This window comes from Pseudoalteromonas sp. 2CM39R, from assembly GCF_023161845.1.
In genome coordinates this window covers 173,015-288,357 of sequence record NZ_JALNTM010000007.1, presented here as the reverse complement: position 1 = coordinate 288,357, position 115,343 = coordinate 173,015, and the positions used below count along the sequence as shown (strand labels likewise).

104 protein-coding genes and 1 other annotated feature (3 of these 105 only partly in view) are annotated in these 115,343 nt (G+C 40.1%); of the genes, 47 read left to right on the top strand and 57 right to left on the bottom strand.

Features of this window, described 5'->3' with window-relative positions; all coding sequences use genetic code 11:
• The 6 genes in view from MTF66_RS17710 to MTF66_RS17685 are tightly spaced (at most 53 nt apart) and all read left to right on the top strand, a layout consistent with a single transcriptional unit that may run on beyond the window.
• Positions 1-230, top strand: the 3' portion of a protein-coding gene (locus MTF66_RS17710) for a DUF4381 domain-containing protein (protein WP_138621466.1). The gene continues 205 nt to the left of window position 1, outside the view; 230 of the gene's 435 nt are visible here — the last part of the coding sequence; its start codon lies off the left edge, out of view; the stop codon is at positions 228-230.
• Positions 223-1,206 carry a VWA domain-containing protein gene (locus MTF66_RS17705; protein WP_010391336.1) on the top strand — a complete coding sequence of 328 codons (984 nt, stop codon included), beginning with the start codon at positions 223-225 and terminating at the stop codon, positions 1,204-1,206. The genes MTF66_RS17710 and MTF66_RS17705 overlap by 8 nt, the downstream gene beginning before the upstream one ends.
• Positions 1,206-3,104 (top strand): VWA domain-containing protein, encoded by a 1,899-nt coding sequence (locus MTF66_RS17700; protein ID WP_248527718.1) that lies wholly within the window; start codon positions 1,206-1,208, stop codon positions 3,102-3,104. The genes MTF66_RS17705 and MTF66_RS17700 overlap by 1 nt, the downstream gene beginning before the upstream one ends.
• Positions 3,098-4,741, top strand: coding sequence for a BatD family protein (locus tag MTF66_RS17695; RefSeq protein WP_138621460.1), 1,644 nt, complete (start codon positions 3,098-3,100; stop codon positions 4,739-4,741). Before MTF66_RS17700 ends, MTF66_RS17695 begins: the two co-directional genes overlap by 7 nt.
• A gap of 53 nt (positions 4,742-4,794) precedes the next feature.
• Positions 4,795-5,352, top strand: coding sequence for a sigma-70 family RNA polymerase sigma factor (locus tag MTF66_RS17690; protein WP_010391329.1), 558 nt, complete (start codon positions 4,795-4,797; stop codon positions 5,350-5,352).
• A complete protein-coding gene (locus MTF66_RS17685) occupies positions 5,352-6,104 on the top strand; it encodes a DUF3379 family protein (protein ID WP_010391327.1) in 753 nt (250 codons plus the stop codon). Before MTF66_RS17690 ends, MTF66_RS17685 begins: the two co-directional genes overlap by 1 nt.
• 76 nt (positions 6,105-6,180) lie before the next feature.
• Here the strand turns inward: MTF66_RS17685 and MTF66_RS17680 are convergent, their stop codons facing one another.
• Both MTF66_RS17680 and MTF66_RS17675 read right to left on the bottom strand, forming a co-directional pair.
• A complete protein-coding gene (locus MTF66_RS17680; RefSeq protein WP_010391325.1) occupies positions 6,181-7,371 on the bottom strand; it encodes an amino acid aminotransferase in 1,191 nt (396 codons plus the stop codon).
• Positions 7,372-7,449: 78 nt separating this feature from the next.
• Positions 7,450-8,109 (bottom strand): GAF domain-containing protein, encoded by a 660-nt coding sequence (locus tag MTF66_RS17675; protein ID WP_010391323.1) that lies wholly within the window; start codon positions 8,107-8,109, stop codon positions 7,450-7,452.
• 248 nt (positions 8,110-8,357) lie between these two features.
• Here MTF66_RS17675 and MTF66_RS17670 point away from each other — a divergent pair, with 248 nt between their 5' ends.
• On the top strand, positions 8,358-8,687 hold the full coding sequence (locus tag MTF66_RS17670) for a translation initiation factor (RefSeq protein WP_008114484.1): 330 nt from the start codon (positions 8,358-8,360) through the stop codon (positions 8,685-8,687).
• Positions 8,688-8,701: 14 nt separating this feature from the next.
• Here the strand turns inward: MTF66_RS17670 and MTF66_RS17665 are convergent, their stop codons facing one another.
• The gene (locus MTF66_RS17665; protein ID WP_138621458.1) at positions 8,702-11,704 is read right to left on the bottom strand and encodes an EAL domain-containing protein; all 3,003 of its coding nucleotides are present in this window, start codon (positions 11,702-11,704) and stop codon (positions 8,702-8,704) included.
• A 195-nt stretch (positions 11,705-11,899) separates the two neighbouring features.
• Positions 11,900-12,015, top strand: a sequence feature (Phe leader region).
• Positions 12,016-12,058: 43 nt separating this feature from the next.
• On the opposite strand from MTF66_RS17665, the gene MTF66_RS17660 reads away from it, so the two are divergent.
• The gene (locus MTF66_RS17660; protein ID WP_076921530.1) at positions 12,059-13,216 is read left to right on the top strand and encodes a chorismate mutase; all 1,158 of its coding nucleotides are present in this window, start codon (positions 12,059-12,061) and stop codon (positions 13,214-13,216) included.
• Between the two features lie 54 nt (positions 13,217-13,270).
• Here the strand turns inward: MTF66_RS17660 and tyrA are convergent, their stop codons facing one another.
• From tyrA to ffh, 7 genes are all read right to left on the bottom strand, one after another.
• On the bottom strand, positions 13,271-14,404 hold the full coding sequence (gene tyrA, locus MTF66_RS17655) for a bifunctional chorismate mutase/prephenate dehydrogenase (protein WP_109875540.1): 1,134 nt from the start codon (positions 14,402-14,404) through the stop codon (positions 13,271-13,273).
• A 316-nt stretch (positions 14,405-14,720) separates the two neighbouring features.
• Positions 14,721-15,590, bottom strand: coding sequence for an MYG1 family protein (locus MTF66_RS17650; RefSeq protein ID WP_138621456.1), 870 nt, complete (start codon positions 15,588-15,590; stop codon positions 14,721-14,723).
• Between the two features lie 191 nt (positions 15,591-15,781).
• Entirely contained in the window at positions 15,782-16,141 is a 360-nt protein-coding gene (rplS, locus tag MTF66_RS17645; protein ID WP_008114473.1) for a 50S ribosomal protein L19, read from the bottom strand.
• Positions 16,142-16,174: 33 nt separating this feature from the next.
• The gene (gene trmD / locus MTF66_RS17640; RefSeq protein ID WP_075170595.1) at positions 16,175-16,942 is read right to left on the bottom strand and encodes a tRNA (guanosine(37)-N1)-methyltransferase TrmD; all 768 of its coding nucleotides are present in this window, start codon (positions 16,940-16,942) and stop codon (positions 16,175-16,177) included.
• Positions 16,942-17,478: a ribosome maturation factor RimM gene (rimM, locus tag MTF66_RS17635; RefSeq protein WP_008114470.1), complete on the bottom strand. Its 537-nt coding sequence runs from the start codon at positions 17,476-17,478 to the stop codon at positions 16,942-16,944. Before rimM ends, trmD begins: the two co-directional genes overlap by 1 nt.
• A 17-nt stretch (positions 17,479-17,495) precedes the next feature.
• Positions 17,496-17,744 (bottom strand): 30S ribosomal protein S16, encoded by a 249-nt coding sequence (rpsP, locus tag MTF66_RS17630; RefSeq protein ID WP_008114468.1) that lies wholly within the window; start codon positions 17,742-17,744, stop codon positions 17,496-17,498.
• Positions 17,745-18,005: 261 nt separating this feature from the next.
• Entirely contained in the window at positions 18,006-19,385 is a 1,380-nt protein-coding gene (gene ffh / locus MTF66_RS17625) for a signal recognition particle protein (RefSeq protein ID WP_010391303.1), read from the bottom strand.
• A gap of 223 nt (positions 19,386-19,608) precedes the next feature.
• Here ffh and MTF66_RS17620 point away from each other — a divergent pair, with 223 nt between their 5' ends.
• Together MTF66_RS17620 and MTF66_RS17615 are read left to right on the top strand one after the other, a co-directional pair.
• The gene (locus MTF66_RS17620; RefSeq protein WP_010391302.1) at positions 19,609-20,415 is read left to right on the top strand and encodes an inner membrane protein YpjD; all 807 of its coding nucleotides are present in this window, start codon (positions 19,609-19,611) and stop codon (positions 20,413-20,415) included.
• A 61-nt stretch (positions 20,416-20,476) separates the two neighbouring features.
• The gene (locus MTF66_RS17615; RefSeq protein WP_010391300.1) at positions 20,477-21,745 is read left to right on the top strand and encodes an HlyC/CorC family transporter; all 1,269 of its coding nucleotides are present in this window, start codon (positions 20,477-20,479) and stop codon (positions 21,743-21,745) included.
• A gap of 56 nt (positions 21,746-21,801) precedes the next feature.
• On the opposite strand, the gene MTF66_RS17610 is transcribed toward MTF66_RS17615, so the two are convergent.
• Positions 21,802-22,410, bottom strand: coding sequence for a hypothetical protein (locus MTF66_RS17610; RefSeq protein ID WP_138621454.1), 609 nt, complete (start codon positions 22,408-22,410; stop codon positions 21,802-21,804).
• A 437-nt stretch (positions 22,411-22,847) separates the two neighbouring features.
• On the bottom strand, positions 22,848-24,425 hold the full coding sequence (gene gshA, locus MTF66_RS17605; RefSeq protein ID WP_138621452.1) for a glutamate--cysteine ligase: 1,578 nt from the start codon (positions 24,423-24,425) through the stop codon (positions 22,848-22,850).
• A gap of 427 nt (positions 24,426-24,852) precedes the next feature.
• Between gshA and MTF66_RS17600 the strand changes: the two genes are divergently transcribed.
• Complete coding sequence (locus MTF66_RS17600; protein ID WP_248527716.1) at positions 24,853-26,400, top strand: PAS domain-containing methyl-accepting chemotaxis protein; 1,548 nt, start codon at positions 24,853-24,855, stop codon at positions 26,398-26,400.
• Between the two features lie 64 nt (positions 26,401-26,464).
• Here MTF66_RS17600 and clpB read toward each other — a convergent pair whose 3' ends face one another.
• The 3 genes from clpB to rluD all read right to left on the bottom strand — a co-directional run bounded on the left by clpB (position 26,465) and on the right by rluD (position 30,849).
• On the bottom strand, positions 26,465-29,041 hold the full coding sequence (clpB, locus tag MTF66_RS17595) for an ATP-dependent chaperone ClpB (protein WP_055011720.1): 2,577 nt from the start codon (positions 29,039-29,041) through the stop codon (positions 26,465-26,467).
• 96 nt (positions 29,042-29,137) lie between these two features.
• Positions 29,138-29,869 carry a peptidoglycan editing factor PgeF gene (gene pgeF / locus MTF66_RS17590; RefSeq protein ID WP_248527714.1) on the bottom strand — a complete coding sequence of 244 codons (732 nt, stop codon included), beginning with the start codon at positions 29,867-29,869 and terminating at the stop codon, positions 29,138-29,140.
• Positions 29,870-29,871: 2 nt separating this feature from the next.
• The gene (gene rluD / locus MTF66_RS17585; protein ID WP_010391291.1) at positions 29,872-30,849 is read right to left on the bottom strand and encodes a 23S rRNA pseudouridine(1911/1915/1917) synthase RluD; all 978 of its coding nucleotides are present in this window, start codon (positions 30,847-30,849) and stop codon (positions 29,872-29,874) included.
• A 141-nt stretch (positions 30,850-30,990) separates the two neighbouring features.
• Between rluD and MTF66_RS17580 the strand changes: the two genes are divergently transcribed.
• Entirely contained in the window at positions 30,991-31,755 is a 765-nt protein-coding gene (locus MTF66_RS17580; RefSeq protein WP_055011718.1) for an outer membrane protein assembly factor BamD, read from the top strand.
• Positions 31,756-31,814: 59 nt separating this feature from the next.
• On the opposite strand, the gene MTF66_RS17575 is transcribed toward MTF66_RS17580, so the two are convergent.
• A complete protein-coding gene (locus tag MTF66_RS17575; RefSeq protein WP_054202119.1) occupies positions 31,815-32,153 on the bottom strand; it encodes a P-II family nitrogen regulator in 339 nt (112 codons plus the stop codon).
• 174 nt (positions 32,154-32,327) lie between these two features.
• Between MTF66_RS17575 and MTF66_RS17570 the strand changes: the two genes are divergently transcribed.
• Together MTF66_RS17570 and MTF66_RS17565 are read left to right on the top strand one after the other, a co-directional pair.
• Complete coding sequence (locus MTF66_RS17570; RefSeq protein WP_138570447.1) at positions 32,328-32,879, top strand: GspH/FimT family protein; 552 nt, start codon at positions 32,328-32,330, stop codon at positions 32,877-32,879.
• Positions 32,880-32,956: 77 nt separating this feature from the next.
• On the top strand, positions 32,957-33,493 hold the full coding sequence (locus tag MTF66_RS17565; protein ID WP_010391288.1) for a GspH/FimT family pseudopilin: 537 nt from the start codon (positions 32,957-32,959) through the stop codon (positions 33,491-33,493).
• A gap of 198 nt (positions 33,494-33,691) precedes the next feature.
• Here the strand turns inward: MTF66_RS17565 and MTF66_RS17560 are convergent, their stop codons facing one another.
• The 13 genes from MTF66_RS17560 to murJ form a co-directional block, all read right to left on the bottom strand.
• Complete coding sequence (locus tag MTF66_RS17560; protein ID WP_248527712.1) at positions 33,692-34,111, bottom strand: type IV pilin protein; 420 nt, start codon at positions 34,109-34,111, stop codon at positions 33,692-33,694.
• A gap of 9 nt (positions 34,112-34,120) precedes the next feature.
• Entirely contained in the window at positions 34,121-37,294 is a 3,174-nt protein-coding gene (locus tag MTF66_RS17555) for a pilus assembly protein (protein ID WP_055011716.1), read from the bottom strand.
• A 1-nt stretch (position 37,295) separates the two neighbouring features.
• Positions 37,296-37,781 (bottom strand): hypothetical protein, encoded by a 486-nt coding sequence (locus MTF66_RS17550; RefSeq protein WP_055011715.1) that lies wholly within the window; start codon positions 37,779-37,781, stop codon positions 37,296-37,298.
• Positions 37,769-38,767, bottom strand: a complete 999-nt coding sequence (locus MTF66_RS17545) for a PilW family protein (protein ID WP_248527710.1) — start codon at positions 38,765-38,767, stop codon at positions 37,769-37,771. The genes MTF66_RS17550 and MTF66_RS17545 overlap by 13 nt, the downstream gene beginning before the upstream one ends.
• Position 38,768: 1 nt before the next feature.
• Positions 38,769-39,329 (bottom strand): type IV pilus modification protein PilV, encoded by a 561-nt coding sequence (gene pilV, locus MTF66_RS17540; protein ID WP_010391280.1) that lies wholly within the window; start codon positions 39,327-39,329, stop codon positions 38,769-38,771.
• Between the two features lie 114 nt (positions 39,330-39,443).
• On the bottom strand, positions 39,444-40,148 hold the full coding sequence (locus MTF66_RS17535) for a LytTR family DNA-binding domain-containing protein (RefSeq protein WP_010391279.1): 705 nt from the start codon (positions 40,146-40,148) through the stop codon (positions 39,444-39,446).
• Positions 40,145-41,179, bottom strand: coding sequence for a sensor histidine kinase (locus MTF66_RS17530; protein WP_075170605.1), 1,035 nt, complete (start codon positions 41,177-41,179; stop codon positions 40,145-40,147). The genes MTF66_RS17535 and MTF66_RS17530 overlap by 4 nt, the downstream gene beginning before the upstream one ends.
• A gap of 27 nt (positions 41,180-41,206) precedes the next feature.
• A complete protein-coding gene (ispH, locus tag MTF66_RS17525; RefSeq protein ID WP_054202112.1) occupies positions 41,207-42,136 on the bottom strand; it encodes a 4-hydroxy-3-methylbut-2-enyl diphosphate reductase in 930 nt (309 codons plus the stop codon).
• Positions 42,136-42,576, bottom strand: a complete 441-nt coding sequence (fkpB, locus tag MTF66_RS17520; protein WP_010391275.1) for an FKBP-type peptidyl-prolyl cis-trans isomerase — start codon at positions 42,574-42,576, stop codon at positions 42,136-42,138. Before fkpB ends, ispH begins: the two co-directional genes overlap by 1 nt.
• Positions 42,573-43,073 (bottom strand): signal peptidase II, encoded by a 501-nt coding sequence (gene lspA / locus MTF66_RS17515; RefSeq protein ID WP_010391273.1) that lies wholly within the window; start codon positions 43,071-43,073, stop codon positions 42,573-42,575. The genes fkpB and lspA overlap by 4 nt, the downstream gene beginning before the upstream one ends.
• Before the next feature lie 12 nt (positions 43,074-43,085).
• Positions 43,086-45,914: an isoleucine--tRNA ligase gene (gene ileS / locus MTF66_RS17510; protein ID WP_248527708.1), complete on the bottom strand. Its 2,829-nt coding sequence runs from the start codon at positions 45,912-45,914 to the stop codon at positions 43,086-43,088.
• A gap of 29 nt (positions 45,915-45,943) precedes the next feature.
• On the bottom strand, positions 45,944-46,870 hold the full coding sequence (gene ribF / locus MTF66_RS17505; RefSeq protein WP_055011710.1) for a bifunctional riboflavin kinase/FAD synthetase: 927 nt from the start codon (positions 46,868-46,870) through the stop codon (positions 45,944-45,946).
• Positions 46,871-46,944: 74 nt separating this feature from the next.
• Positions 46,945-48,483: a murein biosynthesis integral membrane protein MurJ gene (murJ, locus tag MTF66_RS17500; RefSeq protein WP_041709107.1), complete on the bottom strand. Its 1,539-nt coding sequence runs from the start codon at positions 48,481-48,483 to the stop codon at positions 46,945-46,947.
• A gap of 295 nt (positions 48,484-48,778) precedes the next feature.
• Between murJ and rpsT the strand changes: the two genes are divergently transcribed.
• On the top strand, positions 48,779-49,039 hold the full coding sequence (gene rpsT / locus MTF66_RS17495; protein WP_008114420.1) for a 30S ribosomal protein S20: 261 nt from the start codon (positions 48,779-48,781) through the stop codon (positions 49,037-49,039).
• 67 nt (positions 49,040-49,106) lie between these two features.
• On the opposite strand, the gene MTF66_RS17490 is transcribed toward rpsT, so the two are convergent.
• On the bottom strand, positions 49,107-49,490 hold the full coding sequence (locus MTF66_RS17490; RefSeq protein ID WP_008114419.1) for a response regulator: 384 nt from the start codon (positions 49,488-49,490) through the stop codon (positions 49,107-49,109).
• A 108-nt stretch (positions 49,491-49,598) separates the two neighbouring features.
• Here MTF66_RS17490 and MTF66_RS17485 point away from each other — a divergent pair, with 108 nt between their 5' ends.
• From MTF66_RS17485 to smrA, 3 genes are all read left to right on the top strand, one after another.
• Complete coding sequence (locus tag MTF66_RS17485; RefSeq protein ID WP_248527707.1) at positions 49,599-50,018, top strand: hypothetical protein; 420 nt, start codon at positions 49,599-49,601, stop codon at positions 50,016-50,018.
• 106 nt (positions 50,019-50,124) lie between these two features.
• Positions 50,125-50,370 carry a hypothetical protein gene (locus MTF66_RS17480; RefSeq protein WP_008114416.1) on the top strand — a complete coding sequence of 82 codons (246 nt, stop codon included), beginning with the start codon at positions 50,125-50,127 and terminating at the stop codon, positions 50,368-50,370.
• A 397-nt stretch (positions 50,371-50,767) separates the two neighbouring features.
• A complete protein-coding gene (smrA, locus tag MTF66_RS17475) occupies positions 50,768-51,349 on the top strand; it encodes a DNA endonuclease SmrA (RefSeq protein ID WP_109875552.1) in 582 nt (193 codons plus the stop codon).
• A gap of 257 nt (positions 51,350-51,606) precedes the next feature.
• On the opposite strand, the gene MTF66_RS17470 is transcribed toward smrA, so the two are convergent.
• Entirely contained in the window at positions 51,607-52,527 is a 921-nt protein-coding gene (locus MTF66_RS17470) for a glyoxylate/hydroxypyruvate reductase A (RefSeq protein WP_248527706.1), read from the bottom strand.
• A 159-nt stretch (positions 52,528-52,686) separates the two neighbouring features.
• Between MTF66_RS17470 and MTF66_RS17465 the strand changes: the two genes are divergently transcribed.
• The gene (locus MTF66_RS17465; RefSeq protein WP_075170611.1) at positions 52,687-54,417 is read left to right on the top strand and encodes a lysophospholipid acyltransferase family protein; all 1,731 of its coding nucleotides are present in this window, start codon (positions 52,687-52,689) and stop codon (positions 54,415-54,417) included.
• A gap of 67 nt (positions 54,418-54,484) precedes the next feature.
• On the opposite strand, the gene dapE is transcribed toward MTF66_RS17465, so the two are convergent.
• Positions 54,485-55,675 (bottom strand): succinyl-diaminopimelate desuccinylase, encoded by a 1,191-nt coding sequence (dapE, locus tag MTF66_RS17460; RefSeq protein ID WP_248527705.1) that lies wholly within the window; start codon positions 55,673-55,675, stop codon positions 54,485-54,487.
• Positions 55,676-55,746: 71 nt separating this feature from the next.
• Complete coding sequence (locus tag MTF66_RS17455; protein WP_054202105.1) at positions 55,747-57,165, bottom strand: MATE family efflux transporter; 1,419 nt, start codon at positions 57,163-57,165, stop codon at positions 55,747-55,749.
• Positions 57,166-57,438: 273 nt separating this feature from the next.
• On the opposite strand from MTF66_RS17455, the gene MTF66_RS17450 reads away from it, so the two are divergent.
• Positions 57,439-58,092: an OmpW family protein gene (locus MTF66_RS17450; protein ID WP_010391257.1), complete on the top strand. Its 654-nt coding sequence runs from the start codon at positions 57,439-57,441 to the stop codon at positions 58,090-58,092.
• Positions 58,093-58,145: 53 nt separating this feature from the next.
• Here the strand turns inward: MTF66_RS17450 and MTF66_RS17445 are convergent, their stop codons facing one another.
• The gene (locus MTF66_RS17445) at positions 58,146-58,682 is read right to left on the bottom strand and encodes a thioesterase family protein (RefSeq protein ID WP_008109547.1); all 537 of its coding nucleotides are present in this window, start codon (positions 58,680-58,682) and stop codon (positions 58,146-58,148) included.
• A gap of 112 nt (positions 58,683-58,794) precedes the next feature.
• Positions 58,795-60,351 (bottom strand): transcriptional regulator TyrR, encoded by a 1,557-nt coding sequence (gene tyrR, locus MTF66_RS17440; protein ID WP_008109548.1) that lies wholly within the window; start codon positions 60,349-60,351, stop codon positions 58,795-58,797.
• Positions 60,352-61,094: 743 nt separating this feature from the next.
• Between tyrR and MTF66_RS17435 the strand changes: the two genes are divergently transcribed.
• The 5 genes from MTF66_RS17435 (at position 61,095) to MTF66_RS17415 (ending at position 67,505) form a co-directional block, all read left to right on the top strand.
• Entirely contained in the window at positions 61,095-62,594 is a 1,500-nt protein-coding gene (locus MTF66_RS17435; RefSeq protein ID WP_008109550.1) for a peptide MFS transporter, read from the top strand.
• A gap of 560 nt (positions 62,595-63,154) precedes the next feature.
• Positions 63,155-64,201, top strand: a complete 1,047-nt coding sequence (gene hppD, locus MTF66_RS17430; protein ID WP_008109551.1) for a 4-hydroxyphenylpyruvate dioxygenase — start codon at positions 63,155-63,157, stop codon at positions 64,199-64,201.
• Between the two features lie 211 nt (positions 64,202-64,412).
• Positions 64,413-65,726, top strand: a complete 1,314-nt coding sequence (gene fahA / locus MTF66_RS17425; protein WP_010391256.1) for a fumarylacetoacetase — start codon at positions 64,413-64,415, stop codon at positions 65,724-65,726.
• Positions 65,727-65,869: 143 nt separating this feature from the next.
• On the top strand, positions 65,870-67,033 hold the full coding sequence (locus MTF66_RS17420) for a M23 family metallopeptidase (RefSeq protein ID WP_138620939.1): 1,164 nt from the start codon (positions 65,870-65,872) through the stop codon (positions 67,031-67,033).
• Entirely contained in the window at positions 67,023-67,505 is a 483-nt protein-coding gene (locus tag MTF66_RS17415; RefSeq protein ID WP_008109555.1) for a polymer-forming cytoskeletal protein, read from the top strand. Before MTF66_RS17420 ends, MTF66_RS17415 begins: the two co-directional genes overlap by 11 nt.
• Before the next feature lie 83 nt (positions 67,506-67,588).
• Here MTF66_RS17415 and MTF66_RS17410 read toward each other — a convergent pair whose 3' ends face one another.
• Positions 67,589-68,062, bottom strand: a complete 474-nt coding sequence (locus MTF66_RS17410; RefSeq protein WP_008109556.1) for a hotdog fold domain-containing protein — start codon at positions 68,060-68,062, stop codon at positions 67,589-67,591.
• A gap of 184 nt (positions 68,063-68,246) precedes the next feature.
• Between MTF66_RS17410 and MTF66_RS17405 the strand changes: the two genes are divergently transcribed.
• The 4 genes from MTF66_RS17405 (at position 68,247) to MTF66_RS17390 (ending at position 72,748) form a co-directional block, all read left to right on the top strand.
• A complete protein-coding gene (locus MTF66_RS17405) occupies positions 68,247-69,422 on the top strand; it encodes a multidrug effflux MFS transporter (RefSeq protein WP_010391252.1) in 1,176 nt (391 codons plus the stop codon).
• A gap of 226 nt (positions 69,423-69,648) precedes the next feature.
• Complete coding sequence (locus MTF66_RS17400) at positions 69,649-71,490, top strand: S8 family serine peptidase (RefSeq protein WP_138620937.1); 1,842 nt, start codon at positions 69,649-69,651, stop codon at positions 71,488-71,490.
• A 145-nt stretch (positions 71,491-71,635) separates the two neighbouring features.
• Complete coding sequence (locus MTF66_RS17395; protein WP_010391250.1) at positions 71,636-72,268, top strand: LysE family translocator; 633 nt, start codon at positions 71,636-71,638, stop codon at positions 72,266-72,268.
• A 15-nt stretch (positions 72,269-72,283) separates the two neighbouring features.
• Entirely contained in the window at positions 72,284-72,748 is a 465-nt protein-coding gene (locus MTF66_RS17390; protein WP_008464686.1) for a methylglyoxal synthase, read from the top strand.
• A 4-nt stretch (positions 72,749-72,752) separates the two neighbouring features.
• Here MTF66_RS17390 and yegD read toward each other — a convergent pair whose 3' ends face one another.
• The 6 genes from yegD to MTF66_RS17360 form a co-directional block, all read right to left on the bottom strand.
• Positions 72,753-74,117, bottom strand: a complete 1,365-nt coding sequence (gene yegD / locus MTF66_RS17385) for a molecular chaperone (protein WP_138620935.1) — start codon at positions 74,115-74,117, stop codon at positions 72,753-72,755.
• A 79-nt stretch (positions 74,118-74,196) separates the two neighbouring features.
• Positions 74,197-75,039 (bottom strand): DNA ligase, encoded by an 843-nt coding sequence (locus MTF66_RS17380; RefSeq protein ID WP_138620930.1) that lies wholly within the window; start codon positions 75,037-75,039, stop codon positions 74,197-74,199.
• A 34-nt stretch (positions 75,040-75,073) separates the two neighbouring features.
• Positions 75,074-75,730 carry an HAD family phosphatase gene (locus MTF66_RS17375; RefSeq protein WP_008464680.1) on the bottom strand — a complete coding sequence of 219 codons (657 nt, stop codon included), beginning with the start codon at positions 75,728-75,730 and terminating at the stop codon, positions 75,074-75,076.
• Positions 75,731-75,803: 73 nt separating this feature from the next.
• Complete coding sequence (locus MTF66_RS17370) at positions 75,804-76,103, bottom strand: hypothetical protein (RefSeq protein WP_008109576.1); 300 nt, start codon at positions 76,101-76,103, stop codon at positions 75,804-75,806.
• A gap of 115 nt (positions 76,104-76,218) precedes the next feature.
• Positions 76,219-78,507: a TonB-dependent receptor gene (locus MTF66_RS17365; protein ID WP_248527704.1), complete on the bottom strand. Its 2,289-nt coding sequence runs from the start codon at positions 78,505-78,507 to the stop codon at positions 76,219-76,221.
• A gap of 348 nt (positions 78,508-78,855) precedes the next feature.
• Positions 78,856-79,728, bottom strand: coding sequence for a mechanosensitive ion channel family protein (locus MTF66_RS17360; RefSeq protein ID WP_054202098.1), 873 nt, complete (start codon positions 79,726-79,728; stop codon positions 78,856-78,858).
• Between the two features lie 289 nt (positions 79,729-80,017).
• Here MTF66_RS17360 and MTF66_RS17355 point away from each other — a divergent pair, with 289 nt between their 5' ends.
• The 4 genes from MTF66_RS17355 to MTF66_RS17340 all read left to right on the top strand — a co-directional run bounded on the left by MTF66_RS17355 (position 80,018) and on the right by MTF66_RS17340 (position 85,314).
• Positions 80,018-82,153 (top strand): M3 family metallopeptidase, encoded by a 2,136-nt coding sequence (locus tag MTF66_RS17355; RefSeq protein WP_055011698.1) that lies wholly within the window; start codon positions 80,018-80,020, stop codon positions 82,151-82,153.
• Between the two features lie 109 nt (positions 82,154-82,262).
• The gene (locus MTF66_RS17350) at positions 82,263-83,108 is read left to right on the top strand and encodes a carboxylate/amino acid/amine transporter (protein WP_171043239.1); all 846 of its coding nucleotides are present in this window, start codon (positions 82,263-82,265) and stop codon (positions 83,106-83,108) included.
• A 69-nt stretch (positions 83,109-83,177) separates the two neighbouring features.
• On the top strand, positions 83,178-84,503 hold the full coding sequence (locus MTF66_RS17345; protein ID WP_138620924.1) for a glycerophosphodiester phosphodiesterase family protein: 1,326 nt from the start codon (positions 83,178-83,180) through the stop codon (positions 84,501-84,503).
• Positions 84,504-84,564: 61 nt separating this feature from the next.
• A complete protein-coding gene (locus MTF66_RS17340; protein WP_055011695.1) occupies positions 84,565-85,314 on the top strand; it encodes a dienelactone hydrolase family protein in 750 nt (249 codons plus the stop codon).
• Here the strand turns inward: MTF66_RS17340 and MTF66_RS17335 are convergent.
• On the bottom strand, positions 85,294-86,214 hold the full coding sequence (locus tag MTF66_RS17335) for a LysR family transcriptional regulator (protein ID WP_138620920.1): 921 nt from the start codon (positions 86,212-86,214) through the stop codon (positions 85,294-85,296). The genes MTF66_RS17340 and MTF66_RS17335 overlap by 21 nt on opposite strands.
• Before the next feature lie 154 nt (positions 86,215-86,368).
• Here MTF66_RS17335 and MTF66_RS17330 point away from each other — a divergent pair, with 154 nt between their 5' ends.
• From MTF66_RS17330 to MTF66_RS17305, 6 genes are all read left to right on the top strand, one after another.
• Positions 86,369-87,052, top strand: coding sequence for a type 1 glutamine amidotransferase domain-containing protein (locus tag MTF66_RS17330; protein ID WP_138620918.1), 684 nt, complete (start codon positions 86,369-86,371; stop codon positions 87,050-87,052).
• A gap of 113 nt (positions 87,053-87,165) precedes the next feature.
• Positions 87,166-87,771 carry a rhomboid family intramembrane serine protease gene (locus MTF66_RS17325; protein WP_054202093.1) on the top strand — a complete coding sequence of 202 codons (606 nt, stop codon included), beginning with the start codon at positions 87,166-87,168 and terminating at the stop codon, positions 87,769-87,771.
• A gap of 17 nt (positions 87,772-87,788) precedes the next feature.
• Positions 87,789-88,631: a glutathione-dependent disulfide-bond oxidoreductase gene (gene yghU, locus MTF66_RS17320; RefSeq protein ID WP_138620916.1), complete on the top strand. Its 843-nt coding sequence runs from the start codon at positions 87,789-87,791 to the stop codon at positions 88,629-88,631.
• A 181-nt stretch (positions 88,632-88,812) separates the two neighbouring features.
• Positions 88,813-90,051: an ABC transporter substrate-binding protein gene (locus MTF66_RS17315; protein ID WP_138620914.1), complete on the top strand. Its 1,239-nt coding sequence runs from the start codon at positions 88,813-88,815 to the stop codon at positions 90,049-90,051.
• An 83-nt stretch (positions 90,052-90,134) separates the two neighbouring features.
• Positions 90,135-93,356, top strand: a complete 3,222-nt coding sequence (locus MTF66_RS17310; RefSeq protein ID WP_248527703.1) for a response regulator — start codon at positions 90,135-90,137, stop codon at positions 93,354-93,356.
• Between the two features lie 67 nt (positions 93,357-93,423).
• A complete protein-coding gene (locus MTF66_RS17305; RefSeq protein ID WP_138570475.1) occupies positions 93,424-94,725 on the top strand; it encodes an MFS transporter in 1,302 nt (433 codons plus the stop codon).
• A gap of 41 nt (positions 94,726-94,766) precedes the next feature.
• Here MTF66_RS17305 and MTF66_RS17300 read toward each other — a convergent pair whose 3' ends face one another.
• On the bottom strand, positions 94,767-95,375 hold the full coding sequence (locus MTF66_RS17300; RefSeq protein ID WP_248527702.1) for a flavin reductase family protein: 609 nt from the start codon (positions 95,373-95,375) through the stop codon (positions 94,767-94,769).
• Positions 95,376-95,479: 104 nt separating this feature from the next.
• Between MTF66_RS17300 and MTF66_RS17295 the strand changes: the two genes are divergently transcribed.
• The 4 genes from MTF66_RS17295 (at position 95,480) to MTF66_RS17280 (ending at position 98,645) form a co-directional block, all read left to right on the top strand.
• Complete coding sequence (locus tag MTF66_RS17295) at positions 95,480-96,988, top strand: cryptochrome/deoxyribodipyrimidine photo-lyase family protein (RefSeq protein ID WP_248527701.1); 1,509 nt, start codon at positions 95,480-95,482, stop codon at positions 96,986-96,988.
• 2 nt (positions 96,989-96,990) lie between these two features.
• Positions 96,991-97,125 (top strand): DUF2256 domain-containing protein, encoded by a 135-nt coding sequence (locus MTF66_RS17290; RefSeq protein WP_076921450.1) that lies wholly within the window; start codon positions 96,991-96,993, stop codon positions 97,123-97,125.
• Between the two features lie 124 nt (positions 97,126-97,249).
• The gene (locus tag MTF66_RS17285; RefSeq protein WP_024601924.1) at positions 97,250-97,678 is read left to right on the top strand and encodes an OsmC family protein; all 429 of its coding nucleotides are present in this window, start codon (positions 97,250-97,252) and stop codon (positions 97,676-97,678) included.
• 205 nt (positions 97,679-97,883) lie between these two features.
• Positions 97,884-98,645, top strand: coding sequence for an EAL domain-containing protein (locus MTF66_RS17280; protein WP_024601923.1), 762 nt, complete (start codon positions 97,884-97,886; stop codon positions 98,643-98,645).
• A 61-nt stretch (positions 98,646-98,706) separates the two neighbouring features.
• Here the strand turns inward: MTF66_RS17280 and MTF66_RS17275 are convergent, their stop codons facing one another.
• On the bottom strand, positions 98,707-100,194 hold the full coding sequence (locus MTF66_RS17275) for a dipeptidase (RefSeq protein WP_248527700.1): 1,488 nt from the start codon (positions 100,192-100,194) through the stop codon (positions 98,707-98,709).
• A 161-nt stretch (positions 100,195-100,355) separates the two neighbouring features.
• On the opposite strand from MTF66_RS17275, the gene MTF66_RS17270 reads away from it, so the two are divergent.
• Complete coding sequence (locus MTF66_RS17270) at positions 100,356-100,538, top strand: DUF2986 domain-containing protein (protein WP_054202087.1); 183 nt, start codon at positions 100,356-100,358, stop codon at positions 100,536-100,538.
• 3 nt (positions 100,539-100,541) lie between these two features.
• Here the strand turns inward: MTF66_RS17270 and MTF66_RS17265 are convergent, their stop codons facing one another.
• Positions 100,542-101,522, bottom strand: coding sequence for a TDT family transporter (locus MTF66_RS17265; protein ID WP_193049126.1), 981 nt, complete (start codon positions 101,520-101,522; stop codon positions 100,542-100,544).
• 108 nt (positions 101,523-101,630) lie between these two features.
• Here MTF66_RS17265 and MTF66_RS17260 point away from each other — a divergent pair, with 108 nt between their 5' ends.
• The gene (locus tag MTF66_RS17260; protein ID WP_193049127.1) at positions 101,631-102,512 is read left to right on the top strand and encodes a LysR family transcriptional regulator; all 882 of its coding nucleotides are present in this window, start codon (positions 101,631-101,633) and stop codon (positions 102,510-102,512) included.
• A gap of 78 nt (positions 102,513-102,590) precedes the next feature.
• On the opposite strand, the gene MTF66_RS17255 is transcribed toward MTF66_RS17260, so the two are convergent.
• From MTF66_RS17255 to MTF66_RS17245, 3 genes are all read right to left on the bottom strand, one after another.
• Positions 102,591-104,717, bottom strand: a complete 2,127-nt coding sequence (locus MTF66_RS17255) for a TonB-dependent siderophore receptor (RefSeq protein WP_138620900.1) — start codon at positions 104,715-104,717, stop codon at positions 102,591-102,593.
• Between the two features lie 88 nt (positions 104,718-104,805).
• A complete protein-coding gene (locus tag MTF66_RS17250; protein WP_008108814.1) occupies positions 104,806-105,003 on the bottom strand; it encodes a helix-turn-helix transcriptional regulator in 198 nt (65 codons plus the stop codon).
• The gene (locus MTF66_RS17245; protein WP_010391213.1) at positions 105,000-105,422 is read right to left on the bottom strand and encodes a hypothetical protein; all 423 of its coding nucleotides are present in this window, start codon (positions 105,420-105,422) and stop codon (positions 105,000-105,002) included. Before MTF66_RS17245 ends, MTF66_RS17250 begins: the two co-directional genes overlap by 4 nt.
• Positions 105,423-105,763: 341 nt before the next feature.
• Between MTF66_RS17245 and MTF66_RS17240 the strand changes: the two genes are divergently transcribed.
• Positions 105,764-106,972 (top strand): MFS transporter, encoded by a 1,209-nt coding sequence (locus MTF66_RS17240; RefSeq protein WP_055011682.1) that lies wholly within the window; start codon positions 105,764-105,766, stop codon positions 106,970-106,972.
• Positions 106,973-107,025: 53 nt separating this feature from the next.
• Here the strand turns inward: MTF66_RS17240 and MTF66_RS17235 are convergent, their stop codons facing one another.
• Positions 107,026-108,072, bottom strand: a complete 1,047-nt coding sequence (locus MTF66_RS17235) for an NAD(P)-dependent alcohol dehydrogenase (RefSeq protein ID WP_138620898.1) — start codon at positions 108,070-108,072, stop codon at positions 107,026-107,028.
• A gap of 122 nt (positions 108,073-108,194) precedes the next feature.
• Complete coding sequence (locus tag MTF66_RS17230; protein WP_055011680.1) at positions 108,195-108,908, bottom strand: DUF1499 domain-containing protein; 714 nt, start codon at positions 108,906-108,908, stop codon at positions 108,195-108,197.
• A 191-nt stretch (positions 108,909-109,099) separates the two neighbouring features.
• Here MTF66_RS17230 and MTF66_RS17225 point away from each other — a divergent pair, with 191 nt between their 5' ends.
• Positions 109,100-109,321, top strand: a complete 222-nt coding sequence (locus MTF66_RS17225; protein WP_008108632.1) for a hypothetical protein — start codon at positions 109,100-109,102, stop codon at positions 109,319-109,321.
• 76 nt (positions 109,322-109,397) lie between these two features.
• Here the strand turns inward: MTF66_RS17225 and MTF66_RS17220 are convergent, their stop codons facing one another.
• Positions 109,398-110,348, bottom strand: a complete 951-nt coding sequence (locus MTF66_RS17220; protein WP_109875576.1) for a sensor histidine kinase — start codon at positions 110,346-110,348, stop codon at positions 109,398-109,400.
• Positions 110,341-110,892, bottom strand: coding sequence for a heme NO-binding domain-containing protein (locus MTF66_RS17215; RefSeq protein ID WP_138620894.1), 552 nt, complete (start codon positions 110,890-110,892; stop codon positions 110,341-110,343). The genes MTF66_RS17220 and MTF66_RS17215 overlap by 8 nt, the downstream gene beginning before the upstream one ends.
• A gap of 220 nt (positions 110,893-111,112) precedes the next feature.
• Entirely contained in the window at positions 111,113-113,539 is a 2,427-nt protein-coding gene (hrpB, locus tag MTF66_RS17210; protein WP_248527699.1) for an ATP-dependent helicase HrpB, read from the bottom strand.
• A 48-nt stretch (positions 113,540-113,587) separates the two neighbouring features.
• Complete coding sequence (locus MTF66_RS17205; RefSeq protein WP_036956812.1) at positions 113,588-114,004, bottom strand: hypothetical protein; 417 nt, start codon at positions 114,002-114,004, stop codon at positions 113,588-113,590.
• Positions 113,997-115,343: the 3' portion of a FliI/YscN family ATPase gene (locus MTF66_RS17200; protein ID WP_036956811.1), read on the bottom strand. It continues 3 nt past the right edge of the window; the window shows 1,347 of its 1,350 coding nt (coding positions 4-1,350); its start codon lies beyond the right edge, outside the window; its stop codon occupies positions 113,997-113,999. The genes MTF66_RS17205 and MTF66_RS17200 overlap by 8 nt, the downstream gene beginning before the upstream one ends.
• Positions 115,339-115,343 carry the 3' portion of a FliH/SctL family protein gene (locus MTF66_RS17195; protein WP_036956808.1) on the bottom strand. It continues 628 nt past the right edge of the window, so only the last 5 of its 633 coding nucleotides appear in the window; the start codon falls outside the window, past its right edge; its stop codon occupies positions 115,339-115,341. The genes MTF66_RS17200 and MTF66_RS17195 overlap by 8 nt, the downstream gene beginning before the upstream one ends.

Sequence of the window (115,343 nt, the reverse complement as noted above, 5' to 3'; positions counted from 1 at the left end):
AGCAATTGCATATTATTTTAAAGCGTTTAGTGATCACCTATTACGATCCACGCTTAGCAGCGCAATCCACAGCTAACTGGTGTAAAACCCTAAGTCAACTTGCTGCAATTCGTTTTAATGAAGATGAAATTTCAAGCCTATATAGCACAGCACAAACACCACCGGCACTCAGTGATAAGTTTCGCCAAGCTATTAAACAATTTAAGCTAAAGGAGCCACTGCATGTTTGAATTTAGCTGGCCATGGCTGTTTTTATTATTGCCGCTTCCTTTAACGTTACTGCTATTAAAACCCGCAGCAAGTAATGCAACGACACGTTTACGCATCCCTAGTTTTGCATCGCATAATTTAAATAATCAACATGTAGAGCCCAGTGCACGTAAGTTAAACACTCTTGAATGGTTGCTATGGGCATTATTAGTAACAGCATCGGCTAACCCTACTTGGTTAGATGAGCCTATATCGCTGCCTAATGAAGGTCGCGACATTATGCTCGCTGTGGATTTATCCGGCTCAATGACAGAACAAGACATGGCTTATAATGGCCAATATGTTGACCGTTTAACTATGGTTAAAGCAGTGCTTAGCGATTTTATAGAGCAGCGTCAAGGCGACAGACTTGGGCTAATATTGTTTGGTGATACAGCGTTTTTGCAAACACCTCTCACCCGTGATGTAAAAACCGTCAGCAAAATGCTTACTGAAGCACAAATTGGCCTAGTAGGACGTGCCACGGCTATTGGTGACGCTTTAGGTTTATCGGTTAAACGCTTTGCTAGTAAAAAAGAAAGTAATCGCATTGTAGTGTTACTAACAGATGGACAAAACACCGCAGGAAACCTTGACCCCGAAGATGCCCTATTACTAGCTCGTGAAGAAGGCATAAAAGTGTACACCATCGGAGTCGGCTCAGATAACCCTCGTGGCTTTAGTTTATTTAATATGAGCTCTGGGGGCAGCAATTTAGATGAGAGTTTACTGAAAAATATTGCCGAACAAACAGGGGGTCTGTACTTTAGAGCCAAAGATGTCGCTGGGTTGCAACAGATCTATGCAGAGCTTGATAAACTCGAGCCAATTAGTGCCGATGAGCAGACCTTTCGCCCGCAAACAGCCTTGTTTTATTATCCGTTATTACTGGCCATTCTATTAATAAGTGCAATGGCATTTTTAAAAACAGTACGTGCATTGAAGGAGCCAAGCTAATGGATTTTGAGTTTATTCGCCCCGCTATTTTATGGCTGCTACTCCCTGCGCTAGGGCTGTTTTTTATTGCCATGCTTAAAAAGAAAAAAGCCCAATCGGCGCCACTCATTGCGCCACATTTAGCACAATTTGTTATGAGTGAATCAAATAATCAGGCTCGTCAGCCGCTGTGGCTAGTTGCGTTATTTTGCAGTTTAGCCATTATATTTAGTGCAGGCCCAAGTTTTGAGGAAAAACAAGTCCCTGTATTTCAAAGCAAAAGTGCCCGCGTTATTGTAATGGATATGTCGTACTCTATGTATAGCACCGACATTGCTCCTAATCGATTAATGCAATCTCGCTTTAAAGCCCTCGATATGATTGAGTTATTTAAAGAAGGTGATACTGCATTAGTAGCCTACGCAGGCACTGCCTATACCATTTCTCCACTGACCAATGATGCAACCACCCTTGCTAATCTTATTCCTAGTTTGAGCCCTGAAATTATGCCTGATAAAGGCTCCAACGTGCTGGCAGGTTTAGACATGGCGCAAGAGCTGCTCACTCAAGCAGGCTACCTAGATGGTGATATTATTTTGATCACCGATGGTATTGAACAACAACAGCAAAGTGATATAAGTGGCTTTACTAACAGTAGCCAGTATCGACTTAATATTTACGGTATTGGCACTGAGCAAGGTGCACCAATAAAGTTACCTGAAGGCGGATTTTTAAAAGATAATTACGGCCAAATTGTAGTGCCTACACTCAATGGTTCTTTACTCAAAGGACTAGCAAAGAATAGTGGCGGCCAATACGCTAATTATCAGCCAAGTAATAGCGATATTGCCATTTTTTCACCGCAAGCAAACAGTGAAATACTAAAAAGTGAAAAACCAAATTTAGCCTTGTGGCGAATCGATGTTGGCATTTATGGCTTGCTTATTTTACTGCCCTTAGCTCTATACTTATTTAGGCGCTCTGCGTTTATTGGTGCGGTGCTATTGCTAAGCTTTATACCTCAGCAAAATGCCCATGCAGTAGAGTTACCAACGCTATTTAAAAATACCGATCAGCGTGCATTAGAAGCTTACAACAACCAAGAGTACCAACAAGCAGCGCAAGCGAAGTCCAACGCTCTCAAAGGCGCTGCACTTTATCAGCAGGGTCAGTTTGAAGGCGCTCTGAACGAATTTAGTCAAGATAAATCAGCTACTGGTTATTACAATTACGGTAATGCACTGGCTAAAGCCGGACAATTAGAGGCTGCTATAAACGCTTACAAACAAGCGCAATCACTGCAGTCTGATTTTACCCAAGCAGCCGATAACCAAGCGTTAGTTGAGCAGTTACTTAAGCAACAGCAAGACCAAGAAAACCAACAAGGTAATGATTCGCAAAATCAAGATGATCAAAGTCAAGATGATGCAGATAAATCAAAACAAGATCAGCAAAAAAATGGCGATAAAAATAACGCAGATAAAAGCGAAGATAACAGTCAAAACAGTGAAGAGCAGCAATCGGGTGAGCCCTCGGAGCAATCAAAAGATCAACAAAGCCAATCTGGTGAGCAGTCAGATGAACAAAATCAGCCTGACATGCAAGCTCAATCACAAAACCAACAAGACGAGAACAAAGACGACGATAGTAAGCCTCAGCAAGACGAGCAACAGAGTCAACCCAATCAAATGAATGAGCAACCGCCATCTGATGAGCAAAAGCAGCAAGCACAACAACAAGCTATGCAGGCACAGGCGGCTGAACTTACTAATGAAGAAAAAGAGAAAGCACAGCAACTAAATCAGTTACTAAGAAAAGTGCCCGACGATCCCGCTATTTTATTAAGAAACAAAATGCAATTAGAAGCCCAAAAAAGACAATATCAACGCCGTCCAACAGGAGTAGAAAAATCATGGTAATGCGATTATTTTGCTGTTTATTGCTATTAACTGCCATGCCATTAATGGCCGCCACTTCATTAGAGGCAAGCGTTGATAAAAACCCGGTACTGGCGGGTGAGTTTTTTATGCTCAATATTAGCATTGATGATTCAATCAAAGGGCAACAACCCGATACTTCAGCGCTGTTAAAAGATTTTGTCGTCGGTCCTATGAGTTTAAGTAGCCGCACCAACATTATTAACGGCAACATTAAAAAACAAACATCGTGGTCTGTTAAGTTAATGACTCGCAAAGCCGGCGAATACACAATTCCTTCTTTTAGTGTTGCAGGGCTCAGCTCTCAACCGATAAACTTGTCGGTTAAAGAGCGAAGCAGCGATGCGGGCAAAAATGATGATATATTTTTAAAAAGCTCGCTTACAAATAACAGCTTATTTGTGCAAGAGGCTGGCGTTTACACCATTAAACTTTACTTAGCTAAAGAGCTACTTGATGGCAGCTTAAGCACGCCAAGCATGGAAGATGCTCAACTCACCCAGCTAGGTAAGCAGAGTGAAGATTATGAACTGGTTAACGGTAAACGTTATTTAGTGATCACCCGTAATTATTTAATTCAGCCGCAAAAAAGTGGTGCATACACCATTGAAGCACCGGTTTTTCAAGGGCGTGTTCAACAAAACTATCGCCAACTAGAGGTGTCGGCACTTGGCGATGAACAACAGATTGAAATCAAACCCATCCCTGAGAATTATCAAGGTGATTGGTTACCCAGTGAATTAGTAAGTCTAACCGAGCAATGGCAACCAGACGATAATACCGTTGAAGCCGGCACGCCAATAACACGCACTATTATGCTTACCGCATTAGGGGTTACTAAGGAGCAACTACCCGAAATTGATATGCCTACTATAAATGGTATTCGCAGCTACCCGGATGAAAAAGAGACTAATAATGCAGTACGCGATGGTCGAGTGGTATCACAGCAAAGCGCCTCATTTGCGCTACTACCACAAACACCAGGCACTTATACATTGCCTGAAATTACCCTGCCTTGGTATAACACCAAAATGAACCGAATTAGTTATGCAACTTTACCAGAGCGCACAATTACGGTAACACCAAGTACCACAGCGCCAGCAAACTCACTAAATACACCCGTTGAAAGTACTTTAAACAACACGGATGCAGAGCCAACGCAGCAAGCGCTCAGCGTGCAACGCCACACTAGTACGCCTCTATGGCTTATTATTGTAGCCGTATTAGGTTACATATTATGGATTGTGACCCTGGTTCTTTACTTTATGAAACGCTCAGCTAAAGAAGTGCAACAAACGACGCAAGCAAATCACAGAGGCAATCAGCAAGCAGATTTAAAAACACTGCAAATACTTGCTAAAAGCCATGATAATAAAGCATTTTACGATGCACTTAATCTATACGCGCTAACTCGAACAGATAAAAAGGTAGGAGCTCTCACCCATTTATGCGCTATGATAAACAACTCGCAGTTCACTGCGCAGGTAAATAATTTACAAGCACAGTTGTACGGTAACCAATCGGCTAGCACTGATTTAGAAGCGATTGTTAGTTTATTAAAAAAACATCAATCGCACACAGCTAAGTCATCATCTGCGTTAAAAGAGCTATATTCTTAATAAGAATCTTAGTTACTTTTTTGGCCTATAATAATTTTAATTAAAAAGTGCTTATGTTTGGAAATAAAAAATCGAATGATCGGGTCTTAATTAATATGGCTGAAAAACAACAACGCTATGAAGCCTTGGTTCATGTTTATCATAAGGAACTCTATCGCTTTGCTTACTGGTTATGTAACGATCCGACTATTGCTGATGACTTAGTGCAAGAAACCTTTTTGCGTGCATGGCGCTCGCTTGATTCGTTACTCGACCAAAAAGCAGCTAAGCCATGGTTGCTGACCATTTTAAGGCGTGAGAATGCCAGACGCTTTGAGCGCAAGCAATTTGATTACAGTGATGTAGATAACGACACATTGGTGGATCAAACCAGCCATAGTTTAGATACAGCAATGGAACAAACCGTTATTCAGCGACAAATTTCTTTATTGGCTGATGACTACAAGGAGCCGCTGTTGCTACAGGTGGTAATGGGCTGCACCGGAGATGAAATTGCAGACATTCTTAACTTAAATAAAAATACTGTTATGACACGTTTATTCCGAGCAAAAAATCAACTTAAAGAGGCATTAAGCCGTGATGATGAACAACTTAAAGGAGCATCAAAATAATGGATGAACTTGAGTTTCGTCGCCGCACGATTGCGCAGCCAAATGAGCTGGACAAAGAGCTTCAGGAATTTGCAAACAGCAGTGCCGACAGACAACAATTTTTAAATGAAAGCAAAGCATTCGATAAACAACTCGACGACGCGCTTGATATTACTGTACCTGACAATCTTGCTGAACGAATTATTTTAAACACCTCGTTAAAAGAAAAAGCCAGAACAGATGAACTTGAGCAAAAGGATAACGTGGTTAGTGCACGCTCATGGTTTAAGTTCGACCGAATGCATTTGGCTTTGGCAGCTTCGTTTGTGATTGCAGTTAGTGCGTTTATGTTTAGCGAAGAACAAAGTATTAATCAAACGGCTGGTGAGCATGCACTAGCCCATGTTTACCATGAAATTTATGCGTTAAATAAAACTCAACAAATTAGCATCCAAACTGTCAATGAAAAGCTGGCTTTACTTGGCGGCCATATTAGTGATTTACCTGGCAAAGTGACTTATGTTAACTTTTGCGATTTTCAAGGTGAGAAAGGTATTCATTTAGTGTTTGAGTCTGACTTTGGGCCTATGACCGTGTTTATTGTGCCAAGCGATAATCAAATCTTTGAAATTGGCTCTGATGATTTTAATGACTCTCGCTATGCTGGCCATATAAATCGTGGCAAACAGGCCGATACCGTGCTAATTGCAAGCCTTGGCTCACCAGTTGATATGTATAATGAACGTATTTCAGGTGCTATTCGCTGGCTTTAAGCCATTATAGAAACAATAAAAAACCGCAACGAGTGTGCGGTTTTTTTATTATTTAAAAGCCAAAGCTGCTTACTGATTACTTACAAACATCAGCAACTGCGTTAGCAAAGTAGTTGATATTTGCTTGGCTAATACCTGCTACGTTAACACGGCTAGAACCGACAATGTAAATACCGTATTCTTTTTGCAAGCGCTCGATCTGCTCTTTATTAATACCTAAGAAAGAGAACATACCGTGTTGGCGGTCAATAAACGAGAAGTCTTGAGCAATGTCTTTCGCTGCCAGGCTGTCTTTAATTAAACTACGTAACCCATTAATACGGTTACGCATTTCATCAAGTTCACTGTGCCATAGCTGCGTTAACTCTGTGCTGCTTAAAATAGTGTTTACAATGTCTGCACCGTGCGCTGGCGGCATAGAATAAATGCTACGTACCACACTTAATAACACCGAGTTTGAAATATCAGCTGTTGCACTGTCTTTTGCAATGATTGAACAGGCACCAATACGCTCACGGTATAAGCCGAAGTTTTTAGAACATGATGAACAAATGATCAACTCTTCAACCGCATTGGCTAAAATACGTAAACCATTCGCATCTTCTTCTAAAGAAGAGCCAAAACCTTGATATGCAATATCAATTAATGGCGTAAAACCCACATCTTTTGCAAGTTCAGCAATAGTATTCCATTGTGTTTCGTTTAAATCCATACCACTTGGGTTGTGACAACATGCATGTAATAACACCACATCGCCCTTAGGCACCTGTGTTAGTGTTTCAACCATTTCATCAAACAATAAATCTTTGTTTTCGTAGTCGTAGTATGGGTATTCTTTTACCGTTAAGCCTGCAGCTTCAAATAAGCTAATGTGGTTAGCCCACGTTGGGTTAGTAACCCATACAGTAGCGCCTGGATTACAACGTACAATAAATTCTGCTGCAACACGAAGTGCGCCTGTACCACCAGGTGCTTGTGCTGTGCGTACGCGATTAGCTAATAATGCCGGGTGCTCACCAAGAAGAAGATTTTCCATTTGTTGACAGTAATCTAAGTTACCAGCAAGTCCAATGTAAGATTTGCTCATTTCATTTTCTAAACGAAACGCTTCTGCTTTTTTTACTGACTTTAATACCGGGGTATTCCCCTGCTCGTCTTTATATACACCAACCCCTAAGTCAATCTTATTTGGGTTAGTATCTTGCTTGTAGGCCGCCATAAGGCCAAGAATAGGGTCTGTTGGTAATGGTTTTAATACTGAGAACATTGGCTATCTCTTCGTTATTTAGGGGTTAGCTGTTGCGCTAAGCTTAACATAAAAACTCACTTGATTGACTAGTGTTATTTACACTAAAAAGTGAGGAATTTTAATACAGCACGCTATTAATAACGCGAGCGTCGCTTTATCAAAAAAATCAGTGTTAAAAGCTTCACCATCAACAATACCTATACATTGCTGTTGTGCATTAAATAGCGGTAAACAGGCTTCTGCTTTTACTTTCGGATCGCAGGTGTAATATTCACCGCCTGCTGCCAAATATTGCTCAACGTTATTGATAACGCGTCCTTTACCACTAAACGCTACCTGAACGTTATTGCTGGCAGTCGCAAATTCAGCAGTAAGCGGAAATAAAGGACGACTCGGCGCACCAAAATAAGCCAGCTTTAATAACTGCTCCCCTTCATTGGTGTGGGTATTCTGATAAATGCCGTACCAATCAAGCTTTGTGTTTTCAATGACGTAGTCAACAATCAATTGAAGTTGCGCTAATTTTTCAGTTGTTTGCGTACTTTGGCTGACATAATCGCTTAGTTTAAACGGCTCATCCTGTAGGTAACCAAATAAACTGCATGCCCCACCTTCACCTAGCTCAGGAATTTGGTATTCCCAACGCACGGCTGGTGCAGCATTTTTATTTAGGTATTGCTCAAGCTTTTCTAGCTCAGCGTGAATTAACTGTGGCTCAACATTAAGTTGAGCATACTCTAAGTAAGAATTAACCATTTGGACGTCCATACATCTATAATGCCGAAATAGTAGCATGGATGTTTTTATAGTGCTAGCCAATTTAAAGCGCTTTTTTAAAATCTTTAAACACTTTTATTCATAGATATAATTGCGGTATTTAAACTGGTTGCTTTATCTTTGGGGGCATTAAAAGGTGTTCAGCTTAGGTGCAAAAATTACGCCTTTGCTTCACAAATTTGTTATTATTTGCCGCATTATTATATTCAATCTTAAGTAGGTTAATTATGAGTGATAGTCACTTAGTGTATTCAACAGCAACAGGGCGAATTGATCAGCCAAAGCCAGAAAAAGAACTGGATGTAAAACTATTTAAAGACGGGTCAATTCGCATAGAACGTCAAACCAAAGGCCGAAAAGGTAAAGGTGTAATGCTGGTTGTTGGTCTTGATCCACAACAGCATGATTTGAAAAAGTTAGCAAAAACAATAAAAAGTAAGATGGGCCAAGGGGGCGCAGTAAAAGAAGGTGTTATTGAAGTACAAGGTGATGATCGCGACAAATTAAAAGCGATTTTAGAGGGATTAAAATTTAAAGTAAAAATTGCGGGTGGTTAACCCGCAATTCTTGCTTATTTAATAATTTTTAGCGCTGCTAATTGATCAAATAATGCGGGAATATCATCCTCAGCCACTGGCTTACTAAAATAATAGCCTTGAACAATAAAACAATTATTATTTTGTAAAAACTCAACTTGCTCGATTGTTTCGACCCCTTCGGCAACTACATCAAGCTTCAGCTTTTGTGCCATAGCAATAATGGCCGCAGTGATCTCCATGTCGTTATCATCCTCAGGTATATCTTTGACAAACGAGCGGTCAATTTTAAGAATATCGACAGGGAAACGCTTAAGGTAACTCAGTGAAGAATAACCCGTACCAAAGTCATCAATAGAAATTGAGATACCCAACTTTTTAAGTTGATGTAACTGATCAATAGCTGCTTCAACATTCCCCATCAGCATGCTTTCGGTTAATTCAAGATGCAGACTTTTAGCATTAATCTGCGTCTCTATAATTATTTTTTTCAGCATAGGCACTAAGCTTGCGTCTTTAAACTGTCTTGCTGACAGATTTATCGACATATTACTTGCTCTACCTTGTTGTTCTAGTCGCTTCGTAAACTCACACGCTTGTTGTAGCACCCATTTACCGAGCTCTACAATTAAACCCGTTGCCTCAGCTATCGGAATAAACTTAGTCGGAGGAATAAACCCTTGCGTAGGATGGAACCAACGAAGTAATGCTTCATATCCCACCACGCTATTATCGCGACAATCAACTTGTGGCTGGTAATGTAGCGTGAGTTGCTTTTCTTTAATCGCATGACGCAATTCATTTTCTAGGAATAATCGTTCATTAGCTGCCGCATTTAGATCTTGGCTATAAAAATGGAAAGTGTTACGCCCTTTGGCTTTGGCCTCATACATGGCTAAGTCGGCATGCTTTAGTAACTGATCTTCTTCTAGGCTATCAAATGGTGCTAAGGTGATCCCAATACTTGCACTGACAATTACTTCATTGCTGCCAAGTTTTATCGGCTGGTTTAAGGTTTTTTGTATGGTGTCAGCGACTTCAGATGCTTCTTTTTGATGTTCAATACCACTGAGTAAAACAGCAAATTCATCCCCACCTAAACGGGCTATGGTATCTTCTGCTCGTAAGCGCTGTTTTAAGCGTGTTGCCACTTCAACTAACAGCTGATCACCCGCATCATGACCTAAAGTATCGTTAATACGCTTAAATTCATCCAGATCAAAATAAAATAAAGCAAACGAGTAACGCCCTCTCTCAGCAAGCGCCATCGACTTCCTGAGCTGCATTCTAAAGAATGTACGGTTAGCAAGCCCGGTTAGTGTGTCAAAGTAAGCGAGCTGTTCCATTTTTCGTTGGCTTTCTTTCACAAACGAAATATCTTGCGCTGATGCCACGTAACTGGTTATTTTACCACCGTCTTCTCGAATAGGTGACACACTAAGCGATACCCATATTGGCGACTTGTTTTGCGCTTCAATAAGCGTATCTCCTCGCCAGTAATTACGATTACGCAAATCAATGTCAATATCCTCTACCAACATGGTCATTTCATTGGCAATAATTGTCAGTAATGGCTGACGCAAAAAATCATTTTCGACAAAATCAGTCATCTCTAACATTTTTGGATTAACGTATTCAATGACAAAATTTTCATCGGTGATCACCACCCCTGTACCAGAGAACGCAACCGCTTTAGACAAGCGATTTGCAGCTTTCTCTGCGATTTCTTTTTCTATTATGCGCTGGTTTAAGCCGTCAATGAGTTTGCGAATTTCAATGGTCATATCTTTGAATGAACCATTAAGCGTACCAATTTCATCTTTATTTTCTTTTGGAAACTCAATCTCTAACTGGCCTTTACCAAAGTTAGTAACTGCATAAACCAATGAATGTAAGCGTCTTAATACCAATTGGTAAAGTGCTTGGTGTAATAATAAAGCAACTAAAATGGCATACAGAATAAATAGGCCAAAAAACTTAAGCTTTAAGTCTTTCAATGCCGATAACGTTGAGGAGCGCTTTTTATATACACCCACATACCAGTTTACACCTTCAACTTTATGGATATTTATAATGTAGTCTTCATCATTTAATGAAAATGAATCGGCATATTCTGGTAATTGTATTTGCCCTGCGTTATCAATAACGCGCTTTAGTTCTGGAGAAATAAAGTCATCTGGTAATAGCTTTTTGCCTGCCTCTCCGTACTCTTTATAATTTTCAGAGGTTAAGTTTGGATGTGCTAATAGCTGTCCTTGTTTATCAAACACTACTAAGTGTTTTTCCTTTCCACCGACGGGTAATTGCGATATGAGTGAGTTTAGTGAAATATCGTTACCGGTAACCCCTAAAAACTCATCATCTTGATAAATGGGAACAATTAAACTGACTACCCATTTATTCCAAACTTCATCATAGTAAACTTTTGACCATTGAGGCTCTCGTTGTGGGTTAGTTAAAGACTTCGCATAATTGAAGCTATCACTTTGGTTGAATGTATAATTTCCAGGCACATTAAGCGCCCAGTTTGGCGGTGCGACACGAATAAAGTTATCTTCAGTTATAAGATAAAAATTATAAAAATCTTGAATTAACGTAGGAGAAATAACTTTCCAAAGGGATTCAGAATCAGCAATTAGCTGTTTATAAAAAGGAGAATATGCAGTTTGAGGGATAAACGCGGCTGATAGCCCATCCGATGATGCACTGCGCACTGAGCCATCATTGGTGAGCTGCATTGTAGGTGCAGTATTATTTTTAAATGACAGCTGTCCCTCAAATAACTGCTCGCTAACAACAATATTAGCTTGCTCTGCTATTTTAACTTTGGTCGCTATCAGGTTATTAAACTGGTTTATTAATAATTCATTTGATTGCTTTAATACCTCATGCTCTTCAAAAACAAGCTGTTTTTCTTCTGACTTGAGCATTAATGCAGCCGCACAAATGCCAGCCACTAAACAGATACCAGAGATCAACAATGATAACTTTACACTAAGTGAGTTTATGCCAAATCGAGATGGAGGGCGTCGATACACAAAAAGCCAACCTTATTTATAATTATTATTTTTTCAAGTAATAGAAATATACCAGAACTTAAATCAGAATTATAAATTATTTATAAACTTTTAAAAAACAACACCTTTTGTACACATATTAGGTAAAAAAGCCGCGTCAGGTAAGTGCTTGTTGACATTGGGAGTGACACTTCATACATTAAGGGTATGAATATAAATTACTCACACGCCTTTTTTTCTTTTTTTAGCTTCTTTATATAGAAGAGGCTTCCCTGTTTGTGAGATAAAATCAATCGAATAGTAAAGCCTCCCAACTGGGAGGCTTTTTTATTTTCACTGCAAAATCAGTGATATTTTTGGAATGAGGAAAACCAAATGAGCAACGATGTACTTGATACTCTCAGGCACGATATAAATGAAATCGACTCCGATTTACTTGTTTTACTAGCAAAGCGACGCCGCATTAGTCATGGCGTAGTTGAATATAAAATTGCAAATAATAAACCCATTCGTGATGAGGCCCGTGAACTGGCTTTGCTCGAAAAACTTATAGGCTATGGCAAATCGTTAGGGCTTGACGCTTACTACGTTAACAACGTGTTTCAAACGATATTAGAAGACTCAGTATTGCATCAACAAGCCATGCTTCAAAAGAATTTAAACCCCGATGCACTGAGCGAAACCCATCGCGTAACGTATTTAGGCGGTCAAGGCTCTTATAGTCAGCTTGCATGTCATAAATATTTTAGCCGTCGCCCGGGTAAATTAGTTGAAATTGGTTGTACCTCATTTGAAGAAATCACTGGTAAAGTAGAAAAAGGTCAAGCCGACTTTGGCTTACTGCCTATCGAAAACACTAGCTCAGGTAGTATTAATGAAGTATTTGATTTGCTGCAGCATGCACAAGTCTCTATTGTCGGTGAAGTTACTCATAGCGTTGAGCATTGCTTATTAGCAGCCCCAGGAACTGAGCTGAACCAATTAACTAAAGTCTTTGCACATCCGCAACCCTTTGCCCAGTGTAGCCGCTTTTTACAGGGCCTTGGCGAACTTCAGCATGAAACCTGCGATTCAACCTCAAGTGCATTAAAATCAGCTCTTGAAACACCGAACAGCGCAGCAATCGGCTCTGCGCAAGCAGGGAAAAATGTAGGCCTTGAAGTGATCAAGGCGAATCTTGCCAATCAAAAAGAAAATCACAGCCGCTTCATTGTGGTTGCCCGAAAACCACTGCAAGTATCAACTCAAATCCCTACTAAAACTAGCTTAATTATGTCAACCAAGCAGCAGGCCGGTTCGCTTGCCGATGCGTTAATGATTTTTAAACAGCATAATATTAATTTAGTGAAACTAGAATCTCGACCTACTCCTGGTAACCCATGGGAAGAAGTATTTTATGTGGACTTGGAGGCTAACTTAATCGATAACCAAGTGAAGCATGCATTGGAGGAGCTCAAACAGCACACTCAATATGTTCGTGTACTTGGTTGTTACCAAAGCGAGTCTTTACAAGCTGTGAGCGTAGAAAGCTAACAAAATATTAAAAAAGGGCCTAGCGGCCCTTTTCTTTTCATGGAGCTATTCTTTTTAATCAAGTACTTTCGCATCATTCGCTTTATTTAAAAGACTACGGCTTTGGGTTAAAAAGTGCGCCGTTGAATCTGAGAAATAAGACTTTGCATCAGCAAAAGCATCAATTAATGCGGACTTATCCCCTGCTTTTAGCTTTTCAAGCGTTTGCGAAAACAAAGACTGATACTGCGCCAATAAGCTTTCGACATTGTCAAACTGCGCTAACATAATATCGGTGTATAGCTCTGGCGATTGCGCAAATAAACGGCCAACCATCATTAGCTCTAATTGATAAATAGGTGATGAGCAACTTCTTAACTCGGCAAGTGTATGCCCCTGTTTTGCTAAAAACTGACCGTACACAAAGGTGGTTAAATGGCGCATAACCTGAATAATTTGCATTGCTTCGTCATGCTTTTTGGCCTCAAGTTCAACTAACTGACAACCCCATATTTGTAGCTGTTTTAATAACCCTTGTGCCACCTCATGACTACGCCCTTCACACACCACCACGGTTTGTTTCACCCAATGGGAAATATCAGGTCCAAACATTGGATGTAAACCAACAACTGGCCCACTATGTACTTTTTTAAGCACAGCTAATGGTGCTTGTTTAACTGATGTAATATCAACCAGCAAACAATCATCATCAAGCTTTGGAAGCGCGTTAACAACTGTTTCAAGAGCATTTATTGGTACACTGATCATCACCAGTTTTGCACCTTTTAGAATATCCGCTGCCTGTGATTGCTGCGCTTTATCTAAAATTTTGACTTCGTAACCCGAACGCTGAAATTGTTTTGCAAATAACTGACCCATTGCCCCTTCACCACCAACAATAACAATTGGCGATAATTGTGGGTCGGCACAGGCTAATTTGGCTTGTTGATTTTGATAAGCTTCACGCATCATGCGTCTGAGAATGTCTTCGACTAAATCAGGATTTACACCTTGATTAATAGCCTCTTGACGTCGTGCAGCTAATAAATCAGCTTCTCGATCGGGTGCATGTAATGGCGCGCCAGTTTGTTGTTTTATTGCGCCTATTTGTTGAGTAATACCATTGCGTTTTGCAAGTAAGGCAACCAGTTGCGCATCGCATTCATCTATACTTGTTCTTAGCTGCGCTAAATCACTTATCTCTGCCACGTTCTCATTCCATCCAAAAAAGCAAAATCGTAAATTAAAACTTACAAAAAAGTAAACTAATCAATACGATAAATACTAACAGGATACGTTAGGGGTTAAAAGGCAAATTATTGAAAAGATCACTATCAGTTGTTCAACTAAAACCAAGGTGGAAACGGTAGTAAGTAACCTAAACGCTAGATAATAAATCTATCTCAAGCAGCTATTTCAGCGCTAACTTCATTGAATTTACGTAGGTTCAGGTTAAGTAGAGGATCTTAAAAAAGTGGCAAAGGCCACTTTTATTAAGTAACCGGCGAGCGGTTAAGGAGAACTATTAGTATTCTAATGCCATAGCCGCAAGCGACATAACACTGTCGAATGATTCTGCGCCAGCGATAAATAAGCCATTGTGACAAAACATAGCATCATCGATACCGGTTACCGCTTGAAATTCATCATCTGATAATCCTGCCCATGTTGCAGGTAATGACTTTCTGTCTTCAAAAGAGCCTAATTCTGCAGGCACTGTTTGCACTATCCACTTGCCAGAATGAGATGGGTAAACGACAAATAATGCCTCATCAGATAAACTATGTACGGTTTTTTTCCACGGAGTATAGCGCTCTAATACGATTAATCGAGGATCATCAGCTTGTTTTATTGCTTGAGCAACAATCTTTTTAGCATTTAAACCACCTCGGGCAGAAGCTACAAAACGAATCAGTAAAGTGTGTGCAAATTCAACCGCTTGATCAAAAGCAGCATCAAAATCACTTTCCTCTTCCCATGTTGGGTTAAACATAGAAATTGTTTGGCTTAAGCTAATGCCTGTAGCAACCCCTTCAACATGACCACAATCAATGGCATCAATAGTTGATACAAGCCCTGCATCCACCGCATTCGCCACATCTTGGTTATCATCACATATTGCTAAGCCATATTTTTTCCACACCAAGCCAAATGACGAAAAAGGAATACCATTTTCACGAGCGCCAGCACCGCCACGCTGATGATGATCAAACCGGTTAGTTTCTGGGTCATATTGACCACCAACATCAATAACCACATCGGCGTCATTAATAATCGCATTATCGCGTGTGCGGATCAGGGTAAAAGAAGGGAAAATAATTTTAAGTGCAGCGATACTAAAAACATCATCTGCGTGAAAATTGCCGTTGTGTGTAACTATCGTTTTATCATTCATTTTTGTACATCATTTTTGCAAGAAGTGAGAAGATATTGTGATTTGAAGTGAACCACACTTTAACGCATGCAGGTTAAGGTGTGTATTGGTTTTTGAATGTAGCGATATAAAAACCGCAATAGCATTAAAACCAAAACGGGTTGCAACCCAAAGGTTGCAACCCGTTTTTTTGCGTTGATAAACAGCGCGTATTAGTTAAGTTTTTCTCTAATACGTGCAGATTTACCAGAACGCTCACGTAGATAGTAAAGCTTAGCACGACGAACCGCACCGCGACGCTTAACTGTTACGCTATCAATAAGAGGGCTGTGCGTTTGGAATACACGCTCAACACCTTCACCGTTCGAGATTTTACGAACTGTGAATGCTGAGTGAAGACCACGATTACGCTTAGCGATTACAACACCTTCAAAGGCCTGTAGACGCTCTTTAGCACCTTCTTTTACTTTTACCTGTACAACTACTGTATCACCAGCGCCGAATGCAGGTACGTCTGTTTTAAGCTGCTCTTCTTCAAGCGCTTTAATAATATTTTGGTTTACTTTTGCCATTATGTTTCTCACTTTCCTAGGTGTAACTGTCTTCTAGCCACAAGCTTTTTGGTACTCTTGCTGAAATTTCGCGAGTAATACCGCTTGCTCCTCAGTCAGAGCTAGGTTATGCAACAAGTCAGGACGGCGAAGCCAAGTTCTACCTAATGACTGCATAAGCCGCCATTTTGCTATCTCTTGGTGGTTTCCGCTGAGCAATACAGCAGGCACCTGTTTGTCGTCCAATGTTTCTGGCCGTGTATAGTGAGGACAATCTAGCAAGCCATCCGAAAATGAATCTTGCTCTGCTGACTGGTTGTGTCCTAAAACCCCTGGCACTAATCGCGCTACTGCGTCAATTAATGTCATGGCAGGTAGTTCACCCCCACTCAAAATAAAATCACCAATTGACCATTCTTCGTCAACGTACGATTCTATTATTCTCTCGTCTATACCTTCATAGCGACCGGCAATTAAAATCAGTTTTTCAGAGTTTGCGAGTTCGCTTGCCCCTTGCTGATCTAATTTGCGCCCTTGTGGCGACATATAAATTACTTTTGCACCATCACCTGCAGCCTGTTTGGCTTCAAGAATGGCTTGTTTAAGTGGTTCAACCATCATTAACATGCCTGGTCCGCCCCCGTAAGGACGATCATCTACGGTTCTATGCTTATCAGTTGCATAGTCTCGTGGATTCCAGCAGTTAAAGTCGATTAAACCCTTTTTAACAGCGCGACCGGTTACACCTTGCGTTGTAATTGCATCAAACATATCCGGGAAAAGGCTGATAACCCCTACCCACAACGAACTTGTTTGACTCATTAAAAGCTTGGATCCCAATCTACAGTAATTTCTTTCGCATCATATTTAACCTCTTGAATAACTGAATCAGTTAAAAAAGGAATTAAACGTTCTGCTTGGCCAAATGCATCTTTACTGTTTGCTTTCACAACCAGTACGTCATTTGAGCCTGTCTCCATAAGGTCATCAACAATGCCTAAGTTATAACCTTTATCAGTTACAACCGACATGCCAATGAGATCTCGCCAATAGAATTCACCTTGCGGTAATTCTGGTAGCTGCGCTGAATCCACAGAAATTTCAACATTGGTATAAGCCATTGCTTGGTCTCTGTCATTTACTTGCGCAAACTTAGCGATAAAGCCTTTGTTGTGGCGACGCCAGTCGACCACTTCTAAGGATTGCCATTTACCTTGCTGCCCTATCAACCACGGGCTGAAATCGAAGATCCCTTGGGGATCATCAGTAAATGAATGCACCTTAAGCCAGCCCTTTATACCATATGGGGCGCCGAGCTTTCCTACGACAATTATTGATGAGGTGTTCTCTTGACTCATGGTTACACTTACGCCTATTAAGCCGCTTTACGAGCGTCTTTAACTAATTTAGCTACACGATCTGAAAGACCTGCGCCTTGACCTAACCAGTGCTCAACACGTGGTAAATCTAAACGAAGTTTTTCTTCTTGACCTGAAGCGATTGGGTTAAAGAAACCTACTTTCTCGATGAAGCGACCGTCACGCGAGAAACGGCTATCCGCAACCACAATTTGATAGAAAGGGCGTTTTTTAGCGCCACCACGTTGCAAACGAATAGTTACCATACCGTCCTCTAAATAGATTGACTGTTTTCATTAATAAGATTTACTCCCCAGTATGGGGAGCCGGTGAATTGTACGAGTTTTTAGCAACAATGCAAGTAAGAAGTGATGCAAAAAGGCAGTTTAGTAGATTAAACCGTGATCCAAGAAGAAAAAGCATGTGAACAAGCTATTCTGTGCATAGTTTATTCAACAATAAAGAGGCAATTTGCCTCTTTATTGATTGCTTTTTATATCGTATCGGAGATATTAAAGGTTAAATTATTAAAATTTCGGGCCACCGCCGCCCATCATTCCCGGTGGTAACATCCCTTTCATGCCACGCATCATTTTTTGCATGCCACCTTTGCCTTTCATTTTTTTCATCATTTTTTGCATTTGGGTAAACTGCTTAAGCAGCTTATTGATTTCTTGTACTTGAGTACCCGACCCCGCTGCAATGCGTTTTTTACGCGAACCTTTAATGATCTCTGGGCGTGCACGTTCTTTTTTCGTCATAGAGCTAATAATTGCTTCCATTTGAATAAAGGTTTTATCGCCCATTTGGCCTTTTACTGCATCTGGGATGTTTTGCATACCTGGCAGTTTATCAAGCATTGACATCATGCCGCCCATATTTTTCATTTGCTTTAATTGATCAGCAAAATCATCCAGTGTAAAACCATCACCTTTAAATACTTTTTTCGCTACTTTTTCTGCCTGCTCTTTATCTACTTTCATCTCGACTTCTTCGATTAATGAAAGTACATCACCCATGCCTAAGATACGTGAGGCGATACGATCAGGGTGGAAAGGTTCAAGTGCGTCAGTACGCTCACCAACACCCATAAACTTAATAGGTTTCCCGGTAATATGACGAATAGATAACGCAGCACCACCACGGGCATCACCGTCTGTTTTAGTTAAAATCACACCGGTTAAAGGCAATGCTTCGTCAAACGCCTTCGCGGTGTTTGCAGCATCTTGACCTGTCATTGCATCAACAACGAATAAAGTCTCGATTGGATTAATTGCACCATGAAGCGCTTTGATTTCATCCATCATGTCATTATCAACATGCAAGCGACCTGCAGTATCAACTAATACCACATCAATAAATTTCTTTTTCGCGTGAGAAATAGCAGCTTGTGCTATATCAACTGGCTTTTGTGAAATGTCACTTGGGAAAAATTCTACATCTACTTCTGTCGCTAATGTTTCTAACTGCTTAATTGCCGCAGGACGGTAAACATCGGCACTCACTACCAGCACTGATTTTTTCTTGCGCTCTTTTAAAAACTTAGCCAGTTTACCCACACTGGTTGTTTTACCAGCACCTTGAAGGCCCGCCATCATCACAACAGCCGGAGGTTGCGCGTTAAGGCTTAGCTCTTCATTAGCTTCACCCATGGCCTTTTCAAGTTCTTCACGAACAATTTTTATAAATACTTGGCCAGGACTTAAGCTTTTAGTAACTTCAATACCAACTGCGCGTTCTTTAACTTGTTTTACAAACTCGCGAACAACAGGCAACGCCACATCGGCTTCTAAAAATGCCATTCGCACTTCACGAAGTGTATCTTTAATGTTGTCTTCAGTTAGGCGGCCACGGCCACTAATATTTTTTAGGGTTTTACCTAATCGTTCTTGGAGGTTCTCAAACATGTAACGGTTCCGAAAAGACGTTGAAATCAACTCTATTAATAAGGTCGATGTTATTAAAATTCAATTAGAAATAGTATACCGTAAATGGTGGCATACAATACAGTGCTGAAATGCTGCTTATTGAGTTTCTTTTTACAGGGTCTATGCATTTGCTTTGCTATAAAATACAATGGCCACATAACGAACACGAATTATTTGACTTCAATTAAGTGGCCAAAGCAAAATGCTGATTATTAGTTTAACTATTATTGCCAGTTTATTTTATGTGTTAGCAACGTCTCACGTGCTTTCGCGATTGTTTCACCGTCAGGGGCCGAGCCAAAAAGTTACTATTATACTCAGTACTGTCGCTATTTTGGCGCACATGCTGCTTTTAGTAAATTCGGTATTTAGGGCTGATGGGCAAGATTTAAGTATTGTTAATGTGGCATTACTGACATGCTGGATTATCGTGCTGTGTGTCACCACTGTTTCTTTGAAGTTTCCCGCAACCTTGTTACTACCTGTTGTTTATGGCTTTGCTGCGCTTTTAACCATTTCTAGCTTATTTATCCCTCATCACGTTTTATTACAAAGTATTAATGTAGAACTAGCACTAGTTGCGCATATATCACTGTCGTTATTGGCTTACTGTATTTTAATTATTGCGACTTTATATGGTGTGCAATTTTATTTTATTGATAAGCGCTTAAAGCGAAAAGACCTAGCAATAGTTCACAGTCACTTACCACCTCTGATGGTTGTAGAGCGTCAACTTTACCAGTTATTAAACTTAGGCACCGTATTATTAAGTGTGGCGCTGATCACTGGTTTTGTATTTCTCGATGGCATGTTTGCCAAAGAGTTTATTCACAAAACAATCTTATCCCTAGTTGCTTGGGCCATTTTTGCCACAATTGCAGTTGGCCATGTCAAACGTGGTTGGCGAGGAAAAGTTGTGGTAGTTAGTATAATGATTGCCGCTTTTACACTCACACTCGCTTATTTTGGTAGCCGTTTTATACAAGAAGTGGTCCTGAATAAGTTTTAACTTGACTCTGAAAGCTCACTCTAGCTTAATACGCATTGGTTTATAAAAAAAGGATCCATCGTTGGACGACATATCGACAAGTACCCTGTTTATCATATTAGGTTTATTGGTGCTTTTTTCTGCTTACTTCTCCGGGTCAGAAACCGGAATCATGTCAATCAACCGTATTCGTTTGCGACACCTCGCTAAAGAGAATCATCGTGCTGCGAAACGCGTTAGTAAATTACTGAGTCGACCAGATAGGTTGATAGGTCTGATCCTAATTGGTAATAACCTTGTTAATATTGCTGCAGCGCAGGTAGCCACCATTATTGGTATTCGCTTGTATGGCGATTTAGGTATTGCCATAGCGACAGGTGCATTAACACTTGTTGTACTAATTTTTGCTGAGGTAACGCCAAAAACACTGGCCGCCCTCTATCCTGAGCGAGTCGCTTTTCCCAGCTCTGTGATACTCAAAGGCTTGTTAAAAATACTCTTCCCGTTTGTGGTTGTTGTTAACTGGATGACCAACGGCATATTACGCTTATTTGGAATTAGTGCTGCACAAATAGATGAGCACAGCATGAGTAAAGAAGAATTAAAAACCGTGCTTAACGAATCTGGAGCGCTGATCCCCGCGCGCCACCAAAGTATGCTGACCTCAATTTTAGATTTAGAACAGGTTACCGTTGAAGATATTATGATACCCCGCAATGAAATTGTGGCGATTGATATCAACGATGACTGGAAAATAATTAGTAAGCAGCTTACTCATGCTCAACATACTCGCGTGCTTTTATACCGCGACAATATAGATGATGCAGTAGGCTTTATTCACTCTCGTGATGCATTACGTCTTCTTACTAAAGAGCAATTCGATAAACCTTCGCTACTACGCGCTGTACGTGAAATTTACTTTATTCCAGAGGGAACGTCGCTTAATACTCAACTACTGAAGTTTCAGTTATCAAAAGAACGAATTGGTATTGTTGTTGATGAATATGGCGATATCCAAGGCTTAGTTACCCTAGAAGATATTCTTGAAGAGGTTGTGGGCGATTTCACTACTACTCAAACCCGCACACCAAGTGAAGAAGTAACCACACAGAACGATGGCTCTTACATTGTTGATGGTGGTGCTAACGTTCGCGACTTAAATAAAGAGATGGGCTGGGAATTCCCATTAGATGGCCCTAAAACTTTAAGTGGCCTGATTGTTGAATATTTGGAAGATATTCCTGATGCTAACTTAAGTATTCGTATTGCGGGTTACCCAGTTGAAGTGCTTGAAATAAAAGAAAACATGATTAAACAAGTTAAAATTCAGCCCAATAAACGTAAAAAATAACCCAATAAAAAAGGAGCCAAATGGCTCCTTTTTTAATTAATCAGGGCTTAGATTAATTAAAAGAATAAACGCTCTAACCAACCTTTGTCTAAATCATCCTCACAGCGTCTTAGCTGCGCTCCATAACGGCTCGCACGGTGTTTTACTTTATTGGCAACGCTTATTAACCATTTTTTCTTACGATAAGTGCCTCGCTTATAACCGCCCCACCCTTCGTGATAATTTAAATACTGTGCGTAGGCATCCCATTTAGAAACACCATTAACTTTATGGGTTTTATAAACAAACCACGCCATAAAATCGATCGCATCTTCAAATTCATCTCTATCAGCACCACTATTACCTGTTTCACGAATATAATCAGACCAAGTTGGCGTTTTAGCTTGAGAATAACCATAAGCATCACTTGCGCGTCCAGTTGGTATTATCCATAAAAAGTATTCCATGGGCGGTGCAGCATCATGACGAAAAGAGCTTTCTTGATACATCATGCTCATTAATACGTGTTTGGGAGAGCCCCACTTGTCTTGCGCGTCTTTTGCATCAAAATACCAGTCAGACTTTTCTTCAAAGATTTTACAAATATCTTCTGGTTGCTTAGGTGGTGCAGTGGCACAACCAACTAAAGTAAGCACTAGAGATAAAGTAATAATATTTTTTTTCATTTTTTAAGATCTCACTGAACTTTTTAAAAAAGCGTGGGTCTGAATCTATGAATGCAGCAGTACAGCATTGTTTCATCCCTAAAGAATATTTACGCAGCTACTATGAGCTGCGTTTTTTTTTGCCTACGACTTACTTGGGTCTGTTGACCTTTCAAGGTTGAATTTGCAGCAGTCTGTTTGGTATTTAGGCAAGGCAGAGCCTATGTGGTGTGGTTATTCCCCATAAATAGGCGATAACGCAACATCAATGCCAAACAGGCGCTGCCCTTCGGGTTCTGCCTAGGAGCGATTTGCTCTTTGTTGCTCGGTTTTTACTTATTCTTACATGGATGTAAGCCAGTAGAATAACGCAGGAGCAGTTATCGAGCCCACTAGGTTACAAACCTCGCGCCGCGATTAAACCGCTCCTAGTTTGAACAAATTGTAATCCGCAAAGGTCAACTGACCCTGAAATATGTATCTAAAAATGCAGTAAATGATTGATTATCGGCTTGCTCAATTGCTTTTTGAGCTTGGTAAGACTCTGTCGCTTGTTGCTCTAACCACGACTTTGAGAATTCAGTATAACTGGCTATATCATGGCTTTGTTTATACTTTTGAGCAAGTGAGAGTGCATAATGACCATTATCTAGCCCTGATGCTTTTAATTGCTCAACATAACGCCCTGAATAGGTTAATGTAGGATTATGCACCCACGTTGCCATGCGCTTAATAGTGTTTGAGTAATAATCAACCCCGTACGCGCTATCCATCCACTTAGCAACATCAACGAGCTGATTAAATATTTCATCACCCCATGATTCAAGACTGCGCTGCTCATTATTAAAATTAAGCATTAGGCCTTTTTCTCGGCCTTGGTTTACTACTGTATCAAGATTTTCAGTGCTTCGCGCTTGCTCTTCCCAGTCCATAGGGGCTGAGTCTTTTAATAAGCAATAGGTTAAAAATACATCTAAAAAGTGTATTTGCTCTAAATCAATGCCAACTTCACTAAATGGGTTAACATCCAATGCACGAATTTCAATATATTCTATACCCGCTCTTAGTAATGCATCAGTGGGTGTTTCACCATTTTTAGCATTACGCTTAGGGCGAATTGGCGAGTAAAACTCATTCTCTATTTGTAGAATATTTTTATTTAATTGCTTTGGCTCTGCACTGGTATAGTCGTCAATACTGCCATAAATATCTGAAGGCGTATTTATGGCTTTTTTAAGCCCTGCTACATACTCATCTAATGAGTTATACATAACGCGTAATGATGACTGTGCACTGTTGGTATAACCTAAGTTACCTAATCGAAGCGCCGTGCCCACTTCTAAATATAAAGTACCTTTACCCAGCTTTTTAAACGGTAAATCGCTTTTACGCCCCTGCAAAAATGAACTACACAATGCCGGTGACGCACCAAACATATAGCTAATTAACCACAACTCGCGCTTAAAATTACGAATTAATGCTAAGTACCCATCTGATATAAAGTCTTCAAGCTTCGCGCTGCTTTGCCTTTGTGAATGTAGTGACTGCCATAACGTTTCTGGAAAAGAAATATTAAAGTGCACTCCAGCAATCGCTTGCATCATACTACCATAGCGGTTCTTTAAACCTTCGCGGTATAAGGTTTTCATTTTACCAACGTTAGAATCGCCAAATTGTGCTAATACAATATCGTCCTGATGATTTATAAAACACGGCATACTAATTGGCCACAGTAGTTCATCGTCCATATGTTCTAGGGTGAACTTTTGTAAATCTTTCAGCTGTTGTAACGTTTGCGTTGATGACTCGCTAACAGGCGTAATAAACTCAAGTAAAGACTCAGAAAAGTCAGTCGTGATATGTCCGTTGGTAAGCGCGCAGCCAACCCCTTTTGGGTGAGCTTGTTTAGAAATAGAACCATCGGGTTTAATTCTTAATGATTCTCTCTCAATACCGCGCATAATACCTTTAATAGCATGCTGATTATCTGCATTAGATAGCGCGTTGAGCGTGTTCTTTAAATTATAAGTTGCCAAAAAAAAGTTTCCTCGAGCCAAGTGGCTTAATCATAAGGTTATGGGGTCTAATTACCTTTACTCAAGATTAAATGAAGAAAAAACTATATGAATTTATTAGATATAGCTTTTAATGAATTTTAAACACGCTTTGTTTCACGCCATAAAAGATAATCTTGCCATTGCCACCAGCAATATACAATTTCTTTTGCATATTATTTGCCACAATACATCGCAACCTCAAGGCATTATTTCTCCCCGTACGAAAGGGTGAATCACTTGCTAAAAGTTTGGCATAACTAAAAAAATCAATTACTCTTAAAATTGATAAAGATCATAAAAACATTAAAAAAAATGCCTTACTACTGCTATTTAAAACTTATCACTAACGTACATTAGTTTTAGTAATTACAATAGACACCCCAATAAAGAATGATAAAGGATTACTATGCGTCGTAATCAAAGCTTAATAGATGAAGAGGTCACTTTTGAAGAACATCAAGAGTTAGTTTCAACGACCGATCTTCGAGGTGTTATTACCTATGCCAATCATGAATTTTGCAGTATTGCTGGCTATGAAATGGATGAACTCATTAATAAAAACCACAATATCGTTCGCCATCCTGATATGCCTAAAGCGGCATTTAAAGAGATGTGGGACACCTTAAAGCAAGGGCATTCTTGGCGTGGTGCTGTAAAAAACTTATGTAAAGATGGCCGTTACTATTGGGTTGATGCATTTGTAACACCTATTTTTGAACATGGCCAATTGATTGGTTATCAGTCTGTGCGTGTAAAACTCTCGCAACATGCAAAACGCAGAGCGCAGAAGCTGTATACCAAAATTAACGCTAATAAGTCACTATTTAGCTGGCGTGAGCACACCTCACTCAGACAGAGCTTGAGCATAGCCGGTGTTTTAATTTGGTTAGCTAGTGTCGCTATATGGGGATCAATTACGATTGCAGCGGTTAACTTGGTGGTGTGTATTATCATTTTAGCTTTAAATTATGATGAGCTAATAGCAACACCTGCAACTCTAAAGGAGCAAAAAAGCCAGGCAGATTCGGTGTCTCGTTATGTATTTAGTGGTTCACACCCTCACAGTATTAGTGATTACCGAGAGCAAATGCTTTGCGCCAAGTTAAAAACGGTACTCGGTCGTGTTAAAGACTCAACCTTGAGTTTTAATACCATTGCCCAAGGCTTAGATCAACAATCTACGCTGACCGAACAAGGAATTTCCTCTCAGGGAACTCAGCTTGAGCAAATAGCTACTGCAATGTCACAAATGAGCACCACCATTGGTGAAATTTCTAATAATACCAATAATACCGCAGATAAAGTGGGGATCACTTATCAAAGCTGCTCTGATATAAAAAGTCATATTGCCGATAACAGCAAAATGGTATCTGACTTAGCCATGCAAGTTGAGCAAGCGGCAACCACAGCCACAGGACTTGCCTCTGAGGCCGATAAAATTGGTCAGGTAATGAGTGAAATAGAAGGCATTGCAGAGCAAACAAATTTGTTAGCACTTAACGCTGCGATTGAAGCTGCCCGTGCTGGTGAGCATGGTCGAGGTTTTGCGGTGGTGGCTGATGAAGTACGCGCACTGTCTTCACGTACTCAAAACGCCACAGCTCAAATTCACAGCTCAATTAAAGAGATTCAAGATACTTTGTTTAGCTGGTCTAAAATCATGCAGAGCACAAAACAACAAGCCGATGACTGTGTTAACACCACAGGGCAAACACAACAAGAGCTAGATAGTATTTTCATTCAAATTAGTGAAATTTCACAACTTGCTACCGACATCTCAGCCGCCGCAGAGCAACAACAAGTGGTAAGTCGAGATATTGGCTGCAATGTTGAAAAAATTAAAGGCTTGGGGGATGACAATTTACAGCTTAGTTATAGCGTAGCACATGGCGCTGCTGAATTGGTCGAAGGGTCACGAAAAGTAAATGATTTACTGCTTACCTTTAAAGTTTAATCCACTCCTTTGAATCAAAAACAAAAAAGCCGCTATTTTCAGCGGCTTTTTGCTGTGCTTCAGATTATCGGCTAGTAAACTCTAAGCCCTCACCACTTGCATCAATAACAATGATGCAGCCTGGTTGAAAATCATTATTAAGCAGCTTTTGTGCTAACGGATTTTCAATGGTCTGTTGTATTGCACGCTTAAGTGGGCGAGCACCATAAACCGGATCAAAACCACTGGCAGCAATGCGCTCAAGCGCAGCATCCGTCAATTCAAGTAAATAGCCCATCTCAGTTAATCGTTCACGCAATTTACTTAACTGTATATCTGCGATTTCTTTAATATGACTATGTGCAAGTGAGTGGAACACTACTGTTTCATCAATACGGTTAATAAATTCAGGCCTGAACTCATTATGCAGTACACCCATTACCTTTGCTTTAAGCTCGTCATAGTCATTACTTCCCGATTGCTCTTGGATAATGTCTGAACCTAAGTTAGAGGTCATAATGATAACCGTATTTTTAAAATCAACCGTACGCCCTTGGCCATCCGTTAAACGCCCGTCATCAAGAACTTGTAATAAAATATTAAACACATCTGGATGCGCTTTTTCTATTTCATCAAGCAAAATAACCGAATAGGGTTTACGACGAACAGCTTCGGTTAAATAGCCACCTTCTTCGTAACCTACATAACCGGGAGGCGCACCGACTAAACGCGCAACTGAGTGTTTTTCCATAAACTCAGACATATCGATGCGTACCATGGCACTTTCAGTGTCAAACATATAGCCAGCCAACGCTTTTGTTAGCTCTGTTTTACCCACCCCTGTTGGCCCTAAGAATAGAAATGAGCCAATAGGACGATTCGGATCAGCAAGCCCTGCACGCGAACGACGGATGGCATTAGCCACAGCAACCACCGCTTCATCTTGCCCTATCACTTTATTGTGCAACTGCTCTTCCATTTGCAATAGTTTTTCACGCTCACCTTGAAGCATACGTGCCACCGGAATGCCGGTCCAACGTGATAAAATTTCGGCTATTTCGTCTTCGCCCACTTGGTTTTTAAGTAAGCTCATTTCTTGCATTTCGGCTTGCGATGCTAAATCAAGCTTACGCTCAAGCTCGGGTATACGGCCATATTGCAGCTCTGACATACGCTGTAAATCGCTTGCTCTGCGTGCCACTTCTAAATCAAGTCGTGCTTGTTCAAGTTCGGCTTTAATGACTTGCGTACCTTGCAAAGACGCTTTTTCGGCATTCCATACTTCATCGAGCTCACGGTATTGCACTTCAAGCTCAGTGATCAGCTCAACCATTTCTGCACGGCGCTTTTGACTCGCCTCGTCTTTTTCTTTAGCCAGGGCGTTATCTTCAATTTTTAATTGAATGATACGACGCTCTAACTTATCTAAGGCTTCAGGTTTTGAATCAATTTGCAGTCGAATAGAAGAGCCTGCTTCGTCAATTAAATCAATTGCTTTATCAGGTAATTGGCGATCACTAATATAGCGATGTGATAACTGCGCTGCAGCAACAATTGCCGGATCGGTGATTTCCACTGAGTGATGTAATTCGTAACGCTCTTTTAGACCACGTAATATAGCGATAGTATCTTCAACCGATGGCTCTTCAATTAATACTTTTTGGAAACGGCGCTCAAGTGCAGCATCTTTTTCAATGTATTTACGATATTCATCTAAGGTCGTTGCACCTACACAATGGAGTTCCCCACGTGCTAATGCAGGTTTTAACATGTTACCCGCATCCATAGCGCCATCACTTTTACCAGCGCCAACAATGGTATGAATTTCATCAATAAACAAAATCACTTGGCCTTCTTCTTTGGCCAATTCATTTAAAACTGATTTTAAACGCTCTTCAAATTCACCTCGGTATTTGGCCCCAGCAACCAACGCGCCTAAATCAAGCGAGAGTACGCGCTTATTTTTTAAGCCCTCTGGCACTTCCCCATTAATAATACGTTGCGCAAGCCCTTCGGCAATCGCGGTTTTACCCACCCCTGGCTCACCAATTAACACAGGATTGTTTTTGGTGCGGCGTTGTAATACTTGGATGGTGCGACGAATTTCATCATCACGGCCGATTACAGGGTCAAGCTTACCTTGCTCCGCCCGCTCAGTTAAATCAATAGTGTACTTTTCAAGTGCTTGACGAGTTTCTTCAGCATTAGGATCATCAACTTTTTGACCACCGCGAATTGCTTCTATGGCAGTTTCAACTTTGTTAGCAGTGATATTAAGTGCTTTAAATACACTGCCAAGCGGCCCTTTATCTTCACATGCAACTAAAACAAACAGTTCGCTTGAGATATATTTATCTTTGCGTTTTTGGGCATACTTGTCACACAGATTAATAAGTGAAACCATGTTGTTTGACAATTGCACATCGCCACCAACACCTTCCACTTTAAATAACTTTTCTATCTCTTGAGATAGTTTGGTATTGAGCTCGTCAATACTAATGCCCATTTGCGCAAACAAGGCACGCACACTTGAGCCACTTTGTTTTAACAAAGCGTACATTAGATGCACAGGTTCAATAAATTGATGATCGCGACCTAGCGCTAATGATTGCGCATCTGAAAGCGCAGACTGAAATTTACTTGTAAATCTATCTAAACGCATGGGGGTTTACCTATAAAAAAACGAATTACTTTATAAATGGGTATGTTAGCGGATTTGTTCAAGGTGTTGAGGGAAAAATAATCACTTAATAGTAATTTACTTGCGCCAGATCAAACTTGCCATACGACCGGTTTGGCCGTCACGTCGATAAGAAAAAAACTGATTTTTTTGAGAGAACGTGCAGTATTCACCACCACTAATATTCACAACACCCCGTTGGTTTAGCAAAATACGCGCAATGTGATAAATATCAGCTAAATATTTATCGTTATTTTGAGGTTTAAACGCATCATGCAAAGCTGGATTATTGGCTGTAAATGTTGCAACGACCTCTTGGCCGACTTCAAATTGGTCAGCCCCTATTGCAGGACCTAACCAAGCATGTAAGTTCGTTGGTGCATGCTTAAAATAGCTAACTGTATTATTAATGATTCCTTGCGCTAACCCTCGCCAACCGGCGTGAATTGCAGCCACTTCCTGACCATCGCTTGAGGTAAGTAAAATAGGTAAACAGTCAGCGGTCATTATAGCTAAAGGTTGATTATATAATTGCGTGTAAAGCGCATCCCCCGTCAGAGTTTGGTTAAAATCAAACCCTTCATCCACTCTAATTACATCAGCGCTATGAACCTGATTTAACCAAACAGCAGGATTAGGTATGTAACTATTTACATGCGCTCGATTGGTTAATACATCTTGGCTGTTATCACCTACATGCAATCCTAAATTCAAGCTATCAAATGGAGGCTTTGATACGCCTCCATCCCGTGTAGTACTCAATGTGCCTACACCCTGAATAGATTGCCATGTAGCTGATAAGCCAGACATAATTAACTAGCTATGTCTGGATTTGCTTTTGTATCTTCACGCAGTGCTTGAGTCATCTGAACCATATCATCAGGGATAGGTGCTTGCCAGGTCATCATTTCACCGGTAATTGGATGAGCAATGCTTAATTTAACAGCATGGAGCGCTTGACGCTTAAAGCTACGCAGTAACTCAAACAGCTCAGGCGTTGCTCCTTTTGGTGGACGAGGACGACCGCCATAAGATTGATCGCCAATTAATGGGTGGTTTAAGTACGCCATATGCACGCGAATTTGATGCGTACGTCCGGTTTCAAGGCGTAAACGCAAACGAGTATGAGCACGGAACTTTTCTGCCACACGGTAATGCGTAATCGCTGGTTTACCCATTTCATGAACTGCCATATGCGTACGCTGAGTTGGATGGCGGCCAATCGCTTTTTCAACCATACCACCGGCAGTCATAGTACCATTACATAACGCTTCATATTCACGTGTGAAATTTTCGCGCTTTTGTAAGGCTTTCACCAGGTGAGTTTGTGCCTGAATCGTTTTCGCGACAACCATTAAACCTGTGGTGTCTTTATCTAGACGATGCACTATACCCGCGCGTGGCACGTTGATAATGTCTGGAAAATGATGAAGTAACGCATTTAACACCGTACCGTCAGGATTGCCTGCGCCCGGATGAACCACTAATCCCATTGGTTTATTGATAACTAAAATATCATCGTCTTCATAAACGATGTTTAATTTGATATCTTGTGCTTCGTATTCACGAGGTGCTTCTATTGTTGTTTCAACAGCCACAACTTCACCACCGAGTAATTTTTCACGCGGTGTGTTGAAAATTTCGCCATCAACGGTGATTTTATCATCTAAAATCCACGTTTTTATCCGTGATCGTGAATAATCAGGGAACAATTGTGCTAATACTTGGTCTAGACGTTTACCACCTAAGTCTGTTGGGACCTCGGCTTGGAGAGATATTTGCTCTGACATTAGTAACTTTACCCAATTTACCAGTGCAAGCTTTGCTTGACTGGGTTAGAATCGCTTTTAATAAAAGCATAACATAATACGCATAGTTTACTCGGTTTTACCCACTTGGCCTAGCCGAAGACATCGAAGGTAACAAATAAAATGATAAATAAAATAGGGAAACGTGCATTCGCCATTGTTTTTTCAGTTTCAGTGCTTAGTTTAGGAGCTTGTTCGTCTGCGCCTGACCAAGAAGATATTCAACGAGTACCAAACAGATCAGCACAAGCACTATACGAAGATGCAAAACAAACGCTTGATTCTGGTTTATACGCACGTGCAATTGAACTGTTAGCGGCAATTGATTCTCGCTACCCGTTTGGCCCGTTTTCAAAGCAAGTACAAATGGATTTAGTGTATGCACATTACCAATCAGGTAATACAGAGCAAGCACTGGCGACAATTGACCGCTTCATTCGCTTAAACCCAAACCACAAAGATTTAGATTACATGTATTACATGCGTGGTTTGGTTAATATTAAAGCTGATAAAAATGCTTTCCAAGAATACTTTGGTGTAGATAGAGCCGACAGAGATGCTAAACGCACCCGTGTTGCTTATACCGACTTATCAACCTTAGTTAAACGTTTTCCAGAAAGTGATTATGCGCCGGAGGCAAAACGTCGTTTAGTTTGGTTATTAAACCGTATGGCTCGTTATGAGCTGAAGGTTGCGACTTACTATTATGAACGTGAAGCCTATTTAGCAGCTGCGAATCGCGGCAAGTATGTGGTAGAGCACTACTCACAAAGTAGCTACCTTGATGCAGCATTAGCCATGATGGAAAAAAGCTACGATAAGCTTGGGTTAACTGAATTAAGTGATAATGCAGCGCAAACACGCAAATTTAACAGTAGAAATAAATAACACAAAAAAGGCGCTACTTTTAAATTAAAGTAGCGCCTTTCTTATACTCAAAACAACGATTATATTGCGTCTTCATCTTCTTCTGCGGTACGAATACGAACAACACGCTCTACCTCAGTGACAAATATTTTACCATCACCAATTTTACCTGTTTGTGCGGTTTTAACAATCATATCAATAGCACGTTCTACATCTTCATCACCAAGCACAATGTCCAGCTTTACCTTAGGTAAAAAATCAACCATATACTCTGCACCACGGTATAGCTCAGTGTGGCCTTTTTGACGCCCAAACCCTTTTACTTCACTTACTGTCATACCCGTAATACCAACATCAGAAAGTGCTTCGCGTACATCATCGAGCTTAAACGGTTTAATGATTGCTTCTATTTTTTTCATATTAGTTACTTTTGAAAGCCTCAGTTGCCTCGATTTTAGACAATCATGAGGTTCATAGCAAACAAAGTGATTGAATAGCACAGGTGAAAAATAATCATGGTATGATTATTTTAATAAAAATAACTATACTAGGGTCTGTTGACCTTTCAACATCACCGAGTTAATGAGATTTATATGAAAACCAAGCATACAGGATTTACTCTATTAGAGTTAATGGTTACCGTTGCTATTGTTGCGATAATAGCGAGTATTGCAATATGGAATAGTAGCGATATGCTGGAAGAAAACCGAGGCGAAAACTTTTTATTGGAGCTAAAGCGTAATATTAGTTTTGCGCGATCACAAGCAGCTAGTACTGATGAAATCGTGGTTATTTGTGCAGCTCAGCATTCGGAGGTTAAAAATAATGATGATAGTATGCAATGCCGAGCAAGGTGGGATCGTAATAAAGTTATTATTACCTTTATTGATGCAGATAATGATGGTCAATATAATTCTTCATCTGACAGCTTAATTCGCGTTATGGAAAAAATTAACCTTAATGATAAGGTAACATTCACAGCTGGAGATAGACGAATACGGTTTAACACCAGCGGTCGTATCACCACTAAACCTGGAAATTTTATTTTTTGCCCTAATGGTACTAATGAAAATAATAAAGGGTTAACACTGTCTCAATCAGGGACTGCTTTTTATATAGGTGACACAACTCAAACCTGCAGCTAAAAGCCATTTCATACTTTGTCGTTTTTTGATTATTTACTAAACTAATATAATGGACTGTTCAATTTAAGGCTTCAGGGATGAAGTTAATTATAAGTGTTCACAAAAACGATGGCGTTACGCTAGTAGAATTACTAATAACCATTTCAGTTATAGCAATACTGAGCCAACTCTCTTTATGGTTTGTTCCTGATTTCTTGGCGCTCAATCGCGCTGATAATCAGGTGAATTTATTACACCGAAATATTAATTTAGCACGTCTTTATGCTATAGAGCATGGCAGCTACGTAACTCTTTGTGCTTTAAAAGATAAACAATGTTTAGATGGTGAGTGGCACACGGGTGTGTCACTATTTACTGATAATGACAAGTCAACATCTTTGGATAATGACGAACGTCTTATTAGTACCTTTGAACATACCCATCCCTCTGATAGCTTAGAGTACCCTCGCACTGCAATAACTTTTAGACCTGACGGCTCTTTAAATGGCTTTCAAAACGGTACTTTTATCTATTGCCCTAATAGCGAAAAAGCAAGCCTTGAGGGGCTTGCTCTTTCTATAAGTCAAACAGGTCGCATACGGATAAAGTCCACAAATAGATGCAAAAATAACTAACCTGAACTCTGGTTAAGAGATTTACTAATATATTGGATAATAGTGATAGCTAGGTTTATTTCCTCTAGCCAGAGACTCACAGTGAAAACAAGGTGGATTTTCGCGTCAATAGCTGGTATTGCAAGTAAATTCAACGCCATTAGCGCTAAAAGCAGCTACTTGAGATGGGTATATAATCCAGAGTAAGGTTTACCTGCATTATCTACCCCAACAATAATTTATATCTGATTTACCTTTGGTCCCTTTAGCCCCTTTTAAGCCTAAGTCATTAATAGACAGCTCAGTACAATCAGCATCCCCTTTCACCGCTCCAGCGATGGGTTTAGCTGTAATTGTAAATTCATTGCTATCAACCACATTAATTGCCAACTCAAAATGCCCGTTTTCAGTTTTACTTTGAATACCTAAGTCGCTAAACGAAGTCGAATAAACTCGGTTATCTACAAAGTATTGCTCTTGCTTGTTTGCCGCATCTAACAGCGCAGATGCTGCTTCTGCGCGTGATGCCCTTTTTACATACTCACTGTAATTCGGCAGTGCAATTGCGGCAATAATGCCAACAATCGCAACTGTGATCATTAACTCAATTAATGTGAATCCTTGTTGTGTCTTGTTCATATACAGCCCTTAATTGTTTATTTCGTCGTTTTCTTCACGCTTATAAATATATGTTTGCTGCGTTTTAAAGCCAAAACCAATGGGCTCTTTATCATTAACCAGCTTGATTGTACCGTCAACCACTTTTAAACCAGGTCCTGTAATTTCTACAGGTTTAAGAGGGTTTTCGGCTTGCTCACCTTTTATTCCAGGGCCAATTAGAAAAAACTGACTTTCTTCGATAACGTCTTCTTCTGGATTATCATCACACTTTCCATCACCGTTCGAATCGGTACAAGAGTTAGTTGCACCAAAATAAAGCTGTGGTGTATCGGGTACGTCATAACTGGTTGCAAATTTGAGCTGATCATACACTTTTGTACCATAATGCAAATGAAACGCATAAAGCGCACCACCGCCCCCACTTAAAGAACATTGATTCTCTACAACGGCATCAGATGCTGGCGTGAAAGAGGTAAAATAAGCAACCCCACCAACAACAGTAGCTGCAGCTAATGACTTTTCACCTTTGGCTAATTCATAGCGCCACCCTTTCTTTTTTGCCAACTCAGCTTCAACAAGATTAAAACCATCTATGTCATCTAGAGTATTACCAAACGGGTCATCGTTCATAATCATTAAGTCGGATGGTTTAATTGCAGCAGGCGCATTGATTTTAAATGAGCGTGTCAGCGTATTTTCATCACGGATCATAAACAATTGATCTTGCTCATTTGTATTCGTTGGTTTTGAACGATTACCACTGCCAATAACAACTGCATCATAAGGAGTATCTAAACGGGTAATAACTTTATCACCGTTGATGGTCGTCTCCGTTACTTTACTAAACAAGGTACGCGCAATCAAAGGTTTATAAAAGAAGCGTCTATCTTGGGTATTTTGATTGCTACCAAGCTCTGCAAGTTTGAAATGGCTGAACTCGCTGCTATCTTCTCCTGGCATATCAATGCGCCAAATATTACCACCGGTATCTGAAGCATAAATTCGGTCAATATAGCCGTCATAATCTGAATCAAGCGTAGTTAAATCAGCGGCAATGCTATGCTTACCTTTAAAACCATTGCTATCTGGGGTTAACGCCCAAACTAAACTGCCAGTTTTTGCTTCAACAATATAAATGCCCCGGCCGCTGGTGTCCTCAGACCTAATTGCGGCGTCTTTATTAATATCGTAACCAGCACCAAATATGAGTAAAGGTTTATTACCAAAAGCTTTAATATAAGCTATTTGCGGTTTTGACCATGTTTGTGCTAATTCCGTAAAGTCGCCTTTGCCGCCTTCAATTGGTTTGCTCCAAAGGCGCTTTGGCTGGTTCGGGTTTGTAATATCTAAGCCGTAATAATTCTTGCCACCACGACGCATACCAGCAAAAGCCCAAACAGCATCTCCTTTACTAGCATCTATAATACCGTCATTTAAACCTTCGCTATTTAAACTCTTATTACTAAAGTAAACACTGATAGGGCCGTCCATACCATATACTTTACTATCCGCTTGTTTATTTCTGAGTGGTTTAATAATGTCAAATAATGCTGAAGGTATAAACGCCCAGCTTTCACTTACAGTCTCACCGGCATCTTTAAACATATGTAAAAATCCAGCATTTGTTCCTATAAGAATTCGTATATCATCATTGCCATAGTCGATGGCAATAGGTTTTGAATGTAATGGGTCGCCAAAAATATCAGAGCGTTGATCTTGTGATGAACCATCTTTATCCTCATCATCAACGTCGACCCCTCTTGCCCAATTCACATCTTGACTAGATAGGGACAACGGGTTATTGGTAACCCCGCTAAGAATGTCACTAACAACCGAAGTATTAAAACTAACAACAGAGCCTTGATTCTCCGTAAATAAATTACGAGCAAGCGGATCTATCGTGCTTAAATAATGATTCACACCACCTTGTGCAACAGCATTACCGTCAGCGGGTTGGCCTGCAGGAAGCCAAAATGTTTTTGCATCTTTTGAAATTAAACCTTCGCTATTAAGAGCAGGCTTGTTAGTTGCGTCAACAATCTGACTACCTGAGACTTTTAACTTTTTGAGGTTGCCACGCCAGCGCGCACCTGTTTCTGGATAAAACATTGCAAAATAAATAGCATCACGGCTTCGAGTTTGATCTACGTTATTACTAGCCACTGATGGCGATGAAAAACTATCGTTTACTTCACGAATACGAGAAATCGTATTTTTGAGTGCGTCTGATAATTGTGCTGCAGTATTTGCATGTAAATACTGTCCACCGCCGTAGTTTGCTGTCTCAGTAAGTAGGTTCTTTCCTGAGTTGCTCATACCCGTACCAAAACCAATAGGAAATACACGTCCAATATCAAGCACATTATTGGTTTTGCTATACAAATCAACTTTTACATCATCTGTACCATGGATAATTTTCGCCAGTGCTGCTAAATAACTATTACTAACAGCAGGTGCATTTTCAGAAAAATAGTCATTATGGAGATTATATATATCATTATTTCTGTTAGAGTCGTTTGTAGGGTCACCGTCCGTCATTAAAATAATGTTGATACTATTATCACAACGTAATGGCTCACCCGCTACAGGGGCAAAGGGTGATTTATAAACTCCTGATGACTCTGCGGTAAAATCTCGATTATTAGTATTACCTCCATAGTAAACGTTTTGGCCTGTTATATATAAATACGCTTCCCACAATGTTTCAGTTAATGGGGTTGATCCGCTGGCAGGTAGCTCATCAACTTTATTTAGCAACGTTGATTTTGCAGCACCAACTCTGGCTAGTACATACCCACCATTACTACCATTAAAGCGCATTAAACCAAATTCGATATCATCATTATCGTTCACTAACTGTGTAATCGCATTTTGTGCAACTCTTAAACGACTATCACTACATGTGGCTTCATAATTGTAGTAACTAGTTCTTTTGTAACATTGCTCATTTCGTTTATAGCTATCTTTACTTTCAAAGCAATCAACCTCGTAATAACTATTACCGCTTCTTTTATAGCAGGCATTGCCATCGTTTACATCCCAGGCCATACTTCCCGAGGTATCAAAAATCATAATAACACGTGGCTTTTCATTAGTTTCCACATTGTGGTTAACATAGAGCTCTATGTCTTCACCATTCGCTGATAAACTAATTAATACACAAAATATAGAAATGAGTACTCTCTTTAACGTAAGTTTCATTTTAAATCCCCTTACTTATGCTAGCCATCTCTTGGGCTACGCCGGTCACAATTGTAAGCTGGTGCTTACTTTTAGAGCCATATTCTATGGTTGTTGAAACTTGTACCATGTTGCATGAGATACCAGCAGTAAAACTAAAACGACGAGGGCATTCTAAATCGAGTACACCATTGTTTAAATTAATCATATTGCTTTTCATATCATCACGTTCAGCCATAACAATACCCTTGTCTGAAACTTCTTCAGGGGTCAAAAAGAACTGATTGGCAGCTCCTTTACTGACTTCGTCAGCAATTATACGCTGCACTTCACCAATTAGTTGGTTTTCTGCAACCTCGCGCTCTTGGGCTGCGTTGGTAATTTTAATATCAATACTACTACTGCTCATTAAAGTAACCGCAATTCCTGTCACTGCTATGACCATAATAAGCGCTGTAATAAGTACAACGCCCTGTTGTTTATTTTTCATCTGCGTTAAATACGCCATAAATTTGCTCCCACGTTATTTAAACGAATAGTCGTCGTGAAAACAGTTCGTCTGAAATTATCTGAAAAAGTGAGAGTGCGACTATTAGCATCTTCCCCTAATACGTACGTTTGGTTCTTAATTTTAAGACCTGGATCAGGCTGCAATGCTCTGATCAATAAAAAAACTTGTACTGTTAAAATGCCTTTACGATTTTCCCAGTCACTGACATTCATATCATTGATGCTTTTGTATGTATCAACACGGCTGTCGCTGGTAGTATCTAGACCAAAAACAAAACGCATATTTTCCACGCCTTCCATTATGGTTTCAGTGTTTATAGACCCTCCCACCAAACGTTTTCGCATTAGTGCAGGTACAGTAAGGCTCTTATTATTTACCGTATAAGTTTGCTCTGAAATATAATAGCTGTGATGACTATACGGCCATACCGTCGCATTGATATTTACGCTAGTAGGGTCAACAATACCTCGCTCAAAGCGTGCATTTTCTTGCTCAGCAATAAAATAATTCTCATCGATTTGTGTTTCATTAACACCTGCGGCATCAACTTCTAGTTGATTACCTTGTAAAAACTTAACCTGTAAAATATCAGTCTCTTTAATTGGGTTTTTTACACAGTTGAGCTCATTCGAACTTGCCGCAGTTTTAGCGTATAAAGATCTAAAGTTACTACTACTTGTTAAATCAGGAAAGCTACCGTTATTGAGACCTTCAAAACAATCACCTGTAGGATTCGACAATGATGATGTGTTTATAACGGTGAAAGAATCATCATAAAATGTTCCCCAAAAACCAACCTGCTCAATATCACGTTGCATAATATTTATAGCTAAGCGACCTGATTCTTGTAACTCACCTATAGTCATTGTGTCTTTGGTGGTTACTTTCATACCGATATAAGTAAACATTACCCCACCCAAAATTAATCCCCCTATAAATAGAGATATCATCATTTCAATGAGTGTAAATCCTGTTTGCTTCATTTTAGCTCCTAACGTATACATAGCTATTAAGCACGACTAAGCGACGTTTTTTATCTGCAACACCACAGCTAATTTTACCTGTGGCCTCACTCGCTTTAAATTCTTGGCGACCCTGCCAAGAAACAATAACCTCTATGTTATATGCTTTCCCCCCAGACCCCCCTACAACTTCAGGGTTAATACACACAGTTGCCCCATCAAGTGATCCGGTATTCTCTCGGGCTCGGATAGCACGTTTCCATTGCTCGATATCTAAACTAGCTATTTGTGCGTTACTACAAGAGCTTGTAAAACATGTTTTAGACGGTTTCTTAGTGGTTTCACTGGTAAACTCTACATCATAATGGGTCGCGAGTTGCGAAGTATCGTTTGCTCGAATACGTTGAATAATATCATTACCAAGCGCAACAGCAGCAGCACGTTGCATTGAATCAAAACTTGCTTGCTTTGCTTTTGCTTGTAAAGCCACCGCACCGAGTAAGCCAAAGCTTAAAATAATGAAAGCAATCAGAACTTCGATGAGAGTAAAGCCCTTTTGAAACTTAAATACAGTCGAGAACATACTTAAACCAAATAATAATTATCTAACAATAAGTGTATGCAATTAAAAATTAGATTCAACTAGAACCATGACTAACGGTTAATTATGTTGATAAGCGGTTAATGGGTAGGTGTATTAAAGTTCGCTTTTTACGCTTTTGAGTGCTCGACGACTTACAGCTAAAAAAGCGCTACAGCCTTGTAGCTCAATAACATGTTGATGGTTTTTAAGCGTATGTAGGGCAATGATTTTGTTTTTATTCACCAAAGTATGTCGATGAATTCTTAATAAATGATGCGGGTATTGCATTTCAAGATGCTTTAAACTGTCCTCAATTAAAGCTTCCCCTTGATCAAACACAACCTTGGTATACTTTTCCTCTGCGTTAAAATAAAAAATACTCTCTATTTCAATACTTCTGATAGTGCCGGCCAGTTGATACGTTACTTTTTCTGTATGTTGCTGTTGCAGGTGTACTCTGTTTAAACGTCCTAGCTGTTGTAATGCATGTTGCAAACTTTTTACTGATATAGGTTTTACTAAATACCCAGCTGCATTTAGTTGCAGTGCATCAAGTGCATGCTCAGGGTGAGCGGTTATAAAAATAATCGCAGGGGGAACCGCCAAGCCATTGAGTTGATTAGCCACTTCGATGCCATTTAAGCCTGGCATGTCAACATCTAAAAACACTAAATCAGGCTGAAGCTCTTCTATTTTCATTAAAGCGTCATTGCCATTATCGGCCTCACCTTGCACATGAATGGATGTATGGCTTTGACCAAGTAAACGCTTTAAGCGTGCTCTTGCTAAGGGTTCATCATCTACAATCAGTACATTCATAACATGTTCTCTGTTTGTTTTGGGATAACCACTTTAACTCTAAATTTATTTTCTTTGTTGGTTATAGTCAATTGCGCCCGACCTTTATAATAAATACTTAAACGAGAACGGATATTATCAATTGCCATACCGTTATGTTCTCTAGTATTAGCCGCTTCAGTAGGCACAGGGTTAGTTACAATCAAGGTTAAATAATGTGTTGTAACATGCAGCTCAATACTAATGGTAGCACCACTTTGGCTGGGCTCTACACCATGACAGACTGCGTTCTCTACCAAAGGTTGTAATGTTAGATATGGAATATAGAGTGTAGGGAGATTTTCTGGTAATAACCACTCAACCTGTAAACGCTCTGCAAAACGCCATGATTCGAGAGCAATATATTGTTTAGTTAATATTATTTCATCACTGAGTAATACACTTTGCCCTGAACGCATTGCAGCTTGCGAAAGCGCTGCTAATGCCAAAATAGCATGCTCAGCAGCTTCAACGTCATGATGCGTTAATTCTGCTGCCGTATTCAAACTATTATATAAAAAGTGGGGTCTGATACGCGCTTGCAAGGCATCAAGCTCTGCTCGAGAGAGTGCTTTGGCTTGCTGTTCTTTTTCAAAATGAATAAGCAAAAATTGTACAAAAAGTAAGGTAAGCAAAAATACAATAATGCAATTACGTAACACAAAAAACGTAAGTTGTTTTTCGTTTTCTATATCAAAAGCAATATGAGAAAAAACCAGACTAAATAAAGCAGTACTCAAACTATATACAGCAATAAAAAAACTAAGCTGAATAAACTGAGGTTGTTTTGCAAGAAATCGCCGGCAAATGTATAAAAAAGAGGTACTGACCAATACAGTTACATGAAGAAATAAACTAATCCCCCCCAAGTCCAGCCATATATCACTGCCAGCGTTAGGAGCAAAAGCTAATATAATAGCCACAACTTGTGTTACTACGAGGGATGCAAGCACACCACGCTCGTTAAAAAGGGCTGAAAAAAGTAGTGCATCTGGTGTCAGTTGCTTACTCATTCGGCCCTCCTTTTATCTATTAATAGACTAACGCAGCTCTACTGGTACAGCAAAAACGATGTTTTCTTCTTCACCTGGGTTCTCGGTTACTTGCGTGCCACCAAGCTCTTTTAAGCGAGTAATGACTTGCTGAACTAATACCTCAGGAGCTGAAGCACCGGCAGTCACACCTACACTATTGATACCATCAAACCATGATGCTTCAACATTACTAGCATCATCAATTAAATAGGCTTGCGTCCCCATCTTATCTGCCAGCTCTCGTAAGCGATTAGAGTTGGAGCTATTTTTAGCACCCACAACTAATAACACATCTACTTTATCAGCTAAATCACGAACCGCATCTTGACGGTTTTGCGTTGCATAACAAATATCATCTTTACGTGGGCCATCGATTGCAGGAAATTTACTACGTAAAGCATCAATCACATCGGCAGTATCATCTACAGATAGAGTTGTTTGGCTGCAGTAAAAAAGATTATCCGCATTTTTTACATCAAGCTTTAATACATCATCAACCGTTTCAACAAGGTAAATTCCACCTTGCTCGTTATCGTATTGACCCATGGTACCCTCAACCTCAGGGTGTCCGTGGTGACCAATTAAGATGCATTCAATACCTTTTTTACTAGCACGCGTTACTTCCATATGCACCTTAGTCACTAACGGACAGGTTGCATCAAATACTTTTAACTCTCTGCGTTTAGCCTCTGAGCGAACAGCCTGAGATACACCATGAGCGCTAAAAATAACAATGCTGTCATCTGGAACCTGATCTAGTTCTTCGACAAACACGGCGCCGCGATTTTTTAAACCATCGACTACATAACGGTTATGCACCACTTCGTGTCTTACATAGATTGGTTTTTCAAAAATATCTAAAGCGCGCTCAACAATACTAATTGCGCGGTCAACACCGGCGCAAAAGCCTCGTGGATTAGCTAGTAATATTTCCATTAACCTTGTACCTCAATAATATCAACCTCAAACGTTAAACGTTGACCCGCTAAAGGGTGGTTAAAATCGATAGTGACAGACTCACCTTGCACTTCACGAACCAGGCCTGGAAGCTCAGTACCATCAGGTTGAGTAAAGGCAATAATCGCCCCTACTTTAGCCGGTGTTTCTGCACCAAACTTACTACGATCTACATAATAAATATTATCTGGATTAGGTTGACCAAAGGCATCTTCAGGCTCAAGTTCAAATGTTTTGCTTTCACCCGCAGTTAGGCCAAGCAAACATTTTTCAAAGTTAGCGGTTAAGCTGCCATCACCCATAGTGAGCTTAGCAGGTTTGTTATGTACTTTTGTTGAGTCAGCGGCAGAGCCATCTTCTAGTTTAATAGAAAAATGAAAAATAACGTCTGAGTTTTCACCAATTACAGCTTGGCTCATGCTTTATGCTCCTTTGGTTCTTCGCCTGTAAAGGCGTCAAATAGTAATAATGCAGCGCCTATACAAATAGCGCAGTCTGCAATATTAAATACGGGGAAATGTGAGTCTTCGTAAAACACATGTAAAAAGTCAATAACGTATCCATAAGCAACACGGTCGTATAAGTTGCCGATAGCACCCGCTAACACTAACGAATATGCACTGCACAATACTTTATTAGATGCAGGAAGGCGCTTTAACCACCATACCAACAAACAACTAATTGCGATTGCTATTACACTTAAAAACCAACGTTGCCAGCCACCCGCTTCGCTTAAAAAGCTGTAAGCTGCACCGTAATTATGTACATAAGTGATACTAAAAACAGGCAGTAGATTAATTGACTCACCATAGGCCATGGTGTTTACAACCAGTGTTTTACTGGCAAAGTCTATTACTAGTAGTAATAGACTCAACCAAAGCCACACTAAACCACTTTTTTGGGCTAGTTTGCTCACTAAAAACAACTCCTAAGCGAATTGACGCTTTTCACCTTCACCGTCAACGTTACTAACACAACGACCACAGATTTCAGGGTGCGCAGGTTCAATACCTACATCTTCACTATAATGCCAACAGCGCTCACACTTTTTAGCATCAGTTGCTGATACGCTAATGTATAAACCTTCAATTTCGGTTGCTTGTGAGTCTGCTGGCTGGCTATCAACCTCAGTAACATTTACAGCTGAAGTGAGTAACACAAAGCGCAGTTCATCGCCCAATGCCGCCAGCTTAGCTGCAAGTTCTTTGCTTGCAAACAAGTTAACCGTTGCTTGTAATGTAGCGCCAATCACTTCTTCTTTACGTGCAGCTTCTAGCAGACGGTTTACTTCGTCACGCACATTTAAAATAGCTTGCCAATCTTCATTACTAAACTTGGTCGTAGTTGGCGCTTGTAAGCCCTCATACCAAGTTGAAGTAAATACATAGTCACTGCGCTCGCCTGGAAGTGCTTCCCAAATTTCTTGTGCTGTAAAGCTCATGATTGGTGCCATCCAACGCGTCATTGCTTCAGCAATGTGGTACAGCGCGGTTTGACAAGAACGACGTGCATGACTGTCGCTTTTTGCCGTGTACTGACGATCTTTTATAACGTCTAAGTAGAACGAACCAAGCTCACCGGTACAGAAGTTCATTAGCTTTTGCGTTACTAATAGCATTTGGTAGCTATCGTACGCTGCTAAAATGTCATCTTGTAACTGTGCTGCGCGCCCTACAATCCACTTATCAAGCTCAACCATATCATCAACAGCAACTTGATCCGTTTTTGGATCAAAACCACTAAGGTTAGCAAGTAAGTAACGGCTGGTGTTACGAATACGACGGTAGCGATCTGCTGAACGTTTGAATATTTCATCTGATACCGTCATTTCTGCCGTGTAATCAGTTGATGCTACCCATAAGCGTAAAATATCAGCGCCTAGTTTATTCATCACATTTTGTGGTGAAATAACATTACCTAATGACTTAGACATTTTGCGGCCGTTTTCATCAACCGTAAAGCCATGCGTTAGCACTTGCTTGTAAGGTGCATGACCATTTATTGCCACTGAGGTCATCATTGATGACATAAACCAACCACGGTGTTGATCTGAACCCTCTAGGTATAAATCAGCAGGACCGGTTAAATCTTCACGCGCATCAACAACACAGGCATGAGTTACACCTGAATCAAACCACACATCGAGTGTGTCTTGCACTTTCATGTATTGTTGTGCGTCTTCTTCACCTAGTAAAGTAGCTGAGTCTAAGTCATACCATGCTTGAATGCCTGACTTTTCAACTAGCGCCGCGGCTTGTTCAATCAGCTCTTGAGTATTTGGGTGTAATGCACCCGTGTCTTTATCAACAAACAACGCAATAGGTACACCCCAGGTACGTTGACGTGAAATACACCAATCAGGGCGGCCTTCAACCATGTTGGCAATACGGCTTTCGCCCCATTCAGGTAACCACTGAGTATTTTTAATTTCAGCCAGTGAATCTTGGCGCAAGTTAGCCTGATCCATGCTAACAAACCATTGTGGTGTGGCACGGAAAATAATAGGTGTTTTATGGCGCCAGCAATGTGGGTAGCTGTGCGTTAATGCATGATGATGCATTAGGGCATTATTTTCTTTTAATACCTCAATTACACTCGCATTGGCTTTAAACACATGTTGACCGGCAAATAATTCAGTATCAGGTAAGTACACACCGTTTGCGCCAACAGGGTTAGCTACTTCAAGATTGTACTCAAGACCTGCCACGAAATCTTCTTGACCATGACCTGGTGCAGTATGCACGATACCCGTACCAGAATCTGTTGTTACGTGCTCAGCAACAATAACAGGAACATTAAAGTCATAAAAAGGATGTGCTACGGTTAAGTTTTCAAGTGCTGCGCCTTTAACATAGCCAAGGATATGGAAATGGTTAAAACCAAAACGATCCATCGCATCTTTAACCAGCTCAGAACCTATAATAAGACGTTGCTGAACGCCTTCATCTTCTACTTGTACTAGCGCGTATTCTAAATCAGCATGCACAGCTACCGCACGGTTTGCTGGCAAAGTCCATGGTGTCGTAGTCCAAATAACGGTTCCTACGCTACCTGTTCCTGTATGGCCAGCCGCTAAATCAAACGCATTAACCACCGCATCTTGATCTGTAAAAGTAAAACGTACATCAATAGCTGGAGATTGTTTATCTTGGTATTCAACTTCTGCCTCAGCTAATGCTGAACCACAATCTGTACACCAATGCACAGGCTTAGCACCTTTATGTAAGTGACCATTTTTTATAATGCGGCCTAGTACACGAATGGCATTAGCTTCAAAGTCAAAGTTCATGGTTAGGTAAGGTTTATCCCAATCACCAAAAACGCCTAAACGTTTAAAGTCTACTTTTTGGCCTTCCACTTGCTTTTTAGCATAGGCACGACATTTCTCACGAAACTCTGCCGCAGTTACCTTAACACCGGGTTTACCGACTTTTTTCTCAACCATTAACTCGATTGGTAAACCATGACAGTCCCAGCCTGGTACGTATGGCGCATCAAAGTCTGATAAAGTTTTAGACTTAACAATAATATCTTTTAATATTTTATTTACTGAGTGGCCTAAATGGATATCGCCGTTTGCATACGGAGGGCCGTCATGCAAAATGAAAGTTTTTTTACCTTTCTTCGCGCTGCGAATTTGACCGTATAGGTCGTCTTCATACCATGCTTTAAGCATTTTTGGTTCACGTTGTGCCAAATTGCCACGCATTGGAAACATTGTTTCCGGTAAATTCAAAGTATGTTTGTAGTCGCTCATTAATCCTACTTTCCGTTTCTATCGGCTACCTAATTTAAACCAAAACACTGCTTAGCGGCGGCAACATCGGTTGCTATTTGTGCCGTCAGTTGTGTTAATGTCTCGAATTTTTTCTCATTGCGGAGTTTTTCAATTAACTCCACATGCATAAATTGTCCATAAATATCTTGTGCAAAATCAAAAAGGTGAACTTCTAATAAGGCACGAGTTCCATTAAACGTGGGTTTGTTTCCAATGTTAGCCACCCCAAAAACTTGCTTTCCTGCGATCATCACTTGAACCGCAAATACACCATTGACCGGACAAACTTGACGTTTTAGTGCAATATTTGCCGTTCTAAAACCCAGTTCGCGGCCTTTTTTCCAGCCATGAATAACACGTCCAGATATTGCATAATTATGCCCAAGCATAACTTTTGCACTAACTAAGTCACCTTCAGCAAGCGCTTCTCGTATCAAGGTACTGCTTACTCTAGCATTTAATTGCCTAAAGCTGGCAGTGCTTTTAACACTCATTCCCACTTGGGTGCCCATAGTTGCCAATAGACTAAAGTTACCTTGGCGCTGTTTACCAAACCTAAAATCATCACCAACCGTTAATGCTTTAACGCCCAGCTTTTTAATTAAAATATCGCTAACAAACTGCTCAGCATGCATGTTTGCAAAAGCCTGATTAAAGCTAATACAAATAACGCGTTCAATTCCTAAGTTACTCAATAGGCGAAGTTTATCACGCAGTCGAGTCAGCCTAGCCGGAGCGTTACTCTTTGCAAAAAACTCCTGTGGCTGAGGCTCAAATAACATTACAGTGCTGGGTAAATTATTTTCTTTTGCATCAGCTAAAAGCCCTTTTAATACGGCAGCATGACCCAAATGAACACCATCAAAATTACCAATGGTCAGCACACAACCAAAGTGTTGTGGGCGTATATTGTGTATACCTCTAATTAACTCCATGCCACCTAATGCCTTTTTCAGCGAGCGATAAAATGCGACCTCGGGCCGCAGAGTGTCCGATTATAATCTTTTTTTTAATTTGATTCAGTAATTGCTACACTTTTTATCGTATTTAGTCTAACACCCATCAAAAACAACATAAAAAAGTAACTAACAATCGCAATAATTAATAACACAACCAATAACATAACTTGTTCGCTAAAGTGCCAACTAACCCAGTCATATTGCCTACTAGTAAACCAAACCAATGCGCCCATTGTTATACTTGCCAACAAACACTTCAAAGTGAAGTAGCCACTCATGCTGGAAAACTGATAAACATTCTCTTTTTTAAGCTGTCGATACAGTAAGTAGGCATTACAACTTGCCGACATTGAGGTTGCCAGTGCCAAACCTAAATAGCCAATAAATGGTGCCAGCATAATATTAAACACCATATTTAGTACCAAAGTAATAATACCAATGCGTACCGGTGTTTTAGTATCTTGGCGAGAATAAAACCCAGGCGCGAGGACTTTAATTAACATAAAACTGACTAATCCCACTGAGTAGGCAACCACCCCTAAGCTCACCGCCTTAACATGATCGATGCCCGCTTCTTTGAAAGCGCCATGATCAAACAGCACGGTAATAATAAGTGGGCTTATAATCATCAATCCTATCATTGCTGGAAGCCCTAAAAAAATCACAAACCTCACTCCCCAATCTAGGGTATGTTGAAAGTCGCTACTTTTTTTACTGCTGTGTAATTTTGACAGCGCAGGTAAAATAACCGTCGCAATACCAATGCCAAATAAACCAAGTGGGAATTCAATCAGTCTATCTGAGTAATACAGCCAAGCGATAGAGCCTGTCATCAATAATGAAGCTATTACCGTATCGAGTAATAAGTTAATTTGACTAATTGATACACCAAATAAGGCTGGGAGCATTAACTTGCGTACTTTTTTCACATTTTCATCTTGCCAACCCCAGCGCGGGCGCGCTAGCATTTTTGCTTTATACAAAAACGGCAGTTGAAATAATAGCTGTACCACGCCTCCTAAAAACACGCCAACAGCTAACGCATAAGCGCCTACAGAAAACTGATCATGTAGTAAAATGGCACAACTAATAATGGATACATTGAGTAAAACCGGGGTAAAAGCCGCAACGGCAAAACGATTATAAACGTTCATCACCGCGCCACTGAGCGCCACAAGGCTTACAAAAAACAAATAAGGAAAAGTCAGTTTTAATAGCGAACTGGCAAGCTCAAACTTTTCTGCGTCAGGGCCACCTTGCCACCAATCAATAAACCAACCAGTGCCGAATAAAGCAGCAATAACAGGTGACGCTATCACACCAAAGAGCGTCACTATCAGTAAAATAGTGCCTAACGTGCCGGCGGCTTGGGCAACAAATATTCTGACCTTCTCATCGCCTTGCTGCTGTTTAATTTCACTTAATACCGGTACAAATGCTTGCGCAAAAGCCCCTTCGGCAAATAAACGGCGTAAAAAATTAGGAATACGGTTAGCAAATAAAAATACATCGGCCGCAGCGCCTGCGCCCAACAAGTTAGCTACGACGGCATCTCGTACTAGCCCTAAAATACGCGAGATCATTGTCATTGCACTTACAATCATCCCAGAACGAAACAAACCTTTTGACACTATGAATCCATATTAAAAATCAGCAATTAAGTTAATTATGCCATAGTCTTTTTTATAAATCGCTTTAAAGCACTAGGCTGGAACCCCTTGCTTTGTTACAATAGCGCTATTAACTGCTAAAGCGGCAAATTGATGTTCGTTATAAGGAGCAGTTTTTCTTGGATTGTTAAAATTAAATTGACATTCATGATAAAAACAGGCATATTCCACGGCCTTTAATTTAAGCTTTATTTAAGATTGTTAGGAGCAAACCTTGGCTAACATCAAGTCTGCAAAAAAACGCGCTATCACAAGCGAAAAAAACCGTCAGCACAACGCAAGCCGTCGTTCAATGATGCGTACTTACTTCAAAAAAGTAATCGTAGCTATTGAAGCTGGCGATAAAGAAGCTGCACAGCAAGCTTTTTCTGTTGCTACACCTATCCTAGACCGTTACGCAACTAAGGGTCTAATCCACAAAAACAAAGCTGCTCGTCATAAGAGCCGTTTAGCTGCTAAAATTAAAGCGCTATAATTTGTTTTTGCAAGATTAAAAAAACCGGCTTTTGCCGGTTTTTTTTTGCCCAAAATAAATGCGCCTATTAAACGTTATCAAGCTCTGGGTAAAACTTTTTCAACATCGCCGCAATTTTCTTTGGAGAAAATGGCTTAACTACAAATCCTTTAGCCCCTCTATCTATCGCATCCTTCACATTTTCTACGCCTGAATGAGCCGACACCATCACCACGTTTGTCTCTGGTGATAACTCATTAATTTGCGCAATAAGCTCTTTACCGTCGCCATCAGGTAGCTCTATATCTAAAAATATAATATTAAAATTGGCTGCACGACACTCGCTAATGCACTGCGCGGCCGTTGACGCCTCTTTTACATTCTCTATCCCTAAATGCATCAATGTTTGACTGAGAAAGCTACGCACCGTGCTAACATCATCAACTATTAAAATAGATAGCTGCGTATTCATATATAATCCTTATAGGCTAAAGCCATGTCTGCGAAATTGGTGATTTGCTTAAAATACAAATATTTACTTTATTATAGAGAGGTAAGCTAAAAAGGCCAGATTTGCTTTATGTCGAAAACCACAAAAAAGAGTCGCCGCAAAAAAAATAAAACGATTACTGTTAAACCTACACCCACTAATAAGCTTGCAAACCTTGGCTCACAATTAAAGCCGCAATCAAAGAACACTAAGCGTGGTATCAAGCTGACCCTGTTTTTTATTTTCACGATATTATTACTTATACTTGTTTTAATACCAAAGCCAAGCTTACTTACTTATAAAAAATCATCTATGGTAAGCCAAAGTGTGTATTGGCCAGGGTTGTTTTCAAGCGAACCAAAACTACTGGACTCAACCCTCCACCCGCGACTGGATAAGGAGCATAGAACCCTTTACCTATGTATTGATTTACAGCAACCGCAAAGCTGCCAAAAATATCGAATTATTGCTGAGGAAGGAATATTTTCAGTATTGCTTACTTACTTTTAACATTAAAAAAACTAATCTGAAAATTTAAAATTACTTGGTTGAAAGCTGTGCAAAAGATCAACATAATGGCGCTCCTTTTTTCAACAACTGAACTATTGAAACGACCATGCTAAACGAGCTAGATTGGCTTTTAAATACATTACTACTTGCACTAGGTTTAGGTGCATTCTTTATTAACCAACTGACACTGCTTCGCGTTGCTGCGATTAGTGCTTGTGGTTTGTTATTCCTATCATTTAGCTTAGATCTTATGTCGTCGAGTATTATTTCAAATATGAGTTTAGTTTTGATCAACACATTTTACTTGTTCAAAGTTTATACATTTGGGCAATTTACTGTATCTCAACACTAATTACTTCCCCTTAGAATATTTTATAGCCCAGTTTTTCTGGGCTTTTTTTATCCCACAGCTTTAAAAATCTTGGGTCTTAGTTTGAACTAAGTTAAAATTTATCTCGTATTAGGGTCTGTTGACCTTTCAAGGTTAAATTTGCAGCAGTCTGTTTGGTATTTAGGCAAGGCAGAGCCTATGTGGTGTGGTTATTCCCCATAAATAGGCGATAACGCAGCATCAATGCCAAACAGGCGCTGCCCGAAGGGTTCTGCCTAGGGGCGATTTACTCTTTGTTGCTCGGTTTTTACTTAGCCCACTAGGTTACAAACCTCGCGCCGCGATTAAACCGCCCCTAGTTTGAACAAATTTCAATCCGCAAAGGTCAACAGACCCTTGCCTAATTTGAGATAAGCCCATGCCGTTGTCAGATTTCGATTTATTCTTATCCTCTATGGAAGATGTTACCCCTATCAATCACGACACCGTGACATTACCATCTAAAAGCCATAAAACGGTTATCGCACAGCAAGAAAAAAACAAAGCTGCACAATTAAACTTAAACAGTGAACAATTTAATCCGTTAGATGAACCACTTGAATTGCTCGACCCACTCGCCATATTAAGCTTTAAACGAGATGGCGTGCAAAGCCCGGTTTTTAAAAACGTAAGACTAGCTAAATATCAGCTCGATGCGACATTAGATTTACACGGGCAACTTTTAAAAAATGCCCATGATTCGTTGCAGGCCTTTATTAAAGATTGCCACCAGCGCAATATAAGAATGGTTCTTGTTCGTCATGGAATAGGAATTAAAAATAAAGCCAAACCGGGTATTTTAAAAAGTTACGTAAACCAGTGGTTGCAAACTATTCCCTGTGTTTTAGCATTTCATACTGCACTCAGGCAGCATGGAGGAAGTGGTGCGACGTATGTCTTACTGAAGAAGAGTGATGATAAGAAGCATCAAAACCGAGAAATCCACAGCAAGCGTAGCTAATTCCTACTGTGGTAATAAGAGTTAGTTGAGCAGCACTGTCGCATTGGCTTGGTTAAACCAAGCAGATATTCCTAATATAATGATAGATACAACCACAATGCTGATTTTTGCGCCCCCTTGACTGGGTTTCATAATTCATCCTATTTATTATTATTGTTAGAACGGCTTTTAACAATAATAAAAATTACAAATGTTAACAAGCTGTTTCTGTTAAAAGTTAAACAAATTTTAATGCTTTAAAGTCAAACAACTCTAAACTAATAACCTTGCTGCTTATTAATGCAATTAATTAATGGCTGTCTCGCTTTTAAGCGCAAAATATTATCTGCTATTTGTTCAACAACACTATCTAGATCTGACAACGCAGCACAATGCGGCGTTAAAGTAATATTTGGGTGCTGCCAATAAGGGTGTTCGCTTGGTAGTGGCTCACTGGCAAATACATCAAGCGTTGCTGCTCGTAAACGTGCGTTGTTGAGCGCATCGAGCAAATCAGCTTCAACAACATGCTCACCTCGGGCCACATTAATTAACACGGCGTGCTCAGGAAGTTGCTTAAGCAACTGTTGATTAATAATACCTTTGGTATTGCTAGTAAGTGGCAATAGACAGATTAAATAATCTGTATTCACTAACATATCATTTAGTCCCTGATCACCATGGTAGAGTGTTGCTATGGTTGATGTTTTAGGGCTTCGGCTCCAAGCATTAACTTTAAAACCATTATTAGTCAACCTGTAGGCACAAGCTTGGCCTAATTCGCCAAACCCTAAAATACTCACTTGATTATGCTTATGCGCTCTTTTGGGCTTCCATTCACTTTGCTGTTGTTTTAAGAAATATTCTTTTAATCGCAATTTTTGCGCTAATACATGGGTAAGAACATATTCAGCCATGTCGTTGGCTAACTGTTTATCGACAATGCGCACTACTTCAACATGTGCAGGTAGTAAACTTAAATCGATACTATCAACCCCAGCACCAAACGATGACACCGCTTTCAAATTTATCAACTTTGGCCATAAAGACGCGGGTGCATTCCAAGCCAGTACAAATTCCACACTTGCAAAATCTTGGCAATCATCAAGCTGCTCAATTTGAATATTGGGTAATTGTGATTGCATTTTTGCAATTAATTTTGTGTTATCTCGACCGGTAATCGCGACTAAAACTGACATGATGATTCCTTAAAAAGTAACCGTAAATAGTAGTACTGGTATGGTTTAATTCAATAGTAAGTAAACGGTTTTAAAAAGTCACACAACTGACCGCGTATTGTCATATCCGCACTCTAAGCTAAACATATTGGCCTTAGCCTAGTATAAAAAGAGGTGCGTATGATCAGTGTAGATAAAGTAATAGCAACCAATTTACCACAGTTAACTAACTCATTTAAAATAAAAAAACTGGTAAAAAAAAGTCTTAGCTACTTATTACATGAACAAGAATTTACAAACTTTGCAACTGCCTATCCCCACCTTCAAGGAATAGAATTTGTAGAGCAAGTACTTGATGAACTTGATTTTGAAACTCGTTATAAAGCTAAGCAAATAGAAAATATTCCCAGTGAAGGAAAAATTGTCATTATTGCAAACCACCCTATCGGCTCCTTAGATGCGCTTGCATTAATTAATGTGTTATCAACGGTAAGAGCCGATTTAAAAGTGGTGGCTAACCGTATGTTAATGACCGTTGACGCCATGCATTCGTTATTACTACCCGTTGATAACCTATCAGGGCAAAGTAAAAAACAAGAGCTGAGTAATATCCACCAGCACTTAAAAAATGAAGGAGCGTTACTTATTTTCCCTGCCGGTGAAGTTTCTCGACTTCGTCCTACGGGTATAAAAGACTGCAAATGGAACAGTGGCTTTTTACGCATTGCAAAAAAGGCTAACAGCCCTATTTTGCCTATCTATATTAAAGCCAGAAATAGCCCGCTGTTTTACGGCGCATCAATGCTTTATAAACCACTGGCTAGCTTGTTACTGGTAAAAGAAATGTTTAAGCAACGTCAAAAATCACTCGAGTTTGAAATTGGCGCTTCCATTGCTCCTGAGTCTTATTTAATCCCAGACTTAAAAGACAAAGAAGTGGTTGAGCTAATCCGTAAGCAACTATACCGTTTAACCACAAAAAAAACGCTACCATTAAAAACTCATGCTCCAATTGCCTCTCCTGAATGTAAAAAAGAATTAAAAAAAGCCATAGAATGCTGCGAACATTTAGGTAAAACCAGTGATGGCATGGTGATTTATTTGTACCAATACCAAGGAAGCTCTCCCTTATTTCGTGAACTGGGCCGCTTACGAGAAATCGCTTTTCGGGCTGTAGGTGAAGGTAGTGGAAACCGCCGAGACATAGATAAATACGATATGCACTATCAGCACTTAGTATTGTGGGATGAACATGCACTAGAGTTGGTGGGTGCTTACCGATTAGCTTGTGCACAGGATGTGATTGAACAACACTCACAAAGTGGGCTTTATACCGATAGCCTATTTAATTATACACAAGATATGAATCCTTATTTTAAACAAGGCATAGAGCTAGGCCGAAGCTTTGTACAACCTAAATATTGGGGCAGAAAAAGTCTCGACTACTTATGGTATGGTATTGGCGCTTTTATAAATCGCTACCCTCAATACCGTTACTTATTTGGTGCGGTGAGTGTGTCAAACGCACTACCTGAGCAGGCAAAGTCTTTATTAGTGCATTATTATCAGCACTATTATGGCTGTGAAAAATCACTCGCAACGCCTAACAATGCTTTTCGTCACACACCTGATCAGCAAACTCAGTGCACTAACTTGTTCGAGGGTAATAATATAAAAGAAGATTTTGTAGAGCTTAAACACATACTCGCTAACATGGGCACGCATGTACCCACACTATTTAAACAATATACAGAGCTATGCGAACCAAATGGTGTTAAATTTTTAAGCTTTAGTATTGATCCACAATTCAATAATTGTATTGATGGCCTAGTATTGGTTGATCTTGAAAAAGTAAAACCAAGCAAAGCAAAGCGCTACTTGGGTACTGATAAATCAGCATCAGCAAGTTAAAGCGTTAACCCTTAATCGAATAACTATTAAAGCGGCATTAAGCGGCGCTTTAATAGTTATTAATACTTCAAGGCTGAGTAAAAATACCATCGAGTAATTGCGTATAAATCTTTTCTATTTCTAACAAGTCGCAAATCGGTACATGTTCATTAACCTGATGAATACTATGGTTTCGTACCCCACACTCTATGACTTGTGTTTTTTGCTGTGCAAAAAATCGTCCGTCCGACGTCCCACCACTGGTGCTTAATAAAGGATAATTCCCCGTCACTTTAAAAATTGCCAGCTCTAACTGAGCGAGTAAGCAACTCTCAATCTTATGGCTTGTATAATAGGGTTCACATGGACGCTCCCACTGTATAACCAAATGCTCGCTGAAATCCTTCAGTGCAGCAAACACACGTTGCTTAACATGTTTACTTTTATACCCATGGCTATAGCGAATATTAAAAGTAATATCACACTGAGCTGGCACGAGGTTATCTAGCACATTATCAATATTAATACCGGTGACTTGCAGCGTTGTTTTTGAACTAAGTTCATCTAAAGGCCAGTCTATTTTTGTGAGCCTGTTAACCACTTCAGCACTGATGTGCGCAGCATTAATGGTATTCTCAGGATAGGCTACATGCCCAGCCTTTCCTTGAATAGCTAATCTCGCAGATAAGGCTCCACGTCGACCATTTTTTATAGTGTCACCTACCTGCAGGTGGCTGGTTGGCTCACCAACAATACAGCCATCAAGTACAACGCCCTGTTGTGCTAATCGCTTGGCAATCAACACAGAGCCATGCTCCGCCTCACCTTCTTCATCTGAGGTGATCAGCCAAAATAATGTTCCCTGCTTTTGCTGCGCGCTGTTTATTAACGTCTGCGTTGCACTAAGCATCGCGGCAATGCCTCCTTTCATATCGGCGGCACCACGCCCATAAATTGCATCGTTAATTATGTGTCCACCAAACGGATCGGCTAACCAGCCACCTTGCGTTGCGGGTACCACATCAATATGCCCAGAAAATGCCACCACGGGGCCTGCCCCAAAGGTTATTTTTGCAATTAAGTTTGTCACATTATTAGAACTAAATTGCTCTGTACTAAAGCCTAACTCAGTAAGGTAGTTCGCAAGCCACTCAATGCCACCAGCTGGATTAGGAGTAATCGATTTAAATCTGATCAGAGTTTGTAAGTGACTCACTGTTTTTAACTGTGCAATAGTTAAGTACGGCGCTTGTGCTTTTGTATTGATAGCTTTTGTCATAATAAACACACCTCGTTTTAGCAGTGTATTTATTACAACGACTTTTTATGACCGCATTATGAATTTACTAGCTAACGTGCGCCCTCTTCTATTAATGTTTCTCGTGTAACCTGTACTATGTGCTTATCTTCTTTAGTTAACTTGGTTTTTTTCCAAGAGCCACGCATAAACCATGCAAATGCTATCAATGCGATGGTTATGTTAGTAATTGCAAAAGAATACCAAATGCCTTGATCGCCAAGCTCAGTATGATTAGAAAGAATATAAGCGGCAGGGAACTGCACTACACATTGTGATAATAACGCGATAACCATTGCATTGAGCATATTACCTGAGGCACGAAAAGCAGCAACAATACAAAGTTGCACCCCTATTCCACCCCAACTTAAGCACATTACTTGAATAAACTGCGCCCCATTAGTAATAACGTCATTATCGTCAGGAATAAAAAATGCAACTAATGAATCTGCATATAAATATGCAATGGCGCCAACACATGAGAGCCCTAACAAGCCCCATACACTAGCAAGTTTAGTGATCTGCTCAGCCCGCTTGATATTACCAGCCCCCATATTTTGCCCAACCAAGGTTGATACCGCCATTGATAAGCCCATAGCGGGGATCATTACCATTTGCAAAATATTAGAGCCAACACCATAAGCAGCAATTGTCGTAGTACCAAAGCTGGCAACTAGAAATGACATGATGATCAAACCAAATGCACGTGTCGATAATTCAATAGAGCCAGGCGCTCCCAAGAAAAAAGCGCGCTTAATATAGTGCCAGTCGGGGTAAAAGCTTTTAAGCTGTAATTGAATACCATGTCGACCACGTAAAAATATAATGATGCCCGCAAGCGCCGCTAAGCTCTGTGTAACCAATGTTGCTAGCGCAGCGCCCATCACACCAAGCCCCTCAAAACGACCATAGCCAAATATGAATAACGGATCGAGTATAAAATTAAGTAACACGGTTGTGCTGACTATAATTAACGGCACCTTCGTTTGCCCTATACCCCGCATCAGCGATTGAAACATGGCATAAATAAACACAAAAATAACGCCAATAAAAGATACATGCATAAACTTAAGTGCATCACTATATACGGCTGCTTCAACCCCCAGTAAGGTTAAAAAATAAGGTGATAATGCATAGCCTAGTAACCCAAGTAATAGTGCAACTAATGTCACCATTAACACCGTTTGCGCGGCAACATGGTTGACCTTATCTTGTTGTCCCGCCCCCATGTATTGGGCCGATAAAATCGCCCCAGCCATAGCAAATCCTGAACCTATCGCAATAACTAAAAATGTGACAGGCATACTAATCGATACAGCAGCCACTTGCGCAGCCCCTAACCGGCCAACCCAAAAAGCATCTGTAAGCTGATAAGCAGACTGCAAAATATTAATGAGGACAATAGGAATGCCTAATTTTAATAGCGCTTTGGCAATAGAGCCTTGAAGAAATAGTTGACCAGAGGGAGTCATGAGGCCGCTTACTTTTATTAAACCGTGAACATAGCCTTAGTTTAACAAAACTAGCTGATTATATTCTGAATACTTCGTTTACGGCCGGTATTTAAGTGATCAGTCAATAATTTTTGAGCACTAAGTAAGTAAAAGTTTAATCTAAATCAATAAATAGAGGCTCTTTACTTATACGCTTTTGAAACTTTGATCTAGAACAGGTTTTTATTTTTAAACTCGAGCGATAATAGCCTCAATCAACAAATAGTCACACAGTAGTTCACGGAGAACAACATGAAAACTAAACTAAGCATTGCAATACTTACTTCTTTACTAGCTCTTTCTCCTGCAGCACACGCTAACTTTAGCGTTAATGTTGGCGCAATTAATGTTAACCCTGATAACGATGGCTCAAAGATTAACGAAGCACCTACTCTTGGTTTAAAAGGTGATTCAAATACTCAGTTAGGTATTACTGTAGATTATGCATTTAACGACCAATGGGTGTTAGAGCTTATTGCAGCAACGCCATTCTCTCATGATGTAGAAGGTACAGGCGGTTTAGCTGGTAATAAAATTGCCGACATTAAACATTTACCACCATCACTGGTTGCACAATACCACTTTTTAGACAGCAGCTACGCACTTCGTCCATTTGTTGGTGTAGGAATTAACTACACGACGTTCTTTGACGAGCAGCCTTCTGCAGCACTTAAAGCAACTTTAAATACTGACGACGTGGAAGTAAAACTAGATGATTCATTTGGTTTTGTTGCTCAAGTAGGTGCTAACTACAAGATTGATGAGAAATGGGGCCTACACGCTATGGTATCTATCATGGATATTGATACTGATGCGACTGTATATGCTAATGGCGCAAAAGCATTAACTTCAACCGTGTCACTTGACCCTGTTGTAGCTATGTTTGGTCTTAAATACTCGTTTTAATAACGATTATGTGTGTGTTAAAAAGGCCGTAAGGCCTTTTTTTTTGCGTGTAATTAACGAGGTAAGTTATTTACTTTTTTTTGCTCAAGCATTTCTTTCCAATGAATTATTTCTGCCGGTAAAATAGGTGCTACGCCTTCAAAACCAGCAACCTCCAGCATATGCTCAACGCTTACCACCCCTTTTTTACTTTTAAATACGCCACGTACATAGGCAATTGCATGTAAGCCACGCTCTGAATGAAATTTTTGTTCAATATAAAAGTATTTATGATCCCAGCCGACTAAACGGGTACTAATGGTAAAGCGCTGCATAGGCTTAATATCACGGATGTAAGTAATGGCGGTTGCATTAACAATAGGAAACCAACGACGCTTCATTATTTGCTTTAGTAAACCAACTCGCTCGGTCATCCATGTGCGCGATAAATCCATCATTGCTAAATAGCGTGAATTAGTTAAGTGCAAATTAATATCACAGTCACTTGGCAGTGCTTTGTAGTCTATATCAACCGTGTCTAACAATGATTGATAATCACGATTACGTTTAATTTTGAAAAATAATAGCAGCAGTCTAAAATATAAGTTCACAGTAGAGGTCTTACCAGTTTGTTTTTTGTGAGTGTATCATAGCAATTGATCCCCTAGGGTATTTTTACACCAAGGGGACAATCACTAAGAAAGGTTGTTTTAATATCTATCTTTAAACTTTAACCGTTTTACGATTAATACCGTAATCACGTAGTTTATTAGCTACCGCTGTATGACTTAGCCCTAAGCGCTTAGCTAACTGACGTGAACTTGGATAAGCTGGATAAAGCTTACGCAATAAGGTAGCTTCAAAACGCTTAACCGCTTGATCAAGCGAGCCCTCAAAATCAGACTCTAAATAGCCTAAATCATGGGTAAAGGTCGGCAGTTGTAAATGCTCAACTCGCAATTCACTGTCTTCTAACAACGATACCGCACGGTAAATAGCATTTTCTAATTGGCGCACATTACCTGGCCATGGGTAATCTTGTAAAAACGTTAAACATTCTTCAGATAGCTCAGGCACAGTATGGCCATTTTGCTGCGCATATTTTTGAATAAAGTGTTCAGCAAGTGGGCCAACATCGGCTTTACGATCTCTCAGTGGTGCAATTTCTAACGTTAGTACATTAATGCGATAGTATAAGTCTTCTCTAAATACGCCCTCTTGCACCATTGCAGGTAAATCTTTTTGGGTAGCAGCAACTATGCGAACATTTACTTTAACTTCGTTTTCGTCGCCTACTTTTCGAAACGTACCGTCTTGTAAAAAGCGCAGTAATTTAGTTTGGAGCTGAGTCGACATTTCACCCACTTCATCTAAAAATACTGTTCCACCATCCGCTTGTTCAAGTACACCGCGTTTAGGCGCTGCATTTTCTTCATATCCGGCGTAACCAAAAAGCTCTGACTCGGCAACATCATCTGGTAATGAGGCACACGATAAAGCGATAAACGGCTTTACTGAGCGGTTAGATGCATAGTGACAAGCTCGCGCTAATAACTCTTTACCTGTGCCGGTTTCACCGGTGATAAGAATAGGGGCTTCAAGTTGCGCCATTTTTCGCGCTTCGCGTACAACACGACGCATCGCCGTACTAAAATTGTGAATTGTCGCAAAGCTTTCTTGGCCATAGCGTCTAAACGCACTCACTTGCTGACCTAGGCGGCTTTGCGATTTTATATTAATTACCGCACCCGCTAACACATCCCCCTCACTGCCTTGTGGTACAGCAATAGGTAAAATATCGGCAATAAAGTCTTCACCTGCCACTTCTACACGGGTAGTTTGCCCAAGTACTTCTTTGCCTTCTAACCAACGGGTAAAATTAAAACCTTTAAGTAAATTATTGATATTGGCGCCAATGACTTCTTTTTCTGTTAGCTGTAAGTCTTTACACGCCGCGTCGTTACACAAACGCACCCAGCCTTTAGCATCAATAGATATAACACCATCTGGCAGTGCTCTTAATAAGGTGTTTAATTCATTGTGCTCACGTTCAGAAGGTAAAAACGCGGTGGTACGTACATCATGTACACCATCGATCAATCGAATTGAAGGCATAATTTTTTGAAATTGTTCAAATTCAATTTCAGGAAAACTCACATACATACGGCAATTAACTGAGTCGACTTCAATTCCTTTCAAGTCAACATTGTAGCTAACTAAAATATTAAGAATCTCTTGAGCAATACCAACTCGGTCTGCACAGTGAATATCTAAACGCATACACCCTCAGGTAAGGAAAAAACTAATTGGCGTGAATAATACGCTAACTATGATTATCAGCATAGTTTATTGTAAAGAAATTTGGACGAAAAATGTTTTTTTACTTCCTAGAGCGCTTTTTCAAGCACTTAAAATATTTAATCTTGGCTGCTCACTAAAAGTCGGGGTCATTACATGTAAATATAGCCAAACTAACTTTGTATAAATTATATTCTCCAATGGGCTAATCATTGCTGTGCATCCGCTAATATTTGCTCATGTTTAATCTAAACGGTGATTATTAAAATAAAGTAGTAAAGGTTAACGATTGTTGAATAACTTGGTGCTTGTAACCCCCCGTAAATAAAGCGGTTTTATATTTTTTCAATAGAACTTAAAACCGGATAAAAGATAGCTTTGCAAAGACAATGTTACTTGTGTTGTTAAATATCTTTTTTGATAAGTTTAGGTGTTTAGTGCAACAACTAGAACTTCAGGTGTTGGTATTTAACAATTACATAACGGATGTGTGATAGCGCGCTCAACGCTTCCCCTCGTACAAAGGTCTATGTATACTTAAGCGCAATTGTAACTAGGATAAGGGTGTGACTCTTACCTAAACGTATAGCTGCGTTTAGCAAACCATTACCTTAGCTGCATAAAAACACTGATGATCGAGCATTTATTATACTTTTTAGAAGTAACAATTTAGCTAAATAAAAAACCACAAGGTCATCAAAACAATAATGAATTAGGAAGTAAATATGAGTTCAAATTCTGACAGTGGCTGGTTTGGTCACCCTAAAGGACTTTCAACCCTGTTTTTCACAGAAATGTGGGAACGAATGAGTTACTACGGTATGCGAGCTATGCTCGTATTATTTATGACAGCAAGTTTACAACAAGAAGGCTTAGGATTTACCGTTGCTTCTGCTGCTGCAATTTATGGCTTATACACAGGTTCAGTATACTTTTTAGGTTTACCTGGTGGCTGGTTAGCAGATAGATTATTTGGTGGTCAAAAAGCAGTATGGTACGGCGGTATCATCATCATGTGTGGCCACATTATTTTAGCCGTTCCGCATGAATATTCTTTTTTCATTGGTTTAATCTTTGTCGCAACGGGTACTGGTTTACTTAAACCTAATATCAGTGCCATGGTTGGTCAGCTTTATACTGACGAAGATGAACGCCGTGACGGTGGTTACGCTATTTACTACATGGGTATTAACTTAGGTTCTTTAATTGGTTACTACGTTTGTGGTTACTTTATGGAAAACGTAGGTTGGCACTGGGCATTTGGTGCAGCTGCTGTAGGTATGGCTATTGGTTTAATACAATACAAACGTACACTTAATAACTTACCAGAACATAGCTCGTTACCTGCGAATCCATTAAGCCCTAAAGGTGCTTCACGCGCATGGGGCGGTATTGCTGCGTTTGTAATTGTTGTTGCCAGCGTGACTGCTGCTGCGATGACAGGCGCTATAGTTATTAACCCGACTATTGTTGCAGGTTACACAGCAGTTGTATTTACTGTTATCTTTTTCATTTACTTTGGCCTTGTTTATTTCAAAGGCAAACTAACCGACGCTGAAAAGCAAAGAATGTGGGCGCTATTTTTAGTCTGTGTCGCTTCTGCGTGTTTTTGGTCTGGCTTTGAACAAGCGGGTTCTTCATTAAACCTATTTGCTCGTGACTACACAGATCGTCTTATTGGCACATTTGAAATTCCAACGACTTGGTTCCAATCTTTAAACTCGCTATTTATTATTGCCCTATCACCATTTTTTGCCGCTCTTTGGATTAATTTATCTAAGAAAATGGTTTCGCCTACTTATAGCGTAAAATGTGCGTTGGGCTTAGTTATTATGGCTTCAGGCTTTTTAGTTATGTTTATGGCAGCACATTATGCAGCTGAAGGCTTAAAAGTAGCTCCTTACTGGCTGGTTACAACGTATTTCTTACATACAGTGGGTGAGCTTTGTTTAAGCCCAGTTGCATTGAGTGCGGTAAGTAAATTATCTCCTCGTCGCTATACGGGTCAAATGATGGGTGTATTTGTACTGACATACTCAATTGGTAACGTAATTTCAGGATTACTTGCTGGTAACTTTGATCCTAACAATGTTGCTGAAATTCCTAACCTTTACTTACAAATTGCATTATTTAGTATCGGTGTAGGTATCATCTTAGTACTGATGAGCTTCAAAGCTAAGGTATGGGAAAAACAAGGTTTAGAACAAACCGCACCAGCACAATAATTTAAATTAATCACAACGCGTAATTATGCGCTTTGACTAATGATATTAAATACCCCCTGCAGCTAACTGCAGGGGGTATTTTTATGGCTAACTAACCTGAACTCTGGATAATAGATCTCTTAGCCAGAGTTCAGGTTAACTAAATTTGTTGTTACAGCGTAATACTACAGAGTAAGTGGAGTTAATGAATCAAACCCTCAGTATCTATTGCTTTGTTAATGTTGTGAGCAGCTACGCTCAGGTTGAGTGTAAACAATAGAATACAAAAACCACTCTTTTTTTAGTGTGAAAGAACTAAAAAAACAGATGGGCAATTAAATTTAAAACAAATAAATTCAGTAACATACATAAAAAATACGTACATTATCCGAGCTAGCTAATTTTTACTTACCTCGGCACGTATGTAAATAAATATCATACTTTGCTAACCGTCCCGTAAAATTTACACACGCGCTATTTACTAAATAACAACACCCTCTTCCCCAAAGCAGTAATCTGGTTAATCATGCAGGCAATACGATAACTAATAATCGCAGTGCTTAATTGCGGGAGTAATTATAATGAGTGAAGTAAATAATCCTTTAGGTTTGGTTGGTATTGAGTTTACTGAATACGCAACACCCGATGCCGATTACATGGACAAAGTGTTTACCGATTTTGGTTTTTCAAAATTAAAAAAATTCAAAGGTAAAGACATTGTTTATTACAACCAAAACGATATTCATTTTTTACTAAATAATGAACGCGACGGCTTTTCAGCTGAGTTTGCTAAAAATCACGGCCCAGCAATTTGTTCTATGGGCTGGCGTGTAGAGAACGCTCAAGCAGCATTTGAAGCAGCGGTTAAGCGTGGCGCTAAGCCTGCCACTGATGCAGCTAATAAAGACTTACCATACCCTGCTATTTACGGCATTGGCGATAGCTTAATTTACTTTATTGAACAATTTGGAGATAAAGGCTCTATCTACGATAATGATTTCGAAGATCTGAGCGAGCCAAACAAAGTTGAGAGTAAAGGCTTCTTACGTATCGACCACCTAACCAACAACGTATATAAAGGTACTATGGAAACATGGGCTAACTTTTACAAAGACGTGTTTGGTTTTACCGAAGTACGTTACTTTGATATTAAAGGCCAAAAAACAGCCCTGCTTTCATATGCATTAAAATCACCATGCGGTACCTTCTCTATTCCAATCAATGAAGGTAAAGGTAACGACAATAACCAAATTGATGAATACCTAGGTGAATACAATGGTCCAGGTGTGCAGCATTTGGCGTTCTTAACTGACGACTTAGTAAGCTCATTAGATAAGCTTGATAAATCGACTATCGCTACTTTAGATATTATTCCAGAGTACTACGATACTATTTTTGACCGTGTTCCATGGGTTAAAGAAGATAAAGAGAAAATCCGTGAACATCAAATCCTTGTTGATAGCCAAAGCGAAGATTGCTACTTACTGCAAATTTTCTCTAAAAACTTATTTGGTCCTATCTTCATTGAAATGATTCAACGAGTTGATGATGGCGGCTTTGGTGAAGGTAACTTCCAAGCGCTATTCGAATCAATCGAGCGAGATCAAGAACGTCGCGGCGTTTTATAAGCAAATAAAATAACTTTAAAAAGCAGCGTATTTCGCTGCTTTTTGTCGTTTAATCGTAATTGAGAGGTAAAACTATCTCTCTGTGTGTTTAAATCGCGCTTTTCATCACCATATAGCTAGGTAATAGATGAAATTAACGGGTGCTATATTCTTATTTAATAAATTGATATTTATACTGATAAGCGCGACCAACTAAACCAAAGGAAATGTAATGAGTTTAATTAACGAAACCCATGATATAAATTTAACTAGCTGGGTAGCATCAGCAAATGATGCACAATGTGACTTCCCTATTCAAAACCTACCTTTTGCAGAAGTACGTCGCAAAAATAGCAATGAAGCTTTTCGTGGTGCTGTTGCCATTGGCGATCAGGTTATTGATTTAGCAAAAGTAAATGAACTCGGTATTTTTTCAGGTGACGCCCAAACAGCCGTTGCATCTGCAAGTAACCCGACTTTGAACGAGTTTATGGGATTAGGTGAGCAATATTGGTCAGCGCTTCGTTTAGCACTGTCTAAGGCATTACGTGAAGGCTCTGCTCATCAAGAGCAACTAGCACAAGCGCTTATACCACAAACCGAAATTGAATTTGCTCTACCGTGTCGCATTGGCGATTACACTGACTTTTACACATCAATTTATCATGCGACTGCCGTAGGAAGTTTATTCCGTCCCGATAACCCATTACTACCAAACTACAAATGGGTGCCGATTGGTTATCATGGTCGCTCATCGTCTATTGGCGTGTCTGGGCAGCAGTTTCATCGCCCTAAAGGACAAACTAAAGCGCCAGATGCAGAAGTTCCTTCATTTGGTCCATGTAAGCGCCTTGACTACGAGCTGGAACTAGGTATTTACCTAGGTAAAGGTAATGATCTAGGCGATGCAATCGCAATTGAAAATGCTGAAAAGCATGTATTCGGCTTTTGTGTTTTCAACGATTGGTCAGCACGTGATTTACAAGCATGGGAATACCAACCGCTTGGTCCATTCTTAGCGAAAAATTTCGCATCAACCGTGTCTCCATGGATTGTTACCACCGAAGCACTTGCACCATACAGAACAAGCTGGACGCGTGATGAAAATGATCCGCAGCCACTTGAGTACTTAGAATCAACGGCTAACCGTGATCAAGGTGCATTTGATATTCAAATGGATGTTAAAATTCAAACACAAAAAATGCGTGATGAAGGCTACAACCCAACTCAAGTGTCTAAGTCTAGCTTTAAGCACTCATACTGGACTGTAGCGCAAATGGTAACTCACCATACCGTAAACGGGTGTAACTTTATGCCGGGTGACATGCTGGGCTCTGGCACGCAATCAGGGCCTACTCACGAAGAAGCGGGTTCATTACTTGAGCTTTCTCGTGGTGGTAAAGAAAAGATTACTTTAAGTAACGGCGAGCAGCGTAGCTTCTTGGAAGATGGCGACAACGTTATAATGCGTGGCTGGTGTGAAAAAGAAGGCTTTGCACGTATTGGCTTTGGCTTTGTAGAGAGCACCGTACTACCAGCAAAATAATATATAAAATCAATAAACTAGTAAAAAAGGGTTGTTGAATAAGCAGCCCTTTTTTATTAATTAAGCCGAAGTTACAATTTTTTTCTGGCTTTTTTAGTTCAAATTGCTATCTTGAATCCGTTAATAGCCAGTATTTATGTGACATGCCTGTATTTATAAAGTCTTTTTTTAATAAACATTTCCCAGCTCGTCAGCTGCTCATTCGCCAAAATGGTGAAGTAAAGCATGTTGTTTTGGCGCCTTGGTTACAGGTTTCTGTGCTTGCTATTATTTTCATTGCTATTGCATGGATCAGTGTTTCGAGTATCCGTGTTTATATGCAAACACACCAAATTTCTCATATCGAGCAAACTCAGCTTGATAAGCAAGTACAATGGCAACAAAAAGTAAAGCAACAGCAACAACGCTACGCATTGCAGCAAGAGCAGTTAGCTGAACTTGAACAAAAACAAGCTTTACTTCAAGGTATGATTGAATCACTCCCAGCTTCTATCAGCAAAGATGTAATAAAATTAGAGGGTGAGCTTGAATCTTCTCCTATTAATGAGAACGAAAGCGAATTTCATGAGCCGCTCGAAGAAGATAAAACACAAAATAAGCATGCACAAAACAGTTTAACCAGTTTTGAGCAGCGCTACATCATGCTAAATCAGCAGTACGATACTAATTTCACGTTATTGGCTGCGCAGATTAATCAGCGCCATGATGCGATTATAGAAATACTCAAAGGCACGGGTCTTGAAAATGCACTGGCACAACATCTCGCGTTAAGCACGCAAACAACGGCGCAAGGTGGCCCGCTAGATATACTCGATGAAAGTAAAATTCCTAGTAACTTTCTAGTCATTGCAGATAAGTTGTTATTGTTAAACCAGCTAGAGAGCTTTTTAACTGAGTTGCCAAGTACCCTGCCCTTACCTGCTGCAAAATATTATATTTCCAGTAATTTTGGACTTAGAAAAGACCCAATGAATAAAAGGCGCGCTTTTCATAAAGGCATTGATTTAGCTGGGTGGCATAAAACAGAAATTTTTGCCCCTGCCGATGGCACGGTGCGTCGAGCTGGCCGTAATGGCGGTTATGGTAACTTTATAGAGTTAGAGCATAAAAACGGTGTTGTAACGCGCTTTGGTCACTTAAACAAAATTAATGTTAAAAAAGGTCAATTAGTCACAAAGCACGATGTCATTGGCTTAATGGGCAGTACCGGAAGAAGTACAAGTACTCATTTACACTATGAAGTATTAATAGACGACAAGCATGTCAATCCACTAAAAATAACAAAGGCGCTTTCTCGTGTTTGGTAAAAATAAACAAGCAAAAACAGACTCATCTATTAAGAGAGTGAGTCACACTCCCTCAATCATTTCTAATGATGTGCGTATAACGGGCTCTTTGGTAAGCCAAGGTGAAGTACAACTCGACGGACGTATTGATGGTGACATTAAGGCCGAACATTTAGTGATTGGCACCTCAGGTGTTGTTGAAGGCGTTGTTGAGGCAAGCAGTGTCGTTGTTAAGGGTAAAATCATAGGCTCTTTAAATGCAAGTGAAGTAAAGATCGAAAATAATGCTCATGTACTTGGCGATATATTTCATGACACCCTGAGCATAGAAGCAGGTGCTATTATTGAAGGCAGTTTAAAGCAGCGCTTTGAAAAAGAAGTGATTGAGCATGCTAAAGATAAGCCAAAACCAGCTCACGACGTAAAAGCCATTGTTGATAATGAAGACAGCGGGCTTTCGTTTGTTAATAAGCAGCCTGCAGCTAAAAGCTAGCTACATTAGTTTATAATGGTTTAGCCTGCCTGTTGGCTAAACCATTAATCACCTCTTTAAAATCCCGTTAGCGGCTTATACACTTACTTTTTTTGTGTTATATACATGGTTATGTCTGCGGTAAAAACCAGTTCGTTACGCGTATTGTAAAGCTTTACCGGTACGACTAAATCTTCTTTATCAATCCATTGATGAGGCAAGTCAATTTCAGCGATAGCGGTAACATCAGTGTCTACCTTAGCCAGGTACTGTACTGTCATTCCCTTAGGGATCCAACGGTGGGTTTTATAAGGTACTGTTGCATCAACCATCACCCCCGCACACAGCTCAGCCAAATTACATTGTGCGATAGCGTGAATAGTGCCAATGTGATTGTGTACACGGCGTGTGTTTTTAACCACAGCACTACAGTGTCCTGCTTTTAAATCTAAAATAGTAGGTTTCATAGAGCCAAAGTAAGGCGCTTTAAAACATACGGCTTTACTAAACAGCCAGTTACCAAACGGCAGCTTTTTAAATTTATGCCACGTTTTTATTAATGCAGACTCATTACTCATTATTGTTTTTCCATTGTCTTTGCTTAAAAAGCAAATTAACACATCGGATCAGTTTAAAGAAGTGTGATACTTAAACAAAAATAATCATAATAAAGTTAAAAGTAGGTAACATGTCTGATGCATCGGTCATAAGCCCTTTCTTTTTCATCAGTCGCCACTTAAAATACCGACAAAAGGAGACCTGATGCAAACACAGCCCGCTAAACCAAACTTAATTTTATTACTGATCTTAGCGTTACTCGTCATTTTTTGTCCTATGGGCATTGATATTTATTTACCTGCCTTTCCTACTATTGCAGAGCAATTTTCAGTGAGCGAAAAACAAGTACAGCAAACGGTGGCTATTTTTATGCTTACTGTTGGTTTGGGGCAATTAATTGCAGGCCCTCTTGCTGATCGTTTTGGACGTAAGCCGGTAGCCTTAACCGGTGTAACTTTATATGGACTGGCGGCATTAGGTGCATACTATGCTCCTAGCTTTTTAATACTGATGTTTGCTCGTGCAATTCAAGGGTTAGGCGCATGCGCCACCTTTGTTGTTGCTTTTGCAATAGTAAGAGATAAGTTTGGTAGTGAACGCAGTGGCCAAATAATTACCTACCTAAACGGGATCGTGTGCTTTATTCCAGCGTTAGCACCCATTTTAGGTGCGTGGTTAACCGTGCAGTTTGGTTGGCAAATGAACTTTCTATTTCTAACTGGTTTTGCATTATTAGGATTTATTGTCACCTTATTATTGTTTAGAGAAACACGCCCAGTAGACAGCCATTACCAGGGGCATATCTTAGATCTAAGGCGCTTTATCCCAATTATTTCAACTCCGTTATTTTTATTTAATAGCTTGCTATGTATGGTCACTATGTCAGCTATATTAGTATTTGTAACATTGGCTCCTGGTTGGCTTATTACTGAATTAGGGGGCAGCGTAGCCGACTTTACCTTTTGGTTCTCGCTTAATGCAGTGCTTAGTATTCTTGCTAGCTTTATCATGCCTATTTACATTAAACGCCAACCAAAAAGAGCACTAAAAGCAGGTCTTGTGTTGTTAGTGAGTGCAGGCTTACTGATGCTAGTATTAAGCCAATATAAAACCCCATTAGCATTAATGATCCCTATGTTTATTGCTGCCTTTGGTTTTGCTTTAACACTTGGCTCTGCCGCTGGACGAGCTTTAAGTCTGTTCCCTAAGCAAGCTGGCACCGCCTCAGCTCTTTTAGGAGCAATGCAAATGAGTGGGGCAAGTTTATTGGTGTTTATTACTCAATATTTAAACTTATCTACACCCGAGCTTATAGGCACACACTTTTTATTATTAATTCCCTTTTCTTACTTACTATTTCGTTATACTAAATATGCTTAGGCGCTAAAGCGTTTTCTATTACTCTTCAATTTTGGCTAATTCAGGTTTTACCTGATTAGCCGCCCCTAATTCAAATACAAATGTATATTTTTTGTTTAATACTGGCTACTTTAAAGTTAAATAGTTTTGTTTTTGTAGATAAAATAGCTTGTTTTCTGCTTTATATTATTTTACTGTCCGCTAAAGTTAACAATTAGTTAACCAATTAATTCTAGGATAATATAATATGAAAAAGAATAAACTCGCCTTAGCATTAGTTCTTACTGGTATTTGTTCAGCAGGTGCTGCCCAAGCTGCGAACGATCGCTTCATCATCCAAGTTGATAATAATAAAAAAGGTGTTGTTAAAGCGCTGACTAAAAAACTAGGTGGTGACATTAAAGTAGATGGCAATGGATTCATTGCAGCCAAATTTACTGGACAAGATTTAAGTAGCTTAAAAGGCCTGCTTAACAACCCGCATATTAAACTCATTGAAGAAGATCATAAGCGCGTTCCTATGTCATTATTTAACGATGATGTAGGTGATGCCATGCAGCAACAAATTACGCCATATGCGGTGTATCAATCACAGGTTGATCAAGTTACTTTTGATGCCAATGCAGGCATGAAAGTATGTGTTATCGATTCAGGCTTAGATAGCTCAAACCCTGATTTTGTTTGGGGTAACATTACTGGCGATAACGACAGCGGTACTGGAAATTGGTTTGATAATGGCGGTCCACACGGGACGCATGTCGCCGGTACGATTGGTGCTGCAGATAATAACCTCGGTGTTGTGGGTATGGCACCGGGTGTGGCAATGCACATTATTAAAGTATTTAACGAAGCGGGTTGGGGTTACTCATCTGATTTAGCTCAAGCGGCTGATTTATGTTCTCAAGCAGGTGCAAATATTATTAGCATGAGCTTAGGGGGCGGTGGCTCAAACAGTACAGAGTCAAATGCGTTTGCTAACTTTACTAATGCTGGCGGCCTTGTAGTTGCTGCAGCGGGTAACGATGGTAATAACGTACGTTCTTATCCTGCGGGCTACTCATCGGTGATGATGGTCGGCGCTAATGATGCCGATAATCAAATTGCTGACTTTTCACAATTCCCAAGCTGTTCATCTGGCCGTGGTAAACGCGCAACTAATGATGAAACAATTTGTGTTGAAGTAACTGCTGGTGGTGTTGATACTCTATCGACCTACCCTGCGGGCATGGCAACAGCAGCGAGTATGTCGGCTGATGGCACAGCATATAATTCATCAGCAATGGAAAATGCAGGTCAAATCACTGCGAGTACCTACTTTATGGGAACTGGCGAAACAGTTGATCCAGCGGCGGCTGGTAAAGTATGTATGATTGACCGCGGCGTTATTTCATTTTATGACAAAGTCGCTAACTGTGAAAACTCAGGCGGTGTAGGTGCGGTTATTATCAACAATGAAGCTGGCATGTTATACGCGACACTGGGTGATACCAACGATACTACAATTCCTGCTGTAGGCGCTGCATTTGAAGATCGTAGTGCATTAGTCGCTAGTACAAACGTGACAATTAATATTGGCGCAACTGATTATGGCTTTATGAGTGGAACGTCAATGGCAACTCCTGCGGTTTCAGGTATTGCTGCGCTAGTATGGTCTAATCATAGTGACTGTACAGGCACAGAAATTCGCGATGCGTTAAAGGCAACTGCGCAAGATCAAGGGGCTTCTGGTCGTGATGATTACTTTGGCTACGGTATTGTAAAAGCGGCTGACGCTGATGCTTACCTTACAGCAAACGGCTGTGCGGGTGGCGATACTGGTGGTGTTGATCCAGAGCCAGGCGTAGATGCTATCTCTCTTAGCGCTTCAGGTTACAAATCAAAAGGCACTAAATTTGTTGATTTAAGTTGGAATGGCGCGGCAACAAGCCAAGTTGATATCTACCGCAATGGTAACAAAGTCATTACCACTGCAAATAATAATGCCTACAGCGACAGCATTAATACTAAAGGTGGCGGCACCTATACATATCAAGTGTGTGAAGCGCTGAGCACTACGGTGTGTTCAAATAATATCACCGTTAGTTTTTAATAAATTTAGCACTTCATTATGTTTAAAAGCATAACGACTAGTTTTAAAAGAACTTAGTATCCTCAACTTAGCGGGCAATATGCCCGCTTTTTATTTTCCTCATTGCTTGATAAAATCATTTACCACTTCTTTTTCGTACTATTTAATGATCAACCCCGACTTTTTGCTTTCATTTTTACTCGCTAGCTTTTTAATGGCCGTTGCGCCTGGACCATCAAACGCGTTTTTAATGGCGCAAACTTTTGCAAATGGGCGAAAAGCAGGTATGCAGAGTGCTTTTGGCTTTGCGTTAGGTGGCGTAGTACATACATTTTTTGCGGTTGTCGGTTTAAGCGCTATTTTAAAAGCCTCTGAAACTGCCTATGCCAGCGTACAATATGCAGGTGCAGCCTATTTATGTTACTTAGGGTTTATGATGCTTAAAGACACCTTTAAGCCCCCCATTTGCGAGCAAGAAGATAAGCCTCATGTTACCACCAGTAAAAACAAAAACGTGATGTTTCAAGCTATGATGACCGAAGTACTAAATCCTAAGGTGGCTTTGTTTTTTATTGCTTTTATCCCACAATTTGTAGACCCTAGCTTGTCATCTGCAACTTTTCAGCTGGCGTTTTTTGGGCTACTGTATCCAATCTTTGCTTTTCCTATCGACTGCACGTATATTTATTTCGGCGATAAAATAGCCCAGTTTTTTAAAAGTCACCCTAATAGCCAACTTTGGATAGATAGGTTCACAGGCATTGTATTTATTGCCTTGGCTATCAATTTATTACTCTAACTAATAAGAATCAGCATGGACCAAAAAATACAATCTCTTCCAGCTAAGAAAAACATAGCCCTTGTTGCACATGATGGAAAAAAAGCCGCGTTAAAATTATGGTGTGAAAAACACACTCCAATGCTAAGTAAACATAAGCTATACGGCACTGGTACAACCGGACATTTAATAGAAAAAACCACCGGTTTGAATGTCGTGCAATTACTCAGTGGACCTATGGGGGGTGATCAGCAACTTGGTGCTAAAATAGCGGAACATGAAATTCATGTGTTAATCTTTTTTTGGGATCCTCTGGCATCTCAGCCGCACGACCCTGATGTAAAAGCATTGCTTCGTTTAGCCGCAGTGTGGAACATTCCTGTTGCTTGTAATGAAGTAAGCGCTGATATGTTACTAAGCTCTCCCCTTATGGACACCGAGTTTGAGCGTTCTTTGCCAGATTACGAAAAGTACCTCGCAACCCGACAAATCTCCTTATAACAGCTTATTTATAAAGCATACTCGCCCATTTAGTCAGACCAGCGGTGACACTGCCAAAGTGATCACCGTTAACCATTTTAATATCGCCTAAGTGGGTTTTTAAAGCCGCCTTGATCAGTGGTGATTGCGCGCTACCACCCGTTAAATAAATTACATCTGGGGTGGTGTTAGCATCTGCAATGGCCTGTTTTGCTAATGTCACTATTTGGCTAATACTGTCGTCAACGGCTAATGCTAATTCATTAATAGAGATATCTTTATCAAGTGATGAATCTAAAAATGTTAAATCACAATTAAAGTTTTCAGACGAGCTTAGTGCAATTTTTGCCGCTTCAGCTTGTTGAACTAATTGATGCCCTTGCTTATTTTGCTGTAAATGGATGAGCCGTTTATATAAATCGGGAGCACCCACATCGCGTAGCTGTGCACTCAGTTCACGATAATGCTGAGCACTATAAAACTGGCTTTGTAAATTCACATCGTTAATTTTACATGCTTGCCAAAATGCCTGATTAGGTAATGGTAAACCCGATTTAAAAGTACTGCCTAAGCCAAGTAACGGCATTAAACCATGATAGCTCAGAGCAATATCTAAATCATTACCGCCTACTCGCTTTCCGCTATGTGCTAAAAAGTCTGCGTCTCGTTGTTGTTTATTCCTAAAACTTGGCCCCATTTGTACAAATGAACAGTCACTTGTACCACCACCAATATCTATTACCAGCACTTTTTGGTCTTGCGTTAAATCACTTTCATAATCAATCCCGGCGGCAAGTGGTTCATATAAAAATTCCACATCTTTAAAGCCTGCTCGGTTTGCTGCACGTGTTAAAATGCCCACGGCTTGTTGGTTTGACTGCTCACCACCAACTGCTTGAAAATTCACTGGGCGACCAATAACAGTTTGGCTCAGCGTATACCCTAACGATGATTCGGCACGTTGTTTTATTTTTAAAATCATTGCAGTGGCAATATCTTCAAAAAAATTAATTTGTCCTTGCTTTAAACCAGTAGCGCCAAAAAATGATTTAGGGGATTTTACAAAATAACCTTCTTCAGGAAATTGCACATATTCACTAATCGCCTCTCGGCCGATGAATAGAGTCTCGTCGCCGGCTTGTAGGTCTAGGTCTGATTTAATTCGCGGGAGTGTATTAAGCAAGGGTTGGCGCGCGGTTTTATAGCCATGCTCATGCTCTGAGCCCTGCAAGTGCTGCGCTACAAAATCAACGACTAAGGCACTATGATGTGTGTATAACGTTGATGGAAGATAATGTTTGCCTTGCTCTAAAGGAATGAGCTGAACACGCTCTTCGTTTAAAACACCCATAGCACAATTAGAACTACCATAATCAAAACCAACGAACATAGATCACCAAACATCACTAAAAAGGCCGCGCAATTTAGCATAATTGCTAAAAAATATATACTGAATTGGCCTACACTCGTTATTTTTCGGGTCTTTCCCGTAAGAAGCTGGCAAAACGCGGCAAGCCATTTTTAGTGTACCCGTGGTATCGATAAGTAATTGTTGCGCCTATAGCTGGCGGATACTTTCGCTCTTTATCACTAAAACCCGTACCAATAGAAAATGTCAGCCCTTGTTTTGTCTGTACTTTCAATGCACCAAGCATTCCTGCGTATTTACCTTTACCCGGTAAATGTTCAATTACTAACGCTTCGGCATCTAAATAAGGCTTGAGTTTTAACAATGCACTAGAGCGACCCGCTGTATGCTTAGCCTCTGCTAAATGAAGCATAACGCCCTCGCCACCTTGTTTGGTTACCTGATTAAAATAATCACTGAGTTGCTGATTGTCGCTAAATTGATATTGCTTAACCGCTTTAATATGGGGACTATTTAGCTTAGTAATGAGTGCTAGGTAATTTTGATAACGACGATGAAAAGGCGTACCGGTATCTGGCATATCAAACACCTGATAAATAACGGTTTGCCATTGCAAATCGTTGGGTATTTTTGTTCTGACAATACCACTGAGTACAGAAAATTGACCTCGTTTGGTCCATAACTCACCATCTAACCAAATATCTGGCAAAGGAGCGGTAAACCACTCAGGCGGGTTTATGGAGTTGCCTTGACGGGTTACAAACTGCTTTCCCGTCCAGATTGCTCTAACTCCATCAAACTTTTCACTCACCAAGTATTGGCGAATATCCTCATGCTTAGTTTCATCGTAAACATTAGCAAGTTGCACTGGAGGCAATTGCGCCAATAAGCTAGCACTAAAAAGGATTAAAAAAGTAAACAGCGTTGCTTTAATCATCACCATTGCTGCATCCTTGCAAATTTTAATATGGCTTAAACTATAGTTGAGATTGAAGCCATTGCCAAAATTCTTCAAGGCTTTGCATTTGCTGTGTTGCTTTACTAAAATCGTGCTCCTGTGTATGTTTATTAGCGATAGCGACTACAGCTAAAGCAGCATTATTCGCTGCGGTTACACCGGTGAGAGTATCTTCAACGGCAATCGCATTTTGTGCAGCAACCTGCATACTTTTAAGTGCTAATAGATAGGGATCACCGGCAGGCTTTGGATTAATTACATCATCTTTAGTTACCACGGTATCGAATAAATCATAAAACCCTAATCCTTTTAGTATTGGCTCTGCTTCATGCCTTGCGCTGCCTGTTACTAACGCCATTTTTAAACCTTGCTCTTTAGCCGCTAATAGAACATTTTCAGCATAAGGCATTAAAGGCGGTAAATTGGTTTTAACGTACTCACTAAATAAACGATATTTTTCATCCGCTAAATAGCGGCTACTTACAGACAAGTTATGAACTTGTTTTATTTCCTTTGCAGCGTCAATAGTGGGACGTCCCGAAAAGCGCCGACAAAAATCATCTTCTTTATAACACACACCAAAAGGCGCAAGTAATTGGCTCCAGCAGTTATAGTGCACACTTTCCGAGTCAACTAAAGTGCCATCCATATCAAATAATACCGCTTCAATTGACATACTTTTCTCCTGGTTATTTAACCTAAACTTTGGGTAATAAAAAAGGTGCCTAGGCACCTTTTAATAATTTGTGTTACTCAGCCAAACCTGCTGGCGGCTCAGCATAAGCGTCTTCGCCGGTATCTACATCAACTAACTCATAACCTCGGGCTTTGCGCATTACTTTAAGTATCGGCTTTTCGAAGGCGGTTTTTAAGCGCTCAGCATCATCTTTTAACGCATCTAATGTGGTTCCAAATGGTGCGGCACCAGTCTCTGACCAGTTAGTTACTTTACCGTTTAAGTTATATTCCACTTCGTGTATTTGATATTGCGCCGCTTCATCTTTGGTTGCTTCACAATAAATTACACGGTAATTCCAAAATCCAGCCATTACTTTTTCTCTTTAATAAACATATGGGCGCTACTTTAGCAGCTCTACAAAAATAAAAAAGCCTGCACTAGGCAGGCTTTTATCAATAATTACAATTTAACGTTAAATTTATCGATTAGAAAAAGTTAACTTTAAATTCAGCGCCAATATAACGCTCTTCGTTAACCATGGCTGTATTGTTATTAAAATCAACACCACCAATTGCTTGCTGCTCGTCAAACATATTACGCACGAATGCTGATACTTCATATTCGTAGTCGCCTTGCGCCCATGCATAACCGGCACGTAGACCAACTTCAGTTAGTGGCTTACCTTCAAACTCAACTGATTCATATAAGAAAAAGTCAATTTCACTGCGGTACGACACATCAGCGTAAGCAAAGAAATCACCTTCAGTGAGTTCTTTAGTGTAACGAAGTGTGATGTTAGAGATCCACTCTGGTGCATGCGGTAAGCTGTTACCATCTAAAATAGCACGATCTTCAGGACCAAATGCACCTGGTACTTGGAAGGTAGGATCTGTAACAGTACACTGTGCACACACTGCAACGGCTAAATCTTTGTCTTTAAGCTCTGTTTTGTTGTAGCTTAAATTAAACGTTGCATTTAGTTCATCCGTTAACACCCACTCAGAATCAATTTCGAAACCGTAGCCAGTTGTTTTATCAGCATTTAATAGGCGGTTAAAGTTAGCACCACCACCTACAGCAGTTAGCTGTTGGTCATCCATAGTGTAATAAAATACCGTTGCATTTACGCGGCCTTGGCCATCTAACACATCAGATTTAATACCTGTCTCGTATGACGTAACAGTTTCTGAATCAGCAACAGTTACTTCATCACCAAATAAGATACGACCCTGAAGACTTGGTGCACGGAAACTGTTAGCAATACGACCATACCAGTTTACGTCATCGTTGATTTTGTAGTTAGCTGATAAATCCCAGCTTACGTGATCATCGCTAACATTTTTTTCAATGTAAGTAGCAGCGCCACCTACAGGGCTAAGCGTACGATTTGCTGAGAATTCTTTCTCATCGTCTGAATAACGTAGGCCCGCGGTTACTTTCAAGTCATCAGTAATGGTGTAATCAACTGAGCCGAATACAGCCCATGCTTTAGTATCTTGCTGCTGACTAACAAACCCATTCAATACGCCATTATTGGCTGTATCATAGCTAAAGTTTTCAATTGTTAATGCTTCGTCGAAGTAAAAAACACCCACTTGATAGTTAACATCACCGGCAAAGTTGCTTGATAAGCGAAGTTCTTGCGTGTATTGGTCTTGATCTGGAATACCATCAGCACTTTCTGAAGAGAAAGGAATAAAACCAGGGCCCATTGCAACTGGAACATCATTGATAGAAAACCCACCGTAGCCACCATCGATGTCAGCACGAGAGTAAATTTCTGCACTTTCCCAACCAGAGATTGACGTTACTGTATGGTTAGCTAAGTCCCACTCAAGCTTAAGGCTTGCACCTTGCGATTCAACTTGCTGCGTCGCACGAGATGCGGCATCGTGATACACCACGTCATTTTCAAAACTATCAACTAAATCGTTAGTACCAGGTTTGATAGTGTTAGCACGAAAGGCAATTGGAGAGCCATCTAAATCACGAACATGGTAATTAAATAATCCAGTGAAATCGTCACCTTCATATAAAAATTGAATACGGGCTGCTTGTTCAGTGTAACCACCTAAGGCATCTTTTTGCTCAAAACCTGGTGCACGATTATCAATGTAATCGTCTTTATCTTGCCAAAGTACTGAAACACGTGTTGATAAACGATCTGTTAATGAACCACCAACAGCACCTTCAAAGTCAACAGCACCACGACTACCGTAAGATACAGAGCCATAGCCTTCAAATTCTTGACTTGGTTTTACGGTATCAAATTTAACTAGACCAGCCGGTGTATTACGACCAAATAATGTACCTTGAGGACCACGAAGCACTTCAACACGTGCTACGTCAAATACAGGGAAACCTTTTAAGATTGCGTTTTCTTGTACAATTTCATCAACCACAAGCGACACTGGTTGCGAAGCATTCAAATCGAAATCAGTGTTACCAAGGCCACGTACATAAAAGCGTGGGAATGAACGGCCAAATGAAGATTCAATAGATAAACTTGGGATTTTCGCATTCATAAAACGAATATCCATACCAGCTGAGCTGTAAGCATCTAAGCTATCGCCTTGCAGGGCTGAAACAGCAACAGGCACTTCTTGAGCGTTTTCTACTCGTTTACGAGCAGTAACTTGAATAACTTCTAGTTGGTTCTTCTTAGCAGTAGTTTCTTGCTCAGCAGCTACGGCTGAAATTGACGTACCTGCTACGGCAGAGAACAACGTTGCATTGATAAGGGTTGCTAACGTAGATCTTTTCATTGCTTTCATGTCGGGGTTAACCTTTTTAGTGCACTCTTGTTCAACGGTTGATGTGTTGCGCAATTAAATAATTACGGATTCAGTCAATTTTTCGCGACTTGCTCTATGCGGCGCGGACCTTATTACCGAGAGTACAAAAACGGCATAAATAAGGCTGACTGAATGCGCGAGATTATATCATGCTGTAATATATTTACCGCATATTGAACACTAAAAAATAAACTTATTTTTAACACTTAACCGCACTATCCCGACATTTAGTGTACTTTTAGCAACTAAACAACCAAAAAGCGGACATATGTCCTTACATTGAGTTATTAAAAAATATAGCAAAATAACGCGGCACTTTTTTAAATACTACTTTTTCACTAATGAGCGTTTAAGAACAATTTCACCATCAATATGAAGATCTCGCTGCGGGAATGCAATAACCACATCGTGTTGCTCAAACACTTCATAAATACTAAAACGAATATCACTGCGGACTTGTCTTAATCGAGTTTCTGATTCAGCGCAAACCCAAAAAATAGCATTAAAAACTAGCGAGCTATCTGCAAAATCATCAAACAATACGGTTGATTGAGGCGTTGCCAGTATTGCCTCATGCTCATCTAATACTTGCTGAATTAACTTTTTAACTAATAACACATCAGAGCCATAAGCTACGCCTACGCTCACAGATGAGCGCGCATTACCATCAATAAGCGTCCAGTTGGTAACTGTGTTTTCTAATAACTGGCTATTGGGTATTAGCATATGAACACCGTCGTTCCTGCGAATACGAGTAGAGCGAGTATTAATGGTTTCAACCACCCCTTTTGCAGTGCCAACCTCTAAAAAGTCGCCAATACGGATTGGCCGCTCCCACATTAATATCCAGCCACTAATAAAGTTATTAATAATATTTTGTGCACCGAACCCCACACCGATGGCAATGGCACCCGATACAAAGGCAAATGCGGTTAGTGGAATGTTGAGCACCTCAAGGGAGGTAAAAAGTAAAATCGCAATACTTAAAATGAAATAAAAACGCGTGAATAAATGCACTGCATCTGGGCTCATTTTTCGTGCAAGTAATGACTTTTTAATTAACTTGCCAATCTGAGTCACCACAACCCACATAGTAAACAAAATTAGGGGTACTTGAATTACTTTTGCCACGGTAATGTGAATGTCGTTGTAGCTAAACAATACGAAGGCGAGAATGTGATTAATTTGTTCTAAGTTCATTTATTTTCCATGTATAAGGTCGCACACAAACGATTATTTTTATGCGCTAATAATACCCCAAGTTTAGCATGCGGTTAGCTTAAATACGCAGCAACAAACTTAAAGCTAATTGCATAATTGCTGTATTTTTCTACTTTTTTATTTACATACCGAGTTTTTATCACCTAATTTGCGTTTAAATCCCGCTTTAAATCGATAAACTTTGTTGTATATAAGTCAAAATTTGGTAAGTTAACTGGGTTTTCGACTCGAAAAGCCTATTTCGGCTACTATTTTTTATGGAGTTATTATGCGTAAAACACTGATCGCCACTACGATTGCTAGTGCACTTTTATTATCTGCCTGTTCTTCTGAAAGCACCCAAGAAACAAAACAACAAAGCACAGCACAAGTGCAAGATATCAACGCAAGCAATGTATTATTTAAACCAAGCCCATTGCAATACATGGCTCCTGAGTTTGATAAGTTTGGTACCACTGAATACGAAGCTGCATTTGATGCAGGTATTGCACAACATAATGCAGAAATTTTGGCAATTGCCAATAATCCAGAACCAGCTACTTTTGAAAATACCTTGGTAGAAATGGAACTTGCTGGTGAACTATTAAACCGCGCATCAGCTGCATTTTACAACTTATCAGGTCTTATCTCTAACGATGAGTACCAACGCATTGATAAAAAAATGGCGCCTGTGTTCTCAGCACACTCTGATGACATTTACCTAAATGGTGCATTATTCGAACGTGTACAAACAGTATACGACAACAAAGATAAGTTAAGCGCTGAAGATCAACGTCTTGTTGATTTTTACTACAAACAATTTGTTAAAGCCGGTGCTAAATTAAACGATGCTGAAAAAGCAAAAATGCGTGAAATTAACGCTGAGCTTGCAAAATTATCAACGGAGTTTTCTCAAAACGTATTAAAATCGTTTAAAGAAGACGTCATTTTAGTAACAGATAAAAGCAAACTAGCTGGTTTATCTGAAGGTGAAATTGCAGGTCTTGCAGCAGCTGCTAAAAAAGCAGGCAAAGATGGCTACATGATCACCCTAGTGAACACCACACAACAGCCTATTTTATCTAGCCTTGAAAACCGTGAACTGCGTGAGCAGATTTTTAAAGCATCAACCAACCGTGCAGCTAAAACCAACGGCCCTATCATTATTAAAGAAACTAACCTACGTGCACAAAAAGCAGAACTGTTAGGCTTTAAAGATTGGGCTTCGTATGTAATGACTTCACGCATGGCTCAAACCACTGATAACGTGTACGGTATTTTAGATGACCTAGCGCCAAAAGCAGTCGAAAAAGCGCAAGCAGAAGCAAAAGCGATTCAAAAAGTAATTAACGATTCTGGTGAAAGTTTTGAACTAAAACCATGGGATTGGTCTTTCTATGCAGAAAAAGTGCGTGCTGAAAAATACGACCTAGATCCAGCCTTAGTTAAGCCTTACTTTGAAATGCAATCGGTTATTCATAACGGTTTATTCTTTGCAATGGAAAAACTTTACGGCATTACATTCAAAGAGCGTAAAGACCTACCGCTTTATCACGAAGACGTCATGGCGTTTGAAGTATTTAACGCTGATGGCAGCGCAATAGGCTTATTTTACATGGACCCATATGCACGTGAAGGTAAACGTGGCGGTGCATGGATGAGTGCATACGTAAGCCAAAGCGGCTTGAAAGGCACAAAACCGGTTATTTATAATGCACAAAATATTCCAAAGCCAGCAGAAGGCGAGCCAACGTTAATGACGTTTGACGAAGTGTCAACTATGTTCCATGAGTTTGGTCATGCAGCACACGGTTTATTCTCTGACGTTAAATACCCAAGCCTAGCAGGTACTGCTACAGCGCGTGATTTTGTTGAATTTCCATCACAAGCACATGAAGACTGGATGATTGAGCCAAGTGTATTAGCTAACTACGCTAAGCATTACAAAACAGGTGAACCAATTCCTCAAGCACTACTTGATAAAGTACTTGAGTCGCAAAAGTTCAACCAAGGTTTTGGTACCACTGAATATTTAGCTGCAGCACTACTGGATATGGAATGGCACTCATTTGGTTCTGACAAAAAAGTAACTGATGTACAACAGTTTGAAAGTGAAGCGTTAAAGGCACACGGTATTGATTACTACCCTGTACCACCTCGTTACAAATCAAACTACTTTAGCCATACGTTTGCAGGTGGTTACTCTGCAGGTTACTACGCTTACCTATGGACTGAAGTATTTGCCGCTGATGCCTTTGCTCATATGGAAAACAATGGTGGCTTAACGCGCGAAAATGGCGATAAGTTCCGTAAAGAGATCCTATCAAAAGGTAACAGCCGCGACTTAATGCAAAGCTACATTGAGTTCAGAGGCCAAAAACCAACGACTGATGCATTGCTTAAGCGCCGTGGTTTAGTTGATTAATTAATATTTTTAATCAACTGATATAAAAGCCCGCTTGCGGGCTTTTATTGTTTATAGAACAATATATAACAGATAAACTGACACCATTACTTAAGACAAGATGAGTGTTATGGGCTATTTATTTGCAGTTACCCTTCTTTGGGCGTTTTCGTTTAGTTTAATTGGTGTGTATTTAGCTGGCCAAGTTGATGCGTGGTTTAGTGTGCTAATTCGTGTGGCTTTAGCAGCGTTAGTATTTTTGCCTTTTTTAAAGAAAATCCCTACCCCACTTGCGTTTAAACTCATGCTGATAGGCGCACTGCAACTGGGGGTTATGTATGGCTTTTATTACCACTCATTTTTGTTTTTAAGTGTGCCAGAAGTGCTGTTATTTACTGTAATGACCCCGCTTTACATTACGCTTTTAAACGATGCGCTAAATAAACAGTTTAATCCGCAGTTTTTTATCGTCGCGTTTATTGCCGTGTTAGGAGCTATTACCATTCGTTATGAAAACTTAGACAGTAACTTTTTAGTCGGATTACTACTGGTTCAAGGCGCTAATATTAGTTTTGCTATCGGCCAAGTAACCTACAAACGATTAATGCTTAATAAACAACTCGATGATAAAACCGTATTTGGTTGGTTTTTTATTGGCGCACTAATTGTTGCAAGCGCCTGTTACGCCTTATTTGGTGATCTTAACAAATTACCAAGTACCTCAACTCAATGGGGCATACTGATTTATTTAGGCATTGTGGCCTCCGGTTTAGGCTACTTTATGTGGAATAAAGGCGCGACGCTTGTTAATGTTGGCGCGCTGGCGGTGATGAACAACTTGCTTATTCCTGCCGGTATTATTGTTAATGTACTTATTTGGAATAGAGACGCAGACCTACTTAGATTAAGTATTGGCGCGGGAGTGATGCTGTCTGCCTTGGTGATAAACCAAATAATGGCTAAATCAGCAAATTAATCACTCTGTAGTTAAATTGTCATTAATAATTAGTAAGGTAGCGTCCACTTTTATTTTTAAGGACAAATAATGAAGCGCATACCTTTTCTAACAACTTTTTTATTATTAAGCTCACTCGCTGGCTGTGATGACGATGTAAAAATAGTCGAAAAAGAAGTGGTTGTTACCAACACTGACGTTGAAATTGTTGAAGTACCTACCCCGGTTATTGTTGAAGTAGCTCAAGGCACCAATACGCAACTAGGTACCCGCCCCGACTACTTAATTGACGATATGGCTGACAGCGCACTAAAAACACAATTAGAATCGTGTAAAGAAGGCCCTTTTTATCGTACTGATTTTTCAATTGGTCACCGTGGTGCCCCCATGCAATACCCAGAGCACACACAAGAGTCTTACTTAGCGGCTGCTCGTATGGGCGCTGGTATTGTCGAATGTGATGTAACCTTTACAAATGATAAAGAGCTAGTATGCCGCCATTCTCAGTGCGACTTGCACACCACCACTAATATTTTAGCTATTCCAGAACTTGCGGCTAAATGCAGTGAGCCATTTACTCCAGCAAACTCTAACAGTGGCACGCCTGCTTCAGCTAAATGTTGTACCAGTGATATTAACTTGGCAGAGTTTTTAACCCTTGAGGGTAAAATGGATGGCGCAAACACCAGCGCCACTAATGTTAGCGATTACATGAAAGGTACACCAAGTTGGCGCACTGACTTATACGCCACCTCAGGTACTCTCATGACCCATAAACAAAGTATTGCACTATTTAAACAGCTCGGAGTAAAAATGACCCCAGAGCTTAAATCACCTCAAGTGAGTATGCCCTTTAACGGTATGACCCAAACGCAATACGCACAAAAAATGCTAGATGAATACACGCAAATGGAGGTACCCGCTTCGCATGTTTTTCCGCAATCATTTAATTTAGCTGACGTACAATATTGGATTAATACTAACCCTGAATTTGCAGCGCAAAGTGTGTATTTAGATGGCCGAGACAGCGATGCAGGGTTTGATCCTAACAACCCCGACACATGGCAACCTAGTATGGCTTCGCTTTTTAATGACGGTGTTAAAATTATTGCTCCACCCATTTGGATGCTATTAACCATAGATAATGAAAGTAATATCGTGCCATCACAGTACGCTATTGATGCTAAAGCCGCAGGGCTTAATATTATTGCATGGAGTCTTGAACGTTCAGGGCCGCTGAATAATGGAGGCGGATACTATTACCAGTCAATTAGTGATGTTATAGATAACGATGGTGACATGATGACCGTGGTTGATGTGCTTGCAAAAGAGGTTGGTGTAATCGGTATATTTTCTGATTGGCCAGCTACGGTTAGCTATTACGCAAGTTGCAATAAAATGCCTGCAAGTATTTAAACTTTAGGGCGTGTTTATTTGACCGCGCTCAGCTATTATATTTATTTTACTGAGCGCTTTTATGATCATTCAACACCATAACGCTGACTTACCAACGCCTACAGGGTTAATGCGAACCACTATTTACCGCCCACAAACATCGGGGCAATACCCTGCCATTATTTTTTATTCTGAAATTTTCCAGCAAACGGCACCTATTGCCCGCAGTGCAGCTATTTTAGCCAGTCATGGTTTTGTGGTACTTGTGCCAGAAGTGTTTCATGAGCTTAACCCTATCGGAACTGTGCTGGCTTATGATGACGAAGGTAAAGATAAAGGTAATAACGATAAATGGGCTAAACCTTTAGAGCATCATGATAGCGACACACAAAGCCTTATCGAGTTTGTAAAACGACAAAGTTATTGTTCAGGAAACGTGGGAGCTATGGGTGTATGTATTGGTGGACATTTAGCTTACAGAGCCGCTTTAAACCCACTTATAAAAGCCGCGTTTTGTTTATACGCCACCGATATACACAGTAATACACTGCCCGCACAACCCGGTAATAACTCATTTGAACGCATGGCCGACATACTCGGTGAAATTCATTTTATATGGGGTAAACAAGATCCCCATGTTCCACAAGATGGCCGAGACAAAATATACCAGCAAGCTGTTCGCACTGGCATAAATTACCAATGGCAAGAAGTTAACGCGCAACATGCCTTTATGCGTGATGAAGGCGAGCGCTACGATGCAGCTCTCGCCATAGCAATGTATCAACAGGCTGTTGCCTTATTTAACCGAGCGCTAGCCCTTACGCATACCTAATGCCGTATGCTGTTTTACAAAGTACGCTTTTAAATAATCAACAAACAAACGTAACTTTTTAGACCCCGTCGCCCCTGGCGGGAAAACTCCGTACAATTCAATGTCTTTGCTTTTGTAGTCGTCCATTATAATTTGCAGTAAACCCGCTTGTACTTTTGGCCATGCATCGTATAGCGGTATACGCCCTATGCCATGTCCTGCCTCTACAAATGCAGTCCGTGCAGCGGCATTATTGGTACTGAGCGATCCTTGCATAGTAATGTCGACTTTTTTACCGTCTTTTTGCAAGGTCAAGATTTTACTCCCTAACTGATAAACTACCCACTGGTGCTGTGCTAATTCATCGGGCGTAGTGGGCTTGCCATAATGCGAAAAATAATCAGGTGCGCCACAAATACAAGTACTCATAGTGGTTAACTTGGTTGCCTGTAGGTTTGAATCGCGCAGCGCAACCCCCCTAATAGCAAAATCAAATCCGTGTTTAATAATATCCACCACATCATCAGTTAGCTGTAAATCTATATCAATTTTGGGGTATTGGCGCTTAAAGGTATTAATTGCAGGCACTATTAATTGCATCCCCACATTAACCGGGCAACTAATTTTTAATAATCCTTGGGGCTCACTTTTTATATTTTCTATTTGTTGATTGGCAGCATTAGCCTGCTCGGTAATAACTCGGCAACGCTCATAGTAAGCCATACCGGCTTCAGTAAGGGCCATGGTCCGTGTTGAACGATTAAGTAAGGTTACTTCAAGTTGCGTTTCTAGCTTTTTTAAATGATAACTGGCTACCGCCCGTGTTAACCCTAGTTGCTTTGCCGCTGCAGTTAAACTGCCCTGCTCAACTATTTGTGCAAATACCACCATACTTTTTAATTGTTCAAACGAGACTTTCATGGACGCTCCAGTGCGGTTTTAACTTCAACCCTCCAATTGTATCAATTATTAAATCAATAAAGTTAAATTTATCATCGTTGTTTAAGGTTGGGTTAGTGCATATAGTAATTGCTAAGCAAAAATTACAATTTTAAATCATCAGAAGGAAAAAATAATGGCTAAGAAAATACTAATGGTACTTACTTCACACGCTGATTTAGGCAATACCGGTGAGAAAACAGGTTTTTGGGTAGAAGAATTCGCCGCCCCTTATTATGCATTTGTAGATGCTGGCGCAGAAATCACTCTAGCTTCACCAAACGGTGGCCAACCACCAATCGACCCAACCAGTACACTAGCCGACTTCCAGACTGATGCAACCAAGCGATACGACAACGACAGTACAGCGCAAACATTAATGGCAAACACAAAAGTACTAAGTGAACTGAATGCTTCAGATTTTGATGCGGTATTTTATCCAGGCGGCCATGGCCCATTATGGGATTTAGTGGATAACACAGATTCAATCTCGCTCATCGAAGATTTTGTAAAATTACAAAAGCCAGTGGCAGCAGTGTGTCATGCGAGCGCCGCATTTTTAAATACAAAAGATGCTGATGGCAATGCATTGGTTGCGGGTAAAAAAGTTACCGGCTTTAGTAACACTGAAGAAGCCGCTGTACAATTAACAGATGTAGTGCCATTTTTAGTCGAAGACGAGCTAATCAAAAAAGGTGGTGACTATCAAAAAACCGACGACTGGGGCGTTCTTGCGCTTGAAGACGGTTTAGTGATCACCGGTCAAAACCCAGCAAGCTCTGAGCTAGCAGCTAAAAAATTACTTACCAAGCTTGGTTAATTACAATTAATCAGCATAAAAAGCACAGTTTAATCGCTGTGCTTTTTAATTTGCTTTTCATTACTCACCACTATTCCTATACTGGCCACTCTTAATATAAATAAGGGCACCGTATGCAAAATAAACCATCCACCTTGTCGTTACTTAGCAGCACCCGTTTTGCCATTATAAGCATTGTGACTATTTGTTTTGTGTTGCAACTAATTAATAGCCTGCCAGGCATTAGTTTAAATGGTTTAGGTATTTACCCACGCAGCATTCAAGGGCTGATTGGTATTCTTTGCGCTCCCTTTTTACACGGTAGCTGGTGGCATTTTGCTAGTAATATGCTGCCCTTCATTGTTTTAAGCTGGTTAATTTGCCAATACAGCGTAAAGCGTTTTTATAGTGTATTTATATTCACCGCATTAGTCGGTGGATTACTGGTATGGATGTTTGCTCGTGGCAATATTCATGTCGGCTTAAGTGGCGTTATTTATGGGTTATGGGGATTTATTTTATGCTATGGCATTGTAAGACGTTCTTTTAAATCTATTTTTATAGCCGTGGTGGTGGCCTTTTTATACAGTGGCTTTATTTGGGGCGTGTTACCACAGCGGTTGCACATCTCGTTTGAAAGCCATCTGTTTGGCGCACTAAGTGGATTCTTTTTAGGGTATAAATTAGCAAAAGCAGATAAATTAAAAGCAACAACGGGCAAAGCAAATACGCACGTTTAAACTATTAGAGGCTATTTATGAGTAATAACAACGACTACACCCCAGCAAAAGTATGGACATGGGACAATGAAAGTGGCGGTAAATTTGCAAACATTAACCGCCCAATTGCAGGTGCAACTCACGATAAAACACTGCCTATTGGCAAACATCCATTTCAGCTTTACTCATTAGCGACCCCCAACGGGCAAAAAGTCAGTATTATGTTTGAAGAGCTATTAGAGCTTGGTATTACTGAGGCTGAGTACGATGCTTATTTAATTAATATTGGTGAAGGCGACCAGTTTGGCTCTGATTTTGTTGATATAAACCCAAACTCAAAAATACCTGCGTTGATGGATCACTCTACAACACCAGCAACCCCTGTATTCGAATCAGGCGCTATTTTACAATACCTTGGCGAGAAGTTTGATGCGCTTATTCCTAATGATTTTCAAGCTAAAACACAATGTCGTAATTGGCTGTTTTGGCAAATGGGATCGGCGCCTTATTTAGGTGGCGGCTTTGGTCACTTTTACAGCTATGCACCAACCAAAATGCAATACCCGATTGACCGTTTTACCATGGAAACTAAGCGCCAGCTTGATGTACTAAACCGCCATTTAAGTGACAATGAATACATGGCAGGCAGTGAATATTCAATTGCCGACATTGCTATTTGGCCGTGGTATGGCTCACTGGTTTTAGGTGACCTATACGACGCGGCAGAGTTTTTAGATGTTACATCTTATACCCATGTGGTTCGTTGGGCTAAGCAAATAGCAGCGCGTCCAGGCGTAAAACGAGGCCGCCGTGTTAATCGTACTTGGGGCCCAGAAGAAGAACAAATGGCAGAGCGCCACAGCGCCCAAGACTTTAAATAAAAGTCAAAACAGTTCAATAAGCCAGCTGCTTAGCTGGCTTTTTTATGCCCATTAATAAAAAAATACTGAATCATATTTCAGGTTTATATTTTTATAAAAAAATTAAATAATTTCCTTTTAAAACAGGAAAAAACGCCAAAATAGACTAACTTTAATAAAAATTACTAACATAAAGTTTATTATGCGATCTTTGGTTTGTGTACTCCTCTTAAGTGTACTTTATATTGCAGCATTTCCTTTAAGTGCACGCAGCGAAGATGTAAAAACATTAACGCTCTACCATGACTCAGACTATTCAAACCATTACGAATCGGCCTATGCAATGAAGATGGGGGTGCTGACTGCTTTAGCTGAGATTAATAATAACGTGCAAGATTATCAGCTCACACTGATTGAAAAAGACAACCGAGGTAATTCGAATCGCAGCTTATTGCACATGCAGCAGTTTCTAAAAGACCGCAATGCACTGGTTTTTATTGGTGGATTGCACTCCACGCCATATATAAAAAACAGAGACTTCATCAATAAAAACAAAATATTACTACTACTGCCTTGGGCTGCCGGAGGGTCTATTACCCGATACCCTAGCGATGATAACTGGGTATTTAGGCTCTCAGTAGATGATACAAAAGCCGGCTATAGAATGGCCCAATTTGCAACGAAAACTCTAAATTGCAAAAATCCGCTCTTACTTTTAGAAGACACGCCATGGGGAAAATCAAACAACAACACCATGCTTAAGGCCTTTGGTGATATAAAACCACAAGTAAAATGGTTTAACTGGAACACAAAAATAAATAACGCCAAATTAATGCTGCATCAAATAAAAAATACACCTGCAGAGTGTATTTTATTTGTTGGAAATGCCATTGAGGGGGCTGTATTTATAAATGCGATGGCAAGTTTTGCCAAAAATGAACGCCTTCCTATTGTTAGTCATTGGGGAATAACGGGTGGGGATTTTTTTGCCAACGTTGAACAAGCTATAAAATCAAACTTGAGCTTACATTTTATACAAAGCTGTTTTTCATTTTTAAAAACGCCGCAAACCGCTTTAACTAAAAATGTTATAGCACAAAGCTTATCTCTCAAGCCTAACCCTGTAGCACCCACTGAGTTGATTTCTCCGGCTGGATTTATTCATGCCTACGACTTAACAAAACTATTGTTACAGGGCATATCACAAATAACTTTAACCGATAATACAGAGCACAACAGAGCAAAAATTAAACATGCACTTGAGAACTTAACCATGCCAGTTAATGGCTTAATAAAACAATACCAACGACCTTTTGCTGTGTGGTCAGCTAATAATATTGATGCCCACGAAGCACTTGGTTTTGACGATTTATGCATGGCAAATTATCAACCAGATGGAAAAATACACATTATCAATAACCCAATAGGCAATGTTGAGTAATGCGAGCATTAATAAATAAAAAATTTAAGCTCTCAACAAATAATGCTTTTTATACTTTTTTAGTATTGAGCTTAATATTATCAGTGACTATTTCTTTACTGTTTGTTGGTCATCGTGCAAATACTGCTATCTATGATTTGCAAAGTAAAAGTCTTGAGATTGAATCTAAACTCACCACCAGCTACCTCACACTATTTTTAGAAACAAGAACACAAATTCTTAATGACCTTGCTCGTCAACCTATTTTATCTAACGCCATAATGGGGTCAGACACCTCAAAAGCGCTACTCCAAGATTACCTTTTTCAATATAAAATAATGGGTAGCACCGAAAAAATAACGATTATAAACGTATTAAAAGAGGTGGTTTTTAGTAACGACCCTTCGCTTAACGAGCTGAGTATAATTGAGCAACCATGGATAAATAGCTTACTTGAAGAGCAAACAGAAAAGGCGGTGATATTAAATAAGCCAACCAATACTGATTTATTCACAATTGCGGTGCCTATAAAATATAATAACTTTACTGAGGGCGTGCTTATGGTTCAATTTAATACGCCAATGACCCAGTTACTACCGACCGACTTTGACCGTGAAAGACATGGACTGACATTAGCAGGACCATGGGTTTATTATTCTAATTTAAATCAAGGTGACGAGTATGTCAGCATTAACCAAAACCTCATTGGCAATACAGATATAACATTAAACTACTACATTACTGCCAATTTAATTGCTGCTAAAACCACTCGCTTCATAATCGATATTGCTATATCAATTATTGCAAGCATGGCTTTATCGACATTATTTCTGTTTTTATTTGGCAGGCACTTACTACTAAACCCGTTTAAGCTTTTAGAATCCTCAAAAGAAGCGATAAAGCAAAGTGAAGCGCGTTACGAACTGGCAGTTAAAGGCAGTAATGATGGTATTTGGGATTGGGATATTGTTACAAATGAAGTATATTTTTCTCCCCGTATTAGCGTATTGCTTGGCTACGACGAAAACGATAAAAACGCTTTACCTCACTGTACTGATGCACTTTATAAGTTACTTCACCCTGATGATATAACCAAGCATAAAAAGCAAATAGCAAATCACTTAATTAGCAACATTCCCTTTAATTACGATTATAGATTAAAGACTAAATCAGGCGCTTATCGTTATTTTACAGTAAAAGGGATGGCACTGCGCAATGAGCATAATAAAGCAATTAGAATGGCAGGCTCTGTAACTGACATTACTGATCAAAAACGTTCTCAAAAAGCATTAAAACAAGCAAAAGAGCAAAATGATTTATTAGCGCAGGCAATCGAATCATGTAATGTGGGTATTTCTATAGCCGATGCGAGCGTGCAAGGCTTTCCTTTAGTATTTTTAAATTCTGAATTTGAAAAAATCACAGGCTATAGTAAAGGGGAAATGCTAGGAATAAATTGCAGCTTACTTCAAGGGCCAAACACAGATAAGAACGCAATAGATATTATTACTCATGCAATAAAAACATTAAAAACTCAACGTATAGAGATACTAAATTATAAAAAAGATGGCACGGAATTTTGGAATAGCCTACAAATCTCACCTGTTTTTAACGAGCAGCAACAGCTCACAGCTTATGTGGGAATTCAGCAAGATATCACTGAGCAAAAAGCAGCGAATCAATTATTAATTGAAGCAAAAGCGGCGGCTGAGCAGGCTAATATTGCTAAAAGCGAGTTTTTAGCGGCAATGAGTCATGAAATTCGCACGCCTATGAATGGCGTATTAGGCATGCTTAATTTGATTTTAGATAGTTCATTAAATGAAAAACAACATCATCAGGTAAGCATTGCACTCAATAGTGCAAACTCCTTATTAAATATTATTAACGATATTTTAGACTTTTCAAAAGTAGATGCCGGTAAGCTTGAGCTTGAAGAATTGGAGTTTAACCTTTGTAACATGCTCGACAATTTTATCGAAACAATAGCAATTCATGCTCACAGTAAAAATATTCCGTTAATGCTAGATATAGAGCATCTTGAATACGCTTTTGTCATTGGTGACGCCGGACGCCTCAAACAAATTTTAACAAACTTAGTAAATAATGCGCTTAAATTTACCCATGAAGGCGAAGTGCAAGTTATTGCTAAACTCACACCGATTAACAACAATCAAATGCGTTTTAGCTGCCAAGTAATAGACTCTGGAATTGGTATTTCTGCAGCTCAACAAGCCAAGCTATTTAAATCATTCTCTCAAGTTGACTCTTCAACAACACGAAAATATGGTGGCACGGGCTTAGGCTTAGCGATTGTTAAAAAGTTATGCCACCTAATGGAAGGTGATATACAGGTACAATCTAAAGAAAATAAGGGCAGTAACTTTAGCTTTAATGTTGTTCTAAAACGCAGTAAAAACCCACAAAAAGTATTACCCCCTGTAGATATGTCATCGTTAAATATTTTAATTGTGTGCAGCAATCAAACTCAATCTTCTATTTTACACAAGCAGTTTACTAAATGGGGAGCAACAGCCGTAATCAGCCCATCCGCAAAGCAGGCTGTGAAAACATGTCAGCAATATATCGAAAAACAAAACCTTTGTTTTGATTTAATTATGATTGATATGCAGCTAAGTGACGGCGATGCGTTAACCTTAAGTAAAACCCTTGATAAAGAAGTAGATCTTATGGCTGCGCATGTTGTTTTAATGACCACGGGTGAGCTAAATAAACAGCGCGATTTATATCAAGCGTCTCGGTTTTCAGCCATTGTTACAAAGCCCATAATCACACAAAATCTTTTTAAGATGCTATCGACCTGCTTTAGCGGTAAACAGCAAAGTAATAACAGCCTCATTACTAAGGGTTTATCTGACACTCAGTCTTTGTCGAGCGATGATATTGTGTGGGACAAAAACATTCGTATTTTACTAGTTGAAGATAACAACATTAATCAAATCGTCGCCTCTACCACGCTTAAAAAAATAGGAATTAATAGCATTGATATTGCAGAAAATGGTCAGCACGCGCTCGAATATTTAAAACAAACAACTTCCCATAACCCGTACTCACTCATTTTAATGGATTGCCAAATGCCAGTGATGGATGGTTACCAAGCCACAACCCATATAAGAGTAAATGAAGTTGGAAGTAAAAATCCCCAAATTACTATTATTGCTATGACAGCAAACGCTATGGTGGGCGATGAAGCTAAGTGCTTACAGGTTGGAATGAGCGACTATATTTCTAAGCCCATTGCACAAGACATATTATTTAAAAAACTTCTAAAGTGGTTGCCATATGAACTTAAAAACAATGAGTAAAGTAGATATGTTAACCATACCATCTTAATATATATAAATATTTGTACTTATACAGCGGTAAAATAGAGTGAAAAAACTGACAAAAGAACAAATTTATAAACGCTTAAATAACGAAGAAGATGCTCGCGCGTGTAAGGCCATCGACGACAATGCCTGTCAGGAAGTACCCGGTAATTTTATTATTTTACTCATTAGCCAGCTGTTTAGTAAGTTTGCTGATGCACTGCTTAATCCAAAAATAACGCTGCCATGGTTAATGCAAAGCTTAAATGTACCAGCGAGTTTTATTGCTTGGTTAGTACCAATTAGAGAATCGGGTTCATTGCTGCCCCAACTTGCTATTGCTAACGTTATTCGCAAACTCCCCGTTCGTAAATGGGTATGGGTAATAGGTGCAGTGATGCAAGCAGGATGCATTTTAGCCATGGTTGCGGTGGCGTTCACCCTCAAGGGCGCACAAGCAGGCTACGCCATTATTGGCTTATTAATTTTATTTAGCCTTGCCAGAGGGTTTAACTCTGTCGCTGCAAAAGATGTGCTGGGCAAAGTTATTCCTAAACAGCAACGCGGTAATATTAGCGGGCTTGCTGCAAGTATTGCCGGTTTTGCTACATTAACGTTTGGTCTCTTGATGTGGTTTTTTTCACAGCAAAAAGATCAAGATATTGTGATCATCGCTTTACTACTGGGTGCATTAATGTGGCTGATTGCCGCGTTTTTTTATGCACAAATTAACGAATATAGTGGCGCTACCGAAGGAGCGAATAATGGCCTATTGCACGCGTTTTCAAAGTTAAAAATTTTATACCAAGACAAACAGTTTGCGCATTTTGTTATTACACGTGCCTTACTGCTTTGTTCAGCATTGAGTGCCCCTTTTTATATTATTTTAGCCAGTAAACAGTCGTTTGAATTTTCTTTACTTGCCACCTTTATTGCCGTTTCCGGCTTTGCAAGCCTAGTCTCAGCGCCGATTTGGGGACGCTTAAGTGACTTATCTAGCCAGCGAGTGCTGGTACTCAGTGCCACTTTGGTTACCATTAATGGGCTGGCTGTATTTGTTATTGCAACTTGGTATAACGAGCTGCTACTAAATTGGTGGGCTATGCCTATTTTGTACTTTTTACTCTCAGTTGCGCACCAAGGAGTACGCTTAGGGCGAAAAACGTACCTCGTCGATATGGCAGAGGGTAACAAACGCACCGATTATGTGTCGGTTAGTAATACCGTTATTGGGGTTTTATTACTGATGTTGGGCAGCATAGGCTTATTAGAATCGTTTTTATCAACCGCAGAGCTTATTTTGCTTTACAGTGGGTTAGGTTTTTTGGGGGCAATGAGTGCACTGTTTTTACCAAAAACAGAGTAAATAGCGTGCTGTTTAACCTAATGTAATTAAAGCGCTCACCTTTAAAGTTGTGGGCGTTTTAATACAAACTTATCTTTGGTGGTGCTAAAGTAATCGCCGCCCATTTTACCTACTGCATCTAAACGTGTCGGATCTATGTAGCCATTTACCAACGTGGCGTCATCTATAAAAATTCCCACTACATCTAAGAGCATCATTTTGCCACCGCTTGGTTCATCTGAAATAGTGATCACTTCTCGAAGCTTACATTCATAGCGTACTTTTGAAGCTGCAACACTCGGCGGATTAACTAACTGGCTTGGGACTCTATCTATGCTGGCCTCATCAAACTCACTGACATTATTAGGGTAATTAGCGCAGCTTTGGTTCATTTGCTCTACTAAGGCATGACTAACAATATTAACCACACATTCTTTGGTGGCTAGTAAATTTGTCAGTGTATCTTTATTGGCTTTATCGCTGGGGTTAACTTGAGTAACACTTAACACTGCAGGCTGACAACTTGCTACGGTAAAAAAAGAGTAAGGTGCAATATTGGTTACCCCCTCACTACTTAGCGTGCTTATCCATGCAATCGGTCGTGGACTAATACCGCCAACTAAGTAGCTATAAACAGAGCGGTTGCTGTTTTGCATTAAATCTAAAAACATTATTTCTCACTTTTAAGTTAAAAACTAAACCCTAGTACTAGACAATACGTATTTATAGATTGGATCTTCATTAATACTACACCGTTAGCAAATAGTTTAATTTCATGCGCCAAAAAATAAACATTGTCTGGTTTAAACGCGATTTACGTTTAAGCGATCATCAACCGCTTAAACATGCGTTTAGCAATGGGCTTCCAACATTATTGCTGTACAACTTTGAGCCGCTGTTACTCGAAGATGCTCATTATAACGAGCGACATTGGCGCTTTGTGTATCAGTCGCTATGTGATTTAAACCAACAACTTGATCGCTTTAATAGCTGCGTTTACATATTTAAACAAAATATGCAGTCGTTGCTTGAAGAGCTACACACCCAGTTTGAAATAATTAATCTCTTTAGTCACCAAGAAATCGGCTTAAATAATACATTTGAGCGCGATAAAGCGATTAAAGCATGGTGCCAACATAATCAGATTAACTGGTTAGAGTCACCAACGGGGGCTGTCATTCGGGGTAAAAAAAATCGCAATAATTGGAATGAATGCTGGCAACAAACAATGCAAGCGCCAATTGCCATCCCAGATTGGAAACACATTAAAACAGTGACACTCACACACTACCAATCGCCAGAATTACCAGACAGTTACACAGCTGACGATGACAACTTTCAATATGGAGGGCCGCGACTTGCCCGTGAAGTAATGCAAAGCTTTTTTGCTGAACGCGGTAAGGGTTATCAAAAAGGAATATCCAGCCCAAGCTTAAGCCGTACGCATTGCTCTAGGTTATCGCCCTATTTAGCGTGGGGAAATATCAGCCTGAGGCAAGTGTATCAAATGGCGATTGACGCATACCATTCAACCCATCCCGATAAAAAAGGGTGGAAGCGTCCACTTGCCGCGTTTGTATCGCGCTTGCATTGGCATTGCCATTTTATGCAAAAGTTTGAAAGCGAGTGTACCATGGAATTTAAAGCGTTAAATCCGGGTTACCATGCATTTCCGTATCGTGATGACGCTCAGATTACTAGCGATATTGAACGCTGGGCACAGGGGCAAACTGGTATTCCTATTATTGATGCCTGCATGCGCTGTTTAAAAGCCACCGGTTATATCAACTTTAGAATGCGCGCTATGCTGGTTAGCTTTGTAACGCATCATTTAAACATTAGCTGGCAACAAGCAAGTTTTCCGCTGGCTAATTACTTTTTAGACTTTGAACCGGGGATTCATTACCCGCAAATTCAAATGCAAGCCTCTGTCACCGGTATTAATACTATTCGTCATTACAACCCAATTAAGCAATCGGAGGATCAAGACCCAACCGGTGCGTTTATAAAAAAATGGTGCCCTGAACTTGAAAAGCTCCCCATTGAATATTTACATCAACCTTGGGAACAAACGCCCATGGAAGCATTATTTAATGACTTTAAACTTGGTGAAGATTACCCAGAGCCGATGCTTGATTTAACTCGAGCATCTAAAGAGGCACGCGAGCGATTGTGGCAATACCGAGAGCGTAGCGATGTTAAACGTGCTATTCATGCCATACTAAAAAAACATGTAGCCATCACTCCCTCGGTACGTAAATCCAAAAAGCAGTCAGGCAAATAACTATGGCACATAAAAAACTAACCCTACCTGAAAAAATATGCCCTGTGTGTAATAAACCGTTTGCGTGGCGTAAAAAATGGCAACGAGACTGGGATAACGTTATTTATTGTTCTGAGCGATGTAAACGTAGCAAATAGAGATTGGCGTTTATCTTGCAGCCTCCATGTTACTACGTACATTTTTAAGCAATTATCGGATTATTTTACATACAACTGATATCAATGCTGAAAAATTTACATTAATCGCAACAAGGAGAACATGATGACAATTAAAAAAACGGCAAGCTCAAATTGGTCTGGCGATATTAAAAGTGGTAAAGGCACTATATCAACTCAAAGTGGTGCTCTCGATAACCAGCCGTATGGGTTTAATACTCGCTTTGAAGATAAGCCCGGCTCTAACCCAGAGGAGCTAGTTGGTGCAGCCCACAGTGCTTGCTTTAGCATGGCGTTATCATTGGCGTTAGGCGAAGCAGGTTTTACTGCTGACGATATAAGCACCAAAGCAACAGTAAGCTTAGATGAAGTAGACGATGGCTTTGCGGTGAGTGAAATTGAATTGGTAGTTAATGCAAAAATTACTGATATTTCCAATGAGCAATTTCAAGCCCTGTGTGAAGACACCAAAAAAGGCTGCCCCATTTCAAAATTACTCAATACCAGCATAAAGCTAACGGCAACACTTAACTAATTTTGTAAACCAATTATACTTTTTGCGTAGCAGTAAGATTATGTTTTAGCATAACCTTACTGCTAATTTTTCATGAATTAAATAAAAACTTTATTATGAGTTATATTAATGTTCGCTAATATAATTATGTAAAATCTCAATACTTTGTTAGGATTACAAGAAACTTAACCACCTTTAAGTGTGGGTTAAATTTAAAGGTGGATGCATGAACGAGAAATCACAAAGTTGCGAAAAAGTATCTTGTAGCAACTGCGCTGATTCTAGCGAACTAGATTTTGACTTTACTATGGCATTTCAGCCTATTATAAATTGCCAGAGCAACACTATTTATGGGTATGAAGCATTGGTTCGTGGTTTAAATAATGAGTCGGCTTATTCTATTATTTCCCAAGTAAACGACGACAACCGCTATACCTTTGACCAACTGTGTAGAATTAAAGCCATTGCACTTGCCTCTAAGCTAGGCATAAACACCATGCTAAGCATTAACTTTTTACCCAACGCTATTTATAAGCCTGAGCGCTGTATTCGCACTACCCTAGAAGCGGCTAAAAAGTACAACTTCCCTACAACTAATATTATGTTTGAATTTACTGAAGTTGAAAAAATAGAAGACAGCAGCCACGTTGAGCGGGTTGTAAGCTACTACCAAGAATTAGGCTTTAAAACAGCTACCGATGACTTTGGCTCAGGCTATTCTGGATTAAACTTACTAGCTGACTTTCAAACAGATATTATTAAACTCGATATGGCACTTATACGCGATATCGACAAAGACACAAAACGCCAAACTATTGTGCGTAACTGCTTAAATATGTTTGAAGAACTGAACATAATGGCGTTAGCTGAGGGTATTGAAACAGTTGAAGAATATCACTGGCTAAAAAGTGTCGGCATTGAATTAATGCAAGGCTACTTGTTTGCAAAACCTGGGTTTGAGTGCTTACCAGACGTTAATTTTCAATAACATTTAGTTGTTATAAAAAAACCGCCATCAAGGCGGTTTTTTAGTTTTTGCTATTGGTTAATTACATATTTCCCAGCTCTATCATCATTGCGGTGTACATACGTAAATTAAGTGCTAGTTGCTCAAGCGTAATAAATTCATGTTCTGAGTGACCGGTGTAGCGTTTACCTGGCATTGATGGACCAAACGATACGGCATTATCAAATAACTTAGCGTTGGTACCACCACCAATAGAGACAAAATCTGCGTCTTGATCGCCAGTAAAGTGTTTAAAAATATCAAGTAACTTCTGCGCATGGGGCGCGTCATCAAGTAACATGGGTGTACCAATTGTGGTTTTAACATTGGCTAATGTTACTTTATTATCAGCTTGCCATTGAGTAAGCGCACTATTAATTTGCTGTTTTAGTAAGTCAGCCTCTTTACCCATAGGACGACGAGCATTAACCGCTAACGTTAGGTTATTACCGTCTCGTTCAATAACTGTGGGCGCTACCGTCATTGGCCCCATAAAGTCATGTTTATACGCAATATCACCAAACTGTTTACCGTGAATATCTAGGCCAATTAGCTGATTTACAAACTTAATGAGCTGCCCATCGCTGTTGTTTTCAAGCTCAACGGCTTTAAATAGTTCAGCCAAATAAGCAATGGCGTTAACACCTGACTCTGGCTCAGATGAGTGAGCCGACATGCCTTTAACACTAATTAAAGTCCCATCTAACTGATCATCAAAGGTAAATTCTACTTGCTTAAGAACCTTGGCTGTTTGTTTTAATTGAGCCATCAATTCAGTACTCGCATTATGCAAAGTTAAGCTGGCATCTTCAGGGATTTGGCTAGCAAAGGCACCACCCGTTACATTGCTGACATACACACCTGTTTGTGGTGATGTTGCATCAAATGTTGGCGCAATTAAGCTCCAGCCTTTTTCAGCAACCACTACAGGGTATGAGGCATCAATGGTTATCGCATACTTTGGTTGCTCATAGGTTTTCATAAACTCAGTTAACGGCTCCCAATCAGACTCCTCCGCTAGGTAAACCATCAGCTCAATGCGGTTATCAAGGGTTATGCCTTTATCTTTTATGGCTTTCATCGCATATAAAGCGGTGGCTATAGCGCCTTTATCGTCTTCGGTACCTCGGCCAACTAATTTACCCGGCTCTGAGGTATCAATAATAAATGGGCTTTGTTTCCATTTGCTGGCGTTTGCAGGTTGTACATCACCGTGAGTCACTATGGTTACTTTTTCTTTTTGCTCACCCATGCCTATGAGTACGGTATAGCCTAAATCTTGGTAGTCAAAGCCCAGTTCAGCGGCTTTCATTTTTAGTAACGCTTTAAAGCCAATAAAGTCGGGATTTTGTGGTGCGCTAACATCACTTTTATTAACCGTTGGAAAAGACACCAAATTTGTGAGTGTATGTACTTGCGCACTTTGGTAGGTATTTTCAGCGTAATCAGCCACGCTGTCATTAATTTTATTTAATTGTGCATGAGTATTAAAGGCCAATAAAGCGATACTAGCTAAAGCTAACTTTTTCAAAACAAATCCCATTTAATTAACAACCAAGAACTATAATTATAACGCCCTTGTTTAATAACAAACAACGCTTTGCGACAGAGCGTAAAACCGCCACTATATTTATCTAACAGCTTTACTAAAGATGCCTGTATAATGCGCACCTTAAAATTACGGGGTTAATCATGAATCGCAGAAAAAAGATCATTACAAAATTTAATAACAAAGATAAGCGTGCTAATGCCAAGCTGCATAAAAGCAACAAACCGGCTTATGTTTCAAAAGCAGAGCGCGCAAAGCTTGCTGAGCAAGATGCCGAACAAGCAATTGAGCACGCGGCCAACGAAGTAGTGCAAACAAGCGTTTAATTGTTATTGCGATAGGGTGAGAGGCTTAAATTGAGTGTTAAAAAGCTTAAAGTGAGCCAAATAACGAACCGCCACATAGCAAACTACCCCACTTGCCACAATCAGTTCAAACGTTGCTAAATACTGTATTTGTTTAACAAACTGCAAATCAATACCCTCTGCATGCATCCATGCGGCAAGTTTAAATAACGCGGTAGCACCAATGACCATAGGAAAAGTAAACGCAGCGTAACCTGGGCAAAATGGACGGCGCAGTAATTTAAAAAATGCGACGTAAATTATAAAGGTCATCAGTACCGCAATTCCAAATAACAAGCCAATAATAACCGGTGACGGCTCGCTGATAACTGTAAAGTAACCAGCTAACGATAAACTTGCTGGCGCCGCTAAAATAGCCAGTGTAGGTTGTGCAGCATCAGGAATGTGCGCAGCAAAAATGATCCGGTAAATCATCATAGGCAACATAACTGCATACATCAGCATGCCAAAATAAAGCGCCCCTTGTGCTAAAAATAGCAGAGCCGGATTCCCTGAAAACGCGACATCGGCAACAATGATCCCAACCGGCGGTACAAACCAGCTTGGCACCATATGCTCAATTTTAAATTCAATCACGCGATGAGCAATAAAGCTGATTAAAAACACCACATGTAATAAAAATGCACCAACCCAAAGCACATCTCCCGCAAGGGAGTAAAACTGCCCTAAAGAATTAGACACCACTAAAGTAGCCATAGCAAAAGTAGGCACCACACTTCCCACAATCGGATGGGCTAAATCGGCTTTAAGCAGCTGAGGATGCAATAAAAACTTAAGTGTTAACAATAGCAATAACACGCTCGCAATAGCGGCACCGGTATATTGTGCTAAGCCATTTAGGTTAAACATACTCTCCCAAGCCCAACCTAGGCTGGCAATACCTAATGCCAAACCGCCCATTGGTGTTGGTGCACCAGATACTTTTGTTTTTATATGTTTAAACATCTCTATTCCACCCTGTGGTTTTAACTTACAGAGAAGTTTACGCTTGCATTTTGTTTAGTTAAATCTAACTATATAGAACACACGTTCATAAAAACAAAACGTAAAATCATGAATATTTCCCTTAAACAGCTCAAGGTGTTTGTAGGCATAACCCAGCACAGCACCCTTACAGCAGCGTCTGAGTCACTGTTTTTATCTAAAGCGGCGGTTAGTATGGCACTTAGCGAACTTGAAAAGCAGTTAGGCCATCCGTTATTTGATCGTGTAAATAACCGATTACTATTAAATCAAGAAGGGCAAAAACTACTGCCCCTTGCTGATGAACTATTAAATCGGGCAAATACTATCGATAACTTATTTTTAGACAACGCTCCTGCCAGCGGAACTTTAAAAATTGGTGCCAGCGATACGATTGGTAATCATGTATTGCCTGCTTTGTTAAGCAACTTTAGAGCGCAGCAACAGCATTACTCGCAACAAATACTGATTTCCAATTCGACGCTTATTTGTCAAAAACTTATAGATTACGAGCTCGATATAGCACTTATTGAGGGCCAAGCCCACCAAAGCGATTTAGTCTCTAGTGTGTTTAGCCATGACGCCATGTGTATTATTGCGCCAATAAACCACCCATTGGCTGCAAAAAAGCAACTTAGCTTTAACGACTTAAATAGTAGCCAATGGGTATTAAGAGAAACTGGATCCGGCTCGCGCTCTTTCTTTTTACATAGCCTTGCGCCACAAATTAAAAATTGGACGCAAAGCGTAGAGCTCAATACCACTGAAGCGCTTATAAACTGTGTAGCAAATGGCTTAGGGTTAGGATGTTTATCATCACTTGCTGCGCAATATGCCCTAAAAGATGGCCGTGTTACACAGCTTAATTTAAACCACCCCATGCAAAGGCAGTTTTGGTTAGTGATGCATAAAGACAAGTACAAAAACCCGCTGTTAAAGCAGTTTATAGAATTTTGTCACAAGCAAACTTAAAAATTAATAGCAATAAACCGTCAGACTCGATTAACCTAAAATCGAATCTGACGGCTGATACTACCTTAATCTATCACCTTAAAACGCGTAACTCATGGCTAAATTTATAGAGCGCCCCTGCCCTGCTAATTGATTAAAGCCCTGCGACATATCTTGTTTAAACTCAGCAATACTTACGCCACCAAGTGGTAATTCATAATATTCATCAAGCAGATTGGTAATATCAACACTCACGGTAAGTGCATCCCAACTGGCTTTTGAGCTTAAATTAAGTAAATGATACTGCTCAGTTTGGTTTTCTAGGCGGTTGCTGTCTACGCGGGTTTTACTATCGACCCACTGCCACGTGAGTGCGTTTTCAAAGCGGCCTATTTGCTGATTAATAGTAAATTGGGTTTGCAGCGGCTTAATTTGATAAAGCGGCTGATTCGTATCGTCGCGCTTACCACGGGTGTTGGTAATATTAGCTTTTAACGACCAGCTACCATACTGCTTAGACTCATGCAGTGCTAAAACCGCATCTAGCTTTACACCATAAAGCCTGGCATCTATGTTATTAAACATAAGTACATTACGGGTATTGGCAGCAAGCGCTGTGCGGTTAAAGCTTCTTACTATGTTGGCATCAATATAGTCATTCACGTCGCTCACCCAAGCGTTAGCACTTATACGCCAGCTGTCATCTTTTGCCATGCGGGTGTACGTGCTGCTAAGCGTGTGTGCGGTTTCTGGTTTAAGGTTTATATTACCAATATAGCCGTTGCCATCGCCGTACCATCCAATCATGGTGGTGGCCATATTACCTACGCCCCAGCTATAGCGTTCGTATAAATTAGGCGCACGATTTTTACGGGCTAAGCCAATTTGTAGTTCGTCGTTATTGCTTAGTTGATAATTAATCAGCACGTTTGCATCAACTAAATTATCTGTTTGTTTTTTGTTTTGGTTATTAAACTTTTTAGCCGCCATTGCATCACTTGGCATCGCCATAGCCATTGCATTCATTGCAGCCATGCCTGCATTATATGCTTGTACATCATCAGTGTTGGTCATTACATTTTCAAATCGAATGCCTGCATTTAACCACCAGCGAGTATTTAGTTGGCTTTCATATTCAGCAAGCAAAGCAATACGCTGACGTCGGCCATTATTAATATTTTTATAGTCATTTGGTCCCATCATCATTGAGCCCTTAACTGCAGGCCACCAGTCATCTAATTTCATGTGGTGATACTCTTGCGCGAGTAGTAACTGGCTGTTGTTATCAAGCGCTAGTCGCCATTTTAACTGGGTACTTATATCTTCGGCGTCGGTTTTCATGGGCATTTTTCCGGGTTTTTCTGCGCTAAAAAATCCCATTTCATGCTTTACGTTATGCCAATTTAACTGCGCTTCAAGCTCACTGTTTGTAAAAGCGCGCTTATACTGAGCAACAGCGCCATAGCTGGTGTTATCTGTCATATCCATATATTGATTAGCAAAGCCTTGATAGGGTATTTTTTGATGGCTTAGCTTAACCACTAATTGTTGCTTATCATCGCGCATGGCAGCACTTAAACTATGGTTTTGCGCGCGGTATAGGGTGTCGAGCACTAAATCGCCGTTACCATCTTCATAACTGTTAGCATCGCTATAAGCACCTTGATAATTAAAACTGAGTACATCGCTGGCAATGCGCATACCTGCGCCGACCTTTTTGGCGTTATCAAGGGTGTTGTACTGGGCTGACACATAACCTGAATGCCATGCAAGTTCGCTATTTTTACTGTACTGAGGTGAAATAGAATTAACAGCAATCACACCTGCAATATTATCGCCTCCCGCGCTTACTGGAGAAACACCTGCAACCACTTTGTAGCTACTAATTTGATTAGCTGAAATATAAGACAGTGGCGGGTTCATTTGGTTAGCACAGGCGGCGGTGATTTGCGCCCCATCAACCAGTACCGCCACTCTATCGCCCATTAAACCATTTAAAACAGGTAAATTGGCCATGCCACCGGCGGCTGAAAAGTCCACTCCTAAATCGGTTAATAGCGATTCAGATGAGCCTAATGATAGGTGTTTATTTTGTGCTTGGCCGTGCACTTCAATCACTTCAATTGAGGTGTCATCTGCAAAAGCAACTGGCGATAATACGCTACTTATAACAAGCGCTAAAGGGGATAATAAATAAGAGGTTAAAGAATTTTTTTTATCAGTCATTATTGATTTACCACAAAATTTTTGTGGGTAAATTATACTTGCTGTAGCAATCTAAAAAGCGCGACATATTGTCGCACTTTGTTAATTTTTAACCCTGTTCGTCGTCAAAAATATCTTCTATTTTTAACTCAAACAACCTTGCTGCCTTAAAGGCCAGTGGCAAGCTGGGATCAAACTTACCTTTTTCAATCGCATTAATAGTTTGGCGAGAAACATCTAGCAGCTCGGCCAACCTTGCTTGGGTGTAGTTATGCTCGGCTCTTAATACTTTTAATCGATTTTTCATTCATCACCTGCGCAATAGTGTTTATTAAGCACATACACGCTAATTAAATACACTGCCCCCATTAAAAACATTAAATCGGGTATTTGTGCTTTAAAATCAATTAAGCCACTCAATTGCAAATTAGTGTACGCAAGCCCACCTACCAATATTGCACCTAGGGTAAACCCCATGGCACTGAGATGTATTTTTTGCATCAGCTCATCCATCCCCTGTAAGTAACGTTTGTTAGCCAAAATCATTACAATGCCGGCTATTACATTTACAACTATAAAAAAGCCGCTAATTATCTCGGCGCGATCCCAAATTAATGTCGGGCCAAAGCTACATAACGCTAAGGTGAGTAACCAAATCAAGGTACATTTAACCAAGTAGCTAGTATTTTTAATTTGGCGTTGTTTTAAATTTAATTCTGTTTTCATTGCTTTAATCCTGTTTCAAAAGTAATGTTTACTTTACAAATATCATTCATACCATACAAAAAGTCAAGTTAGCATTACATTTAAATCTAATATATCTTGTTTTTAATGAGCGAGTGGCTTGCAAGCCCATATAAACCAGCCTTTCGTTTGCTTAAGTTAAATTTTATTCATCTTAAACTATGATTTAGACCATGACGGGAGGAGGCTTTTAATTTAAAATGCCAGCCTCTTTATTCCTCATTCCCATATTCAATTTTAAATAAACGTGTGTGTTGTATTTTTTAAACGTACAGGCGTTTTGTTTGCTATTAAATTTTATTCAATACCTTCAAGGATTTTACATGGCCGTTGATACTACATCGCCGTCGAGTCAGCCCAATAGAGCCGCTATTTTAGTTGTACTTGCGCTAGGCACCTTTATTTTGGGTTTATCTGAATTTTCTATGATGCCTATGTTGCCATTAATTAGTGAAGCATTTGGTAGTACCCCATCACAAAGTGGTTATGCCATTAGTGCTTATGCTCTTGGAGTGGTTGTTGGCGCGCCTATTTTAATGTTGGCAACAGCAAACATGCGTAAACAAAAAGCGCTGTTACTATTTTTAAGTTTAATGTGTATTGCTAATAGCTTAAGCGCCTTAGCTAGCTCATTAGAGCAACTTGTGCTGTTTCGGTTTTTAAGTGGTTTACCCCATGGCGCATATTTTGGCGCAGCCTTGTTATTGGCCTCAGATATAGCGCCTGCTGGAAAGCGTGCTAGCTTTATGTCAAAAGTATTTATGGGGCTGACAGTCGCAACCATTGTAGGCGTACCCGTAGTAACGCTCGTTGGGCAAAATTTGAGTTGGCGTTATTGTTTAGCCGGGGCAGGTGTACTGGCGTTTATTGCCTTTATTTTTGTTTATTACGTGGTACCCAATGTTAAAAATACTCAAAAATCTAATTTACTAAACGAGTTAGGGGTATTAAAAAATAAACTGGTTTGGTCTATTTTGGGTATTGTTATTATTGGTTTTGGTGGCGTATTTTGTATTTATACCTACGTGGCCGACACTATTTTAGATGTGACCCAATCACCCGCCTATACTATTTCAATTGCGATGGTGATGTTTGGTATTGGCTCCACACTCGGTAATTACATACTAGGAAAAGCAGCCGATAAATCGGCAATTAAAACCACGGGACTAACCCTCGCCTCAACTATTATTTTTGCATTTGCGTATGTAAGTGCCAGCTATAATATTTACTTACTTTATCTGGTGATCTTTTTTATTGGCTGTAGCTTAGGGCTTTCTACTTTAGTGCAAACACTGTTAATGGATGTATCGCCCAATGGCCATGCCATGATTGGTGCTCTCGTACAATGTGCTTTTAATATTGCTAATGCAATTGGCCCATGGGTAGGCGGCATTGCTATTGCACAAGGGGCACAACCAAATCAAACCGGGTATGTTGCAGGAGCATTATTTTTAGGCGGGTTATTTATGTGGTGGCTTAGCTTTATACAAATAAACAATAAAAGCGCAAAACAAACGGCTGCAGCGTATTAAGTATAAAAAGAGCCGCGTATAGCGGCTCTTGTTATATTCATTATTTTAATTAATTATACGTCAATCGACGCCATATCAATAACAAAACGGTAGCGCACATCTGAGCGTTCCATGCGCTCATAAGCGGTGTTAATTTCATCTATATTGATCATTTCACACTCAGGTAATACATTGTGCTCACCACAAAAGTCGAGCATTTGCTGTGTTTCTGCAATGCCACCAATTAAGGATCCTGCCACTCGACGACGACCCATTAACAATGGCACTGTGTTTAGCTCATCAACAGGGCCTACTTGGCCAACAATCACTAACGTGCCATCAATATCAAGTAGCGGTGTATACAGTGATAGGTCGTGCTTTACCGGTATAGTATCAATGATCACATCAAACGCTGATTGCGCATCTTTCATTTCATCATCGTTGTTCGACACTAAATAGTGCTTTGCACCTAGCTCAATAGCATCTTCTTTTTTAGATTCAGTGCGGCCAATAACCGTAACCGTTGCACCCATTGCCACGGCATTTTTAACCGCCATATGGCCAAGCCCTCCAAGGCCGACAACTGCAACACGGCTGCCTTTTTTAACACCCCATTTATGCAGCGGTGAGTAAGTAGTAATGCCAGCACACAATAAAGGCGCAACGCGAGATAGCTCTAAATTTTTAGGTACTGAAAGCACAAATTCTTCACGCACCACTACATGCTTAGAGTAGCCACCTTGAGTCATTTCACCATTTATTCTGTCTTTGCCACTGTAAGTGCCAACCATGCCTTCACGACAAAATTGCTCTTCGTGATTATGACATTGGTCGCAGCTTTGACATGAGTCAACCATACAGCCTACAGCAACGGTATCGCCTTGCTGATATTTAGTAACATCGCTACCAACCGAAATTACTTTACCAACAATTTCGTGCCCTGGTACTAATGGGTATTTACTGCCACCCCAATCGTTTCGCACTGCATGTAAGTCTGAATGACAGACACCACAATATAAAATCTCTATTGCTACATCGTTATTTCGTAAATCGCGGCGCTCAAAAGAAAACTCTGTAAGTTCAGAACCTTGGCTTTTTGCTGCATATCCGACTGTTTTCATAATAACTCCATAGTTTATTAAAATTTATAACTCACACAGTATGCATTATCAGCTCTGAACATGAACTGACCTAGCAACTGCAAAAAACCCAGCATAATGCTGGGCTATTCTATTTTTAGATATTACTGCACCACAACGGCGTTTAACTCGTCAATCAAGGTTTTAATACGCTGGGCATTTTTGCCTAAATCGCTTTTACCAATGCGAGATTTACTGCGTATGTCTACCACACGCTTACTGCCTTTGTCGTTAATTCGCACGACAACATCATCTTTAAAGCCAAACCAGGTTGTGGTGTCTGTTGCTTCAACAATGCCATTATTAACATCGCTATTAACCAGTTCCCAACCAAGGTTCTCCATGGCTTTTGTTGTGGCTGCCACTAACTCTAGTTGCGTTTGGTTGTATTCGAGCGATTTTAGCTCTGGGTATGCTTTTCGTTGTTGCGCTGCCGTTTCTTCACCGGCGTATGCAACAGGATTAGGTGCATCAGCACGCAAAGGCACAACCGCAACAAACTCAGGAGGGTTAATTAAATCGGTAGAAATATCATGAATTGGCGGAACACTTTTTGCTGTATTCATCATGTTAAGCGGCATTGCAATAGCAACTGCTGCAAAAATAACAGTGATCACTGCACTGGCTAAGCTCACTGTTTTACGCATAAATAGCACCTGAACTAGTAATAAGGCTAATGCTGCCCCACCAACATAAACACCTAATCTAAAACCGGCAAAAGCAGTGCCTAGTTCAACAATATTAAATTTATAAAGGGGTCCCGGTAGTACCACCATTAAAAAAGCGATAAGCCCAACTAAGCTCACTAAATATTTCATTGCCTACTCCGTTATTGTTATATGGTTATTGTTTTTTAAACAGCTTTATACTGTTAACACTCCAATTTAGATTACTATGACTGATAAGTATCTATAAAGTCATAATTTATTACTCTTTTAAAGTAGATAACTTGACTCCTTGGTAAAAATCAACAAACTACGGGGGTAAAATTATCAGGGTGTTATTATTTATGAAAACAGAGATTAGTTACCGATTTGAGTCATCACAAGTGGCCAATCGCTTTTTACACGAATTAAAAGATTGGCCAGTCAATGACGTAAAAACACGTCTTTTTAATGGCGGCGACAGCGTTAAAGTAAGCTACGAATATGATGAAAGCGGGTTTGATTATACCGTTGCCGAACTTGATGATTTAGCCGAGCAACACGGCGGACAAGAAGTGTCGAGTTAAGATACTAATACCTAAGCTGAATAGCCACAACACACTTTGTAGCTATGCCTATATTGTAAACTTTAAGCTTACAAAGTTATGTAGTAATAGGTATTACACAACGTATTAAAGACCCCTTACCCACTTCACTTTCAACCTCTATAGTGCCATTGTGCTCTTTAAGTACATTGTAAACTATAGCCATTCCCATACCTGTGCCTTGGCCTACGGGTTTAGTGGTAAAGAAAGGATCGAACATTTGTTTAAGTGTATCAGCGTCCATCCCACAGCCGTTATCTGCCACTTCTATGTAAATATTGTTTTTATTGGCAAACAGTTTAATAGTTACTTTTCCTTGCTGATCGTGCAAGTCATCACAAGCGTGTTTGGCATTAATTAATAAGTTTACAAAGACTTGTTTCATCGATGATATATTACACTGTGTTAGGGGTAACTTTTCAATGTGTAACTCTATAGCACACGTTCCCAGCTGGTTTTCGAGTAGCTTTAGCGTGCCATTTAATGATTCTGTAATATCTGCCATTGTTGTTACGTTGTCTTTTAGGCTCGCAAAGTCGACAAGATTACTAACAATATGAGCGATACGCTCTAAGCCCTCTTGAGTATCATCAACTAAGTCATCAATATCATCCACAATAAAGCTTAAGTCGTTCTCTCGGTTGAGCTGAACTAAAATAGACTCTAACTGCGTTACTGAAATCGATTTATCTACAAATTGTTGAGCCGCCGTCATTAACGAAACCAACACGGGCTTTATAAATTTTATGCTTGCTACATTACTGGTTATGTAAGCAAGCGGATTATTTATTTCGTGAGCCATGCCAGCAGAAAGTGTGCCTAATGTGGCCATTTTTTCACTTTGCATTAAGGTTATTTGTTGGTTTTTGACCGTTTCGAGCTTTTCTTCCAGCTCTTGATTAGCAATAAACAACGCCCGTGTTTTGTCTTCTAGTAGGGTTTCTAATTGATCTCTGGCTGATTTTTCGCGCAAATACGCTTTTTTATAATTGTAGTCGTCTTCAGCCATGGGGAGTCTCATATTTTATTTCAATTAAACACGAATCAAACCCATTATGCATGCACTGGGCATGATTAAGTTTAGCATCAACCCCATAATGAGCCGCAGCACCAAAAATAAGCCCTTCGGCGCACATACAAAGCTGTCGCTTAGAGTTGTAACGCATTAAAATAAACCCGTCTTCAATAATTTGGGCGTCAATTTCAGGTAAATTAGGCTCATGATAAAGCTTAGCGACTTCAACATGAATTACTTTATCAATACTAATAATGAGATCAGCAAAACTATTAAAGCTGTCTACTATAGCTGGGTGACGTGCCTTTAAGTGAGAAAATAAATACTCTCCAAAGGCCTTTAATACCTCTGGCATAGACATAGAAAGTGCAGTTGCTACATCTTGTGCCAAACCAACTATTTCTTCATCTGGATAACTTTCTGCAGAAATATAAACACGACCTTCAGGTGCATTTTTTTCAAGTAAGTCGTCCCATGCAGCCATGCCACATTTTTCAATAACCAGTGCCTCAAGCCCTCTAAAGATAACGCCTTTCATGCATGTTCCCTCCATTATCACTTTTAGATTGTTAGCTGCGCCTTCAATTAGTTACAAACGCTCGCTACCTTACGGCTCATATTTACACTAGCGTAGTAAGTCTTACTCTGTAAAATGTCAGCATTAAAGTAATAGTAGTTTAGTCGCTTGTAAAACGCCCAAAAAAGTTCGTTATTTGCATGGTCAACATTTAACATTAAGTAAAGTTAAGAAAGCGTGATCACATTCTGCTTTTTACTCTATTGGTGGCAACGCTATTGGCAGGATCGTCTGGCCAAAAATGCTTCGGGTAGCGCCCTTTCATCTCTTTTTGTACCTCGCGGTAACTACTATTCCAAAAATGTGCTAAGTCTTGAGTTAACTGTAGTGAACGCTTGCCTGGAGATAACAACTCCATTAGCAGTGTTAATTTACCGTTAGCTAACATAGGCGTGCTGGTTAAACCATATACTTCTTGCATGCGCACACTAAGCTTGGCAGGTCCATCAAGTTGGTATTCAATTTTTATGTTAGAGCCACTTGGTACTGTTAGCCGCAGTGGGAGTAAAGATTTTAGCTCGCTTTGCTGTTGCCAATTAAAACAATTTTGTAGTGCCTCAAAATAATTAAACTTTTTAAGTTGCTCAAGGGTTTTAATATCTTCAAGGTATACCCCTAACCAATCACCTGCTGTTTCAATGAGCTGCTGCTGACTAATAATAGGAAACTGTTCTGGCATCAATTTACTAGCTAAGCACATTCTAATAAGTAACTGCTCACTTTCTTTTTGCTCGTTAAACAGTGAAAAGCCCTGTTTGGCAAACAAACTAAGCCATGCCTTGGTGCGCTCTGTTTTATCAAGCTTATGTTTACTTGGTTGGCTACTAAGGGTAATTTCCCCAAGTTTTACTTCATCTTGATGAATAAACCGAGCGGCTTTTTCATCAAACTCGCAGCGGGTTAACTCAGTGAATAAATACGGTAAATACTCTTTAAGCGAAAATGGATTTAGCGCCGTGGCCGCAAAAATACGCCCGCCTTTATGTCCGCCCATACTGGCAATAGCTATATATTCGTCATTATGCCAGTAGTCAGGGTTTAGTTCAGCCCCTGCCCCATTTGCTAATAAGTAGCCATTACCACGTTTTTTAGCGATGCGATCAGGGTAGGCAAGCGACACTAATAAGCTTAAATGTTCAGTGTTTAAACCTGTACGACTGTCGGTAAATTTTAAGCGTTTGAACCAATAATTTAATTGCTGCTTAAACACCGGATGTGGTCGTTGTTGTTGACTATGCAGTGCTAGGTTGAGCTCATTGGCAGTGCTAACTCGGCTTTCTAGTAAGGCCACTAAATAAATAGCTAAGCGATAAATCCCACTTAACTGTGGTTCTAACATTTGCGCTTTTAATAACATATGCGCTAAGCGAATATCGGCACCAAAGCCCAACATTTTACTACCCAGCGTGGTGAGCTTACCGTTACTATCTATAGCTTCAAGCATAGATAATAAATTAGTAGCTTGGCTGCATTGTTGCTCACTCGGCGGGTCAAGTAAGGTGAGTTCACTAATACTTGCGCCCCACTGCTTCGCCTCAAGCATCAGTTGGCTAATATCTGAGGTAAGAATATCAGGGTTATCGTGGCTGTTTCGTCTTTCAAAAGTTTGTTTGGAACCTAACCGATACACAACCCCTGGTTCTATTCGTCCTGCACGCCCTGCGCGTTGTACTGCCGATGAACGCGATATACTTTGCGTAGTGAGCTCAGTTACACCGGTTTTTAAATTAAAGCTGGCTGCACGGCGCTTGCCGCTATCAATCACAATTCGAATGCCTTCAATGGTTAAGCTGGTTTCGGCAACATTGGTGGTCAGTACTACTTTTCGCATCCCTTGAGGCGCAGGTGCTATTGCAGCTTGTTGATTGGCTTTATCTTGCTCACCAAATAAAGTGGCGACTAGGCAGTTACTAGGTAAGTCGCTCAATGCTTGTTGCACGCGCAGTATTTCTCGTTGGCCGGGTAAAAATACCAGCGCACTGCCGGTTTGCTCATTGAGTGCTTGTTTTATAATAGCGGGGATGGCATCAAGCCAGCGGCTTTCATCTTTTATTGGGCAATATATTTCGTCAATCGGGTAACTTCGCCCGCTTGACTGAATAACTGGGCAATTAAAAAATGCGGTATAACGATCGCTATCGAGGGTGGCCGACATCAGCATAATGGTTAAATCTTCACGTAGCGCCGCTTGCGATTCTAAAGCAAAAGCCAGCGCGGTATCTGCTGCGATAGAGCGCTCATGAAACTCATCAAAAATCAGTAAATCAACATCACTGAGCTCAGGGTCATTTTGTAACATGCGTGTCAGCATGCCTTCGGTGACTATTTCAAGGCGCGTGTTCGCACTTACTTTACTCTCACCTCGCACCCGTAAACCGACACTTTGCCCCAGCGTTTCGTTTTGGCAATGCGCTAAATAATTGGCAATATTACGTGCAGCTAAGCGCCGAGGCTCCAACATCACTATGTGTTTATAATGCCCATCGCGCATAAGCTGTAATGGCAACCACGTTGATTTACCTGCACCAGGTGGCGCTTGCAGTAAGGTGATTGGGTTGGCTTTTAATGCATCAATGAGTGAGTTATATATTTCTTGAACCGGCAGCACGCTATTTACCCTAAATTACTTTGTCGCCATTGTAGCAAAAATTAGCAGTTATTTATGTAGGGTACGACTATGTGCTTGGCTGACCATTTCATCTAAAACTTTAGCTTCTTGTTGCTGCGCTTGGCTTTGAAAAGCACGGTGCCTGTTGCTTACTATCCCTTCTATGCCTTTGGTAAAGCTCATTTGCTTAAAACAAGCTTGCTGTTGACGTAATTCATCTTGCTGTGAATCATGAATCCGCGCTTGTTGCTGCGCTGACAAACCAGACAAAATGCGTTTCATCCCTGATAAATTTTGTAAGCTTAGCGCCGAGCTCATTTGCTGGTTTTTAACCATACTGTTTATGTGCTGCTGTAGCTGCGATAGTCGCTGCTGCTCTAAGTTACTTCTTTGTTGTAATTGAGTTTGCTCGGCCAGCATTTTATCTAATTTTTGTTGTTGTAATCCTAAAAATTTATTAAGCATTCAGTTCACCCATCACTGCATTTAACTGATTCACTGACTGTGAAAAATCCACTTGTTCGTTCAATCCTTGGCATAAAAATGATTCGATTTTTGGATACAAATTTACCGCACTGTCGAGTTCCGGATCTTTACCTGCCTGATACGCCCCTAAAGGTATAAGCTCATGTACTTGCATATAGCGGCTATAAAGTTTTTTCAATTTATAACAAAAGCTCAATTGCTCATCGCTCACTATATTTGGCATCACTCGACTAATCGATGAACCAATATTAATGGCCGGATAGTGGCCCTTTTCTGCTAGGGTGCGATCCAATACTATATGGCCATCAAGAATTGCTCGGGCGTTATCGGCTATTGGGTCTTGTTGATCGTCGCCTTCAGCTAATACCGTATAAATGGCGGTCATGCTGCCTTTGCTTTTTTCACTATTACCGGAGCTTTCAACCAACTGGGTTAATTTACTAAATACCGATGGCGGGTACCCTTTAGATGCGGGCAGCTCGCCTACCGATAGGCCAATTTCACGCTGTGCTTGCGCATAGCGGGTTAATGAGTCCATTAATAGCAATACATTTGAGTTTTTATCTCTAAAATAGGCCGCCAGTTTATGACTAAGCTCGGCGGCTTTAATACGCAATAAGGGAGAATCGTCCGCTGGGGATGCAATCACAATAGCCTTTTTTAACCCTTCTTTACCCAAGCTTTGCTCAATAAAATCTTTTACTTCCCAACCACGCTCACCGACTAGGCTTACAATAACTACATCGGCCGAGGTAAAACGGGTCATCATGCCAAGTAATTTACTTTTACCCACACCCGAACCTGCAAATAACCCTAAACGCTGGCCTTTACCCACACTAAATAGGCTATTAATAGCGCGAATACCCACATCTAACGGCTCGGTAACGCCTTTGCGCTCCAGTGGCGTTAAAGAATAATCGTTACCCAATTTACTGGCGCTTTTTGTGCTGTCTTGTTCAAGTGGGCCTAGGTTATCAATGGGTAGCATTTGCGCATCAATTACTCGCCCTAATAGCTTTTCTGAAATAGCCACATGGCTGTTTTTTATAACTGGTCTGACTCGCCCACCAGAATATAAATTTTGTATTTTTTTCAAGGGCATTAAATAGGCTTCATCTAGATTAAAACCCACAACTTCAGCGTCATACCAGTGACCGTCAACACTCTCAACTTGGTACTTTTCGCCCATAGCGAATTGCCCACCCGTCGCGGTAAGTGTTAAACCATTAACTCGTGTTAAACGACCATAGCTTTTAACTAATTCAGGCGGGGTTAGCGCTGTCAGCGCAGATTTTAAGCTAGTGTGTAGGGGGTTAGT

Coding starts and splice junctions, on each gene's coding strand:
- MTF66_RS17705 (WP_010391336.1), top strand. CDS start 223: ATGTTTGAATTTAGCTGGCCATGGCTGTTTTTATTATTGCCGCTTCCT.
- MTF66_RS17700 (WP_248527718.1), top strand. CDS start 1,206: ATGGATTTTGAGTTTATTCGCCCCGCTATTTTATGGCTGCTACTCCCT.
- MTF66_RS17695 (WP_138621460.1), top strand. CDS start 3,098: ATGGTAATGCGATTATTTTGCTGTTTATTGCTATTAACTGCCATGCCA.
- MTF66_RS17690 (WP_010391329.1), top strand. CDS start 4,795: ATGTTTGGAAATAAAAAATCGAATGATCGGGTCTTAATTAATATGGCT.
- MTF66_RS17685 (WP_010391327.1), top strand. CDS start 5,352: ATGGATGAACTTGAGTTTCGTCGCCGCACGATTGCGCAGCCAAATGAG.
- MTF66_RS17680 (WP_010391325.1), bottom strand. CDS start 7,371: ATGTTCTCAGTATTAAAACCATTACCAACAGACCCTATTCTTGGCCTT.
- MTF66_RS17675 (WP_010391323.1), bottom strand. CDS start 8,109: ATGGTTAATTCTTACTTAGAGTATGCTCAACTTAATGTTGAGCCACAG.
- MTF66_RS17670 (WP_008114484.1), top strand. CDS start 8,358: ATGAGTGATAGTCACTTAGTGTATTCAACAGCAACAGGGCGAATTGAT.
- MTF66_RS17660 (WP_076921530.1), top strand. CDS start 12,059: ATGAGCAACGATGTACTTGATACTCTCAGGCACGATATAAATGAAATC.
- MTF66_RS17650 (WP_138621456.1), bottom strand. CDS start 15,590: ATGAATGATAAAACGATAGTTACACACAACGGCAATTTTCACGCAGAT.
- rplS (WP_008114473.1), bottom strand. CDS start 16,141: ATGGCAAAAGTAAACCAAAATATTATTAAAGCGCTTGAAGAAGAGCAG.
- trmD (WP_075170595.1), bottom strand. CDS start 16,942: ATGAGTCAAACAAGTTCGTTGTGGGTAGGGGTTATCAGCCTTTTCCCG.
- rimM (WP_008114470.1), bottom strand. CDS start 17,478: ATGAGTCAAGAGAACACCTCATCAATAATTGTCGTAGGAAAGCTCGGC.
- rpsP (WP_008114468.1), bottom strand. CDS start 17,744: ATGGTAACTATTCGTTTGCAACGTGGTGGCGCTAAAAAACGCCCTTTC.
- ffh (WP_010391303.1), bottom strand. CDS start 19,385: ATGTTTGAGAACCTCCAAGAACGATTAGGTAAAACCCTAAAAAATATT.
- MTF66_RS17620 (WP_010391302.1), top strand. CDS start 19,609: ATGCTGATTATTAGTTTAACTATTATTGCCAGTTTATTTTATGTGTTA.
- MTF66_RS17610 (WP_138621454.1), bottom strand. CDS start 22,410: ATGAAAAAAAATATTATTACTTTATCTCTAGTGCTTACTTTAGTTGGT.
- MTF66_RS17600 (WP_248527716.1), top strand. CDS start 24,853: ATGCGTCGTAATCAAAGCTTAATAGATGAAGAGGTCACTTTTGAAGAA.
- clpB (WP_055011720.1), bottom strand. CDS start 29,041: ATGCGTTTAGATAGATTTACAAGTAAATTTCAGTCTGCGCTTTCAGAT.
- pgeF (WP_248527714.1), bottom strand. CDS start 29,869: ATGTCTGGCTTATCAGCTACATGGCAATCTATTCAGGGTGTAGGCACA.
- rluD (WP_010391291.1), bottom strand. CDS start 30,849: ATGTCAGAGCAAATATCTCTCCAAGCCGAGGTCCCAACAGACTTAGGT.
- MTF66_RS17580 (WP_055011718.1), top strand. CDS start 30,991: ATGATAAATAAAATAGGGAAACGTGCATTCGCCATTGTTTTTTCAGTT.
- MTF66_RS17575 (WP_054202119.1), bottom strand. CDS start 32,153: ATGAAAAAAATAGAAGCAATCATTAAACCGTTTAAGCTCGATGATGTA.
- MTF66_RS17570 (WP_138570447.1), top strand. CDS start 32,328: ATGAAAACCAAGCATACAGGATTTACTCTATTAGAGTTAATGGTTACC.
- MTF66_RS17565 (WP_010391288.1), top strand. CDS start 32,957: ATGAAGTTAATTATAAGTGTTCACAAAAACGATGGCGTTACGCTAGTA.
- MTF66_RS17560 (WP_248527712.1), bottom strand. CDS start 34,111: ATGAACAAGACACAACAAGGATTCACATTAATTGAGTTAATGATCACA.
- MTF66_RS17555 (WP_055011716.1), bottom strand. CDS start 37,294: ATGAAACTTACGTTAAAGAGAGTACTCATTTCTATATTTTGTGTATTA.
- MTF66_RS17550 (WP_055011715.1), bottom strand. CDS start 37,781: ATGGCGTATTTAACGCAGATGAAAAATAAACAACAGGGCGTTGTACTT.
- MTF66_RS17545 (WP_248527710.1), bottom strand. CDS start 38,767: ATGAAGCAAACAGGATTTACACTCATTGAAATGATGATATCTCTATTT.
- pilV (WP_010391280.1), bottom strand. CDS start 39,329: ATGTTCTCGACTGTATTTAAGTTTCAAAAGGGCTTTACTCTCATCGAA.
- MTF66_RS17535 (WP_010391279.1), bottom strand. CDS start 40,148: ATGAATGTACTGATTGTAGATGATGAACCCTTAGCAAGAGCACGCTTA.
- MTF66_RS17530 (WP_075170605.1), bottom strand. CDS start 41,179: ATGAGTAAGCAACTGACACCAGATGCACTACTTTTTTCAGCCCTTTTT.
- ispH (WP_054202112.1), bottom strand. CDS start 42,136: ATGGAAATATTACTAGCTAATCCACGAGGCTTTTGCGCCGGTGTTGAC.
- fkpB (WP_010391275.1), bottom strand. CDS start 42,576: ATGAGCCAAGCTGTAATTGGTGAAAACTCAGACGTTATTTTTCATTTT.
- ileS (WP_248527708.1), bottom strand. CDS start 45,914: ATGAGCGACTACAAACATACTTTGAATTTACCGGAAACAATGTTTCCA.
- ribF (WP_055011710.1), bottom strand. CDS start 46,870: ATGGAGTTAATTAGAGGTATACACAATATACGCCCACAACACTTTGGT.
- murJ (WP_041709107.1), bottom strand. CDS start 48,483: ATGACAATGATCTCGCGTATTTTAGGGCTAGTACGAGATGCCGTCGTA.
- MTF66_RS17490 (WP_008114419.1), bottom strand. CDS start 49,490: ATGAATACGCAGCTATCTATTTTAATAGTTGATGATGTTAGCACGGTG.
- MTF66_RS17485 (WP_248527707.1), top strand. CDS start 49,599: ATGTCGAAAACCACAAAAAAGAGTCGCCGCAAAAAAAATAAAACGATT.
- MTF66_RS17480 (WP_008114416.1), top strand. CDS start 50,125: ATGCTAAACGAGCTAGATTGGCTTTTAAATACATTACTACTTGCACTA.
- smrA (WP_109875552.1), top strand. CDS start 50,768: ATGCCGTTGTCAGATTTCGATTTATTCTTATCCTCTATGGAAGATGTT.
- MTF66_RS17470 (WP_248527706.1), bottom strand. CDS start 52,527: ATGTCAGTTTTAGTCGCGATTACCGGTCGAGATAACACAAAATTAATT.
- MTF66_RS17465 (WP_075170611.1), top strand. CDS start 52,687: ATGATCAGTGTAGATAAAGTAATAGCAACCAATTTACCACAGTTAACT.
- dapE (WP_248527705.1), bottom strand. CDS start 55,675: ATGACAAAAGCTATCAATACAAAAGCACAAGCGCCGTACTTAACTATT.
- MTF66_RS17455 (WP_054202105.1), bottom strand. CDS start 57,165: ATGACTCCCTCTGGTCAACTATTTCTTCAAGGCTCTATTGCCAAAGCG.
- MTF66_RS17450 (WP_010391257.1), top strand. CDS start 57,439: ATGAAAACTAAACTAAGCATTGCAATACTTACTTCTTTACTAGCTCTT.
- tyrR (WP_008109548.1), bottom strand. CDS start 60,351: ATGCGTTTAGATATTCACTGTGCAGACCGAGTTGGTATTGCTCAAGAG.
- MTF66_RS17435 (WP_008109550.1), top strand. CDS start 61,095: ATGAGTTCAAATTCTGACAGTGGCTGGTTTGGTCACCCTAAAGGACTT.
- hppD (WP_008109551.1), top strand. CDS start 63,155: ATGAGTGAAGTAAATAATCCTTTAGGTTTGGTTGGTATTGAGTTTACT.
- fahA (WP_010391256.1), top strand. CDS start 64,413: ATGAGTTTAATTAACGAAACCCATGATATAAATTTAACTAGCTGGGTA.
- MTF66_RS17420 (WP_138620939.1), top strand. CDS start 65,870: ATGCCTGTATTTATAAAGTCTTTTTTTAATAAACATTTCCCAGCTCGT.
- MTF66_RS17410 (WP_008109556.1), bottom strand. CDS start 68,062: ATGAGTAATGAGTCTGCATTAATAAAAACGTGGCATAAATTTAAAAAG.
- MTF66_RS17405 (WP_010391252.1), top strand. CDS start 68,247: ATGCAAACACAGCCCGCTAAACCAAACTTAATTTTATTACTGATCTTA.
- MTF66_RS17400 (WP_138620937.1), top strand. CDS start 69,649: ATGAAAAAGAATAAACTCGCCTTAGCATTAGTTCTTACTGGTATTTGT.
- MTF66_RS17395 (WP_010391250.1), top strand. CDS start 71,636: ATGATCAACCCCGACTTTTTGCTTTCATTTTTACTCGCTAGCTTTTTA.
- MTF66_RS17390 (WP_008464686.1), top strand. CDS start 72,284: ATGGACCAAAAAATACAATCTCTTCCAGCTAAGAAAAACATAGCCCTT.
- yegD (WP_138620935.1), bottom strand. CDS start 74,117: ATGTTCGTTGGTTTTGATTATGGTAGTTCTAATTGTGCTATGGGTGTT.
- MTF66_RS17380 (WP_138620930.1), bottom strand. CDS start 75,039: ATGGTGATGATTAAAGCAACGCTGTTTACTTTTTTAATCCTTTTTAGT.
- MTF66_RS17375 (WP_008464680.1), bottom strand. CDS start 75,730: ATGTCAATTGAAGCGGTATTATTTGATATGGATGGCACTTTAGTTGAC.
- MTF66_RS17370 (WP_008109576.1), bottom strand. CDS start 76,103: ATGGCTGGATTTTGGAATTACCGTGTAATTTATTGTGAAGCAACCAAA.
- MTF66_RS17365 (WP_248527704.1), bottom strand. CDS start 78,507: ATGAAAGCAATGAAAAGATCTACGTTAGCAACCCTTATCAATGCAACG.
- MTF66_RS17360 (WP_054202098.1), bottom strand. CDS start 79,728: ATGAACTTAGAACAAATTAATCACATTCTCGCCTTCGTATTGTTTAGC.
- MTF66_RS17355 (WP_055011698.1), top strand. CDS start 80,018: ATGCGTAAAACACTGATCGCCACTACGATTGCTAGTGCACTTTTATTA.
- MTF66_RS17350 (WP_171043239.1), top strand. CDS start 82,263: ATGGGCTATTTATTTGCAGTTACCCTTCTTTGGGCGTTTTCGTTTAGT.
- MTF66_RS17345 (WP_138620924.1), top strand. CDS start 83,178: ATGAAGCGCATACCTTTTCTAACAACTTTTTTATTATTAAGCTCACTC.
- MTF66_RS17340 (WP_055011695.1), top strand. CDS start 84,565: ATGATCATTCAACACCATAACGCTGACTTACCAACGCCTACAGGGTTA.
- MTF66_RS17335 (WP_138620920.1), bottom strand. CDS start 86,214: ATGAAAGTCTCGTTTGAACAATTAAAAAGTATGGTGGTATTTGCACAA.
- MTF66_RS17330 (WP_138620918.1), top strand. CDS start 86,369: ATGGCTAAGAAAATACTAATGGTACTTACTTCACACGCTGATTTAGGC.
- MTF66_RS17325 (WP_054202093.1), top strand. CDS start 87,166: ATGCAAAATAAACCATCCACCTTGTCGTTACTTAGCAGCACCCGTTTT.
- yghU (WP_138620916.1), top strand. CDS start 87,789: ATGAGTAATAACAACGACTACACCCCAGCAAAAGTATGGACATGGGAC.
- MTF66_RS17315 (WP_138620914.1), top strand. CDS start 88,813: ATGCGATCTTTGGTTTGTGTACTCCTCTTAAGTGTACTTTATATTGCA.
- MTF66_RS17300 (WP_248527702.1), bottom strand. CDS start 95,375: ATGTTTTTAGATTTAATGCAAAACAGCAACCGCTCTGTTTATAGCTAC.
- MTF66_RS17295 (WP_248527701.1), top strand. CDS start 95,480: ATGCGCCAAAAAATAAACATTGTCTGGTTTAAACGCGATTTACGTTTA.
- MTF66_RS17290 (WP_076921450.1), top strand. CDS start 96,991: ATGGCACATAAAAAACTAACCCTACCTGAAAAAATATGCCCTGTGTGT.
- MTF66_RS17285 (WP_024601924.1), top strand. CDS start 97,250: ATGACAATTAAAAAAACGGCAAGCTCAAATTGGTCTGGCGATATTAAA.
- MTF66_RS17280 (WP_024601923.1), top strand. CDS start 97,884: ATGAACGAGAAATCACAAAGTTGCGAAAAAGTATCTTGTAGCAACTGC.
- MTF66_RS17270 (WP_054202087.1), top strand. CDS start 100,356: ATGAATCGCAGAAAAAAGATCATTACAAAATTTAATAACAAAGATAAG.
- MTF66_RS17265 (WP_193049126.1), bottom strand. CDS start 101,522: ATGTTTAAACATATAAAAACAAAAGTATCTGGTGCACCAACACCAATG.
- MTF66_RS17260 (WP_193049127.1), top strand. CDS start 101,631: ATGAATATTTCCCTTAAACAGCTCAAGGTGTTTGTAGGCATAACCCAG.
- MTF66_RS17255 (WP_138620900.1), bottom strand. CDS start 104,717: ATGACTGATAAAAAAAATTCTTTAACCTCTTATTTATTATCCCCTTTA.
- MTF66_RS17250 (WP_008108814.1), bottom strand. CDS start 105,003: ATGAAAAATCGATTAAAAGTATTAAGAGCCGAGCATAACTACACCCAA.
- MTF66_RS17245 (WP_010391213.1), bottom strand. CDS start 105,422: ATGAAAACAGAATTAAATTTAAAACAACGCCAAATTAAAAATACTAGC.
- MTF66_RS17240 (WP_055011682.1), top strand. CDS start 105,764: ATGGCCGTTGATACTACATCGCCGTCGAGTCAGCCCAATAGAGCCGCT.
- MTF66_RS17235 (WP_138620898.1), bottom strand. CDS start 108,072: ATGAAAACAGTCGGATATGCAGCAAAAAGCCAAGGTTCTGAACTTACA.
- MTF66_RS17230 (WP_055011680.1), bottom strand. CDS start 108,908: ATGAAATATTTAGTGAGCTTAGTTGGGCTTATCGCTTTTTTAATGGTG.
- MTF66_RS17225 (WP_008108632.1), top strand. CDS start 109,100: ATGAAAACAGAGATTAGTTACCGATTTGAGTCATCACAAGTGGCCAAT.
- MTF66_RS17220 (WP_109875576.1), bottom strand. CDS start 110,348: ATGGCTGAAGACGACTACAATTATAAAAAAGCGTATTTGCGCGAAAAA.
- MTF66_RS17215 (WP_138620894.1), bottom strand. CDS start 110,892: ATGAAAGGCGTTATCTTTAGAGGGCTTGAGGCACTGGTTATTGAAAAA.
- MTF66_RS17205 (WP_036956812.1), bottom strand. CDS start 114,004: ATGCTTAATAAATTTTTAGGATTACAACAACAAAAATTAGATAAAATG.